Origin of the sequence: Sandaracinomonas limnophila (genome assembly GCF_004005965.1) — a bacterium.
In the GTDB taxonomy this organism is placed as follows: domain Bacteria; phylum Bacteroidota; class Bacteroidia; order Cytophagales; family Spirosomataceae; genus Sandaracinomonas; species Sandaracinomonas limnophila.
Window position 1 is genome coordinate 230,255 of the sequence record NZ_SACY01000004.1, and the last position, 81,911, is coordinate 312,165.

Genomic DNA, 81,911 nt, shown 5'->3' on the forward strand with positions numbered 1-81,911 from the left:
ATGCGAATATCCGTCAAGTAAAGGACAAAGGGAATGGGAAATCCAAACTGAATCTAAATGCAACTTTAAATTCGGTCCAAATTGCGGTTCCCGCTTCTGCCTCATCAAACGAAACCTATTTTATCCAATTAGAAATTAAAGACGAAGGAAATCCACCACAAAGTGCCCTCCAATCGATTGAAGTTCGAATTATTTAACCACCCCCTTCGTGATCTCATTCAATTGTTTAATTTTCTCCTGAAAATCACCCTTCAATTGTTTGCGTACTTTTTCCATTTGATCCAAAGAAATATCAATTTCATCTGGAATAATATCATTCAAATAGGCTTTTATACGTTTGGCAAGCGTAGGCGACTTCCCATTGGTAGAAATACCTAATTTTAAATTGCCTTTTTGCACAACCGAGCCTAGGTAAAAATCACATAAATCGGGAGTGTCGGCCACATTGCATAACAAATTTTTTGCCTCACAAAGCTGTTTAATTTCACGGTGCAATTCAGGCATATCTGTTGTACAAATAACCACTTGTTTTCCCTCCAAATCGCTTGGCAAAAAGGCTCTATTGATCAATTTTACCTCTGGAAAATCTTTTACAAACGCTAGGGTTTCTTCTCTAAAAAACGGAGCAACAAAGGTTAATTTAGCCTCCTCACAATTATTTAAAAGTGCTCCGGCCTTTTCCAAAGCCACATTTCCCCCTCCAACAATCAAAACTTCGAGTTGAGAAATCTTCAAAAAAATTGGGAAAAGTTTATTTGTTTCCGACATCTTATTTCTTTCCTGCTAATTGTCCACAAGCCGCATCAATGTCCTTTCCTCTTGAACGTCGAACATTAACAATCATTCCTTTTGATTCTAAAAATCCAGAAAACTGTTGAATGGCATCCGCTTTGGCATTCAAAAAATTGGCTTGTTTAATAGGATTATATTCGATGATATTGATCTTACAAGGAAACTTTTTAGCGAAGGCTAAAAGTTCTCTTGCATCTTCTAAAGAATCATTGAACTTATCAAAAACGATATACTCAAGAGTAATCCTATTTTCTGTTTTTTGGTAAAAATAAATCAATGCCTCAGCTAATGCATCTAAGGTATTACTTTCGTTAATCGGCATTATACGATTACGCTTTTCATCATTTGCCGCATGAAGCGAAAGTGCTAAATTAAATTTAACCTGATCATCGGCCAATTTCTTAATCATCTTAGCAATTCCCGCAGTAGAAACCGTAATTCGTTTGGAAGCCATGCCCAATCCTTCAGGAGAAGTGATTTTTTCAATAGATTCCATCATGTTGGCATAATTCAAAAGCGGCTCACCCATGCCCATGTATACAATATTGGTCAGGGGCTGCTGGTACTTTTGCTCCGCTTGTTCGCGAATCAACACGACTTGATCCACAATTTCATAAGGTTCCAAATTTCTTTTTCGCTCCATATAACCCGTTGCACAAAAGCTACATGTTAAAGAACATCCTACTTGTGAAGATACACAGGCAGTCATGCGGTCTTCTGTTGGGATTAAAACCCCTTCCACCAAATTACCATCAGACAAAACAAAACTTGATTTGATTGTACGGTCTGAACTAACCTGCGACTCTCCAACAGCAACACTATTAAAAGTAAATTCTTCTTCCAAATGCGCACGCAAATCCTTCGGCAAGTTTTGCATTTCTTCAAAGCTTCTTGCCGATTTTTTCCAAATCCATTCAAAAACTTGCTTGGCTCGAAAGCCCGGTTGTCCTTTGGCAACTAACATTTCTTTAAGCTGCTCTAGACTAAGTTTTCTTAAAGATTTCTTTTGAATTTGTGCTGTTTGGGTTTCCAAAACTTATTTTTTTAATAATTCACCTACCTTTGCAGAAATAGCTTTCCCATCGGCTAAACCAGCCAATTGTTTGGTAGCAACTCCCATCACTTTTCCCATATCTCCTGGGCCTGCAGCACCAACTTGTGCGATTATTGCAGTTATTTTTTCTGTCAATTCTGTCTCAGATAATTGCTTTGGCAAAAACTCTTCAATAATAACCAATTCAGCCTGCTCTTTCTCCGCCAAATCGTCTCTATTTTGTGCTTTGAAGACCTCCAAAGAATCTCTTCGTTGCTTAGCAGCCTTCATCAACAATTTCATTTCTGCATCAGTACTTAACTCGCCTGTGCTATTTCCAGAAGTTTCTTCCAATAAAATTAAAGATTTGATGGCGCGTAATGCTCTTAAACGGTCTGCATCTTTTGCTCTCATAGCATCCTTAATGCCGCTTTCAATGGTTTCTTTTAAAGCCATAATTATTTGATTTTTAAAATTTCTTCTACGTATTCTCTGTTATTACTCAATCGTGGTACTTTGTGTTGCCCCCCAAGCTTCCCTCTACTTTTCATCCACTCATAAAAAGTTCCTTTCGACAATTGATGAACCTTTGGCAAGCTCAATACCAAATCAAAAGCTCGTTTGGCATCATAATCGGAATTGTCTTCACGAAGACTTTTATCCAAAATATCCACAAAGGTACTAAAATCATTCGGGGGAACCGAAAATTCTACTAACCACTCGTGGCATCCACTTTTTCCCCCTTCCATGTAGGCCGGAGCAACTGTGTAATCTACCAATTCAGCTTGGGTAGCTTTTAATGCCTTTGACATTGCCTTTTCCGCATTTTCAATAATTACCTCTTCTCCAAACGCATTGATAAACATTTTAGTTCGACCACTGATTTTAATACGATAGGGGGCAAGGGAGGTGAATTTCACCGTATCGCCAATTTTATAACGCCAAAGTCCGGCATTAGTAGAAATAACAACTGCATAATTTGTACCCAAAGCAACTTCCGACAAAGGTACTATGGTATCTTTTTCCTCTCCTGCGTCATCTAAGGGAATAAATTCATAATATATTCCATAATCCAACATCAAAAGCATCTCATCTGGCAAAGAGAGGTCATCTTGAATGCCAAAGAACCCTTCCGAAGCATTGTAAATTTCCATAAAGCTTACCTGTTCCGAGGGAAAAACTTGGTTTTTGAACAAATTCCGATACGGACTAAAAGCAACGGCCCCATGCACCAAGAATTCAAAATTGGGCCAAACTTCTAAGATATTTTGCTTCCCGGTTATTTCTAAAATTTTATCAATCAAGACCAAAGTCCAGGTTGGCACCCCCAAAATACTTGTTACATTTTCTTTTGAGGTTTCAAGAGCCATTCGCTCAATTTTTTGGTCCCAATCATTCATTAAGGCAACATCCAATGAGGGTGTTCTGATCATCTGGGCCCAAATAGGCAAGTTTTTCATAACAACCGCCGAAACATCTCCCAACAACATATTTTCATTAAAAGGATTGCTCGACAAGCTTCCGCCAATAGATAAACCCTTGCCATCAAATATTTTAGTGTCGGGTTTGTTGTGCAACAAAAGGGTAATCATATCCTTACCGCCTTTCATGTGACAATCGCCCAAAGATTCTGGTGAAACCGGAATGAATTTGCTTCGGGCATTTGTGGTACCAGAAGATTTGGAAAACCAAGAAATTGGGCTAGACCACAGGATGTTCTGTTCGCCCTGCATCATCCGGTCTATATAGGGAAAAAGCTCTTCGTAGGTAGAAATGGGTACATTTTTTCGAAAATCTTCCGAATTTCTAATGTCTGAATAGCCATATTTTTTTCCCCATTCTGTTGATTCCCCTAAAGAAATTAATTCCTTAAAACATTCTTCTTGAACATCTGCCGGACGAAGGTACATGGCCTCAATCCGAGGCATCCTTCGTTTCATTATCCAGACCAAAGTTTCGTTGAAAATCGACATCCTTAAGGTTTCAAATTGCTTGCCAAATTTGGATAATCTGTAATGATGCCATCCACACCCATCCGAATCAATTCCTCCATAACCTTCACATCGTTTACCGTCCAGGGAAGGGCCTTCATGCCTAAATGATGACAATTTTTTAGTTCGAAATCAGTCAAAGAACGATAATCCGGACTATAAATCTGTGGAATAAAGCCTAAGTCCATAATCACCTTATCAGGAGTTTTTCTGCTTACTAAAGCAGAAAGTAAACATGGATTAAACTTCCCTTTTACGGTCTTTTTGTGCCAGGTTTTTAATATTTTAAAATCAAAACTCTGCAAAGTAACATATTTCAAATCTGTTTTTGATTGGATAACCTGATACACCAAATCGCAAAATTGTTCAGCTTTTTGAGGTTGTGAAATACCATATTCGGCAGAATCTGACTTGATTTCTATGTTATAATAAACAGCTTTCCCCGTTTTTTTTCGATAAGTCTCTGCCATTTCCAAAACCTCTGAAAGTAAGGGTTTATAGGTCGAAATATGTGCTTGCTGCGGAAAAAGTGGATTTCCATTAATCCCCGTATCAAAGGATTTGATTTGAGCATAGTCCATTTGATACAAATTCAAGGATTTTTCTTCCTCTTTTTTCACTTTTTGTCCATCCGGATGCACGCAATAAAGCGCATTCATATAGGGCTCATGACTAACTACCACTTGCTGATCTTTACTGATGCATACATCCATCTCCAACACCATTCCCAATTCCAAGGCCTTTTGAAATGCCGGAACTGTGTTTTCAGGAAAAAGTCCTCGACTACCTCGATGACCTTGAAAAAATGGTATTTGCGCCTGCATGGAAATTCCAATTAGAAATAATCCAATAAAAATACAACTCTTTTTCATTATTAGTGGGGTTTAACCTTTTTGCCCAGTTCGTCTGCAACCAATTGATACATCTCCAAAAATTCATCAGGCTCTTTCACAAATGCATCAAAAGATTTGTTTACCTGCACTGAATCTACACCATGCTTTTTAAAGATATTTCGTTCCAAACCTTGAAAAAGTACCAATGCAGAATCAGAACTACCTATGTGTTTTTCATTTATCTTCGCCTCAGCCAAATGGATATCTGTTAATACTTCTGCCAATTTTTCTTTGGTTAAAAGTGGTTTTTCCTCCTTTTTCGTACAAGAAATTACCAAAAAACAGATTAAAATTATAAGTATTCTCATTTTGTTTCAGAGGAAAGCTCCATATTTATGGGCACATTTTGTTCAAAAATAGGTAATTTAGCAAAATTCTAACAGCTTTTAATTGATAAAATGGATTTTCGCAGCTTTTTAAATAAGGCGAATCAAATAGAAATTCGAATCCGTAAAGCCATCAACTCACAAATGCACGGCAATTATGCATCCATTTTTAAGGGGGCGGGAGTAGAATTTAATGACTTGCGACAATACCAATATGGTGACGACGTCCGCCATATCGATTGGAACTCCTCTGCCAAAGGGCACGGAACTTTCGTCAAAATTTTTAAAGAAGAAAAAGAGCAAACTGTGTTTTTCATGCTCGACTGCTCTGCTTCCCAACAAATTGGTTCAAGTACTCAAAGCAAATTAGATTACCTGAAAGAATTAACTTCTGTTTTAAGTCTTTCGGCCATCCAAGATGCTGGCCACATCGGGTTTTGCTGTTTTACAGACAAAATTGAAAAGTTTATGGCCCCTGCGCCTGGCAAAAAACACGGATATAAAACCATATCAGAAATCTATAAATTTAAGGCCGAAAGCAGCAAAACAGATATCAAAGAATCTCTCCGTTTTGCCCTACAAGTGTTGAAAAGAAAAAGTCTCGTTATTTTAATCAGTGATTTTATTGACAATAACTTTGAAGACCTATTGGTTTCTTTAGGTAACAAACACGATTTGATTCTGATACAACTACAAGATTTGCAAGAACTGGAATTGCCTAAAATGGGAATTGTGCCGATTTATAATCCAGAAACAGGTAAAACAAGTTTTTTAAATTCTTCCTCCAAATCTTTCCAAAAACTAGTAAATAAAGTATTTGTAAAAAGCCCAAATGAGCTACAACAGTTGTGTAAACAACATAAAATAGATTATGTAAAACTCACCACGGGTGCAGATTACATTCCAGAATTTGTCAAATTATTTACCCTGAGAAAAAGATGATACAAAATAATTTTCAGGTAAAAGGCAAATTTCAGGAAGACTCTGTGAAAATAGGAGAGAAGATTCATTACAGTCTTTGGGTAAAACATTCAGGAAAAAATGAGTTGTTTTTTCCAGGTACCCAACAAAATTTTGGGGCATTTGAGGTAAGTCAAAAAGATTTTTTCAAAACTCGTGAAATAGGTAAGGGGCAATATTTAGATTCTGCCGTTTATGAATTGCGCTTGTTTCAAAGTCAAAACCCAAAAATATTACAGATTCCGGTTTACCTAAGTTCAGATATCGATTGCACAGCAGTGTATCCTAAAAGTGATACAATTTTTGTAAAAACTTTGGTAAAATCCCCTGAAACGATACAAATAGACTCCTTATTTCAAAGCATTCCTTTTCAGCCTATTAGTCCCAAAAGAGACATCAAAACCGTTTTATTTGATCTCCTCGTTTTATTGATAATCATCGGAATAATAAATGCCGTTTTGGGTAAGCGAATTAAACTTTGGATTCAACTATATTTTCATTGGAGGAAATTTCGCGACTTCCAAAAAAGTTTTCAGCGCTTAAATAGAAACGTTAATAAAACTCCACTGGGAATTCAAAATCTTGAAAAGGCCTTGGTCTTGTGGAAAAAGTACTTAGAACAAATTACCGGTTTGGGTTTTGCGACCTCAACTTCTAAAGAAATTATCGATTTAATGCCTGAAAACAGGCTAGAAAAAGCTTTAAATGAGTTAGATTTCACTATTTATGGAGGAAATTTCTCAGAAAATACCAGTAAACATTTGGAAATCCTTTTAAAAATTGCACAATCAAAATATAACAGGGTTAGACAAAATATGTACCTTAAATTTAAAAAATCTTGAAATTTCCATTGGTTCATTTCTGGCAACAAATTCGTTTGGTTTTTTCCTTCAATTGGGAAAATCCCATGTTTTTGTATTTGCTGATTTTACCAATTTTATGGTTATTTATCAAATACGGTTTAAGAAAAAACAAACGCGCTAAAATAGTACTAGTCATTCCCAATGATTTTCCGGAAAACAAATTGGCTCGATTGCAAAAGTATATACCAGATGTCTTGCAATCACTCCTAATCGTTTCAATGGTCATTGCCCTTGCAGAACCCTATACAACCATCAAATATGCTGAATATAGGGCAGAGGGGATTAATTTTGCCATTGGAATTGATATTTCAAGCTCTATGAAAAATCGGGATGTTGCCCCATCTCGATTTGATGTTGCTAAAAATATGGCGCAAGACTTCATGAAAAAACGAATCGCTTACGACGCCTTTTCATTAATTGCCTTTGCCGGAGAGCCCAATTTGATCAGCCCATTAACTCAAGATAAAAATTACTTGTTTCCAAGTCTACAAAAACTACAAGCCGGACTTATAAACGAAGAAGGAACAGCCCTAGGCGATGCCATGGGCACTTGTATAAACCAATTAAGAGATAGTGATAATCCGAAAAAAATAGCCATTATTATTTCGGATGGCAACAACACCGCAGGAAATTTGGACCCAGAAATCTCCTCCAAATTAGCCAAAATCTTTCATATCAAATTCTACACCATCGCAGTGGGTACAGAAGGAAATCAGCTAGATCCTGTAGACGAAAATACACTTAGAAACATTGCTTCCTTAACGCATGGAACCTTTTTTAGGGCAAACGATTCTCAAGCAATGGCTTCAATTTTTAAAGAAATAGATCAATTAGAAAAAACAAAAATTAAGATAAATAAATGGGAAGAGCACAAAAACCAAAGTTTGACCTTCCTTATCATTGCCTTAATATTGTTTATCATCAACTTAGCCTTAAAATTAACTTGGATAGGTAATATTTTAGAAGATTAACATGGTTGTATTCCCCAACGCAAAAATTAATATTGGACTCTATATAACTGAAAAACGGCCCGATGGTTTTCACAATTTGGAAACTGCTTTTTTTCATGTTCCTTGGACAGATATTCTTGAAATTACTCCTTCAGATAGGTTTTCGTTTACCTCCACAGGCTTGGCAATAGCTGGAAATTTGACCGACAACCTGTGTGTAAAAGCCTATCATTTACTCAAAAAACAATTTGAACTTCCTGCAGTCGACATTCATTTACATAAAATTATTCCGATGGGTGCTGGGCTAGGAGGGGGCTCTGCAGATGCAACTTATACTTTACTTGCCTTAAGAGATTTGTTTAATATCCCCTTAACAAATCAAGAACTTATCCCTTTCGCCCAACAATTGGGCAGCGACTGTGCCTTTTTTTTAGAAGATTCTCCACAGTTTGGCACCGGAAAAGGAGACCATTTACAAGCCATTGAAACACGTTTGACAGGTCTTTGGGCCTTGTTAATTTTTCCCAATTTTGGAGTTTCTACCCAACAAGCCTATTCTGGTGTAAAGCCACAAAAAGCGCCTTTTTACCTTCCTGATGCACTAAAACCACCCGTTGAATCCTGGAAAAATACGATTTCTAATGATTTTGAAAAAACAATTTTTCCCTTATTTCCGCAATTAGAAACAATAAAAGAAAACTTGTATGAGATGGGGGCACTTTACGCTGCCATGTCGGGTTCTGGCTCTACCATGTTTGGACTTTTTGCAGCAGAACCAAGCGAGGAATTTTTCCAAAACAAAAATTTTACAATAAAAATTGTTCAATTTTAAACTTTTTCTACCTCTTATTTGTTTCAATTCTAATATCCCCCAATCAAATGTTACAACAAGCTATTCATATCTATACAGAATCTACGCCAAATCCTCATTCGATGAAATTCGTTTTCAATTTCGAATTACTTCCCGAGGGATTATCATTTGATTATTCACAACCTGCCGATGGATTAACCAAGGAAAAAAACTCTCCTTTAGCTGTTTCTCTTTTCGGGTTTGAGTTTGTGAAACGGGTATTCATTACATCCAATTTCATCACCTTAAGCAAATCGGAAACGACTCTTTGGGAAGACGAAGTTTTTGGCATAAAGCAGTTTTTAAAGAAATATTTTGAAGAAAAAAAGCCCGTTTTCTCTATTCCAGAAGAGGCTCTTCCTGGGACAGAAAATTCTGATAATCCAATCATTGGACAAATAAAAGAGATTTTGGACCAATATGTTCGTCCGGCTGTTGAATCAGACGGTGGAGCGATACAGTTTCATTCCTATAATCCAGAAATTGGACAAGTAAAAGTGGTTTTGCAGGGATCCTGTTCCGGATGTCCATCTTCTACCTTAACCTTAAAATCTGGCATAGAGGCACTCATGACTCGAATGATTCCTGAGGTGAAGGAAGTAGTTGCAGAAGGGATTTAATTTTTCATTCTACTACCTTAAATTTTTGTTTCGCATCTTGTCGAGAAAAGGCATTAAAATGCCACCACTCGTATTCGATAGGCATAAATCCACCTGCTTTCATGGCATTGCGCAATTTCAAACGATTTTGATAGGCCCTCTCTGAAAGCTTACCATTATTCAATAATTCTTGTTCCTTTTTCGGGTAAGCTAATTCTCCGAAAAAATCAAAACTTGTGCCCATATCCAAGGGGATTTGGTTAGCGTCAGCCAAGGTTAGGTCAATTGCACTGCCATAGTTGTGAATGGAATGAATAGCAGGATCTGCTACGTAATTACTTCTTTGTTTGGGAGGCATATCACTCAAGGTATTCCATAAATCCCATTGTTTGGCAAGGGGTCTCGCGGCATCATAAATTAAAAAATGCAAGCCTGGATGTGTTTTTTGAAGATATTTTTGAGCCTTCCCAAGCATTTCAAGGGTTTCCTTTTGCAAGTATGCATGAGTTAAACACCCATACACATTTTTCTTCATGAAATTGTCGGTAGTAGCATATTTCAATTGTACAAAAACCTCTGGCAAAACCTTCTGAACTTCTACTAAACCTTGTTTTTTCATTTGTTCTTCGTAGCTGCAAACCGACTTTTGCGCTAGGCTCCATTGGCTTATGAAAGAAAAGATAAACAAGCTTAAAATAGATTTCATCAATTTCATATTCAATTTTTTGCCTAAATTTAGGTAAAATTTATCTTTAATTATCCATAATATGGCCATCAACTGGATCTGGTTTTTGTTTTTCGGAACAGCTTTTATCATTGCACTTGTTCAGTACCTCTTTTTAGGAAATACAGAAATTTTTAAGTTGTTGGTCGATGGAATGTTTGATTCCGCTGAAATGGCCGTGATGGACATTGCCTTGCCTCTGGCAGGCGTAATGACCTTTTTTATGGGTATTTTACAAATTGGTGAAAAGGCGGGCGCCATTCAATTCATGGCAAAAATAATTCGCCCATTCTTCACTCGTTTGTTTCCGGATATTCCCGAAAATCACCCGGTGCATGGACAAATGATTATGAATTTTTCTGCCAATTTATTGGGATTAGATAATGCTGCTACCCCATTCGGGTTGAAAGCCATGCAAGGCCTGCAAGAATTAAATCCAGAAAAAGAAACTGCCTCTCCAGCCCAAATTATGTTTTTAACCTTGCATAGCGCAGGTCCCGTTTTAATACCATTGAGCATCATGGCACAAAGAGCCATTTACGGTGCAAAAGATGCATCAGATGTGTTTATTCCTTGTTTAATGGCAACGTATGCTGCCACCATGGCTGGATTAATCTTTGTTTCCATCAAACAAAAAATAAGACTTTGGGAGCCTGTGTTAATGACTTGGATCATTGGTATTACAGCTGTTTTGGCTGGTATTTTGGCCTATTTTAGTTCGTTACCAAAGGAGCAAATAGAAATTCAATCTAAAGTATTTTCCAATGGAATACTCTTACTTATCATCATTTCATTTATTACGGCTGCATTTAGGAAAAAAATAGATTTATTTTCCACATTTGTTGAAGGTGCCAAAGGTGGATTTGAAACTTCTGTTCGGATAATTCCTTACCTAGTAGGAATGCTCGTTGCCATTTCTTGTTTTAGAAACTCGGGAGCCCTGGGCTATATTGTTGATGCTATGAAAATAGTTATTGATTGGACAGGCATTGACAATCGTTTTTCAGACGCCTTACCAACTGCTTTATTGCATCCAATTAGTGGCAGTGGCTCAAGAGCCATGATGATTGACACCATGAAAACATTTGGAGCAGATTCCTTTCCTGGTCGATTAGCCTCTGTTTTTCAAGGCTCTGCAGAAACCATTTTATATGTAGTTGCCTTGTATTTTGGCTCTGTGCAAGTTAAGAATATAAAATATACCCTGTGGGCAGGCCTAACTGCTGATTTCGTAGGAATTCTTACCGCAATTGCAGTTTCTTATCTGTTTTTTGGCTAAAATAAAGGTACAGATATTCCAATATTTCCTCCCAAGGTGTTTTTATACCATTCCGATTGGTCGTATCCAATATTGGCTTTTACCGTAGCATCATAGCCTAAAATTTTCATGGGTTTTTGGGCAAATAACGCCAATGAATACATTTTTTTTACGGGTACAAATTCTTTGCCATACCAACCAACAGCATTGGCCAAGCTACCCTTAAATAAAATTTTTGTATCTTTTATTTCCCACTCAGATGCAATATAAAATGCCTCTACACGGGAATTATCAAAATATCCACCATTGGTCAAAGGTAAATCGGTTTCATTAATAGCAGTAATAAACGGACTTCCTATACCTCTACTTCGATACGACCATCCCTGGGGATAAACACCATTATTGAAATAATTGTCTAAACCCCTTTGCCATGCAAATGGAGCATCTGACCCAATGGGGCCACCTTGTGAAGTTGAATTAAAATATTCTAAAACTAACTTCCTAAATGTGCCTTCCTTTTTCGATTGAATGGATATTCCATGCAAACCGTCTGTTATATTATTCAACCAAAATAAAGAGCCATCTTCGTAATAACTTTGTCGATAACCTAATACTTTAAAACTTCCAAAATCAATTTCCGCACCTATATCTACTGAACCTAAATGATTTCCAACGCGATTTCCGGCATCATTTTTGCCAAATTGAGTTGTGTCATTAACTGCTGCTAAATTAATTCCGGTTACTACATATAGAAAATCTTTAAATCTTGTAGGAACTTGACCATTTATACCTGCCGAATTATTAGGGTCTGCATACAATAATTTCCCACCCCATTGTACCTGGTGATTAAATCCGGCAAATAATTTGATGGTTGAGGTTTCACGACCAAATTGTCCATAAAAAGATTTCTGATGCAAAAATACATGGGCTGCATCAGTTCGATTGTTTTCAAAAACACCGTGGGCAAAATTTCCCTTGAATGCAAAAAATCCTCCCTTTTTAGGATAAAACCAATTAGGAACACTCAACTCAATTTTGGGTATAGGTAGGGCATTTCCCGACCAGACAAACGATCCAGAAGAAATTGTTGAATCTGCCAATCCAAAGGTTTGTTTGCGCATCCCAGCCCATAATTCGAAAATTCCCAATTTAGATTTTACATATAATTCAGGAATTTGAACTGCAGATTTATCTGTCCCCACTAAAAACTGAACATTGGCACCATAACCAAATTTTAATCTGCCCTTTTTCTTATAATCTTGAACATATCCAGCATTGGTTTGGAAATATGACCCTCTGACAGGAACCATACCATACTGATTGGATCGCAACCAAAAGGGTTGATATTTTCCATCGGTAATTCCTGTGCCTATTTCAAGCCAATTTTTGGTATCACTTGTTTGGGCAATGGAATATTGCATAGTTATTAAAACAAGTAAAACTCCCAAACAATGTGTTTTTTTCATATTTATTATGCCAAATGAGCCACTAGCTCATAGCCCATACTTTCAATGATTAAGCGAACTTCTTTTTTATTTTTAAAGGATTGAACTTTTGCCCTTTTTCCTTCAAAAACACCCGATTTAATGGTAATAAAATCTCCAACTTTTACAGAAGTACCTATTACTTCAACATTTACAAAATCGGTCAAAAATGATTTAATGGCAAGAATTTCTTCTTCTTGTATTTGGGCAGGTTTACTCAACCAATACACAAAATTCACTACATTTCGAGCCTTTCGAACAGTTACATTCTCCGTTACATAGTCTATGTTCACAAAAACATAGGAACGAAAAAGAGGCTCTTCTACCCATTTTGTTCGATCAGACCACTTGCGTTTAACTTTGTTTATGGGACAATAACATTCTATACCTAATGCCTCCAAATCCAAAGCCACTTGCTTCTCACAGCGCGACTTCGTATAAACAGCAAACCAAGCCATATTATGCTTTTTGAGAAAACAACTTAATGTCGGCCTCCATCATATCTTTAACCAATGCTGGTAAATCATACTTCAATTTCCAACCCAATTTCTCTTTTGCTTTCGTTGGGTCTCCAATCAATAATTCTACCTCTGTGGGTCTAAAATACCTTGGGTCAACTTCTACCACAATACTTCCTTTTTCTAATTGATAAGCAGGGTTTGAACAAGCCACAACATATCCTTTTTCCTCTACTCCTTCTCCTTTGAAATCAACATCCACACCCACTTCTGCAAAGGCCATTTTAATAAATTCTCTTACGGTTGTTGTTATACCCGTTGCAATCACAAAATCCTCAGCAACCTCTTGTTGTAAAATCAACCACATCGCCTCTACATAGTCTTTTGCATGTCCCCAATCACGCTTGGCATCCAAATTACCTAAATAGATTTTTTTCTCCTGTCCCAACACAATTTGAGAAACTCCACGTGTAATTTTTCTGGTCACAAAAGTTTCACCACGCAAGGGCGATTCGTGATTAAACAAAATACCATTTACAGCAAACATATCGTAAGCCTCGCGATAATTTACGGTAATCCAATAACCATATAATTTTGCTACTGCATACGGAGAACGTGGATAAAACGGCGTTCTTTCACTTTGTGGTACTTCTTGTACCAAACCATATAATTCTGAGGTTGAGGCCTGATAAATCTTTGTTTTTTTCGTCAATCCCAACAAACGAACCGCTTCTAAAATTCGAAGTGTTCCGATTCCATCTACCTGTGCTGTATATTCTGGCTCATCAAAAGAAACCTTCACGTGCGACATTGCACCCAAGTTGTAAATCTCGTCGGGCTGAACTTCCTGAATGATACGAATGATGTTCGTTGAGTCACTTAAATCGCCGTAATGCAAATGGAATTTAGAATTATCTACATGAGGATCTAAATAGAGGTGATCTATACGCTGAGTGTTGATCAAAGAACTTCTTCTTTTGATACCATGCACTTCGTATCCTTTTCCTAATAACAACTCAGCTAAATACGCTCCATCTTGTCCGGTGATTCCTGTAATTAAGGCTATTTTATTTGTTTGACTCATACTTTGTTAAATTCAATGCGCAATTTACTAAAATAAAAAAGGTATTGTGTAAAATTTATGTATATAACGGTAAAATAACACTTTCAAACTTATTGTAAATGACCTTTCTTTTAAGTTTTAAGGTAGGGGTTAGTTCTCCATCTTGAATAGTAAACAGCTTATCTAGCAAAACTATTTTTTTAACTTGTTCATATTTGGCCACGCTAATCATGGTCTGGCGTACCTCTTCTTCCATTTTTTGAACAATTTTTGGGTTTTTAATTAAGTCGGCATTGCTTTCCCAATGAATCCCTTGTTGGCGCGCCCAAAATTGTAAAGCAGAAAATTCAGGGATAATTAAAGCCGAAGGAAATTTTTGTCCTTCTCCAACCACCATACATTGTTCTATAAATGCCGATTCTTTTAGCTTGTTTTCCACCAATTGCGGTGCAACATACTTTCCCCCCGAAGTTTTAAATATCTCCTTTTTACGGTCTGTTATCTTCAAATATTTTCCATCAACTAATTCTCCTATATCTCCCGTGTGAAACCAGCCTTCTTTATCAATGGCCTCGGCAGTAGCTTCTGGATTATTGTAATACCCAACCATTACCGAATCTCCCTTGCAACAAATTTCTCCATCCTCTGCAATCTTTACCTGCACACAATCCAAAATTGTTCCCACACAACCTATTTTAAAATCGGGTGGATTTATTTTACAAACCGAAATCACAGGAGAGGTTTCTGTTAGTCCATAACCTTCTGAAATAGGAACACCTGCTGCCCAAAAAACGCGAGATAATCGAGGTTGCAGTGCAGCAGAACCGCTTGTTATGGATCGAACATTTCCGCCCAAAGCCTCTCGCCATTTACTAAAAATCAATTTGCTAAAAACTGCATATTTTATTCGCTCCAAAATACCCAATTTTTGCATTGGATCATATTTCAATCCAAAATCAATTGCCGCAAAAAACAATTTTCGTTTAATGCCTGTCAATTCGTTTCCCTTAGCTAATATTTTATCATACACCTTTTCCAACAAACGTGGAACGGTTGCAAATGCAACAGGTTGAACCTCCTTGATATTATCAGCGATGGTTTCCATGCTTTCTGCATAAAAAATAGAAACACCATAATACATGTACAAATAAATATCGGTTCGTTCATAAATATGACAAAGCGGTAAAAAACTCAACACATTCTCCCCAACTTTTAAATCAAAATATTCACCACGCACAACCGATTTTACATTACTCAAAATATTATGATGAGTCAACATCACACCCTTAGGTCTACCTGTAGTTCCTGAAGTATAAATTAAAGTCAATAAATCTGTTGATTTAACTTTGGAATGAAAAGGCTCTAAGTTTTTAACATTTTTACCTTTTCCCAAATTTTCTATTTCTTTCCAATTTTTGGCAGCTGGTATCGAATCAAAAGTGTAAATTCCTTTTACAAAATCTAGTGACTTACTTGCTTCATTGGCTTTGTAAAATAGATCTTCGTTTTCTACAAAAATTAGTTGAGAACCAGAATCTGAAAAAATATAGGTGTAATCTTCAATGGTTATGGTCGGATAAATTGGAACCGTAACCCCACCAATTAATTGAACTGCAAAATCAACGATGTTCCATTCGGTCCGATTGTTTGAAATAATAGCAATTTTATCGCCAATCCCTAAACCTAATTCCAAAAATCCAAGTGCAAGCTCATGAACCGATTGAACAAAACTCGAGGAAGAATAACTTTGCCAAGAGCCATTACTTTTCTTGTTAAATAAAATAGGAATCTCCTGGTGTTCATAAGCCTTCAATAAATCAAAGACTCTTTCTAATTGTTGATGTTTCATAGGTTTATTATTTCAATCAAATATAAGATTTCCACATATTATCCACAACTATAAACTATATTATACCAAATATTACCCTAAAATGATACTTTATACAATTTAAATATCAAAAAAGCATTAGTTTAAAAATTCTTCTAAACTTATCCACAGGCTATTATTTAAAAATAAAAAAATTAATTTAAGTAAAATTTAATTGTATGTTATTGTTCTCTGTGGATTTGTGGATAAGTGATTTTTTGATTTGTAAATAACTGAAATTTAATATATTAATTAAATTAAATTGTATTTTTATTTGTGGATAAATTGAAGATATCTTGAGGATAAAATCAGACTTATGCACAATTTGTTTTGAAAAAATATTTTATCCCCAAAGATGTGATTTAAATGTGGATAAAAAGGTGAGGAAATCCACCACTTATCCACATACTTATTCACCTTGGATGACAAGGTCCGTTAATTCAAAATTTGCTTTTAATTTCAATGGCATTGGATAGAAAAACATTCGTTCTGCCACTTTTTTGGTTTGAAAATTTCCGGGTGTCCACTTTCCGTCTTTGTTCAGGTCTTCGATGACCCTAATCGTATAAATATTAGGTTCTATGTAATTAAATGTGAAATTTTCTTTAACAATTTGTGAATAGGCAATTTCTTGCTCCTGACCTTTAATCAGCTGTACAACATATTGTTGATCTTTTTTTGTTGAATTTATTTTTCCTGAAATGAGACCGAAGTTTTCCAATTCTTCTCTTTCAATTGGGTATTCAACATAATCCGTTGAATCTTGTTCTATGCTTACAAAAGCATCTTTTTCAAAAATTAAATTGACTTTTTCTTTGGGCAAATCTTTTTTCGAAATAATAAGTTGATTTGAATAAGAATTGAATTTTATGTTTTTTTCATCAATTGAAATTCTTTTCAAGGAATCAATTTTATAATAGATTTTTTTTATGTTCCACGAGGCAACAGGTTTTTCAAAATCCAATTGTATTGAATCTAAAGGTGAAAATCGTGCCCCAAATTTTGGATAAACACTTAAGTTGAAAGGCTTTCTAGTTAATTTTTCTTTTTTATTTAATTCGCGGTATTTTATTTTAACACTAAATTCTTTTAACCTGTTTAAAGAATCTGTTGTATTTAGTTTAATAAATAAAGTATCATTTTTATTAGTTGTTCCTCTAAATATGCGGAGTTGCTTATTTTGTTCTATTTGATAAACTATTTTTTCAGCATTGCTTTGTTTTTGTTCAACTTTAGCTTCTTGAATTCCCCGATTAAATTCATATAAAACCGATTTAGCTGTTGTGGTTGTTTTAATAATTTTTAGACTGTCTAAATTTTGGTTGCTAAGAATAAAATCTTTTGATTTTAGATGTTCTTTGAGATCTATAAATGCTTCTTTTTGAAAGTCATGTGCTTCTTTATTTGCATTTAAGAGTAAATTATTGTTTACATCTGCAAATGCAGCCATGTAATATTTTCCTGCTTTTAAATTTTCTAATTGGTAATTTCCGGAGGTATCGGTTTTGGTAAAATAATAGGGCTTTTGTTTATCAATTTTTAATGTGTCGGAATAGGGATAAACTGCCACTAAAATATTTTCTAATTTTTTATTTGTAAACAAGTTTTTCACATTTCCTTCAATGCTTAGCGAGTCGATTATATTACCGGTACTAAAAACGAGTTTGATGTTTTTGGCTACGTTTCTTTCTGAGATATCTGAAATGGAATTTCTAAAATTGAAAGTGTAGGTTGTATTATCATTTAATGCTGAATCAAGAATAATAGATAAGCCTTTGGGATAAATTTTTGTTTCATAAAATCCAATTCCTGGAGTAACTAATAATTCCTGATTTACATTTTTAATATCTACATATTCATTGAAACTTAAATCTAATTTTTTCCCTTTGAAATTCTTACTTTTTAAAGTTGGGTTACTTTGTAAGAGCACTGGTGCCAAGGTGTCTTTTTTTCCACCTGGGGGCGATGCCATTTGTGCACAGCTGTTGAGTAAAAGAATAAATCCTAAGCACAAAAAACTGACAAGTAAAAGGGAAAGCTTTTTAGATTTATTCATTTTCAAAGATGTATAAATTACTGGAATAATTTCCGTTGAAAATAAAGGCTTTTAAATTTGAAAAGGCGCCTGTGATAAATGAGGCCAAAAGCTTTTTCTTTCCAGACTGATATTCGTTGCTTAAAATACTGATGTAAAAAGAATCAAACAAAAGCCCTCTTGTTTTGACTAATTTAAATCCATATTTCGAAGCAAGAAACTGTATCGTTTTTGGCGTAAAATGATGGATGTGTCGAGGCACATCATAAGCCGCCCAATGAGATTTAAACTTTTCTGCATCGTGAGATTTGGGATTGGGGACCGCTATCAATAATTTACCGTTTTCGTTTAAATGCTTTTTGAAAAAAGTAAAATATTCGTCTAATTCATAAACGTGTTCTAGCACATGCCATAAACTAATTATTTGAAACTTTTCTTGCGATTCAATTTCTGATAATTTTCCAGCAATTTTTGCTTTCGTAAGTTCCGTTGCTTTTGCTGCAGTTTGTGGATCTAATTCCATTCCTCTAACGTCCCATCCTGCCGATTGACAAGCTTGTAAAAAGTGTCCATTTCCACAACCAATGTCTAAAAGCTTATTAGAATTTTTGTACGAACGAATCCAATTTATTTTTTGTTGAAGTGTAAAATTTCTAACCCAATGATAGAGTTTATTTACAATTCCTTCTTTGGTATTCGAATGAGAAATATAGGTTTCAGACTGATAATATTTTCCAGCTTCCTTTGCCAAGGGTCTTGGATTGGTAAATAAGAAATCACAGCTTCTGCATTGAACGATTTTGAAAAACTCTCCAGAAACAGTATAATCTTTTGCTTCCAAAAAGGATTCAATGTGTTGACTTTGGCAAATGGGGCAGTTGCTAATTATTTCCATATTATCTTCCCATGAACAATAGTAAAATAGAAATGTCAGAAGCTGACACTCCAGAAATTCTACTTGCTTGTCCGATGGTTTGGGGTCTTAATTTATTTAATTTTATTCTTGATTCCGTTGAAAGAGTTTTGATTTTATCGTAATCAAATTGAGGTGGAATTTGTAAATCTTCCATAGACTTCATCTTGTCCACCATTTTTCTTTCTTTGTCGATATAACTTTCGTATTTGATAATTATTTCAGCTTGCTCAATTTCTTCTGTAGAATATTTTTTCAATATCGGAATAAGCATTTCATTTTTATAAAAATGTTCAAAGCCGACATCGGATCGTTTGATGAAATTTATCAAAGGGGCTCCTTCTTTGATACTTGAAACACCTATTGACTCTAACCAAGGATTTGCCTCTGTTGGTTTTAATTTGTTTGATTTTAATTCTTGAATTAGGTTTTCAACGTTTTGCTTTTTTTGCAAATACGTGTCTAATCTTTCTTGAGATGCTAAACCTAATTCAAATCCTTTTTCAGTTAAACGTTCGTCAGCATTGTCTTGTCGCAAGAGGGTTCTAAACTCTGCTCTCGAGGTAAACATTCGGTAAGGCTCATCTGTACCTTTGTTTATTAAATCGTCGATTAAAACACCGATATATGCTTCGGATCTTGAGAGAGTAAAAGGATTTAATTGATGGGTATGTTGGTGGGCATTGATACCTGCCATTAAACCTTGACAAGCGGCTTCTTCATAACCGGTTGTTCCATTGATTTGTCCAGCAAAAAATAATCCTGAAATCAATTTGGTTTCGAGGGTTGGACTTAATTGTGTTGGAGGAAAATAATCATACTCAATAGCATAACCAGGTCTGAACATTTTTGCTTTTTCAAATCCAGGTATCAACTTGATCGCCTCAAATTGTATTTCTTCTGGAAGGGATGTTGAAAATCCATTTACATAAATTTCTACGGTCTCCCACCCTTCTGGTTCTACGAATATCTGGTGACTATTTTTATCTGCAAAGCGGTTGATTTTATCTTCAACTGATGGACAATAGCGCGGCCCCAATCCTTTGATTCTTCCAGCAAACATAGGCGATTTTTCAAAGCCTTTTCGTAGGACATCGTGTACTTTCTCGTTTGTATGCGTGATCCAACAAGAGCGCTGTTCTTTGATGGGTTCTTTTGTCAAATAAGAAAATGAACTTGGGTTTTCATCTCCTTTTTGTTCTTCCATTGCCTCGTAATTCAGGCTTCTTCCATCTACTCGAGGCGGAGTTCCTGTTTTCATTCTACCGCTTTCGAATCCGAGCGAAACAAGTTGTTCTGTGAGTCCTTGCGCATTGGGTTCTGCCATTCTTCCTCCGCCAAAACTTTTCTCCCCAATATGAATCAATCCATTTAAAAAGGTGCCATTAGTTAAGACCACAGATGGCGCGTAAAATGACATCCCCATTCGCGTCTTCACTCCTTTCAATTCCTTATTTTGAACAATTAATTCTTGCACAGAATCTTGCCAAAAATCAACATTAGTATTTCTTTCTAAGGCCCATCTCCACTCTTCTGCAAATTTCATTCGATCAGATTGGCACCGAGGCGACCACATCGCTGGCCCTTTTGAGCGATTCAACATTCGGAATTGAATCATTGTTTTGTCGGAAATGATTCCCGACATCCCTCCAAGTGCGTCTATTTCTCTAACAATTTGTCCTTTGGCTACGCCACCCATGGCAGGGTTACACGACATCTGCGCAATGGTTTGCAAGTTCATCGTAATCAACAAAACACTTGAACCCATTTTAGCTGCGGCATTTGCTGCCTCACAACCCGCGTGCCCTGCACCTACTACTATTACGTCGTAATTATATTGCATTTCATTTATGTTTCACGTGAAACATTTTGTCTTATCTTTTGGTGAGATAAAAGTTTTCCTTTTCTCTCATTGTTTTTTCCTCTTCTTCCGACTTGTCTTTGTAGCCACAAAGATGTAATAAACCATGTGCGATTACTCGGTACAATTCGTTTTCTTCTGTCTTTAATGTCCTTCCGTTTTCTAAAACGCGTTCGTAGGAAATGTAAATATCACCTTCAATTTGGTTTGGCTTTTCCGACTGGTCAAAGGTGATGATGTCGGTTAGGGTATTGTGATTTAAGTATTGTTTGTTGATTTCTAACAGGTAGGAATCTGAACAAAAAATGTAATTTAATTCCACAATTTTTTTTCCCTCTTCTGCGGCAAGCTGCTTCAACCAAGCTTTCAAGGCTCGCTTTTCTTTTAGGGGAACGGCAATATCTTCTTCGAAAAAGTTTATCATATTTACAATAATCTGCAAATTTACTAAAAAGCATCCTTGAAATGCTCAATTTCTGAATGTTTTGTAAAAAATGTGATGGCAATGATGTCAAATCGGATATTTCCTTTGTATTTGTTTTCATATTGGTACACATTTGCTGCCGCCTGAACTTGAAAAATCTTATCTCTTGTTACCTGTTGTTCTGGGTAGATTCCGCCTTTTGCTTGTAAGGATTTAACCTCCACAAATATGACAAATCCTGATTTTTGGGCAATGATATCAACCTCTGACCTACCCCTTCTATAATTTTTATCAAGTATTTGGTAGTTATTTTTGATCAAATAATTTGCAGCTAAGGCTTCCGCCTCCTTACCTTGCAAAAGATGTTTCGCCATTCTTGTATCTTTGTTTTTTGTAAAACTAATGCGCGTGGAAACAGAAGCCTAACAGCTTCTTGATAAAAATGGAAAAGAATAAAAAAGTTCAGTTTACTGATTTAGGTCAAGTGGAATACAAGGAAACCTGGGATTTTCAGGAGTCTTTGTTGGCAAGTATTTCTAAAATAAAACTAGATAATCGAGCTAAAAATGTCCAAACTTCCAATACAGATTCTCAACTTTCCACTCCCAACTATTTGCTTTTTTGTGAGCACAATCCTGTTTATACCTTGGGTAAAAGTGGTAACGAAAATCACCTTTTATTGCAAGAACCATTTCTTCAAACCATTGGGGCAAGCTATTATCGAACAAATCGAGGGGGCGATATTACCTTTCATGGGTCCGGACAATTGGTGGGCTACCCTATTTTAGATCTAGACAATTTCACTACCGACATCCATTTGTATTTACGCAATCTGGAAGAAGTTATCATACAAGTTTGTGCATCTTACGGACTTGTTGCAGGTCGAGTTGAGGGGTTGACAGGTGTGTGGATTGAGCCAGACAAACCCGAAAAACGGAAAATTTGTGCTATGGGTGTCAAGGCTTCCCGATGGATTACCATGCATGGTTTTGCCTTAAATATCAATACAGACCTTACATATTTTGACCACATTGTTCCCTGCGGAATTGCCGAATATGGTGTTACTTCCTTGAAAAAGGAGTTGGGCAGAGAATTGGATGTTAAAGAAGTAAAGTTGAAAGTAGTTGCTGCTTTTGCGGATTTATTTCAAGCACAAATTCAAAATGTTTCACGTGAAACATTAGAAAATATTACAAATGAAAAACTTTAGAAATACCCTTTTTATTGATATAGAAACCGCAAGTGGAAAAGGCGATTTTTCCCAGTTGAGCCCGAAAATGCAAAGCCTGTGGTTAAAAAAAGCAAAAAATTTGCCTAATCCGGACCAATTGATGTTAGAGGATTTGTATTTTCAACGTGCCGCATTGTACGCAGAGTTTGGAAAAATTATTTGTATTGGAATGGGTTTTTTGTTCAATGACAAGGAAAAGGGCTTGTCGCTGAAGGTTAAAACCATTGCAAACGACAATGAAAATGAATTGCTTGCGGAGTTTATTCGTTTTATTAATGATACCTACAAAAACAAAGAATTAAGCCTTGTCGCACACAATGGAAAAGAGTTCGATTTTCCGTATTTGTGTAGAAGAATGTTGGTGAATTCGCTTGAAATCCCGAAACAATTGCAATTGCAAGGTAAAAAACCATGGGAAGTCGTTCACCAAGATACAATGGAGCTATGGAAGTTTGGCGACAGAAAAGCGTACACTTCTTTAGAGTTATTGGTGGAAATTTTAGGTATTGGAGAAGCTAAATCTAACCTTTCTGGTGATAAAGTGAATGAAACGTATTATCAATTGAAGGATTTGAAAGGAATTTCCGACTATTGTCAGGAGGATGTGGTATTGGTAGCCCAACTGTTTTTACGGTATAATTTCCAAAAAACAGTTGAGCCACAAAATATTCAGTTGCTGTAATAATTATACTATTTTAGCTGGATTTCCAAAAGCACGCTTAGAATTAGGAATATTTTCTATTACTACACTCCCAGCCCCTACACTTGCCGATTTGCCAATTTTAATGGATCCTACCACAGTTGAATTAATTCCAATAAAGGCATTGTTTTCTACTTTTGCTTCTTTTCCAATAACAGTTCCACTGCCAATTTGTGCATAATCTTCAATAGATGCTCCTGTTTCAATGATGGCGCCCGCACCGATAATGCAGTGGTCGCCAATTTTTGTTGCAGGTTGTATTATGGCCGAATTGCCAAGGAATATTCCATACGACAATGAATTGATATCTGCCACCTGGGCATTTGGGTGTATGGCGTTTGTTGGCTTCGTTTTCCTGTCATCAATAATATTCTCAATCATTTTTTTTCTTTCTACAGGATTTTCAAGTGCTACAAATACGTTGCAATTTTTCCCTATTAAGTTCCAAAATTGCTCATCTTCTGTTGTTCCTAATACAGGTATTTCGCCAATAAATGTGTCTTTTTTCTTCACATCGTCGTCTAAAAATCCATAGATAACAACCTTGTTTTTTTGGAATACATCTGCCACTTCTAAGGCAAATGGATTTACGCCAATAATTATGACCGGTAAGGAAATCATATTTTGTTTATTTTGTTTGTGTAATTACTTAATTTAAAAAATTCTTCATTGCCTTTTCCTAAGACAAATTGATGGTATTCTTTCTCTTTTTCCGGAAGACTGTTTCCAATTATAGTTAAATCTGTACCATTTATTTCAGTTAAACCATGTATGTGTGACATGTCGCCAATATCTTCAATTTTCCATGAAAAATTTATGTTTTCAGTCCCTGATTTTTCCTCTTTTATATTAAAAAGGATGTCGGCCCTTTGTGTACCATCTAAGGTTAATGGAGCGTTGATTATTTTAATGTCTGCAATGTATTTTTCGTTTGTGAGTAACGAATTATATTCATTTAGGCTTTCCAACTCCCATTTTCCTGTTGCTATTTGATATAGGGAATCTAAAATCATGCAGGCGTTTAATTTTCTTAAATAATTTTTTTCTAAATCCCATTGCATACCTCCTGCTTCAATTAATAAAAGACCATAACCTCTTTTTTGAAATGTGTCTCCAAATGCTCTGGATTCATATTCATCTGTCCATTTGGCTAAATTATTTCCTATTATTGGCTTGAGTTTTTTGCACAAATGATTGGCTAATTTTCCTGCTCTTATTCTTGATTCTGTCCAGGTTCCAACTTCGTCTCCTGGCGTAGCTAATAAGGCAATTTGGGTTTGGTATTTTGAATTTCCTGCGGAATATAATCTATTTTGATCGTGTAAGTTAATAGAAAATAGTGGATTTATTTGATCTACCCAATTTGATAGTAGTTTAGCTTCAGGACTGTTTTGTTTCGTAGCATCTCTGTTCATGTCGATTCCTAAAGCGGTTTCTCTTTGCCATAAATATGCCCCATCCCTATTCAATTGAGGTATTGAATGAAAGCATATATTTTGATGTATTTTTTGCCAAATTTCTTCCAATTCTTGAATAGGTTTGGATAAAAAAGTATAAATATCTGCTAATGCTAATGTGGCTGTCGCCTCATCACCGTGCATTTGTGACCAGGCTGCTATTTTAATTTTCCCTTTACCAAATGTTACTTCATTTATGCTTCTATTTTGATAGGATTTACCAATTTCTTTTACCCCCAGTAATGGTGAATTTTTCCAATTATTTAGAAGTAAATTCCATTTATCATCACTAATTCTTCTTTGGTTTAGTGTGTGATCTTTAAAGGAATCATAATGTTTTAGTAGTGTTTCAAACATAATTATAATAGGGGTTTTGGCATTTTTACATTCCAGATTTGTTGAGGAAATAATCCGTTTTTCCCAGAAGTAAATATTATAATAAGAGTGACAAGTAAGGAAACTAAGGCCATGTTTAAGCTAAATAATTCCATACTTAAAAACATGGCAGTTAAGGGTGTTTTTGCTAATCCGCAATAGAGGCCAACAAAGCCTAAGGCAGCGGCAAGTGCTTGAGGAAAAATTAATAGATTAGAAAAATATGCTCCCGCATGTGAACCAATTAAAAATAAGGGTGTTGCTTCTCCCCCTTTAAATCCTGCTGCTAAGCTAAATGTAGTTGCTATTATTTTTTTGATGAAAAATGAATTGTCTATATTTCCTTTAAATGGATCTAATAATTTTTCAGCACTTAATCCGATTGAACTTTGGAATTCTCCTTGACTTAGTAAAATTCCTACAATTGCTCCGAGAATAATCCCTCTGAGAATTTTTTGTGAGGGCAATAGCCCAAACAAATAATTTATATTCGATTCTAGCGCTTTATAAAATCTTGCAATTAGGGCTAAAAATAGGCCTAAAATGAGCAATTTGGCACAAAATGTTACATTTATTTCAGGTAAAAAAATAGCAGGATAAAGTGTGTGTTTTGTTCCGTACACGTGTAAACTTATCCAATTTGATAAAAATGAAGAATAAATGCAGGGGATAATTGATTTCCATGAATATTTTCCAAATTCATTTATTTCCAAACCAAAAAATGCACCCGCCCAGGGAGTTCCAAAGACCGAACCAAATCCAGCTGCTATACCTGATCGAATAAGAAGTATTTTGTCTTCTTTTAAAAATTTAAATTTTGTAGCAATAAAATCTGCAAAGTTCGCCCCTATTTGAACAGCCGTGCCTTCTCTACCCACTGATGCTCCGGCTAAATGGGAAATCCATGTGCTGGCTACTATATAAATTGAAAAAAATGGGGAAGTATTTTTTTCTCCGCCGTTGATAATTTCAATATAGGTATTGGTAGAGGTTTGACTAAGTTGTTGCCAATAGGTCTTGCTATATAAAAATATAACAGCAATTAGAGGGAGTAAGTAAGGAAACAAATGCCATAGATTTCTCAAAATGGCAACCTGATCTAAACCTTTCAAAAATAGCGCGGAGGCACTTCCCATCAAGAAAGAAAGTATGCTTAAGCCCACAATAAGTTGAAAGTATTTTTTCAAATTTTACCTATTTTGCTTCAAAGGTACTTACAATTCAAAACCTTTTCTAATCTAATTTACCTACCTTTGTGAAATTTTGTATGATTCATGACTCATTTTTCAGATTTAGGCCTTAATCCTCAGCTAGTTCGCGCTTGCGATGACCAAGGGTATAGTACACCTACTGATATTCAGGAAAAGGCAATTCCTTTGCTTTTGAAGGGACATGATGTGCTCGGAATTGCACAAACTGGGACAGGTAAAACAGCTGCTTATGCTTTGCCTATTTTAATGCAATGCAAATATGCTCAAGGTTCAAATCCAAGAGCCTTGATTTTAGCCCCAACCCGCGAATTGGTTATTCAAATCGAAGAGGTATTTAGAAGTTTATCTAAATATACAGATTTGCGCATTTTAGCTATTTATGGTGGCTTGGGTCCGCGGACGCAAATAGATGCCATAAATAATGGGATTGATCTGTTAATTGCCACTCCGGGGCGATTTATGGAGTTGTATTTGAAAGAGGTAATCATTACCAAAGAATTGAAAACCTTGGTATTGGATGAAGCCGATAAAATGATGGATATGGGATTTATGCCTCAAATTCGGAAGATTTTGGAGGTAATTCCTATTAAAAAAAGGCAAAATGCCTTGTTTTCAGCAACTTTTCCTGAGAAAGTAGAAAACTTATCCTTTGAATTTTTAGAATATCCACATAAAATAGAAATCACTCCGCAGGCCACTACGGCAGTCAATGTGGAACAATGCGCCTACGATGTGCCCAATTTGAAAACCAAATTAGCGGCATTGAAGTATTTTTTGGAACAGGAAGGATTTGACCGTGTTATGGTCTTTTGTCGCTCTAAATTGGTTGCCAATGATTTGGAACAATATTTATTGGAGAATCTATTAAAAGAGAAAGATATTCGTGTGATTCACTCCAATAAGGGGCAAAATACCCGAATAAACTCAATGAATTTGTTTCGAGAGGGTAAATTAAAGGTCTTGGTTACTACCGATGTAACTGCCAGGGGAATAGATATTCCTTTGGTTTCACATGTGATAAATTTTGATGTGCCTTTGATTTATGAGGATTATGTGCACAGAATCGGTCGAACAGGTCGTGCAGATGCTCTTGGGGCTTCTATTACCTTTGTAACGATGGCTGAAAAATACCATTGGGAAAAGATTGAAAAAATTATTCAGCAAACAATTCCTTTGGGTAGTCTCCCCAATGAAATACCGGTATTTGCTACGCCAAAAGAGGAAGAAATAGCTATGTTGCGTGCAATTGACGAACAAAAGCGAAAAGAAAATCCGGATTTTAAAGGGGCTTTTCATGAAAAAAAGTCGAAACCTCAAAAGAAAAACGCTAAATTCAAGTCCAAATCAAATAAGTCAAATAAAAGGAGGAAGTAAGGTGAAGAAAATTATTGTTTTTTTATTGTTTTTAAGCTCTTTTCAAGCATTTTCCTATACAAATGGAATAGATTCTGTCATACGAGAACAAAAGTACCAGGCACTTTTTGGGCAGAAAGCCTTGGGACAAAAGGATCAAAAAGACCTTCAATTGTTTTTAAAATCTTGTGATGATAGTTTTTCTTCTCGACAAGAAGCAGCGAAATTTTTTGCTGAAAAAGGTTGGGAATACTTAGGAGAAGGGAAATTAGATACGGCAGCCTTTCGATTCAATTACGTAAATGCCTTAGATGCAAACAGTGTTGAAGCCTATTGGGGCTTGGGAGTGATTTCATTCAATCGAAAAGACAATGAATTGGCCATTAAATTATTGGAAAAGGGCCTTTCTTTGGATTCAACGCAAAGTAATTTACGAGTTGATTTAGCCACTGTTAAATTGAGTTGTTACCAAAATCAACAAGCTTGCGGTGATTTGAAAGAGGTGGAAGAGTTGTTAGCAAAAAGTTTACATCAAGATGCAAACAATGCCAATGCCTGGATGAAACGCTGCCAGGTCGCTTATTATTCTGGTAAAATTGAAGATGCTTGGACCTATTTTCACCAATGCCGACAATTGGATATTTTACAATTGGACATTAATTTCTCACAATTTTTGTTAGAAAAAATGCCCGATCCTAAAGGCTTTTTTAAACTCAAAGAATAATGGGAATTCGCTCTTTTGTGGCAAGTATTTGGGCAAAAAAGCTCGTTAAAAAATACCGCAAAAGCCATTTGAATGCTTTTGAAAGTCAGGATTTTTGGATGAAGTCTAATGTTAAAATGGCTGAAAAAACCTTAATTGGCAAGACTTATGCATTTGATAAAATCCAAAATTATTTAGACTTTAAATCTCAAGTTCCCATTTGCGAATATGAGGATTTCAAACCCTATTTGGAAGAAGCTTTAGCAGGGGCTTCGGATATTTTTTGGCCGGGTCGACCCGCCTATTTTGCCAAAACTTCAGGTACAACTTCTGGGGTAAAATACATTCCTATTAGCAAAGAATCCATGCCCTATCACATTGCAGGGGCAAGAGATGCGCTTTTACATTATGTGTTTTATAGTGGAAATTCTGCTTTTTTGGATCGAAAATTAATTTTTCTTTCGGGGAGTCCAGAGATGGAAGAGAAAAAAGGAGTTAAAATTGGGCGTTTATCTGGTATTGTAAATCATCATGTACCCTCTTATTTGCGCAGTAATCAATTGCCTAGTTATCCGACAAATTGTTTGGAAGATTGGGAAAGCAAATTAGATGCAATAGTAGAGGAAACGAAAGACCAAGATATGGGATTGATTTCGGGCATTCCGCCATGGGTTCAAATGTATTTTGATCGTTTAAGTGCTAAAAGTGGCCAAAAAATTGGTGATTTATTTCCTAATTTTCAAGTTTTTGTGACTGGCGGGGTTAATTTTGAACCTTATCGGGAGAAATTAATGGAATCTATTGGCAAGTCAATGGATGTTGTAGAAACCTACCCTGCTTCTGAAGGGTTTATTGCTTTTCAGGATTCTTCAGGAGAAGAAGGTCTGTTGTTGTTGATAGATGCTGGGATTTTTTACGAGTTTGTGCCTACTGATACCTATTTTTCTGCGAATCCTACTCGTTTGAGTCTTACAGAGGTGGAACTCGGAGTTAATTATGCAATTTTATTGACTACCAATGCCGGACTTTGGGCCTATTCTATTGGAGATACGGTTAAATTTGTTTCTAAAGAGCCCTATCGAATTGTTGTAACAGGTCGAATTAAACACTTTATTTCAGCCTTTGGTGAGCATGTTATTGGGGAAGAGGTAGAAAAGGCCATGAATGCAGCTTTAAAGGCTTTTCCTGAGGTGAAAGTCACAGAGTTTACAGTTGCACCAGAAGTGAATCCAATGGGCGGAAAATTACCTTACCACGAGTGGTTTATCGAATTTGATCAAGATCCAGCAGATTTAAAAGCCTTTCAGGCTTATTTAGACCAACAAATGCAAGGCTTGAATATTTATTACAAGGATTTATTGGCGGGCAATATTTTGCAGGAATTACAGATTAGAAAGGTACCTGTAAATGGGTTTATTCAGTTAATGAAAAGTCAAGGCAAATTAGGTGGGCAAAATAAAGTTCCACGGTTGTCTAATGACCGAAATTTGGTTAGTTGTTTTTAGTTTTTTCTGCCTTTAGGCTTTGTAAATATTGGGAAGGGGTTAATCCCGACAATAATTTAAATGTAGAGTAAAAATTAGCTCTATTAGAAAATCCCGCCATTGTTCCTATACCATCAATAGAAGTGGTTTGTGTTAATCCAGACTTTATAAGATCCTTTGCATAGTTAATTCTATATTCTGAACGTAGTTCTGTGAACTTCTTTTTTAGAATATATTTCATGCTAATTTTTAATTCTTCTTCCGACAAGTCTAGGGCTTTTTGTAAATCATGAAATTCGAAATCTGGATTTAAAAAAGGCTTGTTTTCTTCAAAGAAACGCACAATTTCCGTTGCGATTTGTTTATTTTCATCTGTTTCAAAAGACAAATTAAACTCGTCGGATTTCGGTTCTGTTTTAGGTCTTATGAATTTATGTTTGCCATAGAGTATTTCTGGAAATTTGATTAAAATGGCAACAGGGATGCTTAAAAAGTATATTTCAGTAAGGATTTTGATGGGTAGGTAGTTGAAAGTCGTCTGTAGATTTGTACTTTCTACAGCGAGTAGAAATAAAAATATAAAATAAAATGAGATTAAACTCAGAGAAATAAGGAAAAACAAAATCCATTGAATTTGATGGGATCTATTTTGTTTGGTGGCTTTTAGGAAATAAATTAATGTTCCTGCACTGTATGCAAAACCATGGATAGGTCTTATCAGGAAGGCAAATTTTTGGGAATAAAAATATCCAAAATGATTCAAATTATGGATGTAATTCAGGTTGTGAATGACATGATTTGCAAAATCTAACTTTTGGCTAAAAGGGATAAAATAATATTTAGAAAACGAAATAAGGTGTATTAAAGCAGGTAAACTGTGTAATAAATCTGTCCAATAAAAAGTAGACTTGTTATTTTCTAGTACACTCCTTACATAGAAAAAAGTGAAAGGTCCGATTAAAAACCAAAGGGGAGAAAAGTGTCCATAAAATATGGCAATCAATAGGGGATCTTCTCCGTAAAATAAATAATGATAGGTTAAAGAGAAGGTTGAAAAGAATAAAAAAATGCTGCTCAAGTAAATGATTGAGCGATTTTCCCTGAAATTGTACATCAGGGCAATTAATGCAAAAAGTATAATTAATAGAGATACAAATAAAAACATAGAAACGGATAACTAGCTCTAAATTACAAATTTTTTACAAAGTTTAAAAATGTTTTTTTTAGTCTAAAATTTTTTTTCATACCAAAAAGATGTAAAAAAGTTTACATTTCACATATTTCTTAAATTAATTTTGGGCAACAATATTATTTGTGTTCTAAATTAATTTTTATGGTTCGTCTCAAGACTACTAAGTTCTTTAGGGGTAGATTATACCTGCTATTGATTCTATTTTTTCCATTTTTTGCTGAAGTAAAAGCTGATGTTTCCTGGAGTTTTAACACCTTATATGGTGGTACAGGAACGTCATACACCAGAAGTACAAATACAATTTCTGGTATTACACCAATAACCGGCAGTAATTTTAAATTTACTCAAACGGGTGTAACACAATTTACTGGGGGAAACTCTGTTGAAGGTATTTTATCATATATTGATGGGAGTAATAATCTTCAATCTCTTTATGTTTCCTTGGACCGTCGTGATAAAACTAGTGGTCCAGCACCTAATTCACTATCATTTTATGGTGTTTCCTTTACTAGTAGTAGTTATGCAACACTTACAGGAAATTCATTTTTACTAGTTGTGGCTGGTAAGGAAAGTAATTATAACACGGCGGATAATGTTCCAACATCTTCTGACCCAATAGATAATGCATTAAATGATTTAATAAATTTAGCTCCTTCCATTTCTATAACGAGTAGTTTGAGCGCATTTTCTACCTGTCAAGGTACAGCTTCTGCATCGCAAAGCTTTACTGTTTCTGGGGCTCATTTATCAGCTAATTTAGTAGTTACTGCCCCTACTGGATATGAGGTTTCTTGGAGTTCAGGAAGTGGATACGGAAGTTCTATTTCAGTAAGTCCTACTTCTGGAACAGTAAGTTCTAGGTCAGTTTATGTTCGATTAAAAGGAACGAGTGCTGGAGCGATTAGTGGAAATGTGGTAGTTTCTTCAACTGGTGCATCAACAACTAATATAGCAGTTTCTGGTACGGTCACTGCATCTCCTACAATTACAAGCTCAGCAGGAGCTAGTAGAACAGGAACAGGAACAGTAGATTTAACTGCCACTGCAAGTGCGGGAACGTTGTATTGGTATGCAACTTCTAGCAGTACTACTGCATTGGGAGCAACCGGTTCACCTTGGACAACCCCAACTATTTCAAATACAACAACTTATTACGTAGAAGCACAAAGTGCTGGTTGTAAAAGTACAAGAACAGCGGTAATTGCTACTGTTTCAGGTTCTGCAACTATTTCACTTTCAGAGTCATTAACTGGGTTTACTGCTTGTCAAAGTACAGCATCTGCATCACAGTCTTTTACGGTTTCAGGTTCTACCTTGACTGCCAACATGGTGCTGACCGCCCCAACAGGATTTGAAATTTCGACTGATAATTCAACATTCCAAAGCACATTAACCTTAAATCAGTCTGGTGGAGCGGTTGCTTCAACAACTATTTATGTGAGAATGGCGTCTTTATCTGCTAGTCCAACAACTGCAGATTTAACGATTACCTCTACTGGAGCAGCAGATCAAACAATTACTCTTTCGGGAACAGTTACCCCAACTCCCACAATAACAGGAGTTACAAATGATTCTCGTTGTGGGGATGGTACTGTAAATTTAGGGGCTTCAGTAAGTGCTGGGGTTGTTAAATGGTATGCCACTGAAACTAGTGTAACCGTTTTAAGTACGGGAACTACTTATTCTCCATCTATTACAGGGACAACTACTTTTTGGGTAGAGGCACTAGATGGAACCTGCATTAGTACAAGTAGAACCTCTGTAACTGCAACTAAAAATGCAGTACCAACCATTTCAGGTACCAATCCTGGATCCGTTTGCGGAAACGGAACAGTTACCTTATCTGCAACAGTTAGTTCAGGATCAGCTAAATGGTATGATGCATCTACTGGAGGTACCTTATTGGCAACAGGAAGTACCTATTCTCCATCAATTACTGCTACAACCTCTTATTGGGTAGAAGCTTTAGATGGGTCATGTACAAGTGCAAGCAGAACAGAGGTAATTGCAACTAAAAAATCTGTTCCTACAGTAACCGTTTCTCCCGCAAGTACAACATCTTATCCTGGACAATCGGTAACATTAACAGCTTCTGGAGCATCAACCTATGCTTGGTCACCATCAACTGAATTAAGTGCAACAACTGGTGCATCTGTTATAGCATCACCTACTGCAAGTCGCGTTTATACAGTAACAGGTACGGCAGCAAATGGTTGTACAGCAACAGCAACGGCATCTATTACATTTAATGATGATACGGATGGCGATGGAGTTCCAGACGCACAAGAAATCCTTGACGGAACGGATCCAAATGATCCTTGTAGTTACAAGCCAGCTTCTCAAGTAATTGCTAATGTTACAACCGCTTGGCAAAATTTAGATTGCGACGGTGATGGCACACCAAATAGTACAGACCCAGAGCCATTAAACTTCTGTGTTGGTGGTACTGGAGTTATTCCGGCCTTAGGTTCAGATGCTTATAATAATTTCTTTAAAAATGGAGATTGTGACGGGGATGGAATTTCAAATCATATGGAAACCAATACTTCGGGACTTCCTTTAGATTTTGATGGTGATGGTGTTCCAAATTACTTGGACGGAGATTCTGACAATGATGGAATTCCAGATGCAGTTGAAAAGAATAGAGATTCTGATGGAGACGGTTGGGCAGATTACCAAGACCTTGACTCCGATAACGATGGAATTGCTGATAAAGTTGAAGCAGGCCCAGCTCCAACAAACCCAATTGATTCTGATGGTGATGGAATCCAAGATTATTTGGATTTAGATTCTGATGCAGATGGAATATCTGATGCAGCTGAAGCAATAGATGTATTTGCTGCAAATCGTGATGATAATTTTGACGGAAGAATAGATAAAAAAGGCGTATTCATTGATGCAAATAACAATGGATGGGCGGACATTTCAGAAGGGGATTCTCCAGTTGATACCGAAAATGATAAAATTCCTGATTATTTAGATTTGGATTCTGACGATGATTGTATCCCTGATTATGTTGAATTAACAAGAGATATCGATGGAGATAATAGACCAAACTACAGAGATAAAGATAGTGATGGTGATGGAATCCCAGATATGGCTGAAGCAGGTAGTTGTTCTCATCCATTTGATACCGACAAGGATGGCGCTCCAGATTATTTAGATTTAGATTCTGATAATGATGGTATTCCTGATTCTGTTGAAAAAGGAGCAGATGGCAATAATCCAGTAGATACTGATAAAGACGGAACCCCAGACTTTAGAGATTTAGATTCTGACAACGACGGCATCCCAGATACAGTTGAAAAAGGAGCAGATGGTAATAATCCGGTAGATACTGATAAAGACGGCACTCCAGATTATCGCGATTTAGATTCTGACAACGACGGTATCCCAGATACTGTTGAAAAAGGAGCAGATGGCAATAATCCAGTAGATACAGACAAAGACGGCACTCCAGATTATCGCGATTTAGATTCTGACAACGACGGTATCCCAGATACTGTTGAAAAAGGAGCAGATGGCAATAATCCAGTAGATACGGATAAAGATGGCACTCCAGATTATCGCGATTTAGATTCAGATAACGATGGTATTCCAGATAAGGTAGAAAAAGGAGCAGATGGCAATAATCCGGTAGATACTGACAAAGATGGTACTCCAGATTATCGTGATCTAGATTCAGACAATGACGGTATTCCTGATACATTTGAGAAGGGATCTGATGGTAATAATCCAGTAGATACTGACAAAGATGGCACCCCAGATTATCGTGATTTAGATTCAGAGAATGACGGTATACCAGATTCCATTGAAAAAGGTCCAAATGGAAATAGTCCTGTGGATACAGATAATGATGGTACTCCAGATTTTAGAGATTTGGATTCAGATAATGATACTTTACCTGATACTCTAGAAAAAGGTCCGAATGGAAACGCGCCACTTGATACTGATAAGGATGGTATCCCTGACTATCGTGAATTAGACTCTGATAATGATGGTATATCTGATAAAAATGAAGACAGCTTAGATTATGGAAATTTGCCAGATTGTGATAATGATGGTATTCCAAATAGATTAGATGCAGATGTTTGTGAGGTATTTACTACCCAAGGAATCTCTCCAAATGGAGATGGAAAGAATGATAAATTAATCATTCCTGGAGTCTTAAGTTACAACAACAGATTAACAGTTTTCAATCGTTGGGGTAATGTGGTTTATGAACAAGATAATTATAAAAATAATTGGGGAGGAGAAACCAACAATGGCTATCGACCACTTGAAGGAGATGGTTTGTTACCAGACGGAACCTATTATTACGTAATTGATTTCTTAGGGGCAAAACCAAATATCGGAAGCTTTATATTTATTAATAGAACGCATTAAAATTTGAAATGTAGAATCGAGGAATCTAAGAATTGAGGAAATTCTTAGATTCTTAGGTTCCTAAATTCCTAAACTAAAAAAAGTCATGACTTTACATACATTGAGAGTAGAAAAGGTGAGTATATGGAAAAAGGGTCGTTTGGCCCTGGCTCCATTATTTATCCTGTTGTTGATCAATTTTGCTGCTTTCGCACAAATTGAAACAATGTTAGGTTTATATCGTTATAATCCACAATGGATTAATCCAGCCTATGTGGGGATTAATGGACAAAATGATATAACGCTTGTCCACAGAACTCAGTGGGTTGGCATTGAGGGCGCTCCTAAAACAACTGGTTTTAATTCTTCATTTGTTTGGGGCGAAAATAAAGGTTTTGGTGCTTCAGCTTTAGTAGACCAAGCAGGCCCGGTAAAAATATCCGTGTTTAATGCAGATTTTGCCTATCATGCAAAATTAAACGAAAATTGGATGTTTTCGGGTTCTATTAGAGGAAGTTTAGGTAATGTTAATTTAGAATTAGCAGGGTTGAAATTAACCGATGGAACAGATTCTTATTTTTTAACCAATAGAAGTACTGGGGTAACTCCAAACCTAGGTTGGGGCTTGTTATTTTCTAAAAATAAGGATGGCTTGTTTTTCTCTCTTTCTCAAGCACGTTTAGCTAAATATAACTTTGGCGACTTAAATGGTACTTTCAAAGATGTTCCCTATTTCTATTTCATGACAGGAACCAAAATTCCAATGGGAGGAAAAGTTACCAATAGTGATGGTAAATCTGTGAATCGCTTTACGCTTTATCCAAGTTTATTATTCAGGATTGCGCATGATGTTCCTTTGAGTACAGATCTAAATTTAAATGGAAATTTCCGCGAAAAATTAGATTTGGGTGTAAGTATTCGTCAAGGAGATAGCTTTGGTATACGTTTGGGGGTACAAGCTACTAAAAAATTGTATGTAGGGTATTTGTTTGAAATGCCAACTTCTGCTATTAAAAGCGTAAGTACACAATCTCATGAAATTGCTTTGAGAATGTCTTTTCTTCCGAAAGCAAAATCTAATTCAAATGAGGTAAAAAGTAACGAAAAATAAGGCAATTGCTAGTATTGGAAAAGTAAAAAATAATACAGCAAATAGAACGGAATCGTAAAAAACGGTTCCGTTTGTTTTTTTAGAGACATACCTCTTTACAAGCAAATAATAGGGATAAAAAAACCACTTTAAAACGCCATGGCTTCTTTTTTGATTTGGTAGTCGAAATAATCCCTTTTCCATTATTTCTCGAACCTTTTCATTAAAAATCAAGCGATCTTTTGCAGAATTAATAATAGGAATTTTGGCTAATCGTTGAAATACGATTAAAACATTTTTTGAGATGCTGTGGAAGTCCTGATAGGATAGTGTTACCACTTGAATTTCAAACTGTTTATGTCTTTCTTGTAATAATTCAACAATTCTTGCAGTTCCTTTTTTATAGGGTAACAGGTGATGTGTATTTAGGCAAAGGCCTTCTATAAAAATTAATACAGCCCCGCCTTTTTCTATGATGTTTACAGCACCTTCAAAAGTATCTTGATTCTTATGTAAGTGTTCTTTCCCTTCCCTTTGTCTAAAAATGGGAATCATTCCAATGGAACGTAATAAATAGCCATACAAGGGCTTTCTAAAAACATCTCCCCGAGCCAAATAATGTAATTTTCTGTCAAAAATCGACCCAATCAAAATGGCATCTAAAAAGGAATTGGGGTGATTTGCAACAATTAGTAAGGGGCCTTTTTTTTGCGTCATTTCCTCATTAATTATCCGGATCTCCTTGAAAAAAATGGAAAGGGCAATTCGGATAAAAAATCTGAGGATTGGTATCATGTTATAATATCACAAATTCTACTCGTCGGTTAGCTGCACGGCCTTCTTCTGTATCATTGCTTTCTTTAGGTTTGGTTTTACCGTATCCTTTCGATTTGATACGATTTCCATCAATGCCTGCATTCAATAAATAATCGCGAACGGCATTTGCCCTATCTAATGATAATTTATTGTTGAATTCATCTGTACCTGTGTTGTCTGTATGTCCACTGATTTCAATAGCCAAGGTTTTGTTTTCATTCATTACACTCACAATTCGTTTCAATTCAGGCTCCGATTCTGGAGTTAAAGTTGCCTTGTTTAACTCAAAGAATAAGTTGTTGATTGTTACTGTACTTCCTTTCGCAATAGGTGCCATTACCAAATCTCTCTCGTCTAATTCTAAATATCGTCCTCTCAATTTGCTTAAATCCAAATTGATGGAACTGGGCAACATTCCTTTCGCTTTTGCTGTTATGCCGTAATTGATGCCATAGGGAAGTACCAATTTGTATTGACCTGTATTGGGATCTGGTGTGGCAATACCAATGGTTTTACCCGTTTTTAGATCTTCGTAGGTAATGGCAGCACCTTCTGGTACTTTACCTGTTTGCGTATTTTTAACCTTTCCGGATATCAATACCACCGGTTCTGAGCTTTCAGAACTGCCCAAACGCTTGTCTCCTTGAATATTTCCTTGCACAACCAGGGCATCATCGGGGCTTCGAGTCCCCTCGCTTCGCTCGGCCTCAGCCCCCGCTTTCGTTTTTGCTAGGTCACTACCATTTTTTGCATTTATATCAGAAACCTGATCTTTTGAAGCAGAATTATTGCCGCTAGAGCTCGACATTGCCTCGCTGTCTTCGTTTTTAGGGACAAGGTATCGAAATATATCTTTTTTCCCTAAACTACCCTTAGACGAAAGGAAATAGGCAAAATCACCCTTGGCAGGTAAAGTATAATATCCATCAAAATCTTCCGTGTTTATTGGGGCACCTAAATTGACTGGCGCACGCCAATTCGACCAATCATCTTTTCCTATGCGTTTGGCTACATAGATATCAGAACTTCCCAATCCGCCAGGACGATCCGAAGAGAAATACAATGTTCTCCCATCTGCGGCTAAAAAGGGCGTGGTTTCAGAAAATTCAGTATTGATTTTACTCCCCATATTTTGAGGTTTCGACCATTCGCCATCGTTTAAGAAACTAATGTACAAATCGTCTTTGTCGCTATTTCGTTTTTCGGAAAATGCCATTAATAAAATTTTGCCATCCATGCTCAAAAAGGCCGTTTCATTTTTGCCTTTGTTCATTTTTTCATAGGAAGGAATATTCAACTTTTCGGGGATAGACCAGCCATTAGCGGTTTTTTTGGCTATAGAGAATCCTCTCGATTGGTATTGTCCATTTACATATGCTCCTTTAACCAAAATGGTTTGTCCGTCGGGAGAAATGGATAAAATAGTATTATATTGGTCGCGATTTAGGATATCTGACATTCTGCGCGCGGGAGTCCAAACACCGCCATTATTTTCAGAATACCAAATATCTTGTGACCCTGCAATGGTTTCAGATCCGATGGCTCCAAATTTATTGGAAGGGTGATTTTTACGGGTAAAGTATAGGGTTTTGCCGTCGGGTGCCATAACGGGGTGTAATTCTAAATATTCAGAATTTACAGCGGCACCTAAATTTTCAGGCTTTTGTTGTGCCAATAAGGGTGTGGTTAAGCATAAAAAAAGTAGTAGCTTTTTCATTTAAATTTTTTTTAGCCTCTGTAAATCCACTTTTTCTCCATCTTTTCTGGCTCATATTGCATGACCCAATCCACCATAGATTCCGGATCATTTTCGATATGTAGTGCAGAGAGGTTTCTTTCTTTCAAAAACCCTTCCTTAATCATGTGATTCATTTGGGCAATTAAATGGTCGTAATATCCATTGATATTTAATAATCCCACAGGCATTTGGTGCAAATCTAATTGTTTCCATGTTAAGATTTCAAAAAGCTCATCCATTGATCCCCAACCACCAGGTAAGGTTAAAACGCCATCAGCCAATTCCGCCATTTTTTGCTTTCTCTCGTGCATGGATTCTGTGACAATACATTCTTGAATGCCTTTATGTTTAACCTCCCATGGTTCCATGAAAGAGGGGATGATTCCGATGCACTTTCCACCTAAACGAATGTATTCATCTGCTAAAATACCCATCAAGCCTACACTTCCTGCACCAAAAATAATGGTGGCCTCTTGTTTTTTTAAGGCTGAGGCAAGTTTTTTAACCTCTTGTTCATATATCGGGTCAAATCCCGCAGATGAACCACAATACACTAATATATTTTTCGACATCTTAAATTAATTCGTTTACTGCTCGTTCAAAATCGGGAAATTTAAATTTGATACCCGAGTCCTTTAAAAATTTATCGCAAGTTACTTTATTACTTCCTAAAACTAAACAGGCCATTTCTCCTAAAACTAATTTTAACACAAATTTGGGAACAGCTGGCATGAAAAAGGGAAACTTCCCTTTAAGGGCAATTTGTTTCGCCATTTCTACTTGTCGGATTGGATTGGGTGCTACTAAATTATACGTTCCACGTAGGTTTTTATTGTTGAGAGTCAATAAAATGGCTTCACAAACATCTTTTATATGGATCCACGACTGCCATTGTTTTCCACTGCCCAAGGCACTGCCAAGACCGAATCTGATGGGAGTAAAAATGGATTTGAAAACACCTCCGTTTTTGTCTAAAACAAGTCCCAAGCGGAAAACCACTTTTCTTATATTGGGAGACAAGGTACCATTTGCCGATTCCCAAACCTGTACGCATTCCGACAAAAAATCGTGGCCACTTGGTGAATTTTCATCACAAAGTTGTTCCCCTGTATCTGCCCCATAAAATCCGATGGCAGAGGCGGAAATGAATAATTGGACATGGTGTTGTTGCTCATTGAGGGCTTTGACTAACACTTCCGTGCCTTGCTTTCTTGATTGTATCAGTTCCTTTTTTCGTTGGGCTGTCCATCTGCTTTCCCCAATATTTTCTCCAGCTAAGTGAATAACTGCATCTATATTTTCAAATGCATTTTCCTGAATCCAATTTTCAGTGGGGTTCCATAAAACATCTCCCTTTGTTCTGGAAAGAACGAAGGTTTGATGGCCTGCATCTTGAAGAAATTTAGCTAAGGTTTTGCCAATAAATCCATTTCCTCCGCTGATTAATAGGTTCATTATAATCCTTTGTTTATGGCTTGGTAAATGACTTCGTTAATTCCTGTTCGGATGTTCAAATCGCTCAATTTGCTGTTATTTCGGGTTGGATAAACGCGGTTCGACATAAAAACATACACCAAATCGTGCACCGGATCTACCCAAGTATAGGTTCCTGTAAAACCACTGTGTCCGAAACTCTGTTCAGTGGCTGAAGCAGCAGCGGAGATGCCAGGTTTTTTGCGGTCAGGTTTATCAAATCCAACGCCACGTCGAGAATTTTCTTCTTTCGAAAATGGATAGGAGATCCAATAATTTAAGGTAGAAGGGTCAATGAATTGCGTGCCACCGTAATAGCCTTTTTGCAAGTACATTTGCATTAATTTAGCCAAATCATTTGCATTGCCAAAAAGTCCAGCGTGTCCAGAAATACCATCTAACAAGGCAGCGCCTTCGTCGTGGACTTTGCCATGAATCAAGGTTTTTCTAAACAAGGAGTCGTATTCTGTGGGCACAATTTGCGCTAAAGGAAAATGTTTTTCAGCTTGATATGTCAAAGTACTTGCACCTAATGGGGCGTAAAACGTCTTTTTCAAAAAATCTTCCCAAGATTTCCCTGTCATTTGGGGAGAGATTCCCGGTAATAGGTAGTAAGATAAATCCGAATAAACATACTCTTTTTTCTCACGAAGAGGGGAGTCTTTGATGGCCGTAAAGATTTTGTCTTTTATGGATTTATGTGCCCAAAGGGTTGGACTTACAGCCACAGGATATTCCTCAGACTGCGCATAAGATAGGGTTTGGGGCTTCCATCGAGTGATTTCGTTCTTAATATCCACACATTCATCCCATAATTTAGGTTGCTTGGCAATCCATTCTTTAATATGATTTTCTCCAGCATTTTTGCTAATGTATTTTTCCCAAACATTCATTCCAAACGATTGCTTTGCATATTTTGCTTGAAATTTTTTGCTGTGGACAATCATGTCTAGGCTGTCGATATAATCCATCCAAAATGGAATCCAAGCCTTCAATTTGGCTTGGTGCGTTAAAATATCTAAGTATTTTAAATCTGATTTATTCGAGTTTTTTAGTGTTGGAACCAACTCAGACCAGCCTTCGGTCAATTTAAATTTCCCCTCATCTTGCCATTTCATAAGGGCAGGTACTGAAGTTGAAATTTTGGTAATGGATGCTAAATCGTAAATTGCCGATTTAGATAAATTTTCTGTGCTTTCATAGGTTTGCTTACCATAAGCCTTGTGAAAAATTACTTTTCCTTCTTTCGCAACTAATACAACAATACCGGGCGTTGCTTTTTCTTTTAGGGCCAAATTTGCCAAAGAATCGATGTTTTTGGACAAATATAGTCTGTTGATACCTACTTCCTCAGGACTTCTTTGGTATTTCAATCGGCCCAGGCTATTAGTAATAAATCCTTGTCCAAATTTGTATTGATTGTTTAAGGTTACGGGAAATTTACCTTGGAAGGCTGTTCCTCCAAAGATAGCTTCAGCAACGACCTCCATTTGTGGGATACCTTCTTGGTAAGCTGTTACCAAAGCAGCAGCCTTGTGAAGGCTATCAAATTTGGTTAAGGTCATTGGATTGGCAAAATGAATGGCCACGGTTTTAGCATTGACAAATCGATCCACCAAGCTTTTTACTTGTGGTTTTAGGCTGTAGTTATTCGTAGGACGGATTGAAATTCCGTGAATTCCCATCAGTACCACATTGTATTTTTTCAAATTCTTTTCTGTTGCAAGAATCAAAGAATCGCTTGAAGTTTCGTCTAATACGAAATGATCCATTGCCATGTAATTTTCTGCAGTTTGTTGAAAGGCCGTTGGAAATTTATTGCCATAATTAGGTTTTCCAATTGCTAAAGTAGCTATTTTGAGCGTATCTAATTTTTGTAAGGGCAATAGGCCTGCCGGATTTTTAAGTAGTGTAATCGACTTTTCTGCCAATAGTTTATTCAAATTTTCTGCAGCAATAGGATTCAATTCGGGTACCAAGTTTGCCATTTGAATGGGCTGGTAATGGTCTAAGCCTGCCCAAACTTTAGCGTTTAAAATTCGGCCAACTCGGTGGTCCAATTCTTCTACTGATATCTCTTTGTTATCCAATGCCTTTTTGATGGCATTGAATGCCGCAGGAACATCTGTAAACGTTTCTAAAATGTCGTTCCCTGCTAAAAAGGCTTTTACATTTGCGGTTCCTTCAGGGAAGTTTTTTGTAGCTCCTTTCATGTCCATGGCATCGGTAAATACCAAGCCTCCAAAATGCAAATTATTTCGTAACAAGCCGGTTACAATCGGTTTTGAAAGCGTAGAGGCCAATTGAGCAGTACTATCTAAGGCAGGCAAATTTAAATGTCCCACCATGATGCCTTGTAAACCATTTTCAATTAATGCTCGATAGGGAAATAGCTCCAAGCTATCTAATCTGGGTCTTTTGTGTTCAATGGTTGGCAGGTCCAGATGTGAATCCGTACTGGTATCTCCGTGTCCGGGGAAGTGCTTGGCGGAAGTAATAATTCCTCCCTTTTGCAAACCACGCATGTAAGCAAGCGACTTTTGAGTAACTAAATCTCTGTTTTCACCAAAGGATCGGAAGTTTATGACCGGATTATTGGGATTGTTGTTGATGTCCACAACAGGCGCATAGTTGATATGAATGCCCATTCTTTTGCATTGTTGAGCAATTTGGTAGCCCATTTTTTCAATCAAAGCATCATCACCCTGAATGGCACCTAAGGTCATTTGGTAAGGATAGCGAACGGTTGAGTCTAAACGCATATTTAAACCCCATTCCAAATCCATTCCGATGAACATGGGTACTTTAGCAAATGATTGTAATTTGTTTACCAATAAAGCCTGTTGAGTAGGATTCCCTGCAAAAAATACGAGTCCGCCGATGTGGTAATCTTTCACAATAGAATACAAACGGGTGGTGTCATAGGTGGCATTGAAATTGGCCCGGGGCATTAACACTTGTCCAATTTTTTGTTCAAGCGATAATTTGGACAGTACAGAATCTACCCATTTTTGATTTTGATGCGGAAAAAGTGTTTGTTGGGCCTGTGTTTGTATCGCACAAAATATGCCGAACAAAAGAATTATTGCTTTCGTTTTCATGCCACTAAAATAGGAAATTTTTATGAGGACTTTGTCAGCTTTCTTTATTAGAAATTATTTTCGCTTGTCGACAACATTTTTACCATCTCAAAAATTCTTATAAGTAATTTTATTATTTTTCTAATAATAATCCTATATGATTGGAATTATATTACCGATTATTTAAATTTCTTAAGGTAAAAAACCAAAACTAACCACTATGAAAACGAAACAAATTTTTTCCACCGTCTTAATCAAAAACCGGCAAGGTTTGCGATTGACCCAGCAACAAGTGGCCTCGGCAGTCGGGGTCAGCCAAAGTGCCTACAATTATTGGGAATCTGGTAAACATTTCCCCAATGCCACCAAAATTTTTCAGCTTACACGTGTATTGAAAATTCCGATTGAAGAAATCAGTTCGATTTAGGAGTGAGGGGCTTTTAGGAGCCCCTTTTTTGATATAAGAATTGAGGAATATAAGAATAGGGGAATATAGGAATAGGAGAATATAGGAATTGGGGAATATAGGAATTGGGGAATATAGGAATTGGAGAATATAGGAATTGGGGAATATAAGAATTGGAGAATATGGGAATCGGGGAATATAGGAATTGGGGAATATGGGAATCGGGGAATATAGGAATTGGAGAATATAGGAATTGGGGAATATAGGAATTGGGGAATATAGGAATTGGGGAATATAGGAATTGGAGAATATAGGAATTGGGGAATATAGGAATTGGAGAATATAGGAATTGGGGAATATAGGAATTGGGGAATATAGGAATTGGGGAATATAGGAATTGGGGAATATAAGAATTGGGGAAGCATCCCGGAGGGATGCCACATCTATAGCATTTGGAGTTTGTTCCAATTAGCAGCACCCCAGCGGGGTCAAAAAGGGTGTTGACGGGAATTTATAAGCTATAGACATGCAATCCCTCTGGGATTGTTTTTCATATACGCCGGGTGCTTCGTTCCCCTCGCTTAGCTTGGCCTCAGCCACCTGTTTTAATTCTACAGGTCTAAAAGTTAAATTAATTATTATATAACAACAAGATTACTTATCTTTGGCGTTACTAACGAACCACGTTATGATACAATCATTTGGAGATAAAGAAACTGAGAAAATTTGGTCAGGAAGTTATTCAAAAAAACTACCCCTTGAAATTCAAGAAATTGCAAGGAGAAAGTTGAGAATGTTAAACAACTCTTGTTCTATGCAAGATTTAAAAATTCCACCTTCAAATAGATTAGAAAAATTAAAAGGGGGCTTAAGCAATTTTTATAGTATAAGGATAAATGATCAATGGAGAATTGTATTTATTTGGAAGAATAACCATTCGTTTGAAGTAACTATACTGGACTATCACAAATAAACTTGAAATGAAAAAGATAAAAAACATTACACCGGGTGAAATATTAATGGAAGAGTTTTTAAAGCCCTTAGAAATTTCACAATATAAGTTAGCTAAAGAATTACACATTCCACAGACTAGAATTTCTGAAATTATAAAAGGAAATAGAAGGATTTCTGCAGATACAGCATTGCGTTTAAGTCTTTATTTTGGAAATTCTCCAAAATTCTGGTTAGGCCTTCAAAATGATTATGATCTTGAAAATGAAATGTTACTTCATAAATTAGAAATTAAACAAATTTCCCCAATTTCAGTATAGAACTTAAGAAAAGTAGAACTTTAGAATTGGAGAAGCATCCCTGAGGGATGCCACATCCATAGCAAAAATGGGATTAGGTATTAGGTATAAGGGATAAAAATTCCCCAATTCTTAAATTCCCCAATTCCTATATTCCTCAATTCCTATATTCTCAAATTCCCTTCTGAAACGTTACCTCTGTGGCTAAACCCATTGCCGAAAAGCGAAATGAAATAGATTGGGCATTTGAAGGATTTTTCGGGTCTTGACAATGCGCCCCGGGCTCAAAAAAATAGATGTAATATTCTTGATTTCTGTCGGCTAATTGCTGGATGTCGGGCTTGCCTAAAACGTCTTCAATGTCGTTGGAACTAACGCCTTTCCAATCTAAGCGATGTTGCTGAAACCAAGGTAAAAATTGTTTGCGGAGGCCTTTGCAAGCCCCTCTATCGGAACGAAATACTTCGGTATTTAAGCCTTCAATGGGTGGTTTTTTTGTACATGAACTGAACAAAATACCAATCGAAAATAAAATGAATAAGCCTTTTTTCATTTGGTGAAAAAGCCTAAAATGCTATTGGCAAAACTGAAAATCATACTGAAAATGAGAGGAGCCACAAATCCCGAAACTTTAAATCCGGGCACATACATTTCCGTTAAATAGACCATCGCAATTGTGATAACCAAGGAAAACAAGCCCAAGGTTGCAAAGGTGATGGGAAAGCTGATGAACTTTAAAACAGGCTTTACAAAGCTATTTAAAAAGGCCATTACTAGTGAAACAAGAAGTGCAGTAGCAAAACCATCTACTTCAATTCCTTTCAAATAATTGGGTATGATCATCACCAACCCTGCCAAAACCAAAAAGCGTATAACGAATCCTATCATGCTTATTTCTGATGTCTTTTTTGCAATAATTCAATAATTTGCTCTAATCCTATTCCTCTATGTTCCAATAAAACTAAATAGTGGAACAACAAATCTGCTGCTTCTCCTTTGAATAATTCATCGTTGGCCGACATCGCCTCTATCACCAATTCCACGGCTTCTTCTCCTACTTTTTGTGCTACTTTATTGGTTCCTTTTTTGAACAAGGATGCCGTGTAGGAAGTATCTGCATCTGCAGATTTTCTGGAACGAATCACGTGTTTTAAGTGGTCTAACCAGGCAGCATTGTCTTGATTGGATTCATTGAAACAGGTATCTGCTCCGGTGTGACAAGTTGGTCCTTCCGGATTCGCCAAAATCAAAATGGTGTCTTGATCGCAATCAACCATGATTTCAACTACATTAAGGTAGTTTTCAGAGGTTTCTCCCTTAGTCCATAAACGATTTTTGGAACGAGAAAAAAAGGTTACTCTTTTTTCGGATTTTGTTTTTTCAAAAGCCTCTTCGTTCATATAGCCCAACATCAACACTTTGCGGGTGCTGGCGTCTTGAATAATGGCTGGAATTAATCCTTTCGAAAAATCGGGTTGCTGATTCATACTCAAAATTACTAAATTTTATAACCTAATAGGTAAACCTTTATCAGAAAGGTACTTTTTCAGGTCCATAATTTCAATTTCTTTAAAATGGAAAATGCTTGCTGCCAAGCCCGCATCTGCTTTTCCTTCGGTAAATACTTCGTAAAAATGCTCCATACTTCCGGCACCGCCACTGGCAATAACTGGGATGGATAAACTGCCCGAAATAGCTGCAGTTAACTCATTCGCGAAGCCATTTTTGGTTCCGTCGGCGTCCATGGAAGTTAACAAAATCTCACCTGCACCGCGTTCCTGTACCTCTTTTGCCCATGGAATGGTTTGAATTTCGGTGATTTTTCTGCCTCCGTGGGTATGTACCCAATGATTTCCTTCTACAAAGCGAGTATCTATAGCAACAATGATACATTGTGAACCAAAATGAAGCGAAAGTTCATCCACCAAATTTGGATTTCTCACAGCTGAAGAATTGATGGAAACTTTATCGGCACCTGCATTTAACAAAGCAGAAACATCTGAAACGGAAGAAATCCCCCCACCCACAGTAAATGGAATATTTACATTTCTGGCTACCTCACGTACCAAATCAACCAAGGTTTTTCGATTATCTACCGTGGCAATAATGTCCAAAAACACCAATTCATCTGCACCTTCTTGAGCATAAAGCGCACCAAGTTCTACCGGATCGCCAGCATCTCTTAGGTCCACAAAATTGGTGCCTTTCACCGTGCGGCCTTCTTTGATATCTAAACAAGGAATGATTCTTTTTGTTAACATTAGGCAAATTGAGCTAATTGTTCCAAGGTGATTTTTCCTTCATAAAATGCTTTGCCAACAATTACGCCAAACAAATTCATGGCTTTTAATTGTTGCAAATCCTCCAAATTACTTACACCTCCGCTGGCTATAATGTTTAGTCCAGAATTCTGTTTTTGCAGATTTTTATACAAGTCAAAACTTGGACCTTGCAATAAACCATCTTTGGCAACATCTGTTGAAATGATGTATTTAGCACCTTTTTGTACATAATCCGATACGAAATCGTAAACAGATAAATTAGAGTTTTCTTGCCAACCCGAAACAGCAATTTGTTCGTTTTTGGCATCTGCCCCTAAAATAATCTTATCTGCTCCATATTTTTCAAACCAGGAAATCACCAATTCTGGATTTTTCACTGCAATTGATCCTGCTGTAATTTGTTTGGCACCTAATGAAAATGCTAAATCTATCATTTCATTCGATTGTACTCCACCTCCGAAATCAATATGTAGCTTCGTTTGAGAAGCAATTCGTTCCAAAACCTTGTGATTGACAATTTTCTTTTCTTTTGCACCGTCCAAATCTACCAAGTGTAATCGAGTAATTCCTGCACCTTCAAAGGCTTTAGCGATCTCCAAAGGGTCATTGTGATAGACAGATTTTTGGCCATAATCTCCTTGGGTCAATCGAACACATTGTCCACCAATAACATCAATAGCCGGGATAATTTGAAAACTCATATAGAATGAACGAAATTGTTTAAAAGGGTTTGTCCAGCAAGTCCCGAAATCTCTGTATGAAATTGTGCTGCATAGAAATTGTCTTTGTGCAGCATGGCAGAGAAATCGTGGATATAGTCGCAAGTAGCCATGGTATATGGACCAACCGGTGCGAAATAAGAGTGGACAAAGTACATAAATTCAGAAGGTTTAAGTCCTTCTGTTAAGGCATTTTGTTCCAAAAAATTGACTTTATTCCAACCTACATGTGGAATTTTATGGGTTTTGGATTGAAAACGTTTGACCTCCACATCAAAAACTCCTAAGCAAGTTGCATTGTTTTCTTCTGAACTTTTGCATAACAATTGCATGCCAATGCAAGTTGCTAAAACAGGTTGTTTAAGTGTGGGAATTAAGAGGTCTAATCCTGTTTCTTTCAAGTGATTCATGGCTGTGGAGGCTTCTCCAACACCAGGGAAGATGATTTTTTCAGCAGAATTTAATTGAGAGGCATCGTCTGTCCAAATGTATTTCACACCAATGCGGTCGAGCGCGTACATCACAGAGGCCACATTTCCTGCATTGTATTTGATGATCGCTACTTCCTTGCTCATAAAATTGTGTAAAATTGATTGCAAAGGTAGCGAATAATTTAAGTAAATTTGGGAATGAACCAATTAAAACAGAGGGGAGTGTGGGAAATTTTATATCTCATTTGGATGGCGGTAATCCCACTGACAAGCTCTATTATTGTTGGATACATTGGTTTTCATGAGGCACTTCAAATTCAAAATTGGCCAATTAGCTCATTAATTATTTTTTGGATTTCCTCGATTTTTATCCTTGGACTCGGATTTTTTCCAACTTCCTTTTTTGCGCTTTTTTGCGGATATATCTGGGGATTTAATTCTATTTTGCCCATTTTTGTTACCTATATTTTAGCATCTTTGTTGGGGTATTTTGTAGCTAAAATCATCAAAGGGGAAAAAATACTAACATTTTTAGAGTCGAAAAATAAGGTAAACAAGGTCTTAAAAAATGTCAATCGAAACTCCATTCATTGGGTATTTTTGATTCGACTTTCCCCCGTTTTCCCTTTTGCCATAACTACAGCGTTGTTGGCCTATTTAAAAGTGAATCTAAAAAGCTTTATTGTTGGAGGAGCCTTGGGGATGCTCCCAAGAAGTTTATTTGCTATTTGGGCTGGCTCGCAGGCTGCTACTTGGCAAAAACTATTGGAAAATCCAGATAGCATTAGCCTTCAAAATATTTTTACTTTGGCGCTTTTTCTGCTATCCGGATTTGGGATGTTTTATTTAATTCGCAAGGAAACGCTTACGCAATTGAATCCATAACTTGAACTTTGCCCCACAGGTGCTTGTTCTCGTCGATGAATTTTTTGTGTAATGGGTGGTACAAATATTCTTTTTCCTTCTCTGCGCTTTCAAATACCATCACAACAGAAATGGTGTATGAGCCTTCAGTTACGGCTTTGTCGAAGTCGGTCACTACTGCGGAACCTACATGTACATTTTGGATCAAAGGCAATTTACCTAATTCTAAAATCGCATTTTTTAATTGAGCAACCTCAGCGGCATTTCCTGGATTTTTAGCCCAAAATAATACGTGGTGGATAAATTTCATTTCTGTTCTTTGTGCTGTAATAGGTAAAATGGCTGCGCTAGCCATTAAACCAGATTTTTGTAAAAAATTTCTTCTTGTTGACATCTTTTTAACTTATTATTTAATTGTAAATTTTCTTTTTTTACCGCCCCCGGCGCTGCGCGCCACCCCCTCCTTCAAAAGGAGGGGGCAGGGGGGAGGTCAATTCAAAAGGGGAATATGAGAATTGGAGAATTGGAGAAAAATGTTTTTAAAATTATAAAAATTTAAATTTATCAAAAAATACTACAAAATTACTATCTTTAATACTTTAATATTCCCCAATTCTCCAATTCCCCAATTCTCATATTCCTATATTCTTAATTCCCCATGACTTCAACCCCAGAAGAATTCGACAACAACAAAATACCTATTAAAAAATTATGGCAAGTGATCACGGCCTCGTCTGTGGGGACGGTGATTGAATGGTATGATTTTTACATTTTTGGGAGTTTGTCTTCTATTATTTCGCTTTCGTTTTTCCCAAAAGATGACCCTACTGCAGCTTTTATTTCTACTTTGGCGGCTTTTGGGGCAGGATTTGTGGCTAGACCATTCGGCGGAATTTTGTTTGGAAAATTGGGTGACCAAATGGGTCGAAAATTTACATTTTTGTTGACTTTAATTTTAATGGGCGGTTCTACTTTTGCAATCGCCTTTATTCCTTCATACACACAAATAGGACTTTGGGCTCCTGCGGCTTTATTGTTGTTGCGAATTTTACAAGGTATGGCTTTAGGGGGCGAATATGGCGGTGCGGCAACCTATGTGGCAGAATATTCTCCAGATGCGCAGAGAGGAAAATATACTTCCTATATTCAAACAACAGCCACCTTAGGCTTTTTCTTTTCTATTTTAGTTATTCTTTCTTGCCAATTTTCCTTGGGAGAGGAGGCCTTCAAAGAATGGGGTTGGAGAGTACCTTTTGGTTTATCTGGAATATTGGTTGTGGTATCTTATTTCATTCGTAAAAACATGCACGAATCTCCTCTTTTTGCCCGTTTGCGCAAAGAGGGAAAACTTTCTGAGAACCCATTGAAAGAGGCTTTTGCCTCTAAATCGAATCGCCGATTGATGTTGATTGCCATGTTTGGCGCTATCGTCGGACAAGGAGTTGTGTGGCATACAGGGCAGTTTTATGCACAGATTTTCATCAATAAAATTCTAAAAGTTGATTTCACCACTACTAATTTGGTTATTGCCGTTTCCTTGGTCATTGGTACTCCTTTATTTGTGTATTTTGGGTCCCTATCTGATAAAATTGGACGTAAGAAAATCATGATGACAGGCATGGCTTGTGCGGCCTTGTTTTATTATCCATTGTTTTATTGGATGTCGGAAATTGTGAGCAATGAAGGTAATCAGGTTGGTGAAGTTATCTATTTAAGTATGAGTGGAAAGGTGCAATTGGCATTTATTTGCACGCTTTTGGTTACTTTTGCTGCCCTGGCCTATGGACCCATCGCCGCTTTTTTGGTTGAATTATTCCCGACCAATATCCGTTACACATCTTTATCAGTTCCCTATCATTTCGCCAATGGTGTATTTGGCGGTTGCGCCCCTTTTGTGGCTACCTATTTAGGGACCGTTACGCATTCCAATTTCGCTGGAATCTTCTATCCAATTTCATTAGCAGCACTTACCTTTGTTGTGGGAGTAATTTATTTGCCAGAGACGAAGGGGAGAGCTTTAAGTGAAAAGTGAAAAGTGGAAAGTGGAAAGTGACTTGCGCTCAGCTCTGCTGAGTGCAAACTATGGTAAAATCTTGTAGATTTTGACCCCAGCAGGGTCAATTAATAAAAACGTTAAAATGGATTTTTATGTGTCACCCCGCTGGGGTGCAATGGATGTGTAAATCCTTTTTTATGCTATAGATGTGGCATCCCCCTGGGATGCTTTTTTCTTTCTCCGATTTTCACCTCCCCCTAACCCCCTCCTCCACGAGGAGGGGGAATAATTTTATGCGTTTATTTTTAAACTCCCCCTCCTTTAAAAGGAGGGGGCTAGGGGGAGGTCAAAAAAAGAGGGAGCTCGAGGGAGGTCATCTAAGAGGGAGAGACTACCCCTTATTTAAAATAATTCTAAATAACTTTGTTTTTCCCGTTTCCCGTATTTACTTTTGTGTACTATTTAAAATTAGTCTAAATAAAAATACAATGAAAAATATAGGTTTACTGTTGTTTTTGGCCGTTTCTTTTGGACTTTCCGCACAAAAGGGGTCAATTGTTGGGCATGTGGAGAATCAATTACATGAAGTCTTGCCGGGAGCAAATGTTCAATTAAAAGGGACTGTTCGTGGGGTGGAAACTAATGCAAAAGGGGATTTTGTGCTGAAAGGTTTGAAAGCGGGAATGTACACTTTGCAGGTAAGTTTTGTAGGGCATCAATCGGTTATCAAGCAAATAGAATTAAAAGATGCTGAACAGAAAGAAGTAAATGTTTCCTTAAAAGAATTTGTAGAATTGCATGAGGTTCTTGTTTCTGCTAATGCTGGGGTGAAAGGTAACGAGTTCATGCCCGAGGTAAATGAGTACACATTAGCGGCAGGTAAGAAAAACGAATGGATTAAATTGGATAACCTGAACGCTAATTTGGCAATGAACAATGCGCGACAAGTATTTTCGCGCACTCCTGGAATCCAAGTTTGGGAAAGTGATGGCTCAGGCATTCAATTAGGTGTGGCTTCTCGTGGATTATCCCCTAATCGTTCATGGGAATTTAATGTGCGCATGGATGGCTACGATATTACTCCAGACCCAATGGGTTATCCAGAGGCCTATTATTCTCCTCCGATGGAGGTAGTAGATCGAATTGAAATCATTAGAGGTGCCAGTTCTTTGCAATATGGTCCGCAATTTGGCGGATTAATGAACTTCGTTTTGCGGAAACCAGATAAATCTACTAAGCTTTTAGTGGAATCCCAAAATACCTTTGGGAATAATAATTTATGGAGTTCATTTAATTATGTAGGAGGCACTTTGGGTCGATTGAGCTATACTTCCTACTACCAAAAACGTGTGGGAAATGGTTGGAGACAAAACTCCTATTTTAATACCGATCACTCACATGCCGAATTGTCTTATGCGTTTACGAACAAATTGAAAATAGGTGCTCAGGCAACCTATATGTACACCATTTCTCAACAGCCCGGGGGTTTAACCGAATCACAATTTGCTTTAAATGCAAAGCAAAGCTCACGAGAAAGAAATTGGTTTTCTAATCCTTGGTTTATTTATGCTCTTACAGCAGAATATGTATTCAATGAAAATTCTAAATTGAGTTTGAAAAATTTTGGGACGATTGCCGAAAGGAGTTCCGTCGGATTTACCAAAGCAATAACTGAAATAGATGCCAATGGACCTCGCCAAGTAGATAGAGATTACTACAAAACCTTCGGCTCAGAACTGCGTTATCTATTGAATTACACAACCGGTTCTTGGAAGAATACGTTAGCTACTGGACTTCGTTATTTTTCGGGAGAAATTGACCGGAAACAATTAGGCATAGGTACTTCTTCTAAAGACATGGATTTTACAATTACTGGATTATTCACCAGAGATTTAGTTTTTCATAATACCAATATGGCCGCTTTCGCAGAAACTATTTTACGCCCCAACGATAAGCTTTTATTTACTTTTGGCGCGCGATCTGAACAAATTGAAACTCGAATGGAGGGCCAATATGGACTAAGCTCCACTGGGGCACCTATTCCGGCTGTTCCCGCCACGCGTAGTCGGTCTTTTGTATTATTAGGCGCTGGTACAGAATATAAAATAAGCAAAGAAAGTAAGCTTTATTCCAACATTGCACAGGCCTACAGACCCGTTTTAGCATCTGATTTATTGCCTCCTGCCACAACAGATGTAATTGATCAAAATTTAAAAGATGCTTCGGGCTATAATTTTGATTTGGGCTACAGGGGAAACTTGGGAAATTATTTAACCTATGATGTTGATTATTTTTATCTAGATTATAACAACCGGGTGGGTGTGATTACCAAAACAAATGAGGCAGGAACAAAATATCAGTATCGGACCAATTTAGGACACTCTGTTTCGCAAGGTGTGGAGGCCTATTTCGAGTTTAGCCCTACTTCGGCCTGGTTAAAAAATAATCGCTTGGGGAATATTTCAATTTTTACCTCTTTGGCATCTACCAGAGCAGAATATAAAGATTTTAAAACAACAAGTGTGGTGAATGGACAAGTTTTGGAAGGCAATTTAGCCGGCAAAAAAATTGAAAATGCTCCATCAAAAATTAATCGATACGGTATAACCTACTCTAAAAAGGGACTTTCTTTAACTTGGCAAATGAGTGATGTAGGAGAGGCTTTTGCAGATGCATCCAATACCGTTTTAGCTAATGCTGCAGCCACCACAGGGCTTATTCCATCTTACCAGGTGCAGGATATTTCAGGAACTTATCGTTTTAAAAAAATGGCAACCCTAAAATTTGGCGTAAATAATGTAATGGATGAAAAATATTTTACGCGAAGATCTGGAGGTTATCCGGGTCCCGGGATTTTACCAGCAGATGGCAGAACCTGGTACCTCGCTTTAAATCTAAAATTTATCAAGTAAAAATTGACTACCTTTGTTTGTTAAATATGCAATATGGCGAACAAGGGTAGTGGTAATTCGAATTCCATCAAAGATGATATTCTCGCATTTTTTGAATTGAACGATTTTCGTTCCTATTCAATCAATCAGGTCCTAAAGGCCTATGCAATTCGAGATCGAAAAACAAAGGATATTTTCACGGATATGATTTTGCTATTGGCCAAAGATGGCAAATTGCAGCAAGAAGAAGACGGCACGTTTAGTTACATGAAAGTCACCAACCAAGTTGTTGGCAAGGTGGACCATGTGAATCAGCGTTTTGGATTTGTGCTCACCAAAGAGGGAGAGCAAGATGTTTGGATTGCAACCGAAGACTTGAATGGCGCACAGGATGGCGATACCGTTCGTTGCCGTTTACTTTCTAAAAAGAATAAACGCAGCCCAAGACCTGAAGGAGAGGTGATTGAAATTGTTGAAAGAGGTAATAAAACCCTGGTTGGCACGATCCAAATTACCCCACATTATGCCTTTGTAGTAGCGGATTCGAAGAAAATTTACAACGATATTTATGTGCCAAGAAATCAGGCCTTGCACTCTGCTCACATGGACAAGGTTTTGGTAGAAATAACTTCTTGGCCTAAGGAGGGCAAAAAGGCAGAAGGAAGAGTGATTGAGGTGTTGGGAGCTTCGGGAACAAATGAGACCGAAATGCATGCCATTTTGTTGGAATATGGACTTCCATACCATTTCCTAGAGCAAGTTGAAACAGCAGCAGAACATATTTCTACGAAGATTTCCGATAAAGAAATTGCCAGTCGTAAAGATTTTAGAGATATCTTAACCTTTACCATTGACCCGAAAGATGCTAAAGATTTTGACGATGCCTTGAGCTTCCGTCGATTGGAGAATGGAAACATTGAAATTGGCGTACACATCGCCGACGTGTCGCATTATGTGCAACCGGGCTCTTTGTTAGACCAAGAGGCCTTCCACCGTGCAACATCCGTTTATTTGGTAGACCGTGTGGTGCCAATGTTGCCAGAAAAGCTATCCAATGGACTTTGTTCCTTACGTCCAAACGAAGACAAACTGACATTTTCTGCAGTTTTTGAAATGGACAAAGAGGGCAAAATTAAAAAGGAATGGTTTGGTAGAACGATCATACATTCTGATAGGCGTTTTGCCTACGAAGATGCGCAAGTGTATATTGAGGCTGAACTCAATGACAAGGATATTTACAGTCCGGTGATTAAAGAACTAGACCGTTTGGCAAAAATTTTACGTGCAGAACGATTCCGAAAAGGGTCCGTAAATTTTGAAACGGTTGAGGTGAAGTTTGAATTGGATGAACAAGGCAAACCGCTTTCTGTGTATCCTCGCGAGCGAAAAGATGCGCATAAATTGATTGAAGAATTTATGTTGTTGGCCAACAAGCGTGTAGCAACGTTTGTGCATGACATGAAGAAGTCGGAACCCCGCAATACGATGGTGTATCGTGTGCACGAGGCTCCAGATCCTGAAAAATTACGTGTTTTCTCAACATTTGCGAAGAAATTTGGTTATGCCGTTTCCACGGACCCATTCCATATCAGCGATTCTTTCAATGGTTTGATGGACGATATTCAAGGCAAACCTGAGGAGCATGTGCTACAATCTTTGGCGGTTCGTACGATGTCGAAAGCCCGCTATTCTACCGATGCCATTGGACACTTTGGTTTAGCATTTCCTTTTTATTCTCATTTTACCAGTCCGATTCGTAGATATCCCGATGTGATGACGCATCGTTTGTTGCAACATTATTTGGACAAAGGGGAGTCGGCCGAAAAAGGATTATTGGAGGCGCAATGTAAGCATTGTTCCGACCGAGAGAAGTTGGCGGCGGAGGCGGAGCGTGCTTCAATCAAGTACAAACAAGTGGAATACATGAGTTTGCATGAGCCACAAATCTTTGATGGAATTATTTCGGGAGTGACAGATTTTGGAATTTTTGTTGAGATTGGCGACACCTCTTGTGAAGGTTTGATTCGCATGGCTGACCTACAAGATGACTACTACGAATTAGACAAAGATAATTATCGAGTTGTAGGAAGGTCCAATGGCAGAGTATTCAATTTTGGCGACAAGTTACAAGTGCGTGTTTCTGCTACTAATTTAGCCAAAAGATCCATCGATTTGGAATTAGTGGATAATAGAGCATCAAGATTCTCGGCTCGTTCGAAGCCAAGTCGTTCCAATAAATCGAGTAGAAGTAGCAAGGTGATACCTAGAGGGAAACGGAGGTAATTAGGGATAAGGTATGAGGGATAAGGGATTAGGTATATATGAATTGGGTAACCAATGCCGTGTACCATCAGGGGGCTGAGGCCGAGCGAAGCGAGGAAACTCGAAGCCCCCGGCTTGGGGATTGCAGATCTATAGCCTGAATACATCAAATCGTTTGCCGACCTCCCCCCAACCCCCTCCTTCTAAAGGAGGGGGAGCCTAGAAAAGTTCTGGTGAAGTTCTCGTTTCTCCAATTCTCAGTTTCCCCAATTCCTATATTCCCATATTCCCATATTCTTATATTCCCATATTCTATTTGTAAAAAAATTAGTTTTTATTAAAATGTTACAGCAGGAATTTTTAAATAGCTTTTAATTTGTCTAATCACCTTTTTAATTGTAATATGTTGCATATTCTTCGCGTAAACGCATCCCAATCTATTTCATGTTTTTATGGGCTTAAAGGCCAAATTTTGGCTAATTTTCTGATTGATTTTGAAGGTGTTTTTGCAAAAATTTTGACAAATAATTTTGTTAAATTTTTGGTTTAAATCGTATTAAAAAATTAATAGATACTAGAGTTATTTGAATTCTTTTTTAGAAAATTATGCTTTCGAGTTTTTTTGAAATAGTATATCTCTATGTTTTGCCAAGCTTTTTGTTTTTGGTTGGGATTCGACTTACGTTTAACTCAAAAAGTTTGTTCACCAATTTTTTGGGTTTATACCTGATTGGTTTCTATTTTTTCATTTTAATTGCCTGGATCATTAAATTCAAGCTTTTTGCTTTTTGGCCACATCTGGTCCATGTTACAGACCCGATTCATTATCTATTAGGCCCTTTCTCTTATTTGTTTTTTCTGTTTGGATTAAAGCCCTATCGTAAATTTAAACTTTTAGATTGTTTACATTTTCTGCCATTTGTGTTGCATGTTCTGGAATTAACTCCGTTTTTTTTACTGTCGAAAGAACTTAAAGAGCAAGAATTTTATTATTTGTTTAATACCCAATTGATTGCCCATTTACAACATGTGGAGGCCTATATTTTAGAGGTTAAAATGCATCTGTTTTTTAAAACCATGTCGGTTTTAATTTATTATTTTGCTAGTCTCTATTTATTTATTAGGTTTTATTTGAAAAGTAAGACTTTCTATTTTAAATCGAATAATAAGGAATTTTTTATTTGGTTGGCACTTCATACACTTTTAAAAGGTGTGATTATTTTTAATTTACTTTTGATTTCTTTCCATGTAACGGAGACGATGGCCCTTGTTAATTTTGTTGTGGTGCTCGATTTTATCTGTACCTCTCTGTTTTTTGTTTTGTATCCTAAATACCAAGACGGATTACAATTTGAATCGATTAAAGAGGTGTTCCTTGAGGAAAAAAAACCAGCAAGTGATTTTTCGAAGGATATTTGGATGAAAAACAAATTCGAGGAAATGAATATGTTGATGGAGATGCAAGCACCTTTTGTAGACGAGAACTTTAGCAAAGTACAACTTGCCAAAATGTTGAATCTTAATCTAAATCAATTGACAGTTTTGATTAGTAAATTTAGTAACCAAAGTTTTCCTGATTATGTAGCGCACTGGAGAATTGTTTATATTAAAAAAATGATGGCTATTAATGACGAGTGGAAAGGTTATTCCATTGAAATATTAGCAGAAAATTCTGGATTTGGAACCCGGCAATCTTTGTATAGAACCATTCAACGATTTTATCAAATGAATCCCAACGAGTATTTTAAACAAAACACAAAGACACCTATTTCGCCCGAATAATGCCCTTCGTTAAATTTTATACCTATTCGTTTTTTATCTTTTTTTGCTTTTTGAACGGCCTTCAATTTGGAATCAGGGGAAGGAATGTACTTAGTATAAGGTTGCTGGGGATCTATCTGTTTTTTGTTGGACTTTTATTGATTTCTTTCGTTTTTTTAGACCCAAGTCTTATTGCTATTTATCCGCATTTATTTAGAACCGCCTCTCCATTAATCTATATAATACCACCTCTGGGCTATTTATTTAACTTTTATATTTTAAGGCCCAATCAAAAATTCAATGCTTACTTTTTACTCCTGTTTTTGCCCTTTCTTTTTCAGGTGGCAGAAAATACTACCTTTTATGTGAGTTCGGCGGGGGAAAAGTTGAAGGAAATAGAATTGTACCGATCCAACAATTACCTGTTTTATCACAGTGATAAGTACGTTTGGATAAATCCGGTAATTCATACCTATATTAAAATTGCAATGTTGCTCATTTTTTCAGTTTTAATTGGGTTTGATTTTTTTAGGTTTTTGAAGGGTAAAATTTTGCAAAAGGAATTGAAAGGTTCAAAGATGGTGTTTTTATTGTTTGGCATATTCTTGATTCGTTTGATTTCAACAGGCTTGATTTTTAATAAATACCTCATTTTGGATGACCATAAGCTCGAAATAGATTTGCTAGCATTTGTGTTGTCGGCAGATATGATCTTTACCGTGTTATATTTACTTTTTTTCCCGAATATATTAGAGGATCTATATTTCAAAAAGTACGTTTTTACGTATTCATCTTCTGATCCTAAGGAAGTCAGTACAGCAGAAGAAAAGAACCCTTATGAAGAGGCGTATGATTTGGAGCAGCAGGTTATTTTTAATGCCGTTGAAAATTATTTGGTTACAAAACGTGATTTTTTGTCGGTCAATTTTACGATCGAAAAAATGGCAAATGATTTAAAGATTCCCCAACGACATATATCCCATGTGATTAAACGGCAAACAGGAGAAAGCGTTAAAAATTACATCAATAATAAGCGTTTGGCCTATTTAATTGAAAAGTACAAACACGATAAAAATCTACAAAACCTACCTGTAGATGAGCTGGGCTCTGTAGTCGGTTTCAATTCCCGACAAACGCTTTACAGCCTCACCCAAAAACTATATGGTTGTTCTCCGCGGGAGCTGTTTCGGGGAGTGAGCTAGTGAGCAAGTGAATTGGGGAATATGGGAATATGAGAATATGTGCTTCAATTAAAATTTCTTCAATTCTTATATTCTTCGATTCCTCAATTTTCAAACCATTAGATTTTCAAAGTACTATTTCCTCTAAAACGTGGTTAATTCGTATTTTTTCTTCATTTGGAAGAAAAATGGGAACAAGAGTTTTTAAATTTATATTGAGTAATTGATTAATGATGGTTAGGTCTTTTAAGGTAAATGGTTTTAAACCGTTGATAAGTTCAGACATATGTGTTTTACTCTTATGGCCCAAAATAGTTCCTAAATTTTCTTGAGTTAAACCGATTGATTTTAGTTTTGTCTTAATAGCGAGTTTTCTATTTTCGTAAAAATTCCGCTGTTTTTCCGCGTATGCTTCCGCTTTTTCTGATTCTATTAATTTTAAAAAGTCGATTTTTCGGACATCTTTCCATTCTTTTTGTTCATAATCTTCAATTATTCCTCTTAAAATTGCCCTTTGGGTTTTGAAATTAGCATTTTCCTTAGCCAAAATGCGTAATTTTCTATCAGCTAAAATGGCAATTTCATATTCCAACTCGTTTGCTATAAATCCAGTCTTTATGATTTGTTCTATTTCCATTTTGTTCTGTATTAAATATATCCGAATTTTTTAAGCCAATTTTCAATTGCGTTTTTGTTGTTTTTAAATGTGGAATCATATTCCTTATGATTTCCTGCCCATATAATGGTTGCATCCCCCTCGTCTTCCAACTCAATTAAAATTAATGTTCTATGGATATTTAGGTTAAAAAAATAAAATCCATCAGGATGTACACAATCTGCATCAGCTCTATATGTCTTGATTGAACCATTAGATGGATTAAACGATTCTAAATCATTTAATAATCGATCTATTTCAATTCCCAGTTTTTGGTTCCCAATCTGTTTCTTTTTCAGTTTTAGGAGAATCTTTCGTCCGATTACCCGCATAAATTCTTTTCAAATATACAAAAGTTCCGAAAATAACCGAACTTTAATTGGTGGTTTTTTTACAATATATACCTTTATTATATAAGTTGTTTGGTAAAATGAGAATTGGAGAATATGAGAATCTGAGAATTGGGGAATATGGGAATTGGAGAATATGAGAATATAGGAATAGGGGAATTGGAGAATATGAGAATATAGGAATAGGGGAATTGGAGAATATGGGAATTGAAGAATTGGGGAAATACCAGGAGGCTGAGGCCGAGCGAAGCGAGGAGACTCGAAGCCTCTGGTGGGAATTGGGGAAATACCAAAAAAACAATCCCAGAGGGATGCTTCCCCAATTCCCAGATTCTCATATTCCTAGATTCCCTACCTCCTGAGAATCCCGCAAAAATATTTTTCTGAGCCATGGGAAAGAATATGCGATTCTCAGAGAATTCCATCTCAGCGGGATAAAACACCTAAAAAAACATTAATACCAAAATGCTATAGATGTGCAATCCCGGAGGGATTGCACATCTATAGCGGGGTGCCACGTTTAATGGTTTATTGGTAATATTCGTTTTATGAAAATCTTGTAGTCCAAACTCGGAAGTAAAAACGAGCCAAACTCGGAAGTTAAAATTTGTTTTCGGGAAAATTATTTACTAATACTAACGCGCTCAGCTTTGCTGAGTGTGTACTATGAATAGAACTTTTAGTTCTGAATTGAGAAGAAGACAGGTAAATTAGACAAAACGTCGTGTCTTTGTGTTGGCTTTGTGTCGTTGTGTTAACACTAAGTTCACCAAGTTTAAACACAAAGACACAATTCTCTATAAATAGAATCCTACCGCTTTTGGCTTCGACTCCGCTCAGCCAACGCTGTTTTAATTCTAAATTCTACATTTTACATTCTCAATTTTACATAAGAGTTTATGTATAAATTTAGTTCTTAAAATAAAACAATTATATTTGTGTACACATTTTGGTACACATAAATTGTAAATAGATTATGAATATTTTAGAAGTTACAAGTAGGGAATTTAGGGAGAATCAAAAGGCATATTTTGAAATAGTTGATCAGGGGGATCGTGTGATTATAAAACGCGGAAAAAAGCATTCCTATTTATTAATGCCTATTGAACCTAAGGAATATAAAATATCTGAAGGAATGGAATTAAAAATAAATGACGCAATTAAAGAAGCCGCAGAGGGAAAAACGATAAATGTTAAAACAAAAGAACGATTAGATGAATTATTAAAAAGTTTATGAATTTTTCCTTACAATTAACTAACCACTCAATGAATGGGTTACTTTCTCGCAGGATTAATAAAAAAGATCGACTAATATATAAGGTTGATTTAATCGAAAAAGAGGTTTTAATTATTTCTGTTTTGGGGCATTATAATTAGGTGGCTTCAATTATGCTATAGATGTGGCACCCCGCTGGGGTGCTTCCCCAATTCTCAGATTCTGACCTCCCCCTAACCCCCTCTGTTCGTAGACCTCCCCCTAACCCCCTCCTTCTAAAGGAGGGGGGATGCTAGTAATAAATCCATAAGATGTGAAATGATTCATAAGGTTTGATTACTCCCCCTCCTTCTAAAGGAGGGGGGAGTGGATTTATCCTAAAATAATACCTAAATTTTTCTTTCGAGATAGCTAGAAATTATTCCAGAAAGGATTCCTAGAATTAAGTTTAATAATGCATTCATTAATTAGTGATTTTTTACAATATATACCTATTTTTTCCCCAATTTTCCTATTCTGACCTCCCCCTAACCCCCTCCTTCTAAAGGAGGGGGGATGCTAGTAATAAATTCATAAGATGTGAAATGATTCATAAGGTTTGATTACTCCCCCTCCTTTAGAAGGAGGGGGTTGGGGGGAGGTCGGCGAACATAGGGGGATAGGGGGAGGTCGACGTACGGAAGGGGCTAGGGAGAGGTAAAGTTGTAGTATAGGCATTTGTAAAAAAAAATGTAAACCCAATCTTTACACCCACCCCCATCGCCTCCAAACCCAATTTTTCACGTAACCTTTTCTGCAATTTGTAAAAAAAGTGTTTTCTGCAACTTTTTGGACAGATGTCTTGCATGTGATATTATTTCTTTGTATCCGTAAAAATGTCCCTTGGACAAATTATATCATCAGTCTATGAAACAAGTTGCAACCACAAGCGCTATCGCTAGTGCTTCATCATCAAACCATTTTGGAAAAATGGCAAACAAAGCTTTATTACTTGCTTGTATATTTTTCCTTCAACTTTTCACTGCATCTGCGCAAACAAATTCGAATTGTGGATTTCTACCAGGCGATGGTTGTAGCAATACAGACTATACTAACTATGGTTTGAATTCAACAAACAATGTTGCGACGATTGAGTATGATAACTTCTTATCTACTTTCCACAGTACGATAGTTCGTACTTCATCAGGAAAGTACATCGTATGGGGTGAAAATGCGGCGAATACCGGTGCAGGCAATCTTGGTTTTCAGACAGAAATTAATTCAACGAATTTCCCTGCTTTGGGAAACCACAGGGTTTTAAAAGCTACAGGAGCTAGTGCATCATCATTTGCATCTGGCGTTTTGGGTACGGGTGGTCAGTTTGCAGTACTTACAACAGACGGTTTGTATGGATGGGGTGCCGGCGGTACTTTATTTTCTACTACCGTAAAAAGCAATACTACATTTGGAAAAATTGCAGCTACCAATGGCAATGCATTGGGATTACCTCCCGGGGTTGGTGTGGCTGATGTAAAAATGTTAACCGGTACCGCTAAAGGACTTGCTATTACTACATGTGCCGGGGAAGTTTGGATTTTATCGTTTGCTACAAACGCTATCAATGTGAGGGGTAATGGGGGTCTTTCCACTGTAACGGCTGGTGATGCAAACAATTGGTCAAGAGTACAAACTGCAGCAGGAGTTCCACTTACAGGTATTGTAGCAGCCAGAATAAAAAATGATGCAGTTATAGCCTTAAGAAACGATAATACCATTTGGACCTGGGGCTATAAAACTTCACTGGGAAATGGGTCCGCTACTACCAATAGAAATTATGCCACACAAATGGCACATCCTGATCCGACCAAGACCATCAAAATGATTGGTATAACAGGTGGTACCAATAGCGTAGTCGAACAAAAAACGTATTATGTATTAATGACAGATGGTTCTCTCTATTCCATGGGTGGAAATTATTACAGACAATTAGGTATATACTCTACCGCATCTTCATTAACATGGGTACAACCCAGATATAACAGTGCCACGGGTCCTGTTATGGATAATATTGCATGGTTATCTGTTAACGAGCACGATGCTTTATATCCTTCTCTAAATGTTATTACCAAAGCAGGTACGCTTTATGCATGGGGTTATACGGATGGTGCCATGTTGGGAGTAGGAACTTCTACAGCAGCATCTGTATCTGATCCAATGATACCAAGAGGTGTATCTGCCACAGATAAGATCTTAGCAGTAAATACAGGTGGGCATACCAGTATGATCATCAAGGAATGCGAAAGCAAATTTGGTTACGTTGGACACAAAGCTTACGGAAGTATGGCTTCCGGTGTTGACGATTTACTCACTGAATCTCAATACACGTTTAAAACTTCAGCTATATCTATTTGCGGTGCTGTAACTATTGATTTTAAAGCAACAACACCGATGAATGCTGAAGGAGGTACTGCATATTGTTCCAATGTGCCAGTTACGTTAGAAGGCTATCCTGCTGGTGGTGAATATAAAGTTGTTTCTGGACCGGCAACCGTTAGTGGCAATCAAGTAACATTCACCGGTACAGGAGAAGTCGTATTAATGTACGATGCTTCTGCTGTTTGTAATAATACGGTTACTACTACAATCAAACTTCCCGTTGTAAACTGTGGTGATTCAGATAATGATGGTATTTTAGACAAGTACGATATTGATGATGACAATGATGGTGTTACCGATGCTGTGGAAACACCAAGTTGTTTTTATACCGCCTCAGAATGGAATACCTTAAATAAATCAGCTTTTGTTAGCATAAGCTCTGAATTAAATACCTTATCGCCAAATGTGAATTTTTCTGCATTGACCGATAATGTTAATACAATAGGTGCTATTCAATTTGTAACCTCAACAGCTCAGTCGCAGCTGAATAAAGAGTTATTCAAATTAACTTTTTCAAAGCCCATACAATTGGATGCTTTCTATATCAAGAAAACATCGGCTACGCAATTGTTCGATGCGGCAGCTACTATTAAAATACAGGGATCGAATGATAATACTGTTTGGACAGATCTTAGTGCTGTGATAACAGCTCCAACCGATGCGACAAACGTAACCGCAAACGGATCTGTTTCATTGACGAACTCCAATAAGTTCAGTATTACTACCAATGCAGGTGCATTCAAGTATTACAGAATTTATGGTGTAACAGCTGGTAATGTTTTATCAGGCATTGCATCGGAATTTTATTTTGATGTAAACAATGCTACTTACCAGGCTTCTTATTTCCCGAAAGCAACCTGTACCGATTTGGATACAGATAAGGATGGAATTCCAAACCGAATTGATTTGGATTCAGACGGAGATGGTTGCAGTGATGCATTGGAAAGTGGCTCAACTACTGATACGAGTGTTGATTTCAAGTTTTCAGGTAATGTTGGAACCAATGGATTGGCTGACAATTTGGAAACAGCAGCTGATAATGGAATCATAAATTACAGTAATAAGTATGTTTCCGCGGCATTAAACAAAAATTATTCTGTTTGTGCGGATACAGATGCAGACGGAATTAAAGACTGGATTGATCTTGATGATGACAATGATGGTGTTTTGGATAGCGAAGAGTATTCTTGTGTTACTTCTCTTTTAAGTAAAACAGGTATCAATGTTAGTTCATCTGTACCATGGGTATTCAATGGAGTAACAAGTCTGAACGCGTTATTAGATGGAATAGATGGTACTACGTATCAGGCTTACCCCAATGCATCGCTTTCCAATCAAACTGCTTTGCAATTTGATTTGCCGGAAGCAAAGGTGTTAACATTGATTGAATTAGGTAACTATCCGGGGCAAACACCGTTTGCTGTTGGTGGTACGTATAAAATACAAGGATGGGATGGTGCAACATGGGTTGATATTGTGGCCTCTCAAACCGTCGAGAATTCAGCTAAAATATATGCTACCAATAATTCAAACAAATTTAGCATGCCAAATAATAAAACGGCATACGCTAAATATCGTATTTATGGTATTTCCATGAGTAACCAAGGAAATTGGGCGCAAGAACTTTATTTTCAACAATTGGTTTGTACAGAGCTGGATACCGATAATGATGGTGTGATTAATCGCTTAGATCTTGATTCTGATGGAGACGGTTGTAGTGATGCGCTAGAATCAGGAGCAACGGTATCTCCTACGCTTAATTACCAATTCTCTGGTGCAGTAGGTGCTAATGGTTTGGATGACAGCCTAGAAACAGCAACGGAGAGTGGCGTTGTAAAATATACAAGCACCTACAAATCAGCTGCCTTAAACCGAAATTATTCTGTTTGTGCTGATACAGATAATGATACCATTAAAGATATCGTTGATATAGATGACGACAACGACGGTGTTCTGGATACTGCAGAGCTTACTTGTTCTAATTCAGTAATGAGCAAAACAGGGATCAATGTTAGTTCATCCGTAACATGGGTATTCAATGGAGTAACAAGTCTGAATGCATTAGTGGATGGAATAGATGGTACTAATTATCAGGCTTATCCTAATGCATCACTTTCTGGTCAAACTGCTTTGCAGGTTGATTTGCCTGAGGCTAAGGTTTTAACATTAATTGAATTAGGTAACTATCCTGGACAAACACCATTTGTTGAAGGAGGTACTTATAAGATACAAGGTTGGAATGGTACAGCCTGGGTTGATATTGTAGCGTCACAAGTGGTAGCCAACACAGCTCCTAAATACGCTTCCAATAATTCGATCAAATTTAGCATGCCGAATAATCAAACTGCCTATACCAGGTATCGGATTTATGGCATTTCAATGAGTAACCAAGCAAATTGGGCGCAAGAACTTTATTTCCAACAATTGGTTTGTACAGATTTAGATTCGGATGGCGACGGAATCGCGAACCGCTTAGAATTGGATTCGGATGGTGATGGATGTAGTGATGCATTGGAAGCAGGTGCCACTACCAATACAACTGCTAATTATAAGTTCACTGGAACCATGGGTACCAATGGCTATGATAATACCTTAGAAACAGTAGTTGATAATGGAATTACGAAATATACCAGTACCTATAATACGTATGCTACAAGTAAGCATTTAGCGATTTGTCTGGATACGGATGGAGACGGAATTAAAGACTTAGTAGATATTGATGATGATAATGATGGTATCCTAGATGCGATTGAATCGCCAGCATGTTTTTATTCAGCACAAGATTTTGTACGTCCTACTTCAGTAAGTACTGACTTGGCAATTTATTCTACCAATGTTATTTCCAATGCTATTGATAATAACACAGCTACTTATTCAGCTTTCAATGGATCGTTGGATTGGGTGGGTAAAAACATATTCAGTTTAACCGCTGCAGCTGCCACTAGAATTACAGGTGTATCTTTGGATTTAACTACCTGGGCATTATCAAATGGTGCTACCAATACCTTTAAATTACAAGGTTCTACAAATGGTACAACTTGGACAGATCTATCTGCAGTAGTATCTTCAGTGAACACTACAGGAACATTTGTAGTTAATAATACCTTACAGCCAAATACGGCGTATGGCTTCTACCGATTGGTAGGGGTTGCGGGTACATCCTACTATGGTGGAGTAACTGAAATTAAATTTATTTTACCAACAAACTTTAATGCATCTGAATATCCAAAAGCAGAATGTAATTCAGATACAGATGGTGATGGGAAAATCAACCATTTAGATTTAGATTCTGATGGTGATGGATGTAGTGATGCATTGGAAGCAGGTGCCACCACCAATGACGCTGCCGATTTCAAGTTTACCGGCACAGTAGGTGCTAATGGTTTGAATAATAGCTTAGAAACAGCCACGGAGAGTGGAGTGGTAAACTATTCATCAACGTATTATCCTTATGCTACAAGTAAAAGCCTGGCAGTTTGTTTGGATACAGATGGAGATGGAATCAAAGACTTAAAAGATCTGGATGATGACAATGATGGTGTACTAGATGCAACGGAGTCTCCTAATTGTTATTTTACGGCAGAAGAAATGCAAGTACCAGTGGCAATATCCACAGCACTGCCAATCTATACCACCAATGTTATTACGAATGCAATAGATAAAAATACCACAACTTCTTCAGCATTCTCACCTTCTATCAATTGGGTGGGTGTCGACTTATTTAAATTAACGGCGGGCTCTGCCACTAAGATTACAGGAGTTACTTTAAATCTGGTTAACTGGGCGCTTTCGTCTGCAACAACAAATACCTTTAAATTACAAGGTTCAGCAGACAATAGCGTCTGGACGGATCTATCAGCCCCTGTTGCTTCCACTTCAAATACAGGTACATTCGTTGTTAGCAATACTTTACAGCCTAATAATGCCTATAATTATTATAGATTGATCGGTACGGAGGGTACCTCTTATTATGGAGGAGTTACGGAGATAACCTTTAATCTTCCTACAGATTATAATCCTTCTTATTTCCCTAAATCATCTTGTGGAAGTGATACTGATGGGGATGGAATTCTAAATCATTTAGACCTCGATTCAGATGGTGATGGTTGTTCGGATGCAAAAGAAGCGGGTAGTTCATCTACCGCTACAAGTATAACGGCCTATCCAACCGGTACTGATGCCAATACAAATGGACTATTAAATAATTATGAGGGAACAACAGCGGGTACAATAAATTATACCTCCTATTATACCTATTACGCAAACAATAACACATTAAATCTTTGCCAGGATACAGACAAAGACGGAGTAGGTGATCTACTGGATATAGATGATGATAATGATGGAGTATTGGATACACAGGAATATTCTTGTACTCCATTTAATTCAACAGCTACTTGTACTTCTACGGAGCTGACCACGGCAACCTTCGGTATTTTCAAACATTGTTCTGGATGGGAATCTGTTGATCTGGATCCCGGAGCAGCCGTTGTTCGTGCTGACTTTGATTACATGGGTCTTGAAAATGGGGTACCTAAGTTTGATCTACAAGGATCGTATACTACTCCACTTTTTGGTAAAATTTCCCGTACCTATCAAACAGTACCTGGCCAAACATATACATTTAGCGTTAGATTAATCAGTTCATTTTTAGATGTAGGGACAAGCAAGCCTTATTTAAAAGCGGTTAACAATGCCGATGGTGCTGTAATTGGTACAACCTATTTGAATGGTACAGGTATACGTTCTGTCACTTTTGTGGCAATGGGTACATCTACTGCAATCACATTGGGACATGATGTGGGAGTGTATGATGCTAACAATCAATTCTGGAGTGAGGCAGGGTTTACATCAAATGGTGCAGCCTATGCACCTTGTACAACATTAGATACAGACAATGATGGTACTCCTAACCATTTAGACCTAGACTCAGACGGTGATGGTTGTACCGATGCCATTGAGGCCGGTGGTTCTACTACATCTACCAGCTCTACTGTTTACCCAACGGGTACGGATGCGAATGGAAATGGATTGTTGAATACTTATGAAGGTGTTACCGCTGGTTCTTATAATTATGTATCTACTTATTCAAATTATGCATTAAGCAAATTAATTAATGCTTGTTCAGATGTAGATAAAGACGGTGTAAATGATGTAAAAGATCTGGATGATGATAACGATGGCGTATTAGACGCTGAGGAATCTCCTTCTTGTTACAAAACTTTTGCAAATTTTGAAAAACCAGTTGCCGTTTCTACAGGCTTGGCTATTTATTCAACCAATTACATTGAAAACTCCATTGACAATAATGAAACAACTCGTTCTGCTTTCAATGGTGAATTAAATTGGGTGGGAGTTGATTTATTCAAATGGACAGCTGCAAGTTCAATTAATATCTCAGGTGTAAGTTTAAATCTTTCTACCTGGGCATTGTCTACGGCTGCTACCAATACCTTTAAATTACAGGGTTCTGCAGATGGCACTATATGGGAAGACCTTTCAGCTCCATTAGCGTCTACAAACTCTTCAGGCATATTAGTAGTGAACAATACACTTAAACCTAATAATGCTTATACTTATTATCGTTTAGTGGGTGTTGCAGGTACGTCTTACTATGGTGGCGTAACGGAAATGAAATTCCTGGCCGGTCCAGCATTCAACGCTTCTTCTTATCCATTGCTATCTTGTATTGTTGATACCGATGGGGATGGTGTGTTAAATCATTTGGATGTAGATTCAGATGGTGATGGTTGTGCAGATGCGATTGAAGCAAGAAGTTCAACAACAGCAACAGACATTACAAATTATCCAACTGGAACAGATGCCAACACCAATGGATTGTTGGATAATTATGAAAGTAGCAGTGTTGCGGGTACAGTGAATTATACATCCACGTATAGTTATTATGCCACATCGTCTGTTATTAATTTCTGTTTGGATACAGATGGAGATGGTGTGTCTAATATTGTCGATATTGACAATGACAATGATGGTATCTTGGATTCAGATGAATTAAGCTGTAATCCAGTACCAGTGAATGAAAATGGAACGTGTACTCCGGCTCAGTTAGGTGCAGGTGAATATGGAATATTTACACACTGTTCAGGATGGAAAGCCTATGATTTTGATTTGTCGGCAACTGGTGTAAGCCAATCGGATTTTGATTACATGGGCTTGGATTATACAAATCCATCTGCTCCAGAACCATATTTTGACTTACAAGGATCAAATACGAATCCAATCTTCGGTAAAATTTATAAAAACTATGTTACCGTTCCGGGTATGACCTATACCTTCGAAGTAACATTAAAGAATACATTCATTGATGCGGATAATGGTTCTAAACCATATTTGAAAGCAGTTGACAATGCAACAGGATCTCTTTTAGGTAGCACTTATCTAAATGGCATCGGTGTTCGTACACTTACATTTGTTGCCACAAGTACTTCTACCATGATCACTTTTGGTCATGACTCTCGAGTATTCTTAAGCGGAAGCCAGTATTGGAAAGGTGCTAAAATGACGCAGAATGGCAAGCCTTTGCAAGAATGTACTTTATTAGATACAGATAGTGATGGTAAGCCGAACTACTTGGATCTTGATTCAGACGCCGATGGTTGTGCGGATGCAAAAGAAGCGGGTAGCTCAACTACGGTTACTAGTACAACCGCTTACCCATCGGGAACGGATACCAACGGCAATGGTTTGTTGAATAATTACGAAGGAACTACTGCGGGTACTATTAATTATACATCCACATATAATAATTATGCATTAGCCAATACACTCAATGCCTGTGCGGATACAGACAGTGATGGAATAGGTGATGTGATTGATATTGACGATGACAATGATGGAGTGTTGGATACGCAGGAATCAACTTGTGTATCATCATTAATGTCTAAAACAGGTGTTACTGTTTCTTCTCCAGCAACATGGACGTATGGAACCGGTTTGACAAACCTAAATGGTTTAGTAGATGGGGTAGATGGAACTACATATGCCGCTAACACAGGGGCAACATTTACGAACGCATCCATATTAGAGTTTACGCTTCCAAAAGCAACCATTTTATCTCAAATTGAAATAGGAAACTATCCATCACAAAGTTTCTTAAATGTTGATGGTACGTTCAAAATGCAAGGATGGGATGGTACTCAATGGGGTGATATTGGAATAACTCAAGTAATTGCCAATACAGCTTCGATTAATGCATCTAACAACTCTATCAAGTTTGATATGGTGCATAATTTTAGCGCCTACTCTAAATACAGAATATTTGGTGTCAATGCAAAAGGTACTGCTGGCCAATGGGCAAATGAAGCCTATTTCACTCAAAGAACATGTACGGATGTTGATAAAGATGGAGATGGAATTCCTAACCGTTTAGACTTGGATTCTGATGGTGATGGTTGTGCAGATGCGGTTGAAGCGAATGCTTCATCAACAGCAAAAAGTATCACGGTTTATCCTACTGGAACAGATGCCAATAACAACGGTTTGAATGATAATTATGAATCATCAACCCTAGGTGGAGCATACAACTATGCATCAACCTACACAGATTATGCACTTGTAAATGCTATAAAGGCTTGTTTGGATACAGATGGTGACGGAGTGTTAGATCTAAAAGATTTAGATGATGACAATGATGGTATTTTAGACATGGATGAAATGTCTGCTTGTTCTACGCTCACTACACCTACTGCCGTTACGGCTAGTGCGTCTTGTTGTGGTGGTGTAGCCGAAAATACCATTAATAATTCCGGATTAATTGGAACAGGTTTGTCGGCTGTAACAGCAGTTCCAAATACGTTGTCGGATACTTATTTTAGAGCAGAACCCAATACATCTGCAACCTTAGAATATACATTGCCTGCCAATACAACGGTGGGAGGTGTAGTGCTATGGGCTTCAGATGTATTTAATTATGGTGGAGGAGATGGTCCCCTTAAAGACTTCAAAGTAGAGGTGATTTACAATGGAGTAGTAACCTATACTTCTGAAACGTTCACAACCAAACAACCCATTGGAGCTGGATCTAATACAGGTGCTCAGGTATTTTATTTAAATAAAACCTTTGTTAATCCAAGTAAGATCAGGTTACAAGTATTAACGGGTTGGTATGATGTAAATGATAATAACAGTATTCAGGTAGGAACTGAAACAATAGCTGCAGGATCAATTCGATCTCAATATAACTTGACGATTGGTGAATTCAAAGTTATTTGTGCACCTGTTGATTTAGATACAGACGGAGATGGTACTCCAAACCGTTTGGATCTGGATTCAGATGGCGATGGTTGTGCGGATGCGAAAGAAGCTGGAAGCTCAACTACAGCAACTAGTACAACGGTTTATACAACCGGTACAGATGCTAACTCAAATGGTTTGTTGGATAATTACGAGGGAACTACAGCTGGTACCATTAATTATACATCTAAGTATACAGATTATGCCTTAGTAAAATCACTTAACTATTGTTTAGATTCTGATACGGATGGTGTACCGGATGTATTGGATGTAGATGATGATAATGATGGATTGTTGGATACAGTAGAAGATTGTGTTCCACCTAGAATTTCATCTATTGATCACAATTTTAGATTGGGGTATAGCGGTTGGACCATTGCAGGTGCAAATCCAACTGCAGCAGGTCAATCTACAATAGGATATTACCTAACAGATGATTGGGATTTTAATGCTTCATTAAAACGAAATATTACTGCATTACCAGGTGAATATTTGGATGTTACATTGGATATTGGAAAGTTAGGTAATAATTCTACGGACTTTGTAAGATTCTATATCAACAATGTCTTGAAATTCTCTATTAGTGCCGCTGAAATGACGGGTACGCATGGTAGCACACAGGTATTTAATTTCAAAATATTAAATGATGTAGTAGATCCTGAATTCAAATTTGTATTTGAACATGATCATGATGCAGGTAATAATGACTTCAATACCAACTTTATTAAAGTAGACAGACTACAATCTTGTAACAATGATCTTGATGGTGATGGAATTCCAAACCGTTTAGATCTGGATTCAGATGGTGATGGTTGTAGTGATGCGAATGAATATTATGGTGTAACAACTGCCGAAGGAACAGATGGTAACCAATACTATGGTAACGGAAATCCGCCAACGGTTGATGCTACGGGTAAAGTCACTACTGCGACTTACACTGGAACAGCTGCCAATACTACTACGGCAGGTAAAGCTAGTGTGATCACTACTCAGCCTGCTGATCAACAAGTAACAGGTACTACCGCTACGTTCTCTGCAACAATTACGGCTGGGTCTGGTACTACAACTTACCAGTGGCAGGAAAGTAAAGATGGTGGTGCTACCTGGACCAATATTACCAATGGTGGTATCTATGCAGGGGCTACTACAGCTACCTTAACGCTTACGGGTGTAACGAGTTCGATGAATGAATATCGTTACCGCTTACAGATCAAACAATCAAATTTTGTTTGTGGCGATCTTGCCAGTTCGGTTGCACGTTTGATCTTGGGTAATACACCTAAGCTGATCGAGGATAATGTTACAGCTACAGAAGACACACCACTAACCGGTAATGTCTTGACCAATGATGCGGGTTCTGGAACGCCAGCTTCTGCCTTAACGGTGAATAGCTTTACCATTGCCGGTGTAACAGGTACGTTCACGGCTGGTCAAACCGCTACGATCCCGAATGTTGGTACCATTGTGATCAATGCAAACGGAACCTATACGTTCACGCCTGCAGCGAATTATACAGGTGCTGTTCCGGCGATCACCTATACGGCTACGGATGCAAATGGTGGAACCTCTACAGCGGCCTTGAACATTACGATGACAGCCGTAAATGATGTGCCGGTAGCTACAGATGATGTAGTGGCCGCCACAGAAGATACGCCTATCTCGGGAAGTGTTTTAACGAACGATACAGATGCCGATGGAAATACCTTATCGGTAACGTCATTCACCATTAATGGTGTAACCTACAATGCGGGTACTACCGCAAACATTCCAGGCGTGGGTACTATTGTAGTGAATGCTGATGGAACCTATACATTTACCCCTGCATTGAACTATGTGGGCGAAGTGCCAGATATCACCTATGCGATCAGCGATGGTAAAGGTGGAACGGATACAGGATTGATCGATATCACGGTAGCGGCTGGCAATGATGCTCCATTGGCTTCAGATGATATTGTGACCACCAACGCTGGTACAAACGCAACCGGTAATGTATTGTCGAACGATACAGATCTGGAAGGAAATACACTTACGGTTACTCAATTCACCGTAGCAGGTGTAACGGGTACATTCACGGCTGGTCAAACCGCTACCATCCCTGGTAAAGGAACGATCACCGTAAATGCAAATGGTACCTTTACATTTGTACCGGATGCAGGATTTACCGGTGATGTACCAATAATAACCTATACAGTTAGTGATGGAAATGGTGGAACAGATACGGGTGAACTGGATATTTATGTGGCACCTGTTAATGCCGTTCCGGTTGCAGCAAATGATACGAAGACCGTTGATGAAGACAATCCGGCTGAAGGAAATGTACTTTTAAACGATTCAGATATAGATGCGAATACTACGCTGACTGTAACACAAATTTCATTTACCATAGCAGGGACTGTTTATACATACCCGGCAGGAACCTTATCGACCATCCCGGGTGTAGGAACGATCATTGTGAATGCAGATGGTACGTATACCTTCACGCCAAACAGCAACTGGAACGGAACCGTTCCTGATATAACCTATACGGTTACAGATGATGATGGTGGTGTGGCAACGGGTACATTGGGCATTACCGTTACTCCGGTGAATGATTCTCCAATTGCCGTAAATGATGATAATAAAGTAACACCGGAAGACACGCCTATTACAGGGAATGTGTTGTCTAATGATAGTGATCCAGAAGGTCAGCCGATCACGGTATCCGGATTCTCTATTGTAGGGGTTACCGGAACATTCTTGCCTGGTGAAACCGCTACCATACCGAATGTAGGTACGTTGGTGATCAACGCAGATGGTTCATACACCTTCACTCCGGTAGCGAATTACAACGGACCGGTTCCGCAGATCACCTACACAGCAAAAGATGCAAATGGTGGTCAGGAAACAGCGAAGTTGAACATCAGCGTTTCTCCGGTGAACGATGCACCGGTTGCAGTAGATGATGTGGTAACTTCTCCGGAAGGAACAGTTGCTACCGGAAATCTACTGAGCAATGATACCGATGCAGACGGCAATACCTTAAGCGTAACCAGCTTTACGGTTAATGGCGTTACGTATCCTGCAGGATCTATTGTAACCATACCAAATGTGGGAACCCTGGTGGTGAAAGCAGATGGTAGTTATTCATTCACTCCGGATGCAGGGTATTCCGGAACCGTACCAACGATCTCGTATGCGATTTCAGATGGTAATGGCGGAACCGATACAGGTGATCTGAAGATCACGGTGGCACCGGTGAACGATGCTCCGGTAGTAAAGAGTGAACTACTCGTTACAAATGAAGATACCCCTATAACAGACAATATTCTCACAAACGATACAGATCCGGAAAACGATGCCTTAACGGTAACGCAGTTTACGGTTGGCGGACAAACCTATACAGCGGGTCAAACTGCAACGATTGAAGGCGTAGGAACGATCGTGGTAAATGCAAATGGATCATTCACATTCACTCCTGCCGCTAATTATTATGGAGCGGTTCCGGTAATTGGATATACTGTTACCGATGGAACAACTACAACCAATGGATCATTATCCCTTGCGATCATCGCGATCAATGATGCACCTGTGGTGAACAATGAAACAGCGGCTACTCCTCAAAACACAACGGCAACGGGTACCGTTTTGGCGAATGATACCGATGTTGAAGGAAGCACGTTAACGGTCACTCAATTCACCATTGCAGGTGTTACGGGTACATTCACTGCGGGTCAAACCGCTACGATCCCGAATGTGGGTACGCTGACGATCAATGCAGATGGTACGTATACATTTGTTCCGGCTACAAACTATTCCGGACCAGTACCGGTGGCAACGTACACCGTTAGTGATGGTACAACAACCTCAACCGGTACGTTATCGATATCAGTAACCCCAGTGGATAGTGATGGTGATGGCGTGATGGACTTCCAGGAAATTTTAGATGGTACATCACCAACAGATCCATGTTCGTTTAATCCAACCAGTCAAACCGGTACTCCTTCAACTGCTTGGAGTAATGCAGATTGCGATAGCGATGGCATCACCAATGGTGTAGAAGGTGTAGTGGATACAGATGGTGATGGTAAACCAAACTATAAGGATACCGATTCGGATGGAGATGGTATTTTAGATGCAGTTGATTTGTGTAGATTAGTTGCCGGAGTATTTCCAACAGGTTGTGTTGCTGGAGTAGTACCACCAGCACCACCAGTGCCAACAGGAGCAACATATACTGCTGGAGTTTCTACGAACCCAACATCGATTGTCGGAACAGTTCCAGCAGCGCCAGCAGGTCAAGAAACGGTATATTGTGATGCAACGGGAGCGAATTGCTCTACAACGCCTCCAGCGATGCCAACGGCTCCAGGAGTGTTTACCTTCTGTGTGAAATACAAAGATTTAACAACAGGTTTAGAAAGTTCATGTGTTACAGAAACCATCACGATCTTGCCAGCGCCACCAGCGCCAATAGATGGTACGTATACAGCAGGTGCAACGGTTAATCCTACAACGATAGCACCAACAGTTCCTGCAGCACCAACGGGTCAGGAGACGATTTACTGTGATGCCGCGGGAGCAAACTGCTCTAACGTAGCACCAGCGCTTCCAACCGCACCAGGTGTGTATGTATATTGTATCAAATACAAAATGACGACAGCGCCATTCTTGGAGAGCACGCCATGTGTAGTAGATACGGTAATTATCAAGCCAGCGAAACCAACAGTTGCTGATATAGCGTATTGTCAAAATGCAACAGCAACAGCCTTAACGGCAACGCCAAGCACTGGAGGTACTTTGAAATGGTACACTGCTGCCACAGGCGGAACAGGATCTGCAACAGCTCCAACGCCATTCACAGCAGCAGCCGGAACATTTGACTTCTTCGTAACGCAAACAGTAAACGGAGTAGAATCAGACCGTGCGAAAATCACGGTAACTGTAAATGCTGCACCAGCTATGGCTGCCACGACACTCGTACAACCTACTTGTACAGTGGCAACGGGAACAATTACGGTAACTGCTACAGGCAACACAGGAGATACCTATAGCATTGATGGCATCAACTATCAATCGAGCAATATTTTCACTGGCGTAGCTGCAGGAACGTACAATGTAACCATTAAAAATACAGTGGGTTGTGTGGGACCAGCGGCAACGGCGGTCATCTACGCACAACCAGCTACTCCATCGGCAGCAGTCATCACGATGAATACATCGGGTACTGTTTGTGAAGGCACAGCAACAACCTTAACAACTGCAGCAACAGCAACATCTTACCAATGGTATGATGCCAACGGAGCGATTGTAGGTGCAACGAGCCAATCATATACTACGTATGTAGGTGGCACGTACAGCTTAAAAGTGAAGAACGCAGCAGGTTGTGAAAGCTTAGCAAGTAACGTCTTAACCAACACGGTTCAAACATCACCAACTGCGACAATCGCACAAGGAACGGTATTGGCCATGAACGGATCTTGTAATGGAACACCGATTACCTTAACGGTATCGACTAATGCAAGTGGCGCAAGCTACCAGTGGACGCAAGACGGCGTGGATATTGCAGGTGCAACAAGTGCATCTTATCCAGCAACAGCAGCCGGTTTATATGCAGTGAAAGTAATCACGAATGCATGTACAACGCTTTCAGATGCAACGAAGATCATTGCTTCTCCAACGGTAACTACAGCGGTAACTCCAACAGTTTGTTCAGGTAATTCAGTAGCATTGAGTGTAGATGCAACGCAATACAGCAATGCAGCAACGTATCAGTGGCAAAAAAGCACTGATGGCGGAACAACTTGGAACAACATTGCAGCAGCAATAAGTGCAAACTATAATGCAAGTGCAAGTGGAGACTACCGAGTGGTTGTTACAGACGGGGCGGTACTTACTTCTTGTCCTACAACGGTAACAGTAAATGCCTTGCCAACTGCAACCTTAACTTTAGCTCCAGGCTCAACAGTTTGTGCAGGAACAACGATTACAGCAACAGCAACAGCAAGCGGACAAGCGAGCTTTACCTACCAATGGTTGACAGGTTCAACCTTAATGAGTGGAAATACAGGCACTAGCTTAACCATTAATGTTGCAGGAGATTATAGCGTGAAAGTAGTAGATGCGAACGGTTGTAAAGTAAACTCTGCACCGCAAACTATTACCGTAAATGCCTTGCCAACCGCAGCGGCAGTAACGGTAACGGATCCAACTTGTACTGTTACAACAGGAACATTAACTGTTGCGAATCCAGGTGGAGCAGGTTTCAGCTATAGCATCGACGGAACTGACTTTACGAATACAACAGGTATATTTACGGGATTAGCTCCAAATACCTACAATGTATATGTGAAGAACGCTACCGGTTGTGTGAGTCCAGCTACAAGCTCGGTAATTGCAGCAGTGCCAAATGCACCTGCAGCCCCAGCAAGTATCACTGGAAGCACTAGCCCAACCTTAGGAGTAACAACATCGTATGCAGTTGCACCAGTAACAAATGCATCATACTATGTGTGGACACTTCCAAACGGATGGACAGGCACATCTGTTACTGCATCAATTGCAGCAACAGTAGGAGCAGCAGATGGCAACATTACGGTGAAAGCCGTGGCTGCCAACGGATGTACTTCTCCGGCAACTGTCCTTGCAGTAGTGTCTATAGCACCAGTGATTGAGCCAGACTTCAACAATGGTCTAATCAATAAGCCAATTGCAGGAAGTCTTGCAACCAACGATGTAATCAATGGTGGCGGAACATACGGAACACCAGTAGCAGTAGCAGGTAATCCAACAGGAGCGACCTTCACGGTGAATCCAGATGGAAGCTACAGCTTCACAGCTACGCAGCCAGGAGTTTACACGTACAATGTACCAGTTTGTCCTGCAGGTCAGACAACGAACTGTCCATTGTCTCCAGTGACCTTCACGGTAGTGGATCCATTGGCAGCGAACGTTGCACCAGCAGTGAATCCAGACATCGCAACAGTGAAGTCGGGCAGCTCGGTAACTACGAACGTATTAGCAAACGATGTTTGTGAGAATCCAAATTGTACATTAGGTACTCCAACGATTGTGACGCAGCCTGCACATGGAACGGTAACAGTGAATCCAGATGGAACATTGACTTACACGCCAGCAGCAGGTTTCACAGGAACAGATGTATTGACCTACCAAGTTTGTGATAACTCAGTAAATCCAGCGGTTTGTAAAACAGCAACTGTAACTTATACAGTAGAGCCAGCGAATGCACCAGCAACTACTACGGCATCAGACGATGCAGTAAGAACAGTAGGTGACTACCCTGTAACAGGAAACGTATTGCGCAATGACGCTTCTACAGATCCGAATGCAGTGTTAACAGTAACTCCACAAAACACTACAATACCTGGAAAAGGAACAATTGTAATGAATGCAGATGGAAGCTACACGTTTACACCAGCAGCAGGCTTTACCGGAACGCTTGACATTCCATATACAGTTTGCGATAACGCAACACCACAAAACTGTGCAACGGCAACATTGCACGTAGTGGTAGAGCCAGCAGCACCAGTAATTGAGCCAGACTTCAACAATGGTCTAATTAATAAACCAATAGCAGGAAGCCTTGCAACCAACGATGTAATCAATGGCGGAGGAACATACGGAACTCCAGTAGCTGTAGCAGGTAATCCAACAGGAGCAACCTTCACGGTGAATCCAGACGGAACGTACAGCTTCACAGCTACGCAGCCAGGAGTTTACACGTACAATGTACCAGTTTGTCCTGCAGGTCAGACAACGAACTGTCCATTGTCTCCAGTGACCTTCACTGTCGTGGATCCATTGGCAGCGAACGTTGCACCAGCAGTGAATCCAGACATCGCAACAGTGAAGTCGGGCAGCTCGGTAACTACGAACGTATTAGCTAACGATGTTTGTGAGAATCCAAACTGCAGCTTGACCAATCCAACGATTGTGACACAACCAGCACACGGAACAGTAACGGTGAATCCAGATGGAACATTGACGTACACGCCAGCAGCAGGTTTCACAGGAACAGATGTATTGACATACCAAGTTTGTGATAACTCAGTAAATCCAGCGGTTTGTAAAACAGCAACTGTAACTTATACAGTAGAGCCAGCGAATGCACCAGCAACTACTACGGCATCAGACGATGCAGTAAGAACAGTAGGTGACTACCCTGTAACAGGAAACGTATTGCGCAATGACGCTTCTACAGATCCGAATGCAGTGTTAACAGTAACTCCACAAAACACTACAATTCCTGGAAAAGGAACAATTGTAATGAATGCAGATGGAAGCTACACGTATACACCAGCAGCAGGCTTTACCGGAACGCTTGACATTCCATATACAGTTTGCGACAACGCTACACCACAAAACTGTGCAACGGCAACATTGCACGTAGTGGTAGAGCCAGCAGCGCCGGTGATTGAGCCAGATTTCAACAATGGATTGGTGAACTCACCAATTGCAGGAAGCCTTTCAACCAATGACGTGATAGCAGGAGGTGGAACGTATGGCACACCAGTACCAGCAAGCAGCAACCCAACTGGAGCAACCTTCACGGTGAATCCAGATGGAAGCTACAGCTTCACAGCTACGCAGCCAGGAGTTTACACGTACAATGTACCAGTTTGTCCTGCGGGTCAGACAACTAACTGTCCATTATCTCCAGTGACCTTCACTGTCGTGGATCCATTGGCAGCTAACGTTGCACCAGCAGTGAATCCAGACATCGCAACAGTGAAGTCGGGCAGTTCGGTAACTACGAACGTATTAGCCAATGACGTTTGTGAGAATCCAAACTGTAGCTTGACTAATCCAACGATTGTGACACAACCAGCACATGGAACAGTAACGGTGAATCCAGACGGAACATTGACTTACACTCCAGCGGCAGGTTTCACAGGAACGGATGTGTTGACTTACCAAGTTTGTGACAACAGTGTTAGCCCACAAGTTTGTAAAACTGCAACTGTCACTTATACAGTAGAGCCAGCGAATACACCAGCAACTACTACGGCATCAGACGACGCAAAAACTACTACAAGTAATTCGTTTGTAAGTGGTAATGTGTTAACGAACGATGGATCAACGAATCCAAACGCAGTATTGACGGTGACATCGAATGGCAGCATTCCAGCATCGACGGGTACGATTACCTTTAACCCTGATGGAAGCTACACATTTGTACCAAATCCAAACTTCACAGGAACAGTAAATATTCCTTACACAGTTTGTGACAATGCAACTCCACAAAACTGCTCAACAGCTACCTTACATATTGTAGTTGAACCAGCACCAACGGTGATTGCACCAGACTTCAACAATGGCTTAATCAACAAGCCAATTGCAGGAAGCCTAGCAACGAACGACGTGGTAGCTG

The 81,911-nt window shown here is 38.1% G+C and carries 59 protein-coding genes (1 of these 59 cut by a window edge); 25 read left to right on the forward strand and 34 right to left on the reverse strand.

Annotated elements, in window-relative coordinates; all coding sequences use genetic code 11:
* On the forward strand, nucleotides 1-197 hold the 3' end of the coding sequence (locus EOJ36_RS09755; RefSeq protein ID WP_127804838.1) for a hypothetical protein. The gene continues 229 nt to the left of window position 1, outside the view; 197 of the gene's 426 nt are visible here — the last part of the coding sequence; its start codon lies beyond the left edge, outside the window; it ends in the stop codon at nucleotides 195-197.
* On the opposite strand, the gene EOJ36_RS09760 is transcribed toward EOJ36_RS09755, so the two are convergent.
* From EOJ36_RS09760 to EOJ36_RS09785, 6 genes are read right to left on the reverse strand one after another with little or no spacing between them, the layout of a single operon-like run.
* A complete protein-coding gene (locus tag EOJ36_RS09760; protein WP_127804840.1) occupies nucleotides 190-768 on the reverse strand; it encodes a precorrin-2 dehydrogenase/sirohydrochlorin ferrochelatase family protein in 579 nt (192 codons plus the stop codon). The two genes, EOJ36_RS09755 and EOJ36_RS09760, sit on opposite strands and share 8 nt — an antisense overlap.
* 1 nt (nucleotide 769) lies before the next feature.
* Nucleotides 770-1,825: a 23S rRNA (adenine(2503)-C(2))-methyltransferase RlmN gene (gene rlmN / locus EOJ36_RS09765; protein ID WP_262707596.1), complete on the reverse strand. Its 1,056-nt coding sequence runs from the start codon at nucleotides 1,823-1,825 to the stop codon at nucleotides 770-772.
* 3 nt (nucleotides 1,826-1,828) lie between these two features.
* The gene (locus EOJ36_RS09770; RefSeq protein WP_127804842.1) at nucleotides 1,829-2,281 is read right to left on the reverse strand and encodes a GatB/YqeY domain-containing protein; all 453 of its coding nucleotides are present in this window, start codon (nucleotides 2,279-2,281) and stop codon (nucleotides 1,829-1,831) included.
* 2 nt (nucleotides 2,282-2,283) lie between these two features.
* Complete coding sequence (locus EOJ36_RS09775; RefSeq protein ID WP_127804844.1) at nucleotides 2,284-3,798, reverse strand: GH3 auxin-responsive promoter family protein; 1,515 nt, start codon at nucleotides 3,796-3,798, stop codon at nucleotides 2,284-2,286.
* Nucleotides 3,799-3,800: 2 nt separating this feature from the next.
* Nucleotides 3,801-4,688: a glycerophosphodiester phosphodiesterase family protein gene (locus EOJ36_RS09780; protein WP_238944463.1), complete on the reverse strand. Its 888-nt coding sequence runs from the start codon at nucleotides 4,686-4,688 to the stop codon at nucleotides 3,801-3,803.
* 2 nt (nucleotides 4,689-4,690) lie between these two features.
* Complete coding sequence (locus EOJ36_RS09785; protein WP_127804846.1) at nucleotides 4,691-5,017, reverse strand: DUF4296 domain-containing protein; 327 nt, start codon at nucleotides 5,015-5,017, stop codon at nucleotides 4,691-4,693.
* 90 nt (nucleotides 5,018-5,107) lie between these two features.
* Between EOJ36_RS09785 and EOJ36_RS09790 the strand changes: the two genes are divergently transcribed.
* The 5 genes from EOJ36_RS09790 to EOJ36_RS09810 are packed head-to-tail and all read left to right on the forward strand — an operon-like array spanning nucleotide 5,108 to nucleotide 9,278.
* Nucleotides 5,108-5,977, forward strand: coding sequence for a DUF58 domain-containing protein (locus tag EOJ36_RS09790; RefSeq protein WP_127804848.1), 870 nt, complete (start codon nucleotides 5,108-5,110; stop codon nucleotides 5,975-5,977).
* Nucleotides 5,974-6,837, forward strand: coding sequence for a hypothetical protein (locus EOJ36_RS09795; protein WP_127804850.1), 864 nt, complete (start codon nucleotides 5,974-5,976; stop codon nucleotides 6,835-6,837). The genes EOJ36_RS09790 and EOJ36_RS09795 overlap by 4 nt, the downstream gene beginning before the upstream one ends.
* Entirely contained in the window at nucleotides 6,834-7,829 is a 996-nt protein-coding gene (locus tag EOJ36_RS09800; protein ID WP_127804852.1) for a vWA domain-containing protein, read from the forward strand. Before EOJ36_RS09795 ends, EOJ36_RS09800 begins: the two co-directional genes overlap by 4 nt.
* A 1-nt stretch (nucleotide 7,830) precedes the next feature.
* Nucleotides 7,831-8,640: a 4-(cytidine 5'-diphospho)-2-C-methyl-D-erythritol kinase gene (gene ispE / locus EOJ36_RS09805; protein ID WP_127804854.1), complete on the forward strand. Its 810-nt coding sequence runs from the start codon at nucleotides 7,831-7,833 to the stop codon at nucleotides 8,638-8,640.
* A 47-nt stretch (nucleotides 8,641-8,687) separates the two neighbouring features.
* Nucleotides 8,688-9,278, forward strand: a complete 591-nt coding sequence (locus EOJ36_RS09810) for a NifU family protein (RefSeq protein ID WP_127804856.1) — start codon at nucleotides 8,688-8,690, stop codon at nucleotides 9,276-9,278.
* 4 nt (nucleotides 9,279-9,282) lie between these two features.
* On the opposite strand, the gene EOJ36_RS09815 is transcribed toward EOJ36_RS09810, so the two are convergent.
* Entirely contained in the window at nucleotides 9,283-9,963 is a 681-nt protein-coding gene (locus EOJ36_RS09815) for a M15 family metallopeptidase (RefSeq protein ID WP_238944464.1), read from the reverse strand.
* A gap of 61 nt (nucleotides 9,964-10,024) precedes the next feature.
* On the opposite strand from EOJ36_RS09815, the gene EOJ36_RS09820 reads away from it, so the two are divergent.
* The gene (locus EOJ36_RS09820; protein ID WP_127804860.1) at nucleotides 10,025-11,260 is read left to right on the forward strand and encodes a nucleoside recognition domain-containing protein; all 1,236 of its coding nucleotides are present in this window, start codon (nucleotides 10,025-10,027) and stop codon (nucleotides 11,258-11,260) included.
* Here EOJ36_RS09820 and EOJ36_RS09825 read toward each other — a convergent pair.
* From EOJ36_RS09825 to EOJ36_RS09865, 9 genes are all read right to left on the reverse strand, one after another.
* Nucleotides 11,257-12,705 (reverse strand): capsule assembly Wzi family protein, encoded by a 1,449-nt coding sequence (locus tag EOJ36_RS09825; RefSeq protein WP_127804862.1) that lies wholly within the window; start codon nucleotides 12,703-12,705, stop codon nucleotides 11,257-11,259. The two genes, EOJ36_RS09820 and EOJ36_RS09825, sit on opposite strands and share 4 nt — an antisense overlap.
* 5 nt (nucleotides 12,706-12,710) lie before the next feature.
* Nucleotides 12,711-13,181 (reverse strand): transcription termination/antitermination protein NusG, encoded by a 471-nt coding sequence (gene nusG, locus EOJ36_RS09830; protein ID WP_127804863.1) that lies wholly within the window; start codon nucleotides 13,179-13,181, stop codon nucleotides 12,711-12,713.
* Between the two features lies 1 nt (nucleotide 13,182).
* Nucleotides 13,183-14,265: a GDP-mannose 4,6-dehydratase gene (gmd, locus tag EOJ36_RS09835; protein WP_127804865.1), complete on the reverse strand. Its 1,083-nt coding sequence runs from the start codon at nucleotides 14,263-14,265 to the stop codon at nucleotides 13,183-13,185.
* 55 nt (nucleotides 14,266-14,320) lie between these two features.
* On the reverse strand, nucleotides 14,321-16,093 hold the full coding sequence (locus tag EOJ36_RS09840) for an AMP-dependent synthetase/ligase (protein ID WP_127804867.1): 1,773 nt from the start codon (nucleotides 16,091-16,093) through the stop codon (nucleotides 14,321-14,323).
* Between the two features lie 427 nt (nucleotides 16,094-16,520).
* A complete protein-coding gene (locus tag EOJ36_RS09845) occupies nucleotides 16,521-18,083 on the reverse strand; it encodes an Ig-like domain-containing domain (RefSeq protein ID WP_164847890.1) in 1,563 nt (520 codons plus the stop codon).
* Between the two features lie 76 nt (nucleotides 18,084-18,159).
* Entirely contained in the window at nucleotides 18,160-19,041 is an 882-nt protein-coding gene (locus EOJ36_RS09850) for a class I SAM-dependent methyltransferase (RefSeq protein WP_127804871.1), read from the reverse strand.
* 1 nt (nucleotide 19,042) lies between these two features.
* The gene (mnmG, locus tag EOJ36_RS09855) at nucleotides 19,043-20,902 is read right to left on the reverse strand and encodes a tRNA uridine-5-carboxymethylaminomethyl(34) synthesis enzyme MnmG (RefSeq protein WP_127804873.1); all 1,860 of its coding nucleotides are present in this window, start codon (nucleotides 20,900-20,902) and stop codon (nucleotides 19,043-19,045) included.
* Nucleotides 20,903-20,933: 31 nt separating this feature from the next.
* Nucleotides 20,934-21,344: an rRNA maturation RNase YbeY gene (ybeY, locus tag EOJ36_RS09860; protein WP_127804875.1), complete on the reverse strand. Its 411-nt coding sequence runs from the start codon at nucleotides 21,342-21,344 to the stop codon at nucleotides 20,934-20,936.
* 23 nt (nucleotides 21,345-21,367) lie between these two features.
* Nucleotides 21,368-21,718, reverse strand: coding sequence for a YraN family protein (locus tag EOJ36_RS09865; RefSeq protein ID WP_127804877.1), 351 nt, complete (start codon nucleotides 21,716-21,718; stop codon nucleotides 21,368-21,370).
* 68 nt (nucleotides 21,719-21,786) lie between these two features.
* On the opposite strand from EOJ36_RS09865, the gene lipB reads away from it, so the two are divergent.
* Nucleotides 21,787-22,554 (forward strand): lipoyl(octanoyl) transferase LipB, encoded by a 768-nt coding sequence (gene lipB / locus EOJ36_RS09870; RefSeq protein WP_127804879.1) that lies wholly within the window; start codon nucleotides 21,787-21,789, stop codon nucleotides 22,552-22,554.
* Nucleotides 22,541-23,257: a ribonuclease H-like domain-containing protein gene (locus tag EOJ36_RS09875; RefSeq protein WP_127804881.1), complete on the forward strand. Its 717-nt coding sequence runs from the start codon at nucleotides 22,541-22,543 to the stop codon at nucleotides 23,255-23,257. The genes lipB and EOJ36_RS09875 overlap by 14 nt, the downstream gene beginning before the upstream one ends.
* 3 nt (nucleotides 23,258-23,260) lie before the next feature.
* On the opposite strand, the gene EOJ36_RS09880 is transcribed toward EOJ36_RS09875, so the two are convergent.
* From EOJ36_RS09880 to EOJ36_RS09890, 3 genes are read right to left on the reverse strand one after another with little or no spacing between them, the layout of a single operon-like run.
* Entirely contained in the window at nucleotides 23,261-23,896 is a 636-nt protein-coding gene (locus EOJ36_RS09880) for a NeuD/PglB/VioB family sugar acetyltransferase (RefSeq protein ID WP_127804883.1), read from the reverse strand.
* On the reverse strand, nucleotides 23,893-25,089 hold the full coding sequence (locus tag EOJ36_RS09885; RefSeq protein WP_127804885.1) for a M14 family zinc carboxypeptidase: 1,197 nt from the start codon (nucleotides 25,087-25,089) through the stop codon (nucleotides 23,893-23,895). The genes EOJ36_RS09880 and EOJ36_RS09885 overlap by 4 nt, the downstream gene beginning before the upstream one ends.
* Nucleotides 25,090-25,091: 2 nt before the next feature.
* Entirely contained in the window at nucleotides 25,092-26,294 is a 1,203-nt protein-coding gene (locus EOJ36_RS09890) for a chloride channel protein (RefSeq protein WP_127804887.1), read from the reverse strand.
* 87 nt (nucleotides 26,295-26,381) lie between these two features.
* On the opposite strand from EOJ36_RS09890, the gene EOJ36_RS09895 reads away from it, so the two are divergent.
* Genes EOJ36_RS09895 through EOJ36_RS09905 form a run of 3 tightly spaced genes read left to right on the forward strand, consistent with a single transcriptional unit; the run spans nucleotide 26,382 to nucleotide 29,879 of the window.
* On the forward strand, nucleotides 26,382-27,692 hold the full coding sequence (locus EOJ36_RS09895; RefSeq protein WP_127804889.1) for a DEAD/DEAH box helicase: 1,311 nt from the start codon (nucleotides 26,382-26,384) through the stop codon (nucleotides 27,690-27,692).
* 1 nt (nucleotide 27,693) lies between these two features.
* On the forward strand, nucleotides 27,694-28,395 hold the full coding sequence (locus EOJ36_RS09900) for a tetratricopeptide repeat protein (protein ID WP_127804892.1): 702 nt from the start codon (nucleotides 27,694-27,696) through the stop codon (nucleotides 28,393-28,395).
* The gene (locus EOJ36_RS09905) at nucleotides 28,395-29,879 is read left to right on the forward strand and encodes a GH3 auxin-responsive promoter family protein (RefSeq protein WP_127804895.1); all 1,485 of its coding nucleotides are present in this window, start codon (nucleotides 28,395-28,397) and stop codon (nucleotides 29,877-29,879) included. The genes EOJ36_RS09900 and EOJ36_RS09905 overlap by 1 nt, the downstream gene beginning before the upstream one ends.
* On the opposite strand, the gene EOJ36_RS09910 is transcribed toward EOJ36_RS09905, so the two are convergent.
* On the reverse strand, nucleotides 29,866-30,936 hold the full coding sequence (locus EOJ36_RS09910; protein ID WP_164847891.1) for a helix-turn-helix domain-containing protein: 1,071 nt from the start codon (nucleotides 30,934-30,936) through the stop codon (nucleotides 29,866-29,868). The genes EOJ36_RS09905 and EOJ36_RS09910 overlap by 14 nt on opposite strands.
* Nucleotides 30,937-31,191: 255 nt before the next feature.
* Between EOJ36_RS09910 and EOJ36_RS09915 the strand changes: the two genes are divergently transcribed.
* Nucleotides 31,192-35,436 (forward strand): Ig-like domain-containing protein, encoded by a 4,245-nt coding sequence (locus EOJ36_RS09915; protein ID WP_127804900.1) that lies wholly within the window; start codon nucleotides 31,192-31,194, stop codon nucleotides 35,434-35,436.
* 85 nt (nucleotides 35,437-35,521) lie between these two features.
* Entirely contained in the window at nucleotides 35,522-36,526 is a 1,005-nt protein-coding gene (locus EOJ36_RS09920; protein ID WP_127804903.1) for a PorP/SprF family type IX secretion system membrane protein, read from the forward strand.
* Here EOJ36_RS09920 and EOJ36_RS09925 read toward each other — a convergent pair.
* The 5 genes from EOJ36_RS09925 to EOJ36_RS09945 are packed head-to-tail and all read right to left on the reverse strand — an operon-like array spanning nucleotide 36,497 to nucleotide 43,633.
* Entirely contained in the window at nucleotides 36,497-37,300 is an 804-nt protein-coding gene (locus EOJ36_RS09925) for a 1-acyl-sn-glycerol-3-phosphate acyltransferase (protein ID WP_127804905.1), read from the reverse strand. The genes EOJ36_RS09920 and EOJ36_RS09925 overlap by 30 nt on opposite strands.
* 1 nt (nucleotide 37,301) lies before the next feature.
* Nucleotides 37,302-39,038 (reverse strand): OmpA family protein, encoded by a 1,737-nt coding sequence (locus tag EOJ36_RS09930; RefSeq protein WP_127804907.1) that lies wholly within the window; start codon nucleotides 39,036-39,038, stop codon nucleotides 37,302-37,304.
* Nucleotides 39,039-39,049: 11 nt separating this feature from the next.
* Nucleotides 39,050-39,631 carry an LOG family protein gene (locus EOJ36_RS09935; protein ID WP_127804909.1) on the reverse strand — a complete coding sequence of 194 codons (582 nt, stop codon included), beginning with the start codon at nucleotides 39,629-39,631 and terminating at the stop codon, nucleotides 39,050-39,052.
* A 1-nt stretch (nucleotide 39,632) separates the two neighbouring features.
* Nucleotides 39,633-40,514 carry a TIGR01777 family oxidoreductase gene (locus EOJ36_RS09940; RefSeq protein WP_127804911.1) on the reverse strand — a complete coding sequence of 294 codons (882 nt, stop codon included), beginning with the start codon at nucleotides 40,512-40,514 and terminating at the stop codon, nucleotides 39,633-39,635.
* Nucleotides 40,514-43,633, reverse strand: a complete 3,120-nt coding sequence (locus EOJ36_RS09945) for a glycoside hydrolase family 3 N-terminal domain-containing protein (RefSeq protein ID WP_127804913.1) — start codon at nucleotides 43,631-43,633, stop codon at nucleotides 40,514-40,516. Before EOJ36_RS09945 ends, EOJ36_RS09940 begins: the two co-directional genes overlap by 1 nt.
* A gap of 199 nt (nucleotides 43,634-43,832) precedes the next feature.
* Here EOJ36_RS09945 and EOJ36_RS09950 point away from each other — a divergent pair, with 199 nt between their 5' ends.
* From EOJ36_RS09950 to EOJ36_RS09960, 3 genes are all read left to right on the forward strand, one after another.
* Nucleotides 43,833-44,039 (forward strand): helix-turn-helix transcriptional regulator, encoded by a 207-nt coding sequence (locus EOJ36_RS09950; RefSeq protein ID WP_127804915.1) that lies wholly within the window; start codon nucleotides 43,833-43,835, stop codon nucleotides 44,037-44,039.
* Nucleotides 44,040-44,706: 667 nt separating this feature from the next.
* The gene (locus tag EOJ36_RS09955; RefSeq protein WP_127804917.1) at nucleotides 44,707-44,991 is read left to right on the forward strand and encodes a type II toxin-antitoxin system RelE/ParE family toxin; all 285 of its coding nucleotides are present in this window, start codon (nucleotides 44,707-44,709) and stop codon (nucleotides 44,989-44,991) included.
* Nucleotides 44,992-44,998: 7 nt separating this feature from the next.
* Nucleotides 44,999-45,289, forward strand: coding sequence for a HigA family addiction module antitoxin (locus EOJ36_RS09960; protein ID WP_127804919.1), 291 nt, complete (start codon nucleotides 44,999-45,001; stop codon nucleotides 45,287-45,289).
* A 151-nt stretch (nucleotides 45,290-45,440) separates the two neighbouring features.
* Here the strand turns inward: EOJ36_RS09960 and EOJ36_RS09965 are convergent, their stop codons facing one another.
* From EOJ36_RS09965 to hisH, 6 genes are read right to left on the reverse strand one after another with little or no spacing between them, the layout of a single operon-like run.
* Nucleotides 45,441-45,821, reverse strand: a complete 381-nt coding sequence (locus EOJ36_RS09965) for a hypothetical protein (RefSeq protein ID WP_127804921.1) — start codon at nucleotides 45,819-45,821, stop codon at nucleotides 45,441-45,443.
* Nucleotides 45,818-46,156, reverse strand: a complete 339-nt coding sequence (locus EOJ36_RS09970; RefSeq protein WP_238944465.1) for a phage holin family protein — start codon at nucleotides 46,154-46,156, stop codon at nucleotides 45,818-45,820. Before EOJ36_RS09970 ends, EOJ36_RS09965 begins: the two co-directional genes overlap by 4 nt.
* A 2-nt stretch (nucleotides 46,157-46,158) precedes the next feature.
* Nucleotides 46,159-46,755, reverse strand: a complete 597-nt coding sequence (hisIE, locus tag EOJ36_RS09975; RefSeq protein ID WP_127804923.1) for a bifunctional phosphoribosyl-AMP cyclohydrolase/phosphoribosyl-ATP diphosphatase HisIE — start codon at nucleotides 46,753-46,755, stop codon at nucleotides 46,159-46,161.
* A gap of 18 nt (nucleotides 46,756-46,773) precedes the next feature.
* Complete coding sequence (gene hisF / locus EOJ36_RS09980; RefSeq protein WP_127804925.1) at nucleotides 46,774-47,529, reverse strand: imidazole glycerol phosphate synthase subunit HisF; 756 nt, start codon at nucleotides 47,527-47,529, stop codon at nucleotides 46,774-46,776.
* A complete protein-coding gene (hisA, locus tag EOJ36_RS09985; protein ID WP_127804927.1) occupies nucleotides 47,529-48,251 on the reverse strand; it encodes a 1-(5-phosphoribosyl)-5-[(5-phosphoribosylamino)methylideneamino]imidazole-4-carboxamide isomerase in 723 nt (240 codons plus the stop codon). The genes hisF and hisA overlap by 1 nt, the downstream gene beginning before the upstream one ends.
* Nucleotides 48,248-48,844: an imidazole glycerol phosphate synthase subunit HisH gene (gene hisH, locus EOJ36_RS09990; RefSeq protein WP_127804929.1), complete on the reverse strand. Its 597-nt coding sequence runs from the start codon at nucleotides 48,842-48,844 to the stop codon at nucleotides 48,248-48,250. Before hisH ends, hisA begins: the two co-directional genes overlap by 4 nt.
* Nucleotides 48,845-48,898: 54 nt before the next feature.
* Between hisH and EOJ36_RS09995 the strand changes: the two genes are divergently transcribed.
* Nucleotides 48,899-49,585 carry a TVP38/TMEM64 family protein gene (locus EOJ36_RS09995; RefSeq protein WP_127804931.1) on the forward strand — a complete coding sequence of 229 codons (687 nt, stop codon included), beginning with the start codon at nucleotides 48,899-48,901 and terminating at the stop codon, nucleotides 49,583-49,585.
* Here the strand turns inward: EOJ36_RS09995 and EOJ36_RS10000 are convergent.
* Nucleotides 49,566-49,958: a Dabb family protein gene (locus EOJ36_RS10000; protein ID WP_127804933.1), complete on the reverse strand. Its 393-nt coding sequence runs from the start codon at nucleotides 49,956-49,958 to the stop codon at nucleotides 49,566-49,568. The two genes, EOJ36_RS09995 and EOJ36_RS10000, sit on opposite strands and share 20 nt — an antisense overlap.
* Nucleotides 49,959-50,222: 264 nt before the next feature.
* Here EOJ36_RS10000 and EOJ36_RS10005 point away from each other — a divergent pair, with 264 nt between their 5' ends.
* From EOJ36_RS10005 to EOJ36_RS11975, 5 genes are all read left to right on the forward strand, one after another.
* Nucleotides 50,223-51,596 (forward strand): MFS transporter, encoded by a 1,374-nt coding sequence (locus EOJ36_RS10005; protein ID WP_127804935.1) that lies wholly within the window; start codon nucleotides 50,223-50,225, stop codon nucleotides 51,594-51,596.
* A 452-nt stretch (nucleotides 51,597-52,048) separates the two neighbouring features.
* A complete protein-coding gene (locus EOJ36_RS10010; RefSeq protein WP_127804937.1) occupies nucleotides 52,049-54,472 on the forward strand; it encodes a TonB-dependent receptor in 2,424 nt (807 codons plus the stop codon).
* 33 nt (nucleotides 54,473-54,505) lie between these two features.
* The gene (rnr, locus tag EOJ36_RS10015) at nucleotides 54,506-56,734 is read left to right on the forward strand and encodes a ribonuclease R (RefSeq protein ID WP_127804938.1); all 2,229 of its coding nucleotides are present in this window, start codon (nucleotides 54,506-54,508) and stop codon (nucleotides 56,732-56,734) included.
* Nucleotides 56,735-57,319: 585 nt separating this feature from the next.
* Nucleotides 57,320-58,495 (forward strand): AraC family transcriptional regulator, encoded by a 1,176-nt coding sequence (locus EOJ36_RS10020; protein ID WP_127804940.1) that lies wholly within the window; start codon nucleotides 57,320-57,322, stop codon nucleotides 58,493-58,495.
* A 530-nt stretch (nucleotides 58,496-59,025) separates the two neighbouring features.
* A complete protein-coding gene (locus EOJ36_RS11975) occupies nucleotides 59,026-59,676 on the forward strand; it encodes a helix-turn-helix domain-containing protein (RefSeq protein WP_164847893.1) in 651 nt (216 codons plus the stop codon).
* A gap of 106 nt (nucleotides 59,677-59,782) precedes the next feature.
* On the opposite strand, the gene EOJ36_RS10030 is transcribed toward EOJ36_RS11975, so the two are convergent.
* On the reverse strand, nucleotides 59,783-60,292 hold the full coding sequence (locus tag EOJ36_RS10030; protein ID WP_238944466.1) for a transcriptional regulator: 510 nt from the start codon (nucleotides 60,290-60,292) through the stop codon (nucleotides 59,783-59,785).
* An 11-nt stretch (nucleotides 60,293-60,303) separates the two neighbouring features.
* Nucleotides 60,304-60,642, reverse strand: a complete 339-nt coding sequence (locus EOJ36_RS10035) for a type II toxin-antitoxin system HigB family toxin (RefSeq protein WP_127804946.1) — start codon at nucleotides 60,640-60,642, stop codon at nucleotides 60,304-60,306.
* A gap of 994 nt (nucleotides 60,643-61,636) precedes the next feature.
* Here EOJ36_RS10035 and EOJ36_RS10040 point away from each other — a divergent pair.
* Nucleotides 61,637-61,897 (forward strand): prevent-host-death protein, encoded by a 261-nt coding sequence (locus tag EOJ36_RS10040; protein WP_127804948.1) that lies wholly within the window; start codon nucleotides 61,637-61,639, stop codon nucleotides 61,895-61,897.
* 885 nt (nucleotides 61,898-62,782) lie between these two features.
* The coding region (locus EOJ36_RS10050; protein WP_127804952.1) for a tandem-95 repeat protein at nucleotides 62,783-81,911 on the forward strand (19,129 nt) is incomplete at its 3' end.

Bases quoted from the DNA above. Each gene is read 5' to 3' on its own strand.
- EOJ36_RS09760 (WP_127804840.1), bottom strand. From the start codon at position 768: ATGTCGGAAACAAATAAACTTTTCCCAATTTTTTTGAAGATTTCTCAA.
- EOJ36_RS09770 (WP_127804842.1), bottom strand. From the start codon at position 2,281: ATGGCTTTAAAAGAAACCATTGAAAGCGGCATTAAGGATGCTATGAGA.
- EOJ36_RS09775 (WP_127804844.1), bottom strand. From the start codon at position 3,798: ATGTCGATTTTCAACGAAACTTTGGTCTGGATAATGAAACGAAGGATG.
- EOJ36_RS09780 (WP_238944463.1), bottom strand. From the start codon at position 4,688: ATGAAAAAGAGTTGTATTTTTATTGGATTATTTCTAATTGGAATTTCC.
- EOJ36_RS09785 (WP_127804846.1), bottom strand. From the start codon at position 5,017: ATGAGAATACTTATAATTTTAATCTGTTTTTTGGTAATTTCTTGTACG.
- EOJ36_RS09790 (WP_127804848.1), top strand. From the start codon at position 5,108: ATGGATTTTCGCAGCTTTTTAAATAAGGCGAATCAAATAGAAATTCGA.
- EOJ36_RS09795 (WP_127804850.1), top strand. From the start codon at position 5,974: ATGATACAAAATAATTTTCAGGTAAAAGGCAAATTTCAGGAAGACTCT.
- ispE (WP_127804854.1), top strand. From the start codon at position 7,831: ATGGTTGTATTCCCCAACGCAAAAATTAATATTGGACTCTATATAACT.
- EOJ36_RS09810 (WP_127804856.1), top strand. From the start codon at position 8,688: ATGTTACAACAAGCTATTCATATCTATACAGAATCTACGCCAAATCCT.
- EOJ36_RS09815 (WP_238944464.1), bottom strand. From the start codon at position 9,963: ATGAAATCTATTTTAAGCTTGTTTATCTTTTCTTTCATAAGCCAATGG.
- EOJ36_RS09820 (WP_127804860.1), top strand. From the start codon at position 10,025: ATGGCCATCAACTGGATCTGGTTTTTGTTTTTCGGAACAGCTTTTATC.
- EOJ36_RS09825 (WP_127804862.1), bottom strand. From the start codon at position 12,705: ATGAAAAAAACACATTGTTTGGGAGTTTTACTTGTTTTAATAACTATG.
- nusG (WP_127804863.1), bottom strand. From the start codon at position 13,181: ATGGCTTGGTTTGCTGTTTATACGAAGTCGCGCTGTGAGAAGCAAGTG.
- gmd (WP_127804865.1), bottom strand. From the start codon at position 14,265: ATGAGTCAAACAAATAAAATAGCCTTAATTACAGGAATCACCGGACAA.
- EOJ36_RS09840 (WP_127804867.1), bottom strand. From the start codon at position 16,093: ATGAAACATCAACAATTAGAAAGAGTCTTTGATTTATTGAAGGCTTAT.
- EOJ36_RS09845 (WP_164847890.1), bottom strand. From the start codon at position 18,083: ATGGCATCGCCCCCAGGTGGAAAAAAAGACACCTTGGCACCAGTGCTC.
- EOJ36_RS09850 (WP_127804871.1), bottom strand. From the start codon at position 19,041: ATGGAAATAATTAGCAACTGCCCCATTTGCCAAAGTCAACACATTGAA.
- mnmG (WP_127804873.1), bottom strand. From the start codon at position 20,902: ATGCAATATAATTACGACGTAATAGTAGTAGGTGCAGGGCACGCGGGT.
- ybeY (WP_127804875.1), bottom strand. From the start codon at position 21,344: ATGATAAACTTTTTCGAAGAAGATATTGCCGTTCCCCTAAAAGAAAAG.
- EOJ36_RS09865 (WP_127804877.1), bottom strand. From the start codon at position 21,718: ATGGCGAAACATCTTTTGCAAGGTAAGGAGGCGGAAGCCTTAGCTGCA.
- lipB (WP_127804879.1), top strand. From the start codon at position 21,787: ATGGAAAAGAATAAAAAAGTTCAGTTTACTGATTTAGGTCAAGTGGAA.
- EOJ36_RS09875 (WP_127804881.1), top strand. From the start codon at position 22,541: ATGAAAAACTTTAGAAATACCCTTTTTATTGATATAGAAACCGCAAGT.
- EOJ36_RS09880 (WP_127804883.1), bottom strand. From the start codon at position 23,896: ATGATTTCCTTACCGGTCATAATTATTGGCGTAAATCCATTTGCCTTA.
- EOJ36_RS09885 (WP_127804885.1), bottom strand. From the start codon at position 25,089: ATGTTTGAAACACTACTAAAACATTATGATTCCTTTAAAGATCACACA.
- EOJ36_RS09895 (WP_127804889.1), top strand. From the start codon at position 26,382: ATGACTCATTTTTCAGATTTAGGCCTTAATCCTCAGCTAGTTCGCGCT.
- EOJ36_RS09905 (WP_127804895.1), top strand. From the start codon at position 28,395: ATGGGAATTCGCTCTTTTGTGGCAAGTATTTGGGCAAAAAAGCTCGTT.
- EOJ36_RS09915 (WP_127804900.1), top strand. From the start codon at position 31,192: ATGGTTCGTCTCAAGACTACTAAGTTCTTTAGGGGTAGATTATACCTG.
- EOJ36_RS09920 (WP_127804903.1), top strand. From the start codon at position 35,522: ATGACTTTACATACATTGAGAGTAGAAAAGGTGAGTATATGGAAAAAG.
- EOJ36_RS09925 (WP_127804905.1), bottom strand. From the start codon at position 37,300: ATGATACCAATCCTCAGATTTTTTATCCGAATTGCCCTTTCCATTTTT.
- EOJ36_RS09930 (WP_127804907.1), bottom strand. From the start codon at position 39,038: ATGAAAAAGCTACTACTTTTTTTATGCTTAACCACACCCTTATTGGCA.
- EOJ36_RS09935 (WP_127804909.1), bottom strand. From the start codon at position 39,631: ATGTCGAAAAATATATTAGTGTATTGTGGTTCATCTGCGGGATTTGAC.
- EOJ36_RS09940 (WP_127804911.1), bottom strand. From the start codon at position 40,514: ATGAACCTATTAATCAGCGGAGGAAATGGATTTATTGGCAAAACCTTA.
- EOJ36_RS09945 (WP_127804913.1), bottom strand. From the start codon at position 43,633: ATGAAAACGAAAGCAATAATTCTTTTGTTCGGCATATTTTGTGCGATA.
- EOJ36_RS09950 (WP_127804915.1), top strand. From the start codon at position 43,833: ATGAAAACGAAACAAATTTTTTCCACCGTCTTAATCAAAAACCGGCAA.
- EOJ36_RS09955 (WP_127804917.1), top strand. From the start codon at position 44,707: ATGATACAATCATTTGGAGATAAAGAAACTGAGAAAATTTGGTCAGGA.
- EOJ36_RS09960 (WP_127804919.1), top strand. From the start codon at position 44,999: ATGAAAAAGATAAAAAACATTACACCGGGTGAAATATTAATGGAAGAG.
- EOJ36_RS09965 (WP_127804921.1), bottom strand. From the start codon at position 45,821: ATGAAAAAAGGCTTATTCATTTTATTTTCGATTGGTATTTTGTTCAGT.
- EOJ36_RS09970 (WP_238944465.1), bottom strand. From the start codon at position 46,156: ATGATAGGATTCGTTATACGCTTTTTGGTTTTGGCAGGGTTGGTGATG.
- hisIE (WP_127804923.1), bottom strand. From the start codon at position 46,755: ATGAATCAGCAACCCGATTTTTCGAAAGGATTAATTCCAGCCATTATT.
- hisF (WP_127804925.1), bottom strand. From the start codon at position 47,529: ATGTTAACAAAAAGAATCATTCCTTGTTTAGATATCAAAGAAGGCCGC.
- hisA (WP_127804927.1), bottom strand. From the start codon at position 48,251: ATGAGTTTTCAAATTATCCCGGCTATTGATGTTATTGGTGGACAATGT.
- hisH (WP_127804929.1), bottom strand. From the start codon at position 48,844: ATGAGCAAGGAAGTAGCGATCATCAAATACAATGCAGGAAATGTGGCC.
- EOJ36_RS09995 (WP_127804931.1), top strand. From the start codon at position 48,899: ATGAACCAATTAAAACAGAGGGGAGTGTGGGAAATTTTATATCTCATT.
- EOJ36_RS10000 (WP_127804933.1), bottom strand. From the start codon at position 49,958: ATGTCAACAAGAAGAAATTTTTTACAAAAATCTGGTTTAATGGCTAGC.
- EOJ36_RS10005 (WP_127804935.1), top strand. From the start codon at position 50,223: ATGACTTCAACCCCAGAAGAATTCGACAACAACAAAATACCTATTAAA.
- EOJ36_RS10010 (WP_127804937.1), top strand. From the start codon at position 52,049: ATGAAAAATATAGGTTTACTGTTGTTTTTGGCCGTTTCTTTTGGACTT.
- rnr (WP_127804938.1), top strand. From the start codon at position 54,506: ATGGCGAACAAGGGTAGTGGTAATTCGAATTCCATCAAAGATGATATT.
- EOJ36_RS10020 (WP_127804940.1), top strand. From the start codon at position 57,320: ATGCTTTCGAGTTTTTTTGAAATAGTATATCTCTATGTTTTGCCAAGC.
- EOJ36_RS10030 (WP_238944466.1), bottom strand. From the start codon at position 60,292: ATGGAAATAGAACAAATCATAAAGACTGGATTTATAGCAAACGAGTTG.
- EOJ36_RS10035 (WP_127804946.1), bottom strand. From the start codon at position 60,642: ATGCGGGTAATCGGACGAAAGATTCTCCTAAAACTGAAAAAGAAACAG.
- EOJ36_RS10040 (WP_127804948.1), top strand. From the start codon at position 61,637: ATGAATATTTTAGAAGTTACAAGTAGGGAATTTAGGGAGAATCAAAAG.